Origin of the sequence: Maribacter arcticus, from assembly GCF_900167935.1 — a bacterium.
Classification (GTDB): Bacteria; Bacteroidota; Bacteroidia; order Flavobacteriales; family Flavobacteriaceae; genus Maribacter; species Maribacter arcticus.
On the sequence record NZ_FUYL01000006.1, the window covers coordinates 1 to 115,343 of the forward strand.

A 115,343-nucleotide genomic window follows, 5' to 3' on the forward strand; every position below is an offset into this window, starting at 1 on the left:
GTTGATACAAACAACACGGTGACCACTTTGGTGGACAACCTGGACGGCAGCTTTACCTATACATCAGAGAATGGTACGCCGGTACAGTTCCAAGCATCTACCATTACAGATAATGGCGATGGAACATCTACGATTGGTTTAGCTGATGGCGGAACTATTACAGTAGACAACGATGGAGTGGATAATGTAGACGATGCGGATAATAATCCAAATAATGAGATACAGATAATTGAATCAACAGATGGTTCAGTTACTGTTAATCAAAGTGGTATCAACTATAATCTATCGGTACCAACAGCAAACGGTTCAGAAACAATTGTAGAAGCTGCACCAGATACTGACATTAGTGTTACGGGCACGGGTACTTCTGCAAATCCATATTTAATTGCCAATACCAGGCCAGATATTTTCTATCCACCTTCAATTGCTGTAGATGTGGCAACAACGGGTACAGGTAGAACAATAGATTTACATTCAGAGTACATGATACAATACGGTACACCAGTTGTAATAAGTTCAGGGGCACCAGCAGCAATACCAACGTATGCAAATAACGAGTTATATTATTATGTGACGTATTTTGATCCTACCGTTTTTGCTAATGTAAGTGTAGATAACGTTGGTGTAATGACATATGATGTTATAGCAAGCCCAACAGACTATAACACATTAATTAATGTTGTGTTTGTAGCTCAATAAATAGCTAATTAAAAAATAGATCCCAAATCGATTTGAAAAAAACGCATATATATAAAACCATATTTCTCAGTATTGTTACTACAGTACTAGGAGTTTTGGTATCCAATGCCCAGTTTTTACTTCAGGCACCAACAGATAGCGATCAAAATAATTTTCGTTGGTATGAAGCTTCAGATACAACAACTGTGCTTGGTACAGATTCCTATTATGAGGTAACTCAGCCAGGTATTTATTTTGCTACCTACGATGGTACTTTATGTGGGTCTAATGCAACGGGCTATTTTATAGTAACTGATTGTAATAATCCAAATAATGAAGTGACTATGGATGTTACTTCTAATGTGCCCAGTAGCGCCACGATTAGATGGAATCCTCCAGTAAGTGGAGATCAATTAAGGCCTATGGTTATTGCAACTGACGCCGTTGTGAAATATACTGCACTAGTTACAAAAGCAGTTAATACGTTTAGTCTACCAAATTTTACAGTGGTGTGTTTACCTGAAGCGGCTGATTTAGTAGATGATGTAGTAACTACCGATGAAGAAGTTCCTGTTATTATTGATATTTATGCTAATGATGCAGATTTACCAAATATAGGAGCATTAACAACTACAGATCCTTTAAACGGAACGGTGACCATAGATGATGGTGGTACGCCAAATAATCCATTAGATGATATAGTTACCTATACGCCAGATGTAGATTTTAACGGTACAGATAGTTTTGACTATACAGTTTGTAATAGTTATGGAGATTGTAGCACGGCAACGGTTACTATTTCGGTTTTACCGATAGTTGATACTAATGATGACTCTGTAGCAATAAATAGTAATGAGATTAGAGCTATTGATACTTGGCAAATTAATGATAATGATTTGCCAGCTACAGGAACGTTTAGTGTAACCCAACCTAACAATGGTTCGGTAACAGTTGATGATAATGGTACGCCGAATAATCCAACTGATGATATACCAACATATTTTCCAAATAATAATTATATAGGAATAGATGCTTTTGATTATACAGTTTGTGATGCATTAGGTAATTGTAGCACATCGACCATTACTATTTTAATTAATCCGTTAGGTGTCGATATAGATAGCGATGATGATGGTATTGTTGACAGTTTTGAAGATTTAAATTTAGATGGCGATAATGATCCGTCAACGGATCCAACAGATTCTGATGGTGACGGTTTCCCAGACTACTTAGATATTGATAGTGATGGTGACGGTATACCAGACAATGTTGAAGCTCAAGCTACAGCAGAATATATAGCTCCTTCAGGCATTGATTCAAATAACAATGGTTTGGATGATGCTTATGAAACAAACGGTTTAATGGGAATATTCCCTGTAGATACCGATGGCGACAATCTTCCTGATTATTTAGATGAAGACAGTGATAATGATAATATTCTTGACGAAATAGAAGGCCATGATTTTAACCAAGATGGTATTGCAGATGTTGTAAGAATAGGATCTGATAAAGATAATGATGGTCTAGATGACGGATTTGAAGGTTCTATTTCTGTAGACATAGATGTGAACGACGAAATTGATAATCCCTATGCACAACTTCCAAATACTGATAACGATGAAGAATCTGATTATAGAGATACTGACGATGATGACGATGGCATAGAAACTGTTGATGAAGATGTGAATCTTAATAGTAATTATATTGATGATGACTCAGATGATGATGGTATTCCAAACTACTTAGATTCAGATTTAGGTCAGTTAGAAGAAGAAATTGAAGTTTTCAACGTTATTACACCTAACGGTGATGGTATTCATGATGAATTAAGAATATCAGGCTTAGAAAACTATCCTAACAATACATTAAAAATCTATAACAGATGGGGTGTATCAGTTTATAATACAAGAGCATATAATACAGAAGGGAATGTTTTTAATGGCACATCTGAAGGTAGGGTAACAATTGATGTTGACAGTAAATTGCCAGTAGGTACATATTTCTATATTCTAGATTATGAATTACCTAACGGGGAAACAAAATCACTTTCTGGTTACATATATATTAATAGATAAGAAGAATGTTGAAATCATATATAACCATAAATAAAATAAGCATTTTAAAACAGGTTTTCACTATCGTGACATTCTGTTATGGTGTATTTTCTTATGGCCAACAAGATGCACAATATACCCAGTATATGTATAATACGGTAAGTGTAAATCCTGGTTATGCCGGTTCAAGAGGGCATATAAGTATTGCTGCACTGCATCGGTCACAATGGGTAGGTTTAGATGGTGCGCCAAAAACACAAACTTTTAATGTTCATTCACCTATAGGATATAGAGGGCTAGGTTTAGGTTTGTCAATTGTAAATGATGAAATAGGACCGACCTCAGAAACTAATATTGACATAGATTTTTCATATACAATTTGGACATCGACAGAAGGTAGGTTAAGTTTTGGTCTTAAGACCAGTGCTAATTTGCTAGACATAAAATTTTCAGAATTAAATCAATATTCAACAGACCCAACTTTACAACAAGATATTGATAATAGGCTTTCGCCTAATATTGGTGCTGGAGTCTATTATCATACTAATAAATTTTATTTAGGATTATCAGTGCCGCGTTTCTTGGAGACATCACATTTTCAAGAGACTAATTTATCAACTGCAAAAGAGCAAATGAATTTATATCTAATAACTGGGTACGTTTGGGATTTGAATGAATTTGTAAAATTTAAACCAACAATACTTACTAAGGTGGTATTAGGAGCACCTGTGCAATTAGATTTATCAGCAAATTTTATGTTAAATGATAAATTTATTATTGGAGCAGGCTACAGATGGGATGCTGCAATTAGTGGTATGGCCGGGTTTAATGTTTCAAATAAATTTTTAATCGGTATTGCCTATGATAAAGAAACGACAGAGCTGGGTAATGCAGCCTTTAATGACGGTTCTTTTGAAGTGATTTTCAGATATGACTTTATATCTACTAAAAATAATTTGAAATCTCCACGATTCTTCTAGATTGGTCTATTAACGTATTATTATATGTTCTACTTTTCGTAGAATAAGTTAAACGCCTTATTTTTACCTAATGAAGGAAGAAGAGGTAATTCTTGTAAATCAAGAAAACGAACAGATAGGTACCATGCCTAAAATGGAAGCTCATGAAAAAGCTTTGCTTCACAGGGCATTTTCAGTTTTTATTGTAAATGACGAGGGTGAAATAATGTTGCAGCAACGTGCGGCATCAAAATATCATTCACCTTTATTATGGACTAACACATGTTGTAGTCACCAAAGGGTAGGGGAATCGAATTTAGATGCTGGTAAGCGAAGACTTCAAGAAGAAATGGGCTTTGAGGCAGAATTAAAAGAACTTTTCTCCTTTATATATAAAGCTCCGTTCGATAATGGTTTAACCGAACATGAATATGATCATGTGATGATAGGGAATTTTAATACGAAGCCTAAAATTAACCCCGAAGAGGTTGAGGCTTGGAAATGGATGTCACCAGAATTGGTTAAGAAAGACATTGCCGATAACCCAAAGGAATATACGGTTTGGTTCAAAATTATTTTTGAAAAATTCTACCAACATTTATTTAATACAGCAGAGAACAATGAAGGTTAAGGTTAGTAGAAAAGCACATTTTAATGCGGCTCATCGGTTGTATAAAAAAGAATGGGATGACGCAAAAAACACCGATATTTTTGGTAAATGCAACAATCCAAATTTTCATGGGCACAACTATGAATTAATAGTAAGTGTTACAGGTGAGATTGATTCAGAAACAGGTTTTGTTATGGATATGAAGGAGTTAAAGGATTTAATCAAGCAAGAGATTGAAGATTACCTCGACCATAAAAATCTTAATATAGAAGTAGAGGAGTTTAATAATTTAAATCCAACGGCCGAAAATATTGCTGTGATTATTTGGAAAAGGTTGAGACCCCATATTTCTTCTTCAAATGAATTAGAAATAGTTCTTTTTGAAACACCTAGAAATTTTGTAACATTTTCGGGATAATCTTTTTGTCATATAATGTAAGAAAATTCTTTATTTAACGTTATTGTTTTAAGATTTTTAAAATTTAAATTATGACCCTATATCCGCTTAAATTCAGACCGATTCTTAAAGAAAGACTCTGGGGTGGCACAAAACTTAAAGAAGTATTAGGTAAACCAATTGAGAGCGATATTACTGGCGAGAGTTGGGAGTTATCTACTGTTAAAGGAGATATTTCTGTAATTGTAAATGGCAGCTTAGAAGGTAAATCACTACAAGAATTAATTGAATCTAATGGTGAAGAGCTATTAGGTAAAAGTGTCGTAGAAAGGTTTGGGAAAGAATTTCCGATATTAATTAAGTTTATTGATGCCAAGCAAGATTTGTCGATACAATTACATCCTAATGATGAATTGGCAAAAGAACGTCATGATTCTTTTGGTAAAACAGAAATGTGGTATATAATGGATGCTGACCCAAAAGCAGAATTGATTGTAGGGTTCAACAAAGATGTCACTAAAGAAGAATATGCTGAAAGTATTGATAATGATACACTATTGGATCTTCTTAATTATGAACAAGTTAAAGAAGGAGATACGTTTTTTATAAATACTGGAAAAATTCACGCAATTGGAGCAGGAGTGATGTTGGCAGAGATTCAACAGACTTCAGATGTAACTTACCGCGTATTTGATTTTAATCGTAAAGACAAAGAAGGTAATCTTCGAGAATTGCATACAGAGCTTGCGCTTGATGCGGTAGATTATAAAAAGAAAGATGATTTTAAGGTTTCTTATAGCCAAGACTTAAATAAAGTCAGTGAAATGGTTGACTGTCCTTATTTTAAAACAAATTTCATTCAATTAACAGAAAACCTTGAGTTGGATATTACTAAACGTGATTCTTTTACCATATTTATGTGTGTTGGTGGCGAAGTGGTAATAAAAACATCGGAGGGTGAAGTATTGATTAAAAATGGTGAAACAGCACTATTACCAGCTATTACCAAAAAGATTTCATTGCAATCTAAGGGAGCTAAACTTCTAGAAGTGACTATTTAGAGCATAATTTACTCTTCAGCAACTCAAATATTGTATTTTTGCAAAAAAATAATTAGTAATGGCAAGTATAAAAAATTTAAAGAAAGATATTAATAATGTTCTTGGTGACATTATAGAAGGTGTTTATATAGTAGATGCTGCAAACGGAAAGAACAATTCTAAAGAAGGTTCAGCTATTATTGATGAGGCTATTTCGAATTTTGATGAACTTATCGTTAAGGTTAACGAAAGTAAAGTTGAAAATAAGAAGGCTCATTTCAATGAAGTAAGAAATGATTTGGAAACTAAAGCTAATAAATTAGTAGAAAAACTAAACAAGTTAGCTTAATTTAAAGTTTCGATTTTAGATTAATAAAAAAAGCATCCTAATTATAGGATGCTTTTTTATTTTCTAACTGTTTTGTTAATAATATTATTTCTTTTTCAACAGTAAAGCCAACTCCTCACCATATTTTGAGTTCGCTACTTCTGGTGAAAGAACACTATATATAGAATCTAAATATTTGACATTGGCATCTGGTATTTCTTTTAAAGCAATATAAGGTGCTACGAATGAATTTTTATTGTTGAGTGCAAAGTTGATAGCAAATGCATAACCTCTTTGTAAATTTCTATTACTGATATTTTCTAAAGAATCGATACTTACTTGAGATAGTTGATTTTCAGGTTGTGAAGCCTTCATCATGATTTCAATATTTTTCTTATTGATGCCAGACATAGTCATTCTATACTCCTCTAATTTTTCATGGCTTTTAGACCCAGAAATTTTTGCGGTAGTATCAAAAGTATTCCAATCTGTATTGATAGTAATTGTACCAGGTTCGGCAAAAAAAGTGATTCGGTCATTTATGTCATTGTTATCTTTCTTTTTCAAGTATAGATAATAAATTTCGGGACTTTCTAATTTACTCTTAAAAGTAAAATTACCATCACCATTTATTGCTAAGGAGTCAACAGTAACTAAAACAGAATCAGGCACATGTTGTAAATAAAGCATACCTTTTTTTAGGCCTTTAACTTTACCAGTTACAATTAATGTTTCTTCTGCGTTATCGCCACAAGAACTTAATACTAGCATAGAAACTAAAACAACTATTAATCTTTTCATTCGTATAATTTAGGCCGCAAATATCTATAAATTTTAATAGAAATGATTGGCTACTTTTAATTTGTTATTAAAAAAGTGGTTATTATAATTTTGAGGCAACCTCCATTAAATAAGCACAAAGTAATGCCCCACCAGTACCGACAACATAACCTAAAACGGCTAATAGCACACCAACAGAAGTTAATGAAGGATGAAATTCAGCAGCCACTACTGGAGCGGAAGCGGCCCCACCAACATTAGCTTGGCTACCTACTGCTAAAAAGAAATAAGGTGCTTTAATCAATTTCGCTACTAAAATCATGAGTGCGGCATGTATGGTTATCCAAATAAAACCTACTGCAATTAAGCCAGGATTTTCAAGAACCTTTCCTAAATCCATTTTCATGCCTATGGTAGCAACCAAAATATAAATGAACATTCCGCCAATTTTACTAGCACCTGCACCTTCATAATTTTTGGCTTTGGTAAAAGAGAGCGCAATACCCAAACCAGTTGCAATAACTACCATCCAAAAGAAGCTAGAGCCTAAGAAAGATAGAAAACTTTTTTGGTTGCTAACAGCGTCAAAATTACGAGTTAAAAACGTACTTATTTCATCTCCAAAGAAATGGGAAATACCAACGGCGGTAAATGCTAAAGAAAGCATAATCATATAATCGCTTAAGGTTGGTACACGTGTGATTTTTTCAGTAAACTCGGTTACTTTTATTCTTAAGGTTTCAATAGCTGAAGTATCGGCTTTTAACCATTTGTCAATTTGTTTTGTTTTACCTACTCCTAATAAAACTATTGCCATCCAAACATTGGCCACAACGATATCTATCAATACCATACCACCATACTTTTCAGGATTGTATTGAAAAATTTCGAGCATTGCGGCTTGGTTAGCTCCGCCACCAATCCAACTACCGGCAATGGTAGAAAGACCTCTCCAAATTGCGTCAAAATCATTTCCACCTACGGTATCAGGGGAAAATATGGAAACTATAAGGATAGCAATAGGACCGCCAATAATAATACCGGCACTGCCTGTTAAGAACATTATGATGGCTTTAGAGCCTAAATTGGATATCGCTTTTATATCTATGCTCAATGTCATTAAAACCAAAGCAGCTGGCAGTAAATATCTACTTGCCATAAAATATAAGTTTGAAATTTCATCTGAAATTATACCGGTACTGGTAAGAATAGCAGGTAATAAATAGCACATAAGCACTGCAGGTACTATAGAATAGAACTTGCTCCAAAAACCGGTTTTTAAGTTAGAGGTATAAAAAATAAAACCTAAACAAAGTGTTAGCAATCCAAAGACTACAGTATCATTACTAATTAACGGTTGAGCGAGTAGGTTGTGCATAACTGTTTTGGTGGTTGCTATTTTCAAATATACTTAATTAACCAAGTGTTCTTCAATAAAATGAGCAACGCCGTCATCAGTGTTTTTTAAAGTAACGTAATTAGAAATAGCTTTAACTTCTTCTCGAGCATTTTCTACAGCAACACTACAGCCAACATTTTCAAGCATTTCAATATCATTATAGTTGTCACCAAAAGCAATAATATCCTCTAATGAATCATTACTGTCCATTAATAATTTTATGGCTGAGAGTTTTGAAACAGATATTGGAGCAATCTCGATTAATGTGTCGTTAGAACGATAAAGATTTAGCTGAACGCTAAATTTTTCTTTAAGCAGTGGCATTAATATATCTGCACTCTCTTTAGTACACATTAACATGATTTTATGCGCACCAATGTTTCTTTGTTCCCAATTCGATAAAGTAGTGGAAGTTGATTCAAATGTGGGTGTTGATTTTGTGTATTTAGTTTCTTTTTCAACCCTAATAGAAGGTTGAGGAACATACCATTCATTATAGTAATAAAGTCCTAAATCAGCTTCTAAATCACTACAGAGATTATAGATTTTTTTTAATATATTAACAGGAATAATTACGGATGCTAATTCTTGTTGACCCGATAGAACAAGTGCGCCATTATAGCATATGATAGTTTCATTCGTGATGCCTAAACTTTCTTGAATATATCTCATTCCACTTGGCATTCTTGCCGATACCAAAATAATACGTGTGTCATTCTTAATCTTGCTAATCTGTTCGATGGCGTATTTTGAAACATTGCTTTTAGTTGAAAGTAATGTTCCATCTAAATCAGAACATAATATTTTATATTTCATTTTAGATATTTAACCAATAAGTAAACTTGAGATTTATCGACCTATATTTTGGTTCAAATGAATTCACGAAATAATTATCATTATACACTATGAACAAATCTGACAAAGGTGCAAAACGCCATTGTAATCTAGAATTGAAACCAAGGTTATCACGTTGGTTGCTATATTGAATTAAGGTGGACCAAAATATAGATTTGCTAAAAGTAAGGTCTATTTTAGGACTTATAAGCCATATATCTGCGCTAGGGTATGGGTCTGGTAAAGTTATTTGGTCATAATTCAACAATATGGATACAAAAGCCTTGGGTTGAATTCGTAAGGTCATTTTAGTTTCTAATGAAACTCTATCTCCATTAAAAAAACGACCTAAGGTTGTTTCTGCACTGTAGGAGAAAATTTTACGCATATCAGATTGATAATTTGCTCTAACATTATTGTAATGGTAACCTTTATCTCCCGGTATGGGAGTGGCTTCTTCAGTATTCGTTGGATCAAAGGAATCAAATAAGTAGGTGTAGTTATTAGACATTCCTATTTCAGCCTGAGATTGGTTATTAAAATTAAAGGACCAGGCACTTCTAAATTCATAATCTGTATTCTGGAAATTATTTTTTGGGCTCCAAATAAATATGGGGAATATTTCAAATCCATGATTTTGAATAGGACCATTTTTAGGCCAAAAGACACGTTGTGCACTAAATATCCCCTTAAATATATCGGTTCTACGCACAAATCCTAAATCCGATGAAAAATCTTCATTCACATAGACCGCCTTACTATAAAAGTTATAGTTTCTGGCATTATAACGCATATTCATTCCGCTTGCCATATTACCCTCACTATCATCTGGGCTAAATGATTTGTGGGCAAAGAACTTACCGTTCCATCGGTTTTGTTTTGAGGCTAAATTATAGTCAAGACCTAAAACTCTATTATATTCATCTTCTCGATTAACAAAGTCATATTCCTTAAAAGATTGTTTGTTTATGAAAAACATACCAACATTGGATCTAGAAAAGACCCTCTGCTGTAATGCAATCATAGTATTATTGTTAGATGCAATTTCATTTATGCGGTCTTCAGCAGTTTGAATATTGAGTAGGCCTACACGTAAATCTTTTGTGATTTTACCACTCAGCCTTATACCGCCAATAATTTTATTTTCAATGGTGTTGCCTGCGGTGTCTTCGGCGATTCCAATACGCCTAGAGAAAAAGGGGTTAGCATCTCGTTGATCACCAAAGCCTGCAAAAAGGTCATTATTATCAATAAAAAATTGCCTTTTTTCGGGTAAAGAGACTTCAAATCGGGTTAGGTTCGTTACTTGATCGTCTGCCTCTACTTGTGAAAAATCGGGATTTACCGTAATGTCTAGGTTAAGGCTGTTGCCTACTGATACCTTTACATCTCCTCCAAAATTAAAATCGTTTAAACTTTCATTATTGGTAAAATCTTTTTGTGAAAGTGTATTGATATAGGGTATAATGGCTAGCGGAGTCCTTGATTTACCCAAAGGCTTTTCAAAAATCATATCTCCCATAAAAGCCAGATTATAAATCAATTGGTTTTGTGGAATTCTTGTCCAAGTACTGCGTTCATTAGATTGGGTATCTACCCTGTAACTATTAAATCGCCATTTTGTGGAGCCTTCCTCAAATTTCAATGAAGTAAAAGGGATAATCATTTCTGCAGTAAAATAACCATCATACATCTTGGCATCACCTTTCCATTTTACATCCCAAGAAAGATTAAAATCACGCCGATCTCCCCCTCCGTTTGAAATTAGGGCTTCTCTACGAACTCCATAAGGATTAATGCCAAATAAAAATGCATTTGTGCCATCATTGAAAGTGTCAAATACCAATGAAAAACTGTCGCTTCCGCTTCCTCTGAAATCTCGTTTTAAAGATTGTAGTGAATAGTTCTTGCCTACAGAACTTGCCTTAATAGCGATATAAAGGTTTTTGTCGTCATAAAGCATCTTAATTTCTGATTGCTCTCTTGCCTGTATAGAATCTAAAGGGAAATATTCCCAAAATTCATTTGCACTTTCTGCAAATTTCCAAATAGGTTCGTCTAACGCACCATCAGCAATAATACTCTCCTCAATGTATTTTACGGTAAAGGATTTAACCTCCTCTTGACAAAAAATAATTAATGAGAAAAATGAGAATATAAAACTAAGGGACACTTTTTTCATAATGTAGTTCTCTTTAAAATTATCATAATCTCTTGGGTAGTTTTATAATTATATATTCAACCAATACGTGAATTTTAGATTTAAAGATCGATACTTTGGTTCAAATGAATTCACAAAATAGTTGTCATTATACACAATGAACAAATCAGATAAAGGAGCAAAACGCCATTGTAGTCTAGAATTGACACCAAGATTATCGCGTTGGTTGCTGTATTGAACCAATGTTGACCAAAACACCGATTTACTGAATGTAACATCTATTTTAGGGCTAATCAGCCAAATGTCTGCGCTAGAGTATGGTGCAGGTAAGGTGATTTTATCGTAGTTCATAGCCAAAGATAAAAACACCTTGGGTTGGAACCTTAGAAACATTTGTCCTTCTATAGAAAAGCGGTCACCATTAAAGAAACTCCCCATTTCTGGTTGAATAGCATATGCAAACCTTTTTCTACTATCAGATTTATATTCTAAGGAAATGCTATTGTAATAATATCCTAATTCACCTGGTAAGGGTATTGCTCCATCAATATTGGTCGGGTCAAACTTATCAAAAAGATAGGTGTAAGAATTATTATATTTCACATTAATTTCTGATAGATCTGTGAATTTAGATTCCCAAGAACTCATTAATTCACGGTCAGTGTTTTGGAACTCATTATCAGGACTCCAGGTAATGATTGGGAAAAATTTAAAACTATGGGTTTGCAAGGCACTATCCTCTGGCCAAAAAATACGCTCGAACATTGTAGCCGTTTTAATAATATCAGTTCTACGAATAAAGCCAAGATCAGATCTAAAATCGTCCCCTACGTAAGCTATGTCTTCAAAAAAGTTCCAATTTCTAGAATTATATTGAAGAAAGGCACCAGATGAATAGTCTTTGTTACCTGAATTGTGAGCAAAAGATTTATGAAGATAGAATTTACCGTTCCAGACATTATTGTCTGAAATAAGGTTGTAGTCTATACCTGCAACCCTATTATAACGGTCTTCAGGGTCTTGAAATTCATAATCCTTAAAAGTTTCTCTATTGATAAGGAACATGCCAATATTAGAACGGCCAAATACAGTTTGCTGTAAAGCAAGCATAGTATTGTTATTTGAAGCAATGTTTAAGTCAAGATCTTCAGCCGTTTGTAGGTTCAAGAATCCTAATCTAAGTGATTTGTTCACCTTTCCACTTAAACGAACACCTCCAATAATTTTGTTTTCTATTGAATTATCGGCAGTATCCTTGGCAATACCAATTCTTCGAGAAAAGAAAGGATTTGCATCTCTCCCCCCTCCAAAACTTCCGAACAGGTCACTGTTATCGACAAAAAATTGCCTTTTTTCGGGTAGTGATACTTCAAAACGAGTTAGGTTGGTTACTTGGTCATCTACTTCTACTTGAGAAAAATCTGGATTTACAGTTATATCTAAATTCATACTATTACCAATAGGAATTTTGACATCTCCACCAACCTTAATATTGGTAGTAGGTTCGTTCAATTCAAAGTCCTTCTGAGTAATCACGTTAACATAAGGAATGAAGGCTAGGGGAGTTCTGTATTTACCTAAAGGTTTTTTAAAAACCATATCACCCATAAAGGTTAAACCATAAATATTTTGATTTTGTGGAATATTCATCCAAGTACTATTCTCATTAGATTGGGTGTCAAATCGATAGCTGTTGAATCTCCATTTGGTTTCACCTTCCTTAAATTTGAAGGCGGTTAATGGGATTACCATTTCAGAGGTATAATAATCGTCATAAATCTTAGAATCACCTCTCCATTTAACATCCCATGAAATGGTAAAGCCATTTAAATTTAATCCACCACCAGAAACTAAACCTTCACGTCTTACGCCATAAGGATTAATTCCAAATAGAAAAGCATTATTACCATCATTGAAGGTGTCGAAGAGTAAAGTTATATTATCGCTATTACCTGCTCTAAAATCTCTTTTTAAGGACTGTATTGAGTAATCTTTACCGGCAGTGTAAACAGTTATACCGATGTAAAGGTTATCATCATCATATAACATTTTTATTTCGGTCTGCTTTTTGGCTTGTATCGAATCTAATGGAAAATATTCCCAGAATTCATTGGCTGAATCAGCAGTTTCCCAATAGGGTTCATCAAGAATGCCATCTGGAACTATTGTTGCGTTAATCTGCTTTACAATAAAAGATTTATTGGTTGTTTGCGCGCTGCTAAAAAAGCAAAAAAGAAAAAGCACGAATGTGCTAACGTACTTGGCCATTATTGGTGGTAATTTGTTGGTTGACCAAATTTAAGTTTTTGTTTAGTTAAATAAATGCTAAACTTATTCTGCTTTGTTTTTTTTAGGCTCTCTTTTAGATTCTTTTAAGGTCTTCATTAGCATCCATTCAATTTGACCATTGGTACTACGAAACTCATCTGCAGCCCATTTTTCAATAGCCTGCAGCATCTCTTCATTTACCCGTAATGCAAAAGGTTTTTTCTTACTCATTTAGAAATTAAGTATTTAGGTTACCAAACTTAATAACAGTAATCATCTCTTAGTGATTCAAAGTACCTGTATTTACAATTGGTGTTACATCTTTATCTGAACAAAGCACAACCATAAGATTACTTACCATGGCAGATTTTCGTTCATCGTCTAAAGCTACCAAACCTTTTTTACTTAATTCTTCTAAAGCCATTTCTACCATGCTAACAGCCCCTTCAACTATTTTATGTCTTGCGGCTACAATGGCAGTAGCTTGTTGTCTTTTCAACATTGCGTTTGCTATTTCTTGAGCATATGCTAAATAGCCAATACGAGCTTCTAATACTTCTATGCCAGCCATTGATAGGCGTTCTTGAACTTCTTTCTCTAGTGCTTCACTTACTTCATTAACACTAGACCTAAGAGTGATGTCTTCCACTAGACCCTCATCGGCAAAATTGTCATAGGGGTACATACTTGCTAGTTTACGGACGGCAGCATCAGTTTGCACTCTAACAAAATTTTGATAATCATCAACATCAAAAGCAGCTTTATAGGTATCAGTCACTCGCCAGACTAAAATGGTGCTGATCATAATAGGGTTGCCTAATTTGTCATTAACCTTTAATCGTTCACTGTCGAAATTACTTGCCCTTAAAGAAATTCTCTTTTTAGTGTATAAGGGATTTACCCAGAACAGGCCATTTTCTTTAATTGTGCCTACGTATTTTCCAAATAAAAGTAAAACTCGTGAGCTATTTGGGTTAACTAGAACAAAGCCTGCGCACATAATTAATGCTGCAATTATCATAAAGGCACCAACATAAATTCTTAGAAGTGCAATTCCTCCAATTAATAAAACTAAAGCAACAAAAAGCATTACGTAGCCATTCTGTGCACTGTGGGTTTTTTCTACTTTCATAATTTATGATATTAAAATGATATCATAAATATATTAAAATAATTTTAAAAAAGGTGTATTTATTTTCTATTTTGAAATTTTAATATTATCCATTAAACTTTTTAGTCTTCTTTTTATTCGGATTCTTAAACAATCGCTTAAAGAATCCATCGCGCTTTATTGGGTCGCAATTCAAGGCATCTATAACGGAAGCTGAAGGTTTTGGAAAACTCCTTTTCGTGTACCTGTCAAAGTCTTTATTCTGATTTAGTTGTTTCATCCAAAGTCCGAACATAGGCAAAGCTGCATTTGCCCCTTGACCAATACTAGTGTTGCTAAAGCCGATTTCGTGTTGGTCAAGTCCAACCCAAGTTAAATGCACAAGGCTAGGGGTGAGTGCAACAAACCAAGCATCTTTGTTATTTTGGGTAGTTCCAGTTTTACCTGCCATGTCATTTTTGAGCCCGTACGTACTTCGTAATCTAGATGCTGTACCCGAATTAACAGTTGACTTCATCATTTCTATCATAATTTGTCCCGTCTCTTTTGAAAATGCAGCTTCAGAACTTAAATTTGATTTAAATTCCACCAAAACTGAATCTTTATTATCCGTAATACGCTTAATTAAAATTGGTTTTATGTGTTTACCTTTATTAGCATAACTAGTATATGCCTGTGCTAAGTCTAGAATTTTTATTTCTCCTGTTCCTAAAGCAATAGACGCTTCATTGGGTAGTTTTTCATCAATACCCATTTCTTTAGCCATCTTTAATACATTGTTAATGCCAGCTTTCTCCAAAACTTTCACGGCAATAGTATTAACTGAATTGCTCAAGCCTTCTTCCATTGAATAATTTAGGTACGCTTCATCTTTATCTCCAGAATTACCGGGCGACCATCCCTTTAAATTATCATATTCAACCTCTTCTGCAGAGAAATATGTACATGGGGCTACACCCTGTTCTAAAGCCGCAGTATATACGATAGGTTTAAAAGTAGAGCCTACTTGACGTTTACTTTGCGAGATATGGTCGTATTTGTACTGTTTAAAATTAATACCGCCAATCCAAACCAAGATATCTCCATTATTAGGGTCAATGGTCAAAGAGCCTGTATTTAAAAATTTAGTATAATGTTGAATACTGTCCATGGTACTTGCCGTTACCTCTTTATCACCTTGCCAATCTATAAAGTTTCTTTTTCTTTTGTCCTTCGTTAGACTATCTATAATTTGTTCATGTGATAAGTTGGCTTTTTGTAATTTTTTATAGGAAGATGTTCTCTTTGCTATTTTTTGCATCAATTTTTTATCCTTTATCCATGGAGCATTTTTACCATAACTCTTTTCGAAATCGTTTTGCAATTTAGTCATGTGCTCAATCATAACCTCTTCGGCTAATTTTTGCATTTTAAAGTTTAGGGAAGTATATATTTTGAGGCCAGAAGTATAAAGATTGTAATCGGAACTATTATTATTTTGGTCGGCAATCCATCGTAACATTTCTTTACGTACCTCTTCTCTGAAATAGGGAGCAATACCTGCATTATAATCAAATTCTCGATAGTCAAGGTTAAGTTCTTCTTGGGTAAACCGATATACTTGTTCCTCTGTAATATAGTTGTTGCCATACATAGCACGTAAAACTAAATTACGTCTACTAAGGCTTCTTTCAGGAAACAATCTAGGGTTATAACCATAGGTAGCCTTTAACATACCCACAAGTGTAGAAGCTTGTGCTGTTGAAATATCTTTAGTACGTGTGTTATAGAATTTTAATGCGGCACTTTCAATACCGAAAGTATTATCCCCAAAAGATACCGTGTTGAGGTAATTGGTTAATATTTCGTCTTTACTGAAAATTTTCTCTAGTCTTTTAGCGATAATCATTTCTTTAACCTTATCGACTACTATATTGGTTTTGTTCCTTTCTTTTCTAGGATAAAGATTTTTAGCGAGCTGCTGAGTCAATGTGCTGCCTCCACCAGCGGAATCATCACTCATGAGAATGGTTTTGAACCCCACCCGAATCAAACTTTTAAAATCTATGCCTGAGTGGTCATAAAAACGTTCATCTTCAATTGATATCAAAGCCTGTTTCAAATGATCAGGAAATTCTTCGAAAGCAACAGGTTGTCGGTCATACAGGTAATATTTGCCAATAAGAACACTATCAGCAGTAAATACTTCTGATGCCATTTGATATTGAAAATTGGAAAGTTCCTTTTTAGATGGAATTTTTCCCCAAAGTCCCAAATTGATACTTAGTATGAAAAGTAAAAAAAAAGCACATAGCCCAAGAATTCCTAAGCCAATAACTTTTAGAATAGAAAGTTTTCGTTTTGATGTTTTGGTTCTCTTTATCTTCATGCTTGCAAGTTCTAATATAAATTTAACCTTACCGAAGTTTTAACAATACCTTAAAGTATGAAATCCTATTTTTGGGCAAAATTTTAAGCATGAAGAATATTTTAGTCTTGTTAGTACTTGTAACTAACCTAACTTTTGCAAATGATCTAGTTTGGTCTAAAACAGGCCATAGGGTTGTTGGTGAAGTTGCGGAGCAACATCTAAGTAAAAAAGCAAAGCGTGCAATTGCAGATTTGTTAGATGGTAAAAGTTTGGCAGCTGTGGCCAATTTTGGTGATGAAATAAAGGCAGATCGTGCGTATAGTAAATTCAGTGCTTGGCATTATGTGAATATTCCTTTCGATAAAACCTATGCTGAAATAGAGCCAAACGAATATGGAGATTTAGTGCAAGGTATAAATACCTGTATTGAAATTATTAAAGATGTAAACAGTACAAAAGAGGATAAAGCTTTCTACTTGAAATTTTTAGTTCATCTTATCGGTGATCTACACCAACCAATGCATGTTGGTAGGGCAGAGGACAAGGGTGGTAATGATATTCAATTACAATGGTTCGGCGACGGCACTAACTTGCATAGAGTATGGGATTCAAATATGATTACTGATAATAGTATGAGTTTTACAGAACTTGCATTCGAATATCCAGAAATGAGCAAGCAACAAATTAATTATTTACAAGATGGCACTTTATTAGATTGGGTAGAAGAGTCGCACCAATTGGCTGAAAAGGTTTATGGGTCTGTAGAACCTGGTGAAAAATTAGGATATAGATATAGTTATGACTGGTGGAATACAGTAGCCGACCAATTACAAAAAGGAGGTATACGACTTGCAGCGGTTTTGAATGAAACGTTTAAATAGGTTGTACATACAGCCTATCTTTTTGAGACTTTATTTCCACTAATACTCCGTTGTCTTGAACATCTAAAACGGTCAATTTCATTGGTTCTTAATTTGGCGTGTTTGGTAGCACGGCCTTGAACTCGTTTGCGCCACATTCGAAAACTACTAGGTTTCATTTCACGGCGCATCACCTCAATAGTTTCTTGTTCAGTAATACCGAATTGAAAAGTAATTGCTTCAAAAGGTGTACGATCCTCCCAAGCCATTTCAATAATACGGTCTAATTCTCTTTCTGTAAATTCTTTTATCATAGTCTTGTAAAGGTACTAAGTAGCTGTTATTTGACAGAATTGAGCGTTTAACTTTAAGTAATATTTAATAATTCTATTAGGTAGATGGATATGTTCATTAATAGAGTGTATAGTTTATAGATACGATATAATAATTAAATTTAGGTTAGCGAATTATAGTTCTATCCGGTAATTCTAAATGGGCTGTATCGATAAAAAAGAATTGAAATTACATTAAAACCGTTTTTAATTCATTTCTGTATTCTGACGGATTTTGCCCTGTAAATGCTTTAAACGATTTGTTGAAGTGCGAAAAGTTGTTAAATCCGCATTCGAAACAAACCTCAGTAATACTCATTGGTTTTTCTGCTAATAATTTAGAAGCGTGAACCAATCGATATTCATTAACAAATTGTATAAATGTCTTATTCGTTATTTTTTTGAAGTACCTACAGAACGATGGTATGGTCATACTTACCATAGAAGATATTTCTTCGAGAGTTAGTTCTTCTTTAAAATTATTCTTAACATGATTGAATACGATATTAATACGGTCATTATCCTTAACATCGGTAGTAAATGAAAACCCTTCTGCGTTTAACAAACGCATGTCTTCAGAATTACCTAGTTCGTTTAATATATTAAGTATAGATAGTAGTCTTTGAAAATCAGTCTGATATTCTAACACCTCTATTTTGTCTCCTATTTTTCGTTTTGTCTTACCAGAAAAGGCTATTCCACCGCTAGCACTATTAAATAAGCTTTCAATTTTCTTCATTTCTGGAAGTTTAAAGAAATCTGGTCCTAAGAAATCTAATTTCAACTGCACAACTGTTTCACTTGTATTGCCGGTAAGGGCATCGGTAAAACCGCAATGAGGAAGATTACTACCTATAAGTATAAGATCTCCATTAGTATAATAGGATACATGACTACCAATTTGCCGTTTACCAGAGCCACCATTAACGTAAACCAATTCTAATTCAGGGTGGTAGTGCCATAAATTGTTTTTGTTCAATTTATGCTCATCAAATTTTTGATATGTAAATGAATGACCAAAATCTGGCTCAATGGCTTCAAAAGTAGGTTTCTGTTTTACCATGCTATTTTATGTTTACTAGTATAAAATTAAATGATCCTTTATAGGATGGTCTCTGTAAAATTAACTAAAATGTGTGTAATCTTATCTTATGTGCTATTAAACTTGCATAAAGAGGTTAAAATAGCATATAAATAAGAAAAATTTGATGTAGTGAGGGCTAGATATCGACTGTATGTTTGCAGTATAAATTATCATTAACCCTTAAAATAATTTATTATGAAAAACCTAGTAAAATTCACAACAGTAGTAGCCTTTATGTTCGCTACAGTAGCAGGCATGGCAAGAGAGCCTAAATTGAATTTATTATCTGTGGGAAAAGCCAAAAGTGTGGTTTTAACTATGGATGCTTCTTCTAAAGGTGTACAGGTAATTTTAAAAGATGCAGACTTGAATGTTATATATTCTGAGAAAATGTCTGAAGGTCAATTTAGCAAAAAATTAAATCTTAAAGATTTGAATGATGGTGTCTATTACCTTTCAGCTGACGATAACTTCAAAAGCTATTCATATACTATTGTCTTAAGTAACAATACTATGAATGTTGTAGAAACTGCTGAAGACATTAAGCCTTTCTTTAGAAAGACTAGCAATATGATTTATTTGAACTACTTAAACTTGGATAAAGCAAAGTTGTCTATTAAAATATTTGATGCTGAAAGTAGAACAGTATTTACACAAGAAGTGACTGACGAAATGATTGTTGAAAAAGCATTCAATTTCGCAGATGCTTTCCCTGGTACATATACAGTAACGGTTAAGTCTGAAGGCAAAACGTATACTGAAGATTTTGTTGTTAATTAAGTTGATTTAAGTTGATTTCATTAAAAGGGGACGGGAGCGTCCCCTTTTTATTTGTTTAAATATTTAGGTAATAAAAAGCCCAGTACATAAGAACAAACTGCAAGGGTAGCCTTAATAAAAGTATCCATCTAGGAAAACCTGCACCAGCCTTTTTGCTTGACAACATATAAAAATGAACTAATAAGAAAACGGAAAGCATAGTTATGATTCCGTAAAGAGACATATCTTTTGTGAACCTAAAAAATAGCCCAACACCAAGTATTATTTCTACCAAACCACTTAAAAGTACTAATGGTTTGTGAAAAGGTAGGTACCGTGGCATAATTCTTAAATATACCTTTGGTTTTATAAAATGCATGATGCCTGCAATGATATACATTGCTCCCATCAAATATAAATGCCAAGGATAAGTCATATGTAGAAGTCGATAAATTATTTATTTAAGACTTTGTATTTGCATTAATCCAATTCATCATTTTATCTTCTAAAATAGCTAAGGGAACACAACCAGCTTCAAGAATTTTCTCATGAAATAGTTTTATGTCGAATTCCTTACCAAAATTAGCTTCTGCTTTAGCACGAAGCTCCAAAATTTTAAGTTGTCCTATTTTATATGATAATGCCTGACCTGGGTTTGCCATGTAGCGTTCAATTTCTGCGGTAATAGCAGCTTCTGATTCCGCCTCATTATCTAAAGAATATTGAATAGCTTTTTCCCTAGACCATCCTTTAGAATGTATTCCGGTATCTACAACCAAACGAACTGCTCTATGCATTTCTGCGCCTAGCATACCAAAGTTTTGATATGGGTCTTGGTATAGACCTAATTCTTTTCCCAAAGACTCGGTGTATAAAGCCCAACCTTCACCATAAGCACTATACCATAACGTTTTTCTGAATTGAGGTAAATCTTCGTTCTCTTGGGTCAATGAAATTTGAAAATGATGACCTGGAATAGCTTCATGCAAAAATAAATCTTCATCAGAATAGATGTTATATAACGATACATCTGGGATAGGAACATAAAAAATACCAGGTCGAGTACCATCTAAAGAACCAGGATTATATTCCGCACTTGCTGACGCTTCTCTAAAAGCTTCTGTACGTCTTACTTCAAATGGAGTTTTAGGCTGCTTACTGAATAAAGCATTTATTTTGGGTGTCATTTTTTTATAAATGTCATTGAAGTTGTCGATGACTTGTTGAGGGTCGGTAAAAGGCATCAATTCTTTTTTAGTACGAACCTCTTTAAAAAATTCTTTCAGATTGCCGGTGAAACCGACTTCCTTCTTGACTTTTTCCATTTCAGAACTGAGTCTGGCAACTTCATTTAATCCTATTTCATGAATCTCTGATGCGGTTAATGCCGTAGTGGTGTATAATTTTATTTGATGGGCATAATAGGCATCACCATTTGGTATGTCTTGTATTCCACTAGATTCACGACCAGCATTCATATATTCATTAGCCATGAAATCATGAAGCTCTTTATAAGTTGGTACAATTTTATTGGTAATAAGAGTGGTATAATTAGAAGTTAACCTTGCTTGATCGCTCTCAGTAAATTCACTTGGAAAATTATAAATGGGCGAGTAAAATAAATTCGATTGCAATTCTGCATCGACAACACTAGCCAGCTGAGGTAATACCTTTTTAATCAAAGATTTTGGCAACACATTTTTTGCCATAATGCCAGCTTCCATTTTTGACTTAGCAGACTTTAGCCATACCACGTAATCATCTAAACGTTCTAGCCAATTATCGTAATCCTCTACAGTTTTAAAAGGTTGTGCGCTACTTCCGCCAGCTAATTGGCCAATCATTAAATTCATAGACCACATTTGGTCAATGGGCGTATAGTTTTCAAATGCTAAACCTTCTAAGTTTATTTCACATTCCCATTTTAAAATGGCAAATGACATTTGCTCACTTTCTGAAAGTTTAGCTTTTTCAAATTTCTTCGATTTCGCTAAGTAAGTGATGTAGTAGTTTTTTAATTCTTTCTTATAGTCTGCAGAAAGAAAATTGGGTAAGGTGTCATTGTATCTATAATCGCCTTGAGAAGTAGCGTTTAAAGGGTTTAGTCTTAATCCGTCTTCGTGATAGTGTGCTAGTAATGTAATGAAACCAACATTATGCATAGTCGGGTTCGTAGTTATTTCTTTACTAATGTTTATTTGTGCTTCAGTATTTAGCCCAAAAATTAGAGTGCATACAATTAGTACTTTTTTCATTAAAATGTATTGTTATAAATTTAAGATAGGTATTTCTTGAATCTGTCTTTTTTATATTGCGGTACAGATTCATTGGTCATAAATAGGGTTAGAAGTTCTCGTGGTTTCTCTTTTAAAAACATCAATTCATAAAACTGTTGAACCGTAAGAGAATTTGAAGACCTCTCAGTTAAAACTAATGTGTCTCCTTTATTTACAGTGCCTTCTTCAAGTATTTTAACATACGTGCCTGGGTGATTATGATCGATAAATTCTTTGAGGATATTTTGAGTTCCGAAGCGTATTCCCAGCTTATAACATGGTTCTCGTGGTTGAGAAACTTGAACTAGGGCGCCTCCGATTTTGTAAATATCACCTACACGAATTTCAAATTCATCAAGGCCTTCAATGGTCAAGTTTTCTCCGAACATACCCCAATCCCATTTCAAGTCGGGGTATATACCTTTCCAATAGCTATAATAATCAGCAGAAAAAAGATAGCAAGCTTTGTTTGTTCCACCATGGTGAACACGGTCTATAATAGTATCATCTTTAACATCATTACGTCCTAAAAATAAGCCTTTAGGTGTTGGGTATTTGAAGATGCCAGTTTGCTCTGTTGTGCCGTTCCATTCAAAAGTTACGGGGTCTCCTATGTTAGTTGAAATTACCTTCATATGGTGAAGATAAAAAAAGCACAAATATTTATGGTAATATGATTAACCAATCTTTTAGCTCTAAAAAGGAATGGGTTGAATTTTTCCAAATCAATGGAATATTGTTTTAGTATTATGATTTAGTAATCTGTGTTTATCATTTTTCTATATTTACGTAGATGGCATTTTTAACATTTATACTTTTTACAGGTTTTGTTGCCTTTTATGCAACTTGGAAATTACGTAAAGATAAACTTAACACTCAAGATGGTTATTTTTTAGGAGGTAGGTCATTAACAGGTATCGTTATTGCAGGATCTCTATTGTTAACCAATATATCGACAGAGCATTTAGTGGGTATGAATGGTTCTGCTTATAAAAACGGTGCTATAATTATAGCTTGGGAAGTGACCTCTGCTTTAGCTTTAGTAATAGGCGCTTTATATTTTGCGCCTAAGTACTTGAAAATGGGATTGACTACAATACCTGAGTATTTAGAAAAACGTTTCGATGGATTAACCCGAACACTTGTAGCGTTATTATTAATTATATCTTTTGTTGCTACACTATTGCCAATAGTTCTTTATACAGGGGCCTTAAATATTGAGGCGATTTTTGAAATTTCCAGTTTATTAGAAGTTAGCCAAGAACAGGGCATATTTATTACCATTTTAATTGTGGGTATTTTAGGCGCGATATATGCCATATTTGGAGGGCTAAAAATGGTTGCTTATACTGATACAATAAATGGATTCGGACTTTTGGTAGCAGGTTTGTTAGTGCCGATTTTGGCATTGTTAAGTATAGGTGATGGTAATGTTTTTAGTGGATTTGAATTGGTATTTAATAATAGTCCAGAAAAGTTTAATGTCATTAGTAATGAAACGAGTGTTGGTGAAGGAGCCCGAACGGCAATTTTACCATTCGAGGTACTTTTTACAGGTTTAATGGTCAACCAAATTTATTTTTGGACCATGCATCAGTCAATTATACAACGAGTTTTGGGTGCGGTGAATTTAAAAGAAGCACAAAAGGGATTACTGTTTACAGGACTTTTAAAGATTTTAGTGCCGCTTATTATTGTTTTACCAGGGCTAATTGCATTTTATTATTTTGGAGAAACCCACTACGATAATCAAGATAGTATTTACCCATTATTGGTGAAGAAAGTTATGCCACTTTGGTTAACAGGTTTCTTTGTTGCAGTAATGATGGGTGCTATTTTAAGTACATTTAATAGTGCTCTAAATAGCGCAGCAACTGTTTTTAGTCTGGGCATATTCAAACGATATATAAATAAAAATATTAGCGAATTTAAATTGGTGAGAATAGGGAAACTGACATCAGCTATTCTTGCTGTTTTTGCGATTTCAATTGCACCATTTGTTGCCAATGCCCCAGCAGGGTTATATCAACTTTTGCAAGAATTGAATGGAATATTCTTTATTCCTATTGCGAGCGTAATTATAGCAGGGTTCTTATTTCCTAAGGTTACCGCAACCGGAGCTAAAATCGGGTTATTATTTGGATTGCTTTTTTACGTTATAGTGAATTTCGGATTTAAAGTAAATCTTCATTTTGTTCATATTTGGGGATTAGAATTTATTCTGAATATTATAGTCATGCATTTGGCTTCGTACTTTTTCTCAATAGAAGAGAAGTTTGAGATGAAGGATTCCGGAATATTAGATTTGAAACCTTGGAAATATGCTAAACCATTTAGCTTGTTCTTAGTTTTGTTTACAGTGGTTTTATATATTATTCTAGGGAATGTGTAAATTTATCTAACAATTAAATTCTACCTCATGGAAGAAAAAGTTTTCAGGAACTATAATGCACCAGATATATCTGTTGCGGTAAAGGAACACTATCGTAAGATGAGAAAAAATCAAACTTTAGATTATGTACACCATATGCATAATAAATATTTAAAGTTTGATAAGCCTATGGGGCTTTGGGAGGCCATGCGACATTTAAACAGTCTTATTGATGTTAGTGATCCAGATATTAATTTACCTAACATTCAGCATTTAATACAAAGTGCTGAAGCTATACGCGCAGATGGCAGACCCGATTGGATGCAATTGACAGGTTTGATTCATGATTTGGGAAAAGTAATGTTTTTAAAAGGTAGTGATGAAGATGGTACGAGCCAGGCTGAACAATGGGGTATGGTTGGCGATGTATTTATAGTAGGTTGTGCATTGCCAGACACATGTGTATTTCCTGAATTCAATAGTCTTAATAAAGACATGCAGAATGACCAGTATAATACACCAACAGGCATATATGAAAAGGGCTGTGGTATAGATAATGTAGATTTAGCTTGGGGCCATGATGAATATTTGTATCAGGTGTTAAACAATCATAAAACAAATACATTACCAGAAGAGGCTATGGTGATGATTAGATATCACTCTTTTTATCCATGGCATTCTGGTGGCAGTTATAAAGAACTTTTAAATGATAAAGATGCTGGATATTTAAAATTGATTAAAGATTTTAATAAATACGATTTATACACGAAAAGTCAAAAAGTGTATGATTTAGATGAGGTACTGGATTACTATCAGCCAATTGCTGAAAAGTATTTGGGTACTGAACCTATTTTTTGGTAATTGTACGAGCTTTTAGAAAACAAAAAAGCCACTACAAAATATGTAGTGGCTTTTTTAATAGTCAAGGAGATGATTATTTTACCATCTCGTAGCTCCGTTTTATAAACTCGGTCAAATCTTTACCTTTAAGTAAGCCTTTTGATAGTTTGGCTAAGTCAAGTGATTGATTGATTAATCGCTCTTTTTTCTTAGCTGTTTTTGTATTCAATATTTCACTGACCAACTCATTGTTAGTATTAACAATCAGGTTGTACATTTCTGGCATAGCACCCATGCCAAACATACCGCCACCGCCACCAGTCTGTTGCATCTCTTTCATACGACGCATAAATTCTGGTTCTGTAATGGTAAATGGTGATGCATCACTATCCATAGCTTCTAATTGTACTGTATAGCTGCTTTTTTCACCGATTACTTTTTCCAATTCAGTTTTTAAAGTTTCCTTTTCCTCATCAGACAATTTAGAAATTTGAGTCTCCTCTTTCTGAATCAGTTTATCGATATGATCAGCATCAACACGAGCAAAAGAAATATTTTCTTTAGAACTTTCTAATTTTTGTATCAAGTGACCAATAATAGGAGAGTCTAATAACAATACTTCGTATCCTTTAGCCTTAGCAGTTTCTATATAACTATGTTGAGCTTCTTTATCAGAAGCATAAAGAATAACTGTTTTACCGTCTTTATCAGTTTGTGTTGCTTTAATTTTTTCTTGTAATTCTTCAAAAGTGAAATAAGAATCATCTACCGTTGGGTAAAGAGCAAACTTATCTGCTTTTTCAAAGAACTTGTCTTCAGAAAGCATTCCGTACTCAATAACGATTTTAATATCGTTCCATTTTGCTTCAAATTCTTCTCTATTGTTTTTAAATAAAGAGTTTAATTTATCGGCTACTTTTCTAGTGATATAAGAAGATATTTTCTTTACGGCTCCATCGGCCTGTAAGTACGAACGAGAAACATTCAATGGAATATCTGGAGAATCGATAACACCACGTAACATGGTCAAAAATTCAGGTACAATTCCTTCAACATTATCCGTTACAAAAACCTGATTCTGATAAAGCTGAATTCTATCTTTTTGTTGATTTAAATCATTAGAAAGTTTTGGAAAGTAAAGTATACCTGTAAGATTAAAAGGGTAGTCTACATTCAAGTGAATATGGAACAAAGGCTCCTCGAACTGCATCGGGTAAAGCTCTCTGTAAAAACTTTTATAATCCTCTGATTTTAAATCTGCGGGTTGTTTTGTCCACGCCGGGTTAGGGTTGTTAATAATGTTATCAACCTCTACTGTTGGTGCAGGATCTTCTTTTTTGGCACCTTCTGGTTTCGGTAAGGTTTCCGTTTTCATTCCGAATTTAATAGGAATAGGCATAAACTTGTTATACTTACTTAACAAGCTTTTAATCTTTCCATCTTCTAAAAACTCGGTAGAATCATCTGCTATATGGAGTATAATCTCTGTACCGCGAGTATCTTTTTGAGCCTCTTCCATTACAAATTCAGGAGAACCATCGCAAGACCAATGTACCGCGGGCTCATCTTTATAACTTTTAGTTATAATTTCTACTTTATTAGCAACCATGAAAGCAGAATAGAAACCTAAACCGAAATGGCCAATAATACCTGAATCTTTGGCAGAATCCTCATATTTGTTCAAGAACTCTTCTGCTCCTGAAAAAGCAACTTCATTAATATACTTCTTAACCTCTTCTTCGGTCATACCTAAACCTTGGTCAATAATATGAAGCTTTTTTCCTTCTTTATCTATCTTAACCTCAATTAAAGGATTACCATAATCAACTTTAGCTTCGCCGATAGTGGTTAAATGTTTCATTTTTAAAGTTGCATCGGTAGCATTTGAAATTAATTCTCGAAGAAAAATTTCATGATCGCTGTATAAGAACTTTTTAATAAGTGGAAAAATGTTGTCTACCGACACATTAATTTTACCTGTTGCCATATGTTATATTTTTTTTGTCACTATCGTAGTGACTATTGTTGTGTATTATATTTTGGTTATGTGAAGTCAAAAAAAATACCACAATAGAAGATTATGACAAACTGACAGATATAAGAGCATATAAAGTTTAACAAATATTTTTGTTTATGAATAATATAAAAAAGTTAAACATAATGTATATTTGTAATGTGATTATGAAAAAGTGCTATGAAAAAGAATTTTACACATAATCACATGTTGATTATTTATTGGTTAGGTTGTTTAAAACGTGCTATTTTTTAATAGCACGTTTTTGCTAAACAAAAGCTAATGTTTCATAAAAACTTCTAACTATGAAATCCGCATCGTACCTTTTATAAAAACTATTAAATATGTCTGCAAAAGCAAAAAAAGTATCGAGAGAATCTATCGTGACAATGTTTATGGACTATGTTTTAGAGCATGAAGAAGTGCCAAAAACAGTTTATAAGTTTTGTAAGATAAACAGTATACAAGAATCTGATTTTTATTTATATTTTGGCTCAATAAGCACTTTGCAAAAAGGTATATGGACTACCTTTTTTGATAATGCTTCTAGTGTTATGATGAAGAATAAAGAGTATCAAGATTTTTCTAATCGCGATAAAATGTTGACGTTCTTCTATACCTTTTTTGAAGTACTTACTTTAAATAGAAGTTATGTTTTATTTTCAATGGAACAGTCTGGTAGCACTCTTAAGAATATGGAGCAACTTAAAGGTTTGAGGAAGGGTATAAAAGAGTTTTCAAAAGGTCTAATAGTAGCTGGTAATGAGAATAAAAATATAAAAATCACCAAGCATAATCCTCAGTTATTCTCAGAGGGAGCTTGGCTGCAATTTATGTTTTTATTGAATTTTTGGAAGTCAGATGATTCCGCAGGTTTTGAAAAGACAGATGTCGCTATAGAAAAATCTGTCAATACTATATTCGATGTGTTCGATAATACTCCCTTAGAAAACATTCTCGATTTCGGTAAATTTCTTTATAAGGAAACTTTTGCCTAATCTAACGAACCTACAATTTGAAAACACTTGATAGAATACCCACCGGAAAGATTGAACGAGCTAGTAAGCTTGTAAAAACAGGAGCTAAGATTGGGGGTAATTATGCTAAATATTTAGGCAAGAAAATTATTAATCCTGATACAACGAAAGACGAACTGAACGAGGATAATGCCACAGACATTTATGACGGATTAAAATCTCTCAAGGGTAGTGCTTTAAAAGTAGCGCAGATGTTGAGTATGGAAAAGAATCTGTTGCCAAATGCATATGTAGAAAAATTTTCTTTATCTCAGTTTTCTGTTCCTCCATTGTCAGCTCCTTTGGTTCGCAAAACTTTCAAAAAATACTTAGATAAATATCCAGAAGAAGTTTTTGATACATTCGAAAAAGATTCTATAAATGCAGCAAGTATAGGGCAGGTACATAAGGCAACTAAAGATGGAAAAACATTGGCGGTTAAAATTCAATACCCTGGTGTAGCACAAAGTATTAGTAGTGATTTGGCCATAGTAAAACCTATAGCGACTCGTATGTTCAACTTACGAGGTAAAGACTCTGAAAAGTATTTTAAAGAGGTAGAGAATAAACTTATAGAGGAAACTGATTATCTATTAGAAGTTGCTCAGAGTATAGAAATAACAAAGGCTTGTATTGGTATACCGAATATAAAATTTCCTCAGTACTACACAGATTTATCCAGTGAACGAATTATTACAATGGACTGGATGACAGGCAAGCATCTAAGTGAATTCACTAAAACAAATTTTTCACAGGAAACAGGTGATAAGTTAGGCCAGGCCTTATGGGATTTTTATATGTTTCAAATTCATGGTTTACGAAAAGTACATGCAGATCCTCATCCAGGTAATTTTTTAGTGAATGATGAGAATGAATTGATAGCCATCGATTTTGGTTGCATAAAAGAGGTTCCTGATTCATTTTATGTGCCATATTTTGAACTGGCAAAGACTGAGAGTATTTCCGATGATAAGATTTTTACCAATAAATTATATGAACTAGAAATTCTGATGGCTTCCGATTCGCCAGAGGAAGTTCTTTTTTTTAAATCACTTTTTTATCAGTTACTGAGTTTGTTCACTTCTCCGTTTCATAATGAGGGATTTGATTTTGGTGATGAGGTTTTTTGGAGTAAAATAGCAGATTTAGGAGAGCATTTTGTATCAGATAAGCAGATAAGAAAGATGAATGGTAACAGGGGTTCAAAGCATTTTCTTTATATGAATCGCACTTTTTTCGGCTTGTATAATTTACTTCATGATTTAAAGGCGAATATTAAAGTTAACAATTATAAGAAATACCTAGATTAATTGTTTTTGCCATTTTTCGAATTACTAGTGTTTGTTATATTTTTAAGGTTGATTATTAATTGTTGTTTATATTGCAACACTAATTCTACCTGAATTCCTTCAGGATAAAAATATTACTATGTATAACTCAAAAATAATTGGCTTAGGTCATTATGTTCCTGATAACGTAGTGACAAATGATGATTTGTCAAAAGTGATGGATACCAATGATGCCTGGATTCAAGAACGAACCGGTATTAAAGAAAGAAGGCATGTTGTAAGTGGTGATGGTGATACTACAACTACCATGGGTGTAAAGGCTGCAAAAATCGCCATTGAAAGAGCTGGTATAGATAAAGATGACATTGATTTTATCGTTTTTGCGACACTAAGTCCCGATTATTATTTTCCTGGGCCGGGTGTTTTGGTACAGCGAGATTTAGGTATAAAAACTGTTGGAGCTTTAGATGTTCGAAATCAATGTTCTGGTTTTGTGTATGCTATCTCTGTTGCGGATCAATATATTAAAACTGGTATGTATAAAAATATACTGGTAATTGGTTCTGAACTCCATTCTCATGGATTGGACATGACTACTAGAGGTAGAGGTGTATCTGTTATTTTTGGAGACGGTGCTGGTGCTGCAATTTTAAGCAGGGAGGAAGATAACTCTAAAGGAATTCTTTCTACCCATTTACATTCTGAAGGACAACATGCCGAAGAACTTTCATTGATTGCCCCAGGTATGGGTAAAAGATGGGTTAATGATATTATAGCAGATAATGACCCTAATGACGAATCTTACTATCCTTATATGAACGGTCAGTTTGTGTTTAAAAATGCAGTTGTGCGTTTTAGCGAGGTTATTATAGAAGGTTTAGAAAAGAACAAATTAAAATCTACAGATATAGATTTATTGGTGCCACATCAAGCAAATCTTAGAATTTCACAGTTTATTCAAAAGAAATTTCAACTTACCGATGATCAAGTATTCAACAATATCATGAAATATGGTAATACCACCGCTGCATCTATTCCTATTGCACTTACAGAAGCTTGGGAAGAAGGAAAAGTTAAAGATGGTGACCTTGTAGTTTTAGCTGCATTTGGTAGTGGTTTTACATGGGGTAGTGTAATTATACGATGGTAAATAAAGAACCCATGGCAAAACCATGGGTTCTATATAGTTTTACCTAACAAGAAAAAACCAACCATTCTTCTTTATTAAATATACCTATACAATATAATAGACGATTTTTTTTATCTATTGTTACTACTAGGGTGTAACTTATTTTAGTTAGTGTAGAAATTTGCTTTTACAAAAGTCATTAAAAATAGAAACCCGAACATTCCAAAATGAATTGGAAGCCGGGCTTCATAATGCTGATAGGCTATACTAAACACTAACCATTAACTATAAACATATAGCGTTACCAACAAAAAAAATTAATACTCAGAGAATATCTAACTTTACTAATAGACGAAATATTGCGCAATTAGTTACATATATGTAAGATTTTAACATTTTAATATGATGAAAAAGACCCTTGTTTTTGGAGCTTCCTTGAATCCAACTCGTTATAGCAATTTAGCAATAAGAAGACTGGTAGATTCTGGCATAGAAACCCAAGCCTACGGATTGGGGGAAGGTGAGGTTTCTGGAGTCAACATCAGTAATAATTTCAACGAAATTAATCATATTCATACAATTACGCTATATCTAAATCCAAAAAGGCAAAAAGAATATTTTAATGAGCTAATTTCTTTAGCCCCAAGTAGGGTAATATTTAACCCGGGTACTGAAAATCCCACATTTTATAGATTGTTAGAAAAGAACGGAATAGAAGTCAATGTGGCTTGTACCTTAGTGCTATTATCGACCGGTCAATATTGATTAAAATTCTAAGCAATATCGTTAATACTAGGTTCGGCAGGTTGTTTACGAATAAGCCAAAGCCCTATAAATGTAAGTAGTCCATTTAGGGGTAGTAGCTCATAACCAAATATATAACCTCCCAAATATTCAGTGGGTAGTTTAGCTAGAACAAGAATTATTGAAACACATATTAAGGCAACTATCCAAACATATTTATCTTTTACCTGGTGCTTTGTGAAAATACCAAAAGAGAATAAACCTAGTAACGGACCATAAGTGTAAGAAGCTACGGTAAGTAAACCATCAATTACATTTCTATCTAAAATATATTTGAAGGAGATAACTACCATAATCAGTAATACACTCATGCCAATATGTGTAATTCTCCTTATTTTCTTAGCTTCTTTTTGTGGTTTTTTCTCAGTATTGAGAAAATCTACACAAAATGATGTGGTTAGTGATGTTAGCGCACTATCAGCACTGCTGTAAGCTGCTGCTATTAAACCTAGCATGAAAGTTACAGCAACGGTAATACCCAAACCACTATTCAAGGCAATTTCAGGAAAAAGTAAATCAGATTTTGGCGAGCCATCCATGAGTGGTATTGCTATATTGTGTGTGTCCGCATAAATGAACAAAAGTGCACCTAGCAACATAAAAATAAAAGTGACTACGACGAGCACAATACTAAAGCTGACCATGTTCTTTTGAGCTTCCCCTAAATTTTTACATGTCAGATTTTTTTGCATCATATCTTGGTCTAGGCCAGTCATACAAATAGTAATAAACATTCCGCCTAAAAATGATTTTACCAAATGGTTTTTTGATGAAAAATCATCTGTAAAAATGGTTTTACTGTATTGTCCCAATTCTGGTGAATTTAAAAATTCAATGAAGGTCCAATCCATTTTATCTAATATGAAATAAATGGAAAGTCCTACAGATACTAGCATGAATAATGTTTGTAGCGTATCTGTCCAAACAATAGTTTTTATTCCACCTCTAAAGGTGTACACCCAAATAAGTAATATGGAAAGAATAACGGTTATTTCAAAAGGAACATTCCATGCATCAAAAACAAATTGTTGCAGTACAATAGCAACTAAAAATAAACGAAAGGCAGCACCTAAAACTCTTGATATAAAAAAGGATATGGCACCAACCTTATAGCTTACAAAGCCAAACCTATCATCTAAATATTCGTAAATAGAAGTAACGTTTTGTTTGTAGTAAATAGGAAGGAGAACAAATGCGGTAACCATATAGCCAAGAAAGTAACCAAACACCACTTGCATATAGCTAAATTGAGAAGCATCGACCCAGCCAGGTACTGAAATAAATGTTACACCAGAAAGTGATGCGCCTACCATGCCAAATGCAACTAAATACCAAGGAGATTGTTTTCCGGCCTTAAAAAAATCTTCATTAGAATCGTTTTTGCCAGTGAAATATGAAATAATCAAAAGCAAAACGAAATAGCCGGAAATCAAAAGTAGTATGTGTGAGGCGTTCATTGGTTATAATTTTGAGGGCAAATTACAAAAAGTTAAAGGAGGTATTGTGATAAGATGAAAAGGTTAGACTTAATTTGATAAATCTTTAATTTATAGCTAATAATGTATTCGAATTTTTCTAGTAGAATTATTTTTTGATACCTTTTCATGGTACAAATTCTAAAAGCCTAAATAATGAGTCGATTGAATAATTTTTCTGATAAAGTGATTGTGATGGTGTTGGTTTTTATTTTTAGCACGACCAATAATTTGTCTGGTCAAGATGCTTTGAAAACAGATAAGAAAATTGACAAGGAACTGACGAAACTATTGAAAGATAAAAGTATAAAGAGTGCTTTTGAGTATATAGACTCCATTGAGGAAGAAACGAATAAAAATTTAATAAAATTAACTGAGATTGCGGCTCCTCCTTTTTTAGAAGAGGAAAGAGCTAAGGCATTAGAGAAAATGTTTGTTGATGCAGGTATTGACAATGTTTCAATAGACGAAGTTGGTAATGTAGTTGCGTTAAAAAAAGGAACACAGGGCGGAAAAATAATAGCAATAGATGCTCATTTAGACACTGTTTTTCCAGAGGGCACAAATGTTAGTGTGCAGCAAAAAGGAGATACGTTATTCGCACCGGGAATAGGAGATGATACTAGAGGTTTAGCGATGCTACTAACTATTTTCAAAGCAATGAAAAATTCTAATATTGAGACCAAAGCAGATATTTGGTTCGTTGCAACAGTAGGTGAGGAAGGATTAGGAGATTTAAGAGGTGTTAAGCATCTTTTCAGAGATGGTGCGCCTAAAATAGATTCATGGATATCCATTGACGGTGGTGCTATAGGTAGGGTGAATAACGCTGGTTTGGGGTCTGTTAGGTATAAGGCTTTATTTACTGGTAAAGGCGGCCATTCTTGGGGTGCATTTGGTTTAGCCAATCCGCATCATGCTTTGGGTTATGCTATAAAGGAGTTTTCTGTCATTGCTAAAAAATATACGGACGAAGGACCTAAAACAAGTTTTAATATTGGAAGAATGGGCGGCGGAACTTCTGTAAACTCTATTCCTTTCGAATCTTGGATGGAAGTAGATATGAGGTCGGTCGATAAAGATAGGTTGATTGAAATTGATGGTATATTCAAAGCATCAATGCAAACTGCTTTAGAAGAGTACAATAGTTCTGGTATAGATGATAAGATTTTTCTAGAACTAATTAAAATTGGAGATAGGCCTTCAGGCGAATTATCGATTGACACACCTTTAGTACAAAGAGCTATTAGTGCTACAACGTTATTTGGTTCTACTCCAAGTCTTACTAGAGGTTCTACCAATAGTAATATTCCTATTTCATTAGGCATACCGGCAATAACTATCGGTAGAGGTGGTGTTGGTGGTGGTGCACATTCGTTAAATGAATGGTGGTTAAACGAGAATGGTGCAGAGGCCATTAAACTAGCCTTGCTTTTAACGGTGTCTGAAGCCGGTTATTAGATTAATAAAATACTAAATGAAGTAAAATAGGAATTACAAGCTATTTTAATGCGTTATCGGTATAGGATATCTGCCTAAATATAATAAAATACTTCTATATCTTAATAAGAATTTTGTGCAAGCGGTGCGGTATATTTTTCAACTTTAATCGTAAATTTATACCCAATAAAGCCTATGGATTTTTCATCGAAATTATTAGAGAATGCAGTGTATGAAGTGTCGCAATTACCAGGTATTGGTAAGCGAACGGCATTACGCTTAGTGTTACACTTACTTAAGCAGCCAGAACAGCGCACAGAAAATCTTTCGTCATCATTGGTTAGTTTGAGAAGTAAAATTCAGTTCTGTCAGAATTGTCATAATATTTCAGATACCAATATGTGTGAGATTTGCGCAAATCCTAAAAGAGATGATGCTTTGGTCTGTGTTGTTGAAGATATTAGAGATGTGATGGCAATTGAAAATACAGGCCAATTTAGAGGAAAATATCATGTGCTTGGGGGTAAAATTTCTCCTATGGAAGGCATTGGTCCACAAAATTTAAAAATTGGATCTCTCGTTGAGAAGGTAAAAAAAGGCGTAATAAAAGAATTAATTTTTGCGTTGAGTTCTACTATGGAAGGGGATACCACCAACTTCTATATTTTCAGACAAATTGAAGGTTTAGAGGTGAAGACGTCTACTATTGCGCGGGGTATTGCGGTAGGTGATGAATTGGAATATGCAGATGAGGTTACCTTAGGTAGAAGTATAGTGAATAGAGTGCCGTTTGAAGGTTCGCTAAGGCAAGATTAGTTTATGTAATTTCATTATAATATCAGCTAAAAGGTATTAATTTTATTATTTTTGCAAAAAATATATACAAAACAAGCTATAAATTATCGATATGTCAAAATTTGAATTGAAACTACCGCGTATGGGTGAGAGTGTTGCAGAAGCAACATTGACATCTTGGTTGAAAGAGGTAGGGGATACTATTGAGATGGATGAAGCCATTTTTGAAATTGCTACAGATAAAGTTGATAGTGAGGTGCCAAGTGAGGTAGATGGTGTTTTGATAGAGAAATGCTTTAATGTTGATGATGTTATAAAAGTTGGTCAAACTGTAGCGATTATTGAAATTGATGGCGATGTGAGTGTAGTCGCGAATACAACGGATGAAAAAGAAGTAGAGGAACCTGTACAAGAAGAAATGGTTTCTGCAGCTGAAGAGGCTGTTATAAAAGCAAAGTCAGATACTTCTTCCGCAGATTTGGTTATAGGAGATTCAGACCGATTCTATTCACCTTTAGTTAAGAATATTGCTAAGCAAGAAGGTATTTCCTTTGAAGCGCTAGAGACTATATCAGGTACTGGTAAAGACGGTAGGGTTACAAAAGATGATATTTTGAACTATGTAAAAAATGGCGCAAGTTCTAATCATGTAAAAGCAGCATCTGCTGAGCAGGTGAAACCAGCTGCAATTGCAGCTGATAGAACTTCTGAGCCTGCGCCTGTTAAAAGTAATGAGCCAGTGGTCGATAAGCCAAGAGTTCCGGTCTCTGGAGGCGATGAGGTGATTTCCATGACCAGAATGGGTAAGTTGATTGCCAAGCACATGACAGATAGTGTGTCGACATCTGCCCATGTTCAAAGTTTTATTGAGGTTGATGTAACTAATATTGTAAATTGGCGCAATAAGATGAAAGATGCTTTCTTTAAAAGAGAAGGTGAAAAACTAACTTTTACACCGATATTCATGGAGGCTGTTGCCAAGGCTCTAAAGAAATATCCAATGATGAATATCTCTGTTGATGGAGATACCGTTATTAAAAAGAAAAATATTAACATAGGCATGGCGGCCGCATTACCAGACGGTAATCTTATTGTTCCGGTTATTAAGAATGCAGACCAGTTAAATTTGGTAGGCATGGCGAAGGTTATAAATGACTTGGCTAACCGTTCTAGGAATAATGCTTTAAAGCCAGATGAAGTACAAGGTGGTACCTATACGGTTACCAACGTAGGTACTTTTGGTAGTGTATTCGGTACTCCAATTATTAATCAGCCACAGGTAGGTATATTAGCACTAGGTGCTATCAGAAAAATGCCTTCTGTGATTGAAACACCTGAAGGAGATTTTATTGGTATCCGTAGTAAAATGTACCTTTCTCATAGTTATGACCATAGAGTTGTAAATGGTGCATTGGGTAGTATGTTTGCTAAGACAATTGCAGATTACTTGGAAGCTTGGAATCCAAACCGTGAAATTTAATTAAAGTCGATATTTTAATAAGGTAGTAGTATTTGCTGCAGTTTAGAATACTGTTAACTTAATGATTTTTTTAATTAAATATTTCCTATGCTTCTTTGCTCTTATAATAAAATCATCTTTTTATTACTTTGTTTAATATCCATTATTTCAGTTCGTTCACAAGAATTGGGAAAAGAACCTGTGCGTCTTTTTACTGATTGTGATTGCGAAAAAAATTATATCCGTCAAGAAATTGGCTATGTAAATCACGTACGCGATCAATCTCAAGCAAATGTTCAATTATTTATTTACGATATAGCTAACGGTAGTGGTGGTAGAACCTATTCGTTAGACTTTAAAGGAATAGGTGTTTTTGAAAGCATTTTCGTGAAACTGGCTTACGAAACAACGGCAACCATGACTAGCGATGAAGTGAGGAAGGGTTTGGTGGAGAAAATTAAGTCAGGGTTGTTGAAATATATTCTAGAATCAAATATGGCTGAAAAAATCACCTATTCTATTAATACAGATGGCACGGGTGAAATCATGAATATTGAAATTGAAGATCCTTGGAACAACTGGCTCTTTGAAATATATGGTGAAGCGGAGTTAGACAAGGAAACAAGTAGAAAAGCTTTTGAATATGAACTTGGTTTTGAAAGTGATCGAGTAACTGAAAAATGGCGGATAAGGGTAGATTTGGAAATGAACGAGGCGAAAAGCGAGTTCAAACAAGATGGTGAAACTTTCACCAGCGAGCGTTTAAGGTATTCTGGAGATGCTAGTGTTGTGCGAAGTTTAACGGATCATTGGTCGGTTGGTGTCTTTGGTGGTGCAACGCATAATACATTTACTAATTTAAATTTTCGTGGCTACCTAAATCCGGCTTTAGAGTATAATATTTTTCCTTATCGAGAGGTACTGCGCCGTGAGCTTGTATTTGCCTATCGCATCGGGTATTTCTATAATGATTATATTGATACCACCGTATTTGGATTACAGGAAGAAGGGGTATTCAATCACTCGTTAGATGTGCAACTTCGATATAGGCAACCATGGGGAAATGTGTATAGTAGATTGCGAGGTTCTACGTTTTTGGAGGATTTCAATAAAAACAGGATAGAGTTGTTCAGTAGATTATCTGTTAGGGTCTTTAAGGGCTTGGCAGTTACTTTTTCCGGTAATTTTGAGGTAATACGTGATCAAATTAACCTGCCTGCAGGTGACGCATCTATTGAAGATGTGTTATTGCAGCAAAAGCAAATTGCTACAGATTATGAACTTGGTTTTCGGGTAGGTATAAGTTATACTTTTGGGTCTGCCTTTAATAATATAATTAATACCCGCTTATAAATCATCAAGTATACTTATCATCATAAGTGTACTTTTTAGAATAAATTTAAACAGAGGTGCACTATAGCGTTCATAGAACGAAAAGATATCTTTGTCAAAAGTTAGACTCGTATGGAATTAAAGCTTATCAGGCCTATTTGTTTTTTCGATTTAGAAACAACTGGTGTCAATGTCGCAAAGGATCGAATTGTTGAAATTGCAATACTAAAAATATTTCCAAATGGAAATAAGGAAAGTAAAACGTGGCTTGTAAATCCAGAAATGGTCATACCAGATGAGGTTATTGCAGTGCATGGTATAACGAATGAAAAGGTGGCAAATGAACCAACGTTCAAGCAACTTTCCAAAGAAATTTATCAGATAATTAAGGATGCTGATTTAGGCGGATTTAATTCTGACCGGTTTGATATTCCATTACTTGCAGAAGAATTATTACGTGCAGACATCGATTTTGATATGAAAAATACGGTATCGGTAGATGTGCAGACCATTTTTCATAAAATGGAAAAACGCACGTTAGGTGCAGCGTATAAATTCTATTGTGATAAAGAGTTGACCGATGCACATAGTGCTGCTGCGGATGCCAATGCAACCTATGAAGTGTTGCTTTCTCAATTGGATAGATATCCTGATTTGGAAAATAATATTAAAAAACTTTCTGAATTTTCAAGAAGAAAACAGTCGGTAGATTTTGCAGGATTTATCGCAATGGACGAAGATGGTGTAGAAGTGTTTTCTTTTGGCAAACATAAAGGGAGAAAAGTACATGATGTGCTTGAAAAAGAGCCTGGTTATTTTGGTTGGATGTTAAATGCAGATTTTCCATTGTATACCAAAAAAATCCTTACTCAAATTAAGTTGAGCAAACTCAACAATAAATTAAGTTGAATTTTATAATAGTGCGTAATGAAAATAATATGTATCGGCAGAAACTACACTGCCCATATTGCAGAGCTGAAAAATGAAAGACCAGAGGAACCTATCATTTTTATAAAACCCGATTCTGCAGTTTTACCAAAACAACAAGATTTTTATATCCCCGAGTTTTCTAATGATATTCATTATGAAGTTGAGGTTTTGGTGAAAATTAAAAAAGTTGGTAAGCATATTAGCGAGGAATTTGCATCTTCCTATTATGATGAAATCGGATTAGGAATCGATTTTACAGCTCGAGATTTACAATCGAAATTAAAAGAAAAAGGCTTGCCGTGGGAAAAGGCAAAGGGTTTTGATGGTGCGGCTGTAATAGGAGAGTGGCTGTCAAAAACACAATTTAAAAACCTTAATGACTTAAATTTCAAGTTAGTAAAGAATGATGAAGTTGTACAAAATGGTAATACAAGTTTAATGCTTTGGAAGATTGATGAGATTATAGCTTATGTTTCAACATTCTTTATGCTTAAAAAAGGAGATGTGATTTTTACGGGCACTCCTGCTGGTGTTGGGAAAATAAGTCCAAATGACTATCTTTCGGGTAGCTTGGAAAATATAGAGCTTTTTACCTTAAAAATTAGATAATGATTTATAACCTAGATAAGATTAATGAGATGGCAGAGGGAGATCAGGATTTTATAAATTCTGTAATATCTGTTTTTTTGGAAGAAGTTCCTGAAGATTTAGATTTATTAGAAAAGGCCCTAACTGCAAAAGACTATGGTCAAGTATATCAGTTGGCTCATAAAATAAAACCTAATGTTGATTTATTAGGTATGGAGCAAACACGTGCAATTGCCTTAGAATTGGAAACCTTAGGAAAAGAAGAAGGCAATATGGATGAAATGAAAAGAAGATTTCCATTGCTTAAAACCGATATTAATCAGGTTGTTGCAGAATTAAAAAAAGACTTTCATTTATAATGCTTGCAGAAATTATAACTATAGGTGATGAAATTCTCATCGGCCAAATAGTGGACACCAACTCCGTGTTTATAGCTAAAGAGCTTAATAAAATTGGAATTTCAGTTTATCAAATCACCTCTATTCAAGACGATAAGGCGCATATTTTAAATGCATTTAGCGATGCTGCAAAACGTGTTGATGTAGTTATTGTAACCGGCGGACTGGGTCCAACGAAAGACGATATTACTAAGCATACTTTTTGCGAGTTCTTTAATGATGAACTTGTGGAGAATGCTGCTGTTCTAGCACATGTAGAAGAGTTGTTTGCAAAATATATTTCTAGCACGTCAATATCTGATATCAATCGAAAGCAAGCTTTGGTGCCAAGTAGGGCAGAAGTGCTTCATAATGCCAATGGTACAGCTCCAGGCATGTGGATGCATCAAGATGGAGTGACATTTATTTCGTTGCCAGGTGTGCCTTTTGAAATGAAGCATTTAATGGTCAAATCTGTTATTCCTAAACTTGCTTCTTTTTATAAAAGACCACATATCATTCATAGAACTATTGTGACTTATGGTTTAGGCGAAAGTTCAATTGCAAACCGAATTGAATCATGGGAAAATAACCTTCCGCTTTCTATAAGATTGGCATATTTGCCTAATTTAGGGAAAGTTAGATTGCGTTTGTCAGGAAAAGGGCCTGACTACAGTGAGCTATTTGATTCGATTGAGGCTGAATGTGAAAAGCTTTATCCGTTAATAAGTGATATCATGTTTGGTTTAGAAGATGAGGAAACTATTGAAGAAGTTATTGCAAAATTACTTACAAAAAGAAATTTGACAGTAGCTACGGCCGAAAGCTTCACAGGCGGTAAGATTGCCGAAAGCATGACTTCGATACCAGGTGCTTCAAACTACTTTAAAGGTAGTGTAGTGAGCTATGCTACCGAAACTAAGGTGAATGTACTTAAGGTGCCTCAAGAAATTGTCGATAAGTATTCTGTAGTGAGTGCAGAAGTTGCAAGCGCAATGGCAAAAGGAGTGCGAAAACTGATGAAAACAGATTTTGCAATTGCGACAACGGGTAACGCTGGCCCAACAAAAGGAGATTCAAATGCGGACGTTGGAACTATATTTATTGCAATTGAAGGTCCTGAGATACATTTTGTGCAAGAATTTCAAATGGGAAGCACTCGAGAGCGCATTGTAGAAAAGGCTGTAAATAAGGTATTTGAGCTTCTTCAAAAAGAAATTTTAAAAATGTAAGGTTTATTGTTGTCTGAACGATAAAAATGATATAAATTTGCACCCTGTTTAAAAGAAAAAGTCAGCACGATGTCAAAAGTATGTGAAATTACGGGTAAGAAGGCGATGTTTGGAAACAACGTATCGTTTTCAATCAATAAGACGAGAAGAAGATTTGATGTTAATTTATCAAAGAAACGTTTTTACATTCCAGAAGAAGACCGTTGGATAACTCTTAAAGTATCTACAAGAGCTTTAAAAAGTATCAATAAAAAAGGTATATCTGCTGTTTTGAAAGAAGCAAAAGCAAAAGGATTAGTTATTAAGTAATCTGGAAAATAGAGCGTAAGATGGCAAAGAAAGGTAATAGAATACAAGTTATATTAGAATGCACAGAGCATAAAGAATCTGGTCAACCAGGTACTTCAAGATATATCACTACGAAGAATAAGAAGAACACTCCTGAGAGATTGGAAATTAAAAAATTCAATCCTATTCTTAAGAGAATGACCGTTCATAAAGAAATTAAATAGATTTTCGATTTAAGAAAATCACAAAAAAATATAAGTCATGGCTAAGAAGACCGTAGCAAGTTTACAGACAAGTTCTAAAAGATTGACAAAGGCTATAAAAATGGTTAAGTCACCAAAATCAGGTGCTTACGTTTTTGTTGAGCAAGTTATGCCACCAGAATTGGTTGATGCTTGGATTGCCAAGAAATAAGAAAACTAACTTTTAGTAGTTATTGAGCCCCTTTCCTACGAAAGGGGCTTTTTAATTTTTATATTTGAATAACCATAGTTTAAACAATGAGCTTATTTAAAAAAATATTTTCTCCACAGAAAAAAGAAACCTTAGATAAAGGTTTGGAAAAGACTAAAAACAACTTTTTTTCGAAGTTGGGAAAGGCAGTTGCCGGTAAGTCTAAAGTAGATGACGATGTACTTGATGATTTAGAAGAAGTTTTAGTTTCTTCTGATGTTGGCGTCGATACTACTTTGAAAATAATTACTAGAATTGAAGCTAGGGTTGCGCGAGATAAGTATGTAGGTACAGATGAACTCAATGGTATTTTACGGGAAGAGATTGCGGGTTTATTATCTGAAACTAACCAAAGTGAAAATTCAGGTTTAAATATACCAAGTGGCAAGAAACCATATGTAATTATGGTAGTTGGTGTAAATGGTGTGGGTAAGACAACAACGATAGGTAAGCTTGCTTATCAATATAAAAAACAAGGCTTAAAAGTTGTATTAGGTGCTGCCGATACTTTTCGGGCTGCAGCGATAGACCAATTACAGGTTTGGGCAAATCGGGTAGGTGTCCCAATTGTTAAACAACAAATGGGGAGTGACCCTGCTTCTGTGGCTTTTGATACACTAAGTTCTGCCATAACCCAAGATGCTGATGTTGTTATTATTGATACGGCTGGGCGGTTACATAATAAGGTTAATTTAATGAATGAGTTGACCAAGGTAAAGCGTGTAATGCAAAAAGTGATAGAAAATACACCTCACGAGGTATTATTGGTTCTTGATGGTTCTACAGGTCAGAATGCTTTTGAACAGGCAAAACAATTTACAAAGGCTACTGAGGTAACGGCTTTGGCGATTACCAAATTAGACGGCACTGCAAAAGGTGGTGTTGTTATCGGTATTTCGGACCAATTTAAAATACCGGTTAAGTACATTGGTGTGGGTGAGGGTATTGAAGATTTGCAAGTGTTTAATAAACATGAGTTTGTAGATTCTTTCTTTAAAATTTAAAATTGAGGCAGGTAGGTTTCATAATTTATTTTTTCGCATCTAGCTTTTGCTGGGCACAAATAAATCATCCGAAGGCAAGCCCATTTACTACATTAAAACAAGAATTCGGACTTTCAAAAATCACTGTAGAATATTCTAGGCCATCTGCGAAGGGCCGCGTATTATTTGGTGAGCAAGTAAATGGAAAGTCTGCACTAGTGCCCTACGGCCGTATATGGCGGGTAGGTGCCAATGAATCTACCAAAATAACATTCCTTTCTGATGTTGTAATTGATGGGCAAGACCTTCAAAAAGGTTGCTATGCTTTATATGCTTTTCCTGAAGAAGAGGAATGGCAAGTTATATTTCACAAAAACACGACACATTGGGGTGATGGTCGATTAGATTATAATTCTCAAGACGATGCTTTGAGGATAAAGATCATACCATTAAAAACGTTAGACTTTCAAGAGAATTTTTTGATTTCGTTTGATGAAATAACTCATAATGAAATTACCATGATTTTGAAGTGGGGTAATACGAAAGTGTCTATTCCTATTCAGATTGACACGGAGTCAATTATGCAGGCTCAGATTGAGAAAAAACTATTAAACTCACCTACTGCTCAAACGTACTACGAAATTGCAAGGTATTATCAAGAGTAGGGAATTCTGCAGGTTGAATCAATTGGTTATATTGATCTGGCTTTAAATTTGGGAGGTGATACCTATTATTTTCATCGAGTTAGGTCTTTGCTTTTAGCTGATTTAGAGAAGTACTCTGAGGCTATTAAAGCGGCAGAAATATCATCGAAATTAGCAAGTAAAGAAAATAAAGATGAGTTTATTAGATTGAATGCTAACAATATTAAAGAGTGGAAAATGATAATTTTGAAAAATAAATGAGCATTATGAAAAAGTATTTGTTGTTAGTGGTAATCATTATGTTGAGTGCGTGTAAAAATGAGCAAGATTCAATGAAAGATGAACTTATTTTATGGACTCCATATAATGATTCAGCTGAAGTAGCAGCAAATGCAGACCATGAAAAAGGTCGAATGAAATATAAATTGATTCAGTCTAAGGTGCTTGATAAAAATGACGTATTCAAACCTTTGTATGATGAAGTTTCGAAATTAAGTAAGGCTGATTATGAGGCTTTAATTCCTATGATATTGGAACAGAATATTTTCACTATTCGTAATCACATTCAAGAGAATGAACTGACCTATGAAAATTTGGTGCTATTTTATTTGTATCGTATTTATAAATATGAATTGAATAATGCTACTACCCTAAATACAATTATAGCGCTCAATAAAGATGTTGTTAAGGAGGCTCGAAGGTTAGATGAAGAAAAGAAGTTGGGAACCGCTTCACAATTGCAACATCCTATTTATGGTATGCCAATTTTATTAAAAGATAATATCAATACCTCTGGCATGAAAACTACCGCTGGGTCTATTGCGTTAACTGATAATGAGGTTGAAGATTCTTTCATTGTAGAAGAATTAAAAAAGAATGGTGCGCTTATTTTAGGAAAGGTGAACTTAAGTGAATGGGCTTATTTTTTATGTTCTGGTTGCCCTGTTGGGTATAGCGCTTATGGAGGTCAAACTCTGAATCCTTATGGGCGTAGAGTTTTTGAAACAGGTGGGTCAAGTTCGGGTAGTGGTACTGCTGTTGCTGCCAATTATGCAGTCGCTGCAGTTGGTACGGAAACTTCGGGATCAATATTATCTCCAAGTAGTCAAAACTCGGTAGTAGGATTGAAACCTACAATTGGCTTGTTGAGTCGTTCTGGGATAGTTCCTATTTCTAGTACTTTAGATACACCTGGTCCAATGACGAAGAATATTGTTGACAACGCTATTTTATTATCTGCTATGCTGGGTTATGATGAAATGGATTCAAAATCAGTTGACGACAATTTTCCGGCGATATTATCCGCTGGTCTGCATCCTAAGCCATTCAAAGAAATGAGGTTGGGAGCTATTAATGAGTTGATGGAAACAGATAGTATTTACAGAAAAACAGTTGAGGGTATTGAAGATGCCGGCGCTACGATAATAAAGTTTACACCTCCAGAGGTTACGATGGATGGTTTTCTAAGCATTCTGAATATTGATATGCGTAATGATTTGCCAGCTTATTTAAAAGAATATACGAATACTAATTTGGTGAAAATTACATCTATTGCTGATGTGGTATCCTTTAATAAGGTGGATTCGTTAACTAGAATACCTTATGGGCAAGCACTTTTTGAGGGTGTAATTTCTGATTCTACATCAGTACAAGAATTAGAGGAAATAAAATCAAATCTCGAAAAAAGTGGACGTGCTTTTTTTGATTCAGTAATGGATCAACATAAATTAGATGCTGTATTATCTATCAATAATTATCATGCGGGTTATGCGGCAGTTGCTAAGTACCCAGCCCTCACAGTTCCTATGGGGTATAAGGCCTCGGGAGAACCTGTCAGTCTTACTTTCATTGGCAAGCAATTTTCAGAAGCTAATTTGCTGTGTATTGGTAGTGCTTTTGAAAAACATTCAAAAGTTCGAGTAATGCCTGTCGGATACGATAATTAAAAACTTTGGTTAATAATGAATAGGAGAAAGTTTATAAAGAAAACTTTTAAGTGGGGAGCTGGCTTAGGTATTTTAACCGGATTGTATAGTTGGCAGATTGAGCCTTTTTGGATGGAGTTTGTTTATGTGAAAATGCCATTAAAAAATTTACCAAAAGAACTTGTAGGTAAAACTTTAATGCAGATTAGCGATATACATATTGGTAATAGTTTTGATTACCAATACATCATAGATTCATTTAAGGAAGCTCAGCAACTAAAACCAGATTTTGTGGTGTATACGGGTGATTATGTGAGTTATGATGATAATGAGCAAATTTCACAATTGCAAGAAGTGTTAAAATATGTAGTCACAGGAAGTTTAGGAACTATTGGAATTCTCGGCAATCACGATTATGGTATCGATTATGCAGAAGAATCTGTAGCAAAGAGTATTACGCAAAGTCTTGAAACCGCTGGTATTACTATTTTAAGGAATAATGCCATTGAGTTAAATGGTATTAATTTCATAGGCATAGATGACCTTTGGGGAATTAATTTTCATCCTGAAGAAGCGACAAAGAAGTATGATGATTCAAAGGCAAATATTACCCTATGCCATAATCCAGATGTTTGCGACCTGCCTGTTTGGAATAATTTTAAAGGTTGGATTCTTTCTGGGCATACGCATGGTGGGCAAGTAAAACCACCTTTTTTACCTGCACCAATGCTTCCTGTCAAAAATAAAAAATATGATGCAGGAAAGATTGATTTGGAAGATGGTAGAACACTTTATATAAATAGTGCTTTAGGTTGTCTTCTTCAAGTCAGGTTTAATGTTAGACCTGAAATTACCTTGTTTGAATTAATGAGAGAAGAATAACTAACGCTTATACTATTCGATTGAAGTTATAACCTTATCAATTGCTAATCTAGATTTACCGTTTATACTGGGTTGATTACCATCTTCTGAATCACGATAACCTATGGCAACAGAAAATAGTACCTTGTGGTCTTTTATATTGAGAATCTTCTTATATTTTTCAGGCTCAATACCTTCCATTGGTGTAGAATCAATTTCCATAGCAGCACAGGCAGCTAAGAAAAAACCTAGAGATAAATAAACTTGCTGAGTTAACCAATTAATGGTTTTTTCAGCAGGTTGGTCCTTAAGAAATTGCTTATAGTAATTTACGGAACCCTCAGCTAAATTTTCTTCTACATGGCGTTCGAATTGCTCAAGATTGTCTTGAACGCTAAAAACTACTAGATGACTTGCGTTGGTTATTTTAGGGGCGTTAAAGAAAGATGCTTCAGCTAATGCATTTTTTGTTTCCTTATTAGAAACAAACGTGAATAACCATGGCTGGCTGTTAATAGAAGATGGACTAAGCTTTAGAATATGCTTCAAATCTTCGATATGTACTTCTGAAATTTTCTTAGAAGCATCGTATTTTTTTGTGGTATATCTTTTTTCAGCTATTTTTCTAAAATCCATCAATTTTTTTGACAAAAATAAGAATTGTTACTTATTTAAATTAAATAACGTTCTTAAGTTATTTGTAAAATGATATGAGATCTTCAATAATGAACTTATTGGATGATTTCATTAATCAATCCCCAAAGTTCATTATCAAAACCTGATGGGCCTAATTGAATTTCGCTGCTAGCGCTACCCATTCGAACAATCACCAAATCTAAACTTGGCACCATATATAATTTCTGGTCGTTTTTTCCTAAGCCAGCGTATAGGTCTGCAGGTGCATTTGGTATTAAGCTTCCGGTAAATTCAACCTCAGAACCTGGTACTCTATAACTGCTCTTTCCATTCAACCAATATAAATAACCGTAAGAAAGGTTTAAGTCTTGAGAAGAATTGGTCATCGAATTAAAATAAGCTGTGTCCAATAGAATCGGTGTATCATCCCAGGTACCTTGATTCAAATTTAATAATCCGAATCTAGCCATACTTCTAGCTGTACTAAAGAAAACATTATTATATCCAACTTTTATAAACAAACCTTGCATACCAATAGGTTCTTTTATTTTTTCGGAGAAATACGAATTAAAATCTGTGTTGGTAGCATTCGCAATTACGTCGTCAAGTAAAGTGTACGGCGCATTATGATAGTACCAAGTGGTGCCTATGTCATTTAAGTAAATTAAACATTCAGGGTCGGTACAAAAAGCATCTTCAACATTATAATCTAAACCGGTGGTCATAGTTAGTTGATTCTTTATTGTAATGCTTAATTCTTGGTCGATTGTCAAACTTGACCAACCTTCACCTAAATATTGAGAAGTAGCATCGGTAATGCTAAGAAATTCTTCTTGTTGGGCAATACCGGTCAGCATTGAAGTCAGGTTCTTCCCTGCAGAATTCCAAGCATGGTTATCATCTTTTGTGAAATCCCCAAAATATTTTTCAATGACAATTCTACCATCTTTCAAGATTATGAAAGCATCAGTATCGTTATCTTCTAAATAAGTATATAAATTATCTACTTGATTTTCATTCCATCCAAGAGTTTCAATTGAAACGGTTTCCCACTCGTCGGTTCTTGTTATTGGTGGAAAATAGGTGTCAAGAGGTACTGGCGTAATAACAGCTGGTATTCCACTTTTTTCAGTATCAGAATCAGATTCATTCGAACAGGCAAAAAGTAATGACGACACGATAAGTAAGCTGAAATATTGGGGAAATTTCATGGTCAAGTTTTAGTTTGGGACGTTATTTTGAATAATCGGTTAAAGATCACTAGTAATTTTGTCCATATCTAACGTTTTTAAAGACCCAAATCGTATTTTTGCACCCCAATTTAAATTATGAGGACAAAAACTCTTAAGAAGAACAAAATCAACGTAGTAACTCTAGGTTGTTCAAAGAATGTTTATGATTCTGAAGTACTCATGGGTCAATTAAAGGCCAACAACAAAGAAGTTGTACATGAGGAGGAAGGAAACATAGTAGTTATTAATACTTGTGGCTTCATTGCTAATGCTAAAGAAGAAAGTGTTAATACCATTTTGGAGTATGTTCAAAAGAAAGAAGATGGAGTAGTGGATAAGGTTTTTGTAACCGGATGTCTTAGCGAACGCTATAAGCCAGATTTGCAAAAAGAAATACCGAATGTTGACGAGTACTTCGGGACCAGTGAATTACCAGGTTTGCTAAAAGCTTTGGGTGCTGACTATAAGCATGAGTTGATAGGTGAGCGATTAACGACTACACCGAAGAACTATGCTTATCTTAAAATAGCTGAAGGTTGTGATAGACCTTGTTCATTCTGTGCAATCCCTATAATGCGTGGAAAGCACAAAAGTAAATCTATTGAAGATTTAGTGACTGAATCTGAAAAGCTGGCCGCTAAGGGGGTAAAAGAATTAATTCTTATAGCACAAGACCTTACTTATTACGGTTTGGATCTTTATAAGAAACGAAACCTTGCAGAACTTTTAGAAGCTTTAGTAAAGATAGAAGGTATTGAATGGATAAGATTGCATTATGCATTTCCCGCAGGTTTTCCGATGGATGTGTTAGATGTTATGAATAGAGAGCCAAAAGTTTGTAACTATTTGGATATACCTTTACAGCATATTTCTGACCGTATTCTAAAGAGTATGCGTCGTGGAACTACAGAAGCTAAGACTACGAAATTATTACAAGAGTTTAGAGCAGCGGTTCCAGAAATGACGATAAGAACCACTTTAATTGTTGGTTACCCAGGTGAGACCGAAGAAGACTTTGAGACTTTGAAGAATTGGGTTGTTGCCATGCGTTTTGAGCGATTGGGTTGTTTTACATATAGTCATGAAGAAAACACACATGCTTTTTCTTTAATAGACGATGTGCCAGAGGAAACAAAACAAGAGCGTGCTAATATTATCATGGAAATTCAATCTCAAATTTCATGGGAACTAAACCAGAAGAAAGTAGGAGAGACTTTTCGTTGTATTATAGATCGTAAAGAAGGAAACTATTTTATAGGTAGAACTGAATTTGATTCACCAGACGTTGATAACGAAGTTTTAATAGATGCCGCTAAGCACTATGTAAAACAAGGTGAGTTCGTGAATGTAAAAATTACCGAAGCAGCAGATTTTGACTTGTACGGAGAACCGGTTTAGGCCTATATTTCTAAAAAAAAGTTAATGAATAGTTCTTAACTATTCATTAACTTTTTTAAAACTAAATAATGTCTTGTTAGAAAGTGATATTTATAAAAGGAATTATTGGACTAGAATAAACGCTTTCATCACTATAGTAGAGTACATTGTATTTTACGCCAATTAACATTTTGTTGCTGAAATTGTAACACGCACCAACTAACAAGGCAGATTTCCAAAAATCATTTTCTACTTCACCTGTGGGAGTTTCCCTTTTGGTATTGACTTTTAATTCAGCAAATTCTAGAAGGGTCGTTATTTTTCTAGAAAGATTATACTCCCCAATAACGTTAACCACTAATGTGGTGGTTTTTTGAACATCTTTTATTGAGGTATAACTACCCTGAATTCCTGCGCCTAAACTAATTTTTTCACTTACCGAGTACAGCTAAAACAGTAAAAATTATAAATTAATTTTTAGATAGAAGTATGATGGAAAAGAAAAAGAAATGTTCTTTAACCAAATGTAAATAAATGCTATGTTAGATTTTTTAAATCTCTTTCTTCATCATTCCAATAGTGAAATAGCCCAATAAAAGTATTATGACACCAAGAATACACCAAAGCCACCATTGATTTTCGAAGAGCGGTGGTGTGGTTTCGATTATCGGTTTAGGAATGTTAGTTGCATCTCCGAATTGAAGACTTGAAATATTTTCTGGAAAAGAAATAGTAGTTTTCGCTATATCATAATTTGGTGCTTTATCATTTGTTTTACCATAAACAAGAAAATATGTTGCTGGTTCTGTAAAGCGGGTGGTCAGACTATGTATGTATCCTTTAAGGATAATATTAGAAAATTTTAAAGGCTGATTATCATTATTAGAAACAATAACGCGAAGCTTTTGCGCCATGGTGCCTGGTAACTGAAAACTATTTTCTTCGATAGAAGAAAGTGTTCTTGTTGCCATTGTTCTATAATTATAATAATATCCTTTATCAGTCTTAACACTGTCTACAAGGTATTGTATGGTAATGGGTCTGTAATAATCAATTTTATCATCTACAGAAAGTTCTAATAGATTTAGTGGAGTTCTACTTTTTAAATCGACATTAACTATAGTGTTTTTTCCTTCTTGAGAAACATGAAACGAGCTGACGGTGTAATCGTGGTATTGAGGGGCCTTTTTTGCTTTCTTTAAGATTTTTACAGATTCTAAATTTGGCTTTTCAGGACTTTTAATCAGTAATCTGTAAAATTTGAAATTAGCATCAGAAAATTTCAAAGTAGTAAATGAATAATCTGTTTGATCATTCATTATAGAAAGAATGCGGTAATTATCTAAAAGAGTAAACCATTCTTGTTGGTTCTGACTTCCTTGAAGGGTAACAAGCCAATTAAAGTTCGAGTCTTTAAAACTTAATTTTATCTCATTAATAGTTTCATTTTCTTGTACTTCATAGGTGTAGAAATATCCTTTGGCATTTTTGACAGTATTCAATAAATTAAAAGCAATAGATGAATTTGCATCTATTGCTTTTGAAACATTATGAATATAGGGAGCTTCAATGGTATCTGTGGCTGTAACCCCATAAACTCGAATATCGGTTAAATTCGAATTCATGTTTTGAAACACCTCATTAGGCAATTGAATAGTATGCCATTGGTTCTCTATTCCTTTCAGTTCTATTTTCTTTGAATAGGATTTCATTTGACCAAAACAAAATGATGTGGTTAGAATGATAAAAAATAAGAATAGATTATTATTTGGTTTCATCTGCTATGACGTGTTTGTATTTATTGTAAAGAAAAGAAATGATTAATAATAAAATTCCTAGGGATACAAATACAATAGTTTTAGAAATAGTATTCAATGATGAAATGTCATAGAAAAATAACTTTATCAAAGTGAATGAAAAAAGAATTATCGCACCAATACGAAGGTATTTTTTATTTTTCCAGATGCCTAAGGCAATTAGTAAAAGAGCATAAAGACCCCATAAGATACTCAAACCTAATTTATACGATTGCTCTGAACCAGATAAGTCCATCCAATTTAATAGTTCACTACTTGAGATCCAGATAATAGAAATGTGCATTAAAATTTCGAATGGTACTTTATAGTTGATTTTCATAAAGTCTTGTCGAACTAAAGTGCGAATTGCAAATAATAAGAATACAAAAAAAGCGAAACTAATATATCTTATATATATATTGTAATTGCCTATTTCAAAATAATTGGAAAGCTCTTGCGACAGAAAATTTTCTCTAAGTTCACTCAGGGTGTAAAGACCGATATTAAGAAATGCAAGTACAACTAATAAGCCAGAACAAGTGGCAACTATGCCTAAAGCTTTATTTTTAATTTTATAAGAATTGAGTAAGCTAAGCATGCTAACGAATAGCATGGTGTAGAAAAGTTTCCATAAAGTACCTAAATCTCTTAAGTTATAATTGAAATAAGGATAATAACCATCAGTTTCCGAAATCTGTACTTTAGATGCTTCTAAGGCATCGTTCCAATAGTAATCTACTTCTAAATAAAGTGATAAGTAAAGAGTTAGAATTAAAATCACAGGAAGGCCAAACTCCATTAGTTTATTGGCTACAGTCTTCTTTTTAAGAATGAATTTCGTTTGAATCCAAGTCATAAATCCAAAAGCAGAAACGCAAAGTAACGAAGTTAATAAGGTGATGTTGAAAAATGGTTTCGAAGTTGCTAAACTATCATATATACCAAATTGTTGATAGGTATATGTCCAGTCCATAATCAAACTTAAAATGGCAAGTAGCACCATTATGTATGATAAATGTTCGTAGAATGAAACCTTTTTAGTTCGCCCTATCCAAAAAAGAAGCGCAGCTTCAAATGCCCAAATGAGGGTTACCCAGTTGCCATCTAATTGAACTGGTATGGCAATGGTTATAAACGTTAGTACAAAGCCAGAGGTTAAAAAGAATAATTTTCGGTCTGCTAATTTTTTCTTGTAAATGAATAAGGTTACCGCAAAATGTATTAATGCATTTGCTAAGGTAAAGAGTCCTAAATATGACTCTCCATTTTCATAACCGTATATCCAAGCAATTCCAAAGCCATAAAAAATAAATGAATTCAATAATATTAAGATGATATCACCAACCTTAAATTGTTTAGATTTCAGCAATTTAAATGCTAAAAATGTAGCATAAAAAATGAAAAAGAAGACTGTTAGAAAAGTAAAGCCCATGTAAAAATCTGCATCTAGGCTATTAAATGCATACCAAGCTCCATATATCAACCAAGTAAAGGTAAAGGAGACATAATAAAGAGCTTTCCAATATTTTTTTAAAGAGATGACTAAAATCCCAATATTTATTAAGGCCATGTAGCTAAATAATACTGTGGTGTTTCCAGAATTATTACTCAGTAAAAATGGTACACCATATGCGCCAACTAAACCAATATGAGCTATAACTTGTTTATTGTAATTAAGTGCCGCTACAACTCCGAAAACAGTGCATAATAGCATAATACCGAATGCGAATAGTTGAGGGAATAGGTCATAAAAGTCATAAGCAGCAAATGTGATAAAATATAAGATGGCCAATGCGCCACTTACTAAAACGGCACTGTAGCTTTCATATTTTGCTTTTAATTTAAAAGCAAAACCTAATAAACCTAACCCCATTAAATAACCAAGAATTATTCGAGTAAGGGGGCTTATTAAATTATTTTCTATAGAATATTTTGCGCCAATGAAAACACCAATTATAGTAATTAAAATTCCGATTTTATTGATGAGGTTTTCACCTATGAATTTTTCAAGGTTTGATTTTCCTTTTGGAGTGGAAATTTTCTTAGCAGGAATATCAATTGGTTGTTCTTGGGCTGTAACTGGGAATTCAATGGCTTCCTTTTGTGTTTGTATTACAGGTTCATTGAATGCAATAGGCTCTTTAGCGTGTTCCTTTTCAGGTTCAATGGCTGGTTCTTCTTGTGCTTGTTTAAACTTAATTGCTTGAGTATTTCTTAGTATTTGAATATCTCTACGGATTTCATTAACCTCAATATTAAAATCTTGTTGCTTCTTAAGAAGAAGTTCAAGTTTTTGTAATAGCTCATTAATTTGGTCTTGGTCGTTAGCCATATGGGTTGATTTATTGCAACTTTCATAGAAAGTTGTCTCAAGGTAAACGTAAAACATTTAAATATGTTGGCTAATGTGTACACCTTATCAAAATTAAAATATCCCCAAAACAGGTTTAAGTGTTTCAGGGATATTTAGATAAAATTACTTTACAATCAAAATCGATGGTTGGGGCTATTTTTCAAAATATAAATAGATGTACATAGCTGCGCCAAAGTTTGAGGCATCAGTAGAAACCAAACGCCAGCCTTCTTTTGCATAACTATTCAATTTTTCTTGAATTTCCTTGTTCGACGAATTTACAATATGATATTTATCAAAAGTTAATTTAGAATAATAAATAAGGGTTTCAACTTTGTATTCTTTCATAGATATTTTTATTTAACCATAAAAAGTGCGTTGGCAAAAAATAGCTTTCCATTTTCCCAAAAACCTCTAAAAAGTGGATTGTCAACCATATATATTATTTGACCTCTACCCATTTCTTCAGTTCCGAAAATTAATGTTTCTGCAATTTTCTTTTTTGCTTCACTGCCAGCAAAACCAGATACAGGTTCGTTGGCACCTTCACTAAGATAAACAGCACTTCCATTTTCTAAATACTTGTATGCTCTATCTCCTAGTTTCAACGTGAAATAAGTATCGTCGTAACCGTAAGCTAAAGGATTCGTATTGTCTACAGTAGCTTTGAAAATAGCACCAGTAATCGCAGATTTAATCTGTTCGCGTTCAGAAACTTCAAAAGATGAAATGGTATTACTTGAATCTTTCTCGATTTCTTTTTCCTTAATGGTAAAATCTTTATCTGATGAAGTAAGGGCATCAATGGCACCTCCCATTACAATAAGTTTTCCTCCGCGTTTTACCCAATCCTTGATTTTTTCTTTGATATGAGTGGATAAAAAGCTTTTATAGCCCCAACCATCAGGTAAAATAAGAATATCATATGTAGTTAAATCAACTCTACTGAAATAATCCTCATCTAATACAGAAATAGGGTAATTCAATTGTTGCTCAAAAAAGTTCCATATTTCACCAAAACGTAAAGTTGATGTTGGTTCACCGGAAAGTACGGCAATATTCAGATCTTGTATAACATCTACGTATCCTGAACCAAAATCTTTTCCACTTTCAACAAAACCTGTGTTGGTTGGGGTTATGGTTTTATTATGATTTTTAGAGGCGTTTGTTAATATGGTATTGAAATTCTTTACTTGTTTGTTATCGCTTTTAGTGATAATAAGCGTTCCACGGTCATGCGAAATACCATCTAATGTAAAGGGTTTGTGAGCATAACGAATACGAATTTTATTTCGTAGTAGTTCAGCTAAAAACCTTGCATCCTTCATGCTGTTCCAATCGGCTAAATATGCATAACTATCAGCTTTTATAATTGCAGAGGTTATGTTTTGTGTGCTTGAAACAGTGCCTGAAACATTGCTTTCACTCGCAATTGCATCTAGACCATATGCGTAAGGTAATGACCATGCAGTTATATCATAGGTAACCGAATCACTAAGCTTTGCCGTAGGTTCAAACAAAACTTTAACCAAGGTACTCTTAGCTTGATCTGTAGAAACTATAATACTCTTATCACTGCTTTTTAAAGATCCAGATTTTCCGGTTGCATAATTGTAGCCTTTAACTGTGCTATTGTCACCAACTTTATACTTTATTTCGTGTTTACTCAATAAATCAGTTAGTGCTTCTAGTTTATCTGGGTTCCCATTCAATACATAGCTTTTGTATTTGTAATTCTTGTTTTTATAGAATTTCATGAATTCTTCATTCAGTTTAGTTACATTTTTTGAAGCCACTTCTATGGTAGATAAACCTGTGGTATGATGATGCGCAATTCTATCTTTCAGTGTAAGGGTGTCTCCAATACTAGTAATAATTCCTAACCCAGCGCGACCACTACCACCTTGTTCATAGGTCATGCCAATACCGCCGTTGTAGGTTGGGTAAGTGTCTCCGTAACTTGGATATAATAGGTCAAACACTTCTTTTGTGAAATAGAACCATCCATTTTCATCAAAATACTTTGCATGATTTTTACCAATTGTAACTTGAAATTCTCTTTGAAAATCAGTGATAACTTCATGAAATGGTTCGGCTGCAGGAGCGAAATAATATGGATTGTCGACACCTTGTTCATGAAAATCTACATGTACGTGGGGTAACCATTTGTTGAATTGTTTTAAGCGTTGCTGGCTTTCAACCTGTGTCAACCATGCCCAATCTCTATTTAAATCGAACATGTAATGATTGCTACGACCACTCCACCAACCCTCATGATGTTCCTTGCTATTTGGGTCTACTTGGTTCGGTGAGTTTTTGAATTGGTTGTACCAGTTAACATAACGATCTCTACCATCTGGGTTAATGCATGGGTCAATTAATACAACAACATCTTCGAGGTAGCTACTTTTGGTAGTAAATAAATCGTAAATGGTTTGCATGGAAGCTTCCGTACTTACACTTTCATTGCCATGTACATTATAACTAAGCCATACAATAGCCTTGTCTGGCGTACCTTCGCCATTCAATCCTTTCATATGCTCTTCTCGAATTTTTTCAAGATTTTGCATATTTTCTTTAGTGGAAATGGTAGCCAATAACAAAGGTCGTCGTTCATTGGTTTTACCATATTCAATTAGTTTCATGCGTTGTGGTTCAGCTTCTGCTAAATATTGATAATAATCAACAACCTCATGGTGACTGGTAAATTGTGTTCCTAGTTCATAGCCTAAAAACTCAGAAGGTGATTTTAATTGGGCTAAACTGAATAAAGGTATAAATAGAAGTGCGTAGCTTAAAATTTGTTTCATAAGGTGGTTTGTAATCTGTTCTAGCCAAATCTATTAAAATAAATGCAAAATGAAAGTGATTTATATTGTATTTCACCGAGTAATTGGGTAATTAATACTAGTGGTAATTAACTTATATTTAGGAAATGTAAAACGAAAGGGTTTTATATTTACAAAGTATTTAATTTTTATATGGATATTGACTGTTTGCCCATAGCAAAAACGGGCTATTTTTCGAAACTGATTTGTGATTACGTTGCCGCAGAAACTGAGCTTAAACCATTATATAATCGGTTTCCCGATGTTGAAGGTTTTAAAGGGCAACTAGAAGAAAAAGGAAAGCATTTTACTAATGCCCATAGAGATGTTCTGCATAATTCAATGCTTAAGCAGTATAAAAACACAGATGTTTCTAAAAAAACTTCGGCTAACATTGAGCTTTTAAAAGAAAAAAACACATTTACCATTGTTACCGGGCATCAGTTAAATCTATTTACTGGACCATTGTATTTTCTATACAAGATTATTTCTACCATAAATTTAACCAAGCAATTAAAAACAGCATATCCAGATAGTAATTTTGTGCCTATCTATTGGATGGCTACAGAAGATCACGATTTCGATGAAATCAATTATTTCAATTTCAAAGGATTAAAATTTCAGTGGAACAAAGATGCATCTGGTGCTGTAGGCCATCTGAAAACAAAGGGATTAGGGGAAGTTTTTGATTTATTTGCACAAACTATAGGTGATAGTAAAAACGCTAGTCATTTAAAGGGTCTGTTCGAAAATGCCTATTTAAAACATGATAACCTAACGGATGCAACTAGGTATTTAGCCAATGAAATTTTTAAGGACTACGGCTTGGTAATTGTTGATGGTGATGATGCCGACTTAAAAAAGTTGCTAGTGCCATATATGAAGAAAGATATTTTTGAGCAAATAGCCTTTAAAAAAGTAACGGAAACTATTGAAGAATTGGAGCAAATTTCATCTGATTACCCAGTACAGGTGAATCCGCGTGAAATCAATTATTTTTATTTGAAAGATGGTATTCGCGAACGTATAATACAAAGTAAAGAAAAGTATCTCGTAAACGATACCACCATTTCGTTCACTAAGGAAGAATTGATTGATGAGATGGATGCTCACCCAGAAAGATTCTCTCCTAATGTTATTGCTAGACCGTTGTACCAAGAAGTCATTTTGCCAAACCTTTGTTATATAGGTGGAGGCGGTGAAATAGCCTATTGGTTAGAATTGAAGGCAGCGTTTGAAGCTATGAATATTCCTTTTCCAATTTTATTGGTGAGAAATTCAGCTTTGATAATTACCGAAAAACAGGCTGATAAGCTAGAGCGAATGAATATATCTAAATCAGATATATTTTTAAAACAGAATAGCTTAATCAATAAAAAGATTAGGGAGATTTCAAATATAGACATTGATTTTTCTCCACAGAAAAAATTGCTAGAAGAGCAGTTTAAAGATCTATACGCCCTTACAGAAAAGACGGATAAGTCATTTTTAGGTGCGGTAAAAGCTCAAGAAGTAAAACAGAAAAAAGGATTGGATGCCTTGGAGAAACGCTTGCTACAGGCGCAAAAGAGAAAGCTAAGAGATCAAGTAGTTCGTATGACCGAACTGCAGAACGAAATTTTTCCCAACCAATCATTGCAAGAACGTCAACTTAATTTTTCTGAGTTTTATCTGGAATATGGTGAAGACCTAGTGCCGATGTTGTTCGAGGCATTGCAGCCATTAGATTTGACTTTTACTGTAATTACCCAAAAATAAATTTAGGCAGGCGAGCATCACTTAATAAGATATCTGTACTTGTCTTTGTATCGTTTCTTTCAAATCTAGTTACAGAAAATTAATTATAATTAGCATATATATTACATTCAACATACAAAACATCACGCCAGTTGATAGCCTTATAGGGTTTGAAAAAGAAAATCTTTATTTCTATTTAGACTTAAGGAACTAGAAATTCCCCTTTCCATTCTTTATTGACCTTTTCGAATAAAGCCCTAATATGTTTAGGTCGTTTTAATTTTAAGTATTCAATTTTGGTGGGAATAATATCGATCATGGTAAAGTAATTTTCATCTTCAACATATTCCACATGATCAGGATTTTTTAAAGAGCTCCCAGGGCTAATATTGGTAATGTAGTCTTTTCTACTGTTTGGCTGAATGTTTTTCCATGTCTCTATAAGCCTTTTTTTGTCCGTTACTATTTCAGCAGTGCCCTCGACTTTTAATTGTAACAATTTCTCAGGATGATACAGCAGAAAACTAACTTGATTGTTTACGGTAATATGCTTAATTTTTTGGGTACGACTATCGGTGTAGATTGTTAAAAGCAAGCCTTCAGAAACCTCCCGTAGCACTACGGTACGTAGACGAGCTATAGTTTCATTGCCTACTGTTGCCATAGTAATGAACCTGAATGGATGTCCCCTTTCAGATACACCCTTTTTAATTTCACTGTTTAATTCTTCAAAAAAGGAATCAATCATGCCTATAATTTATATAAAGGTAAAATAATAGGATTTATAAGTAGGGTAAAAGACAAGCCGGTTGTTATATAATAAAGAGCTATGAAAAAGAAATTGAATTAGTTCAATTTTGACTTTTGGTTTAAAGTTGGTTTTTGATTTAGTTGAAAGCTCAGGGTGGTTCCTGAGCTTTCCTTTTTTTTAATTGTAAGGTTGTAGATAGTTTATCGAACTAAGTGTTGAATACAGATTGTTATGAGAAAGATTTTTTTAATGTATTCAGTTTATTGGTTGGTTGTATAGAAAGCCCGGGTGATTCCCGGGCTTTTTTTGTTTTAAAACATAAATATTTAAAGGAGTAAGTAGCAATATAATTGATTCTTTTCCAGATTAGAAAAACCAATTGATCAAAGTAGTACTATCACTTCACCTTATATTCTAGTCGCATAGTAATAGATGCGGTTTTGTTTTTAGAAGAGGTATTGTAGGCGCCACCCCAACTATAGTCTTCTCCAGAGTTTTGGCCTGTAATTTGAAACACACCCATATTGGCAGAAACTAAATCACCTAAATCACTTCCTGCATTTTCAGCTATTTTCTCGGCACGTATTCGTGCATCTTCTGTAGCTTTAGATATCATTTCAATTTTTAAATCAGCGAGTTTAGTATAGTAGTACCTTGGAGGTGAAGAGTTAAATTGTACTCCTTTATTTAACAGCTCTGTTATTTCGCGAGAAACGCTTTCAATTAAAGCAACGTTTTCAGATTCAATATTCAGTGTCTGCATTAATTGATACCCACGAAAAATGCTTCCTACATAATTTCCATTTTCATATTGGTTATCACGCATTTCAGTGGTTTGAACGCTATTAAAGATAATACTGGCCGATTCAATTCCTTTTGAAACTAAATATTGGCGTACGATCTCTTTATCATTATTCAATTGGTCGAAAGCTATTTTCAAAACCGTACTGTTGGCAGAAAATTGACCCTCCCAAACGATGAGGTCAGAAGTAAAATTTTCATTGCCTAAACCAGTTACCGATATAATTTGTGGCGGGTTAGCTCTTTGTACATAAGCATTTCCTAAAAAATAAGCAGCAATGATAATAGCTGCTCCAAAAATAATTGCACTTACATGTTTCATAAAAAATATTAATATCTAGTTTAAATATAACTAAAAGATACTTTTCAAGAACGGTCAATTTGCTATTTTTGCTCATGCAAAATAAAGTCCTAATATTAGATTTTGGTTCACAATACACTCAATTGATTGGTAGACGTGTACGTGAGCTGAATATTTTCTCTGAAATTAAACCATATAATAAATTACCAAAAGACCTTTCTGAGTATAAAGCAGTGATTCTTTCAGGATCACCTTTGTCTGTTAGGGGAGACGATGCAGTCCATCCTGATTTATCTGAAATTCGTGGTAAAAAACCTTTATTGGGTGTTTGTTATGGAGCGCAATACCTAGCACACTTTAACGGTGGTAGTGTAGAAAAATCTAACACCAGGGAATATGGTAGAGCTAATCTAAGTTTTGTTGTAGAGAATGACCCGTTTTTAGATAAAATAAGTACTGGCAGTCAAGTTTGGATGAGCCATGCAGATACAATTAAGCACCTGCCAGAGAACACTACATTATTGGCAAGTACCCATGATGTTGAGAATGCTGCTTTTAAATTTGATGGAGAGGAAACTTATGCTATTCAATTTCACCCAGAGGTATATCATTCAACAGATGGAAAACAAATCTTAGAAAATTTTTTGGTTAAGATAGCCAAGATGGAACAGTCATGGACTCCTGATGCTTTTGTTGATAAAACAGTAGCAGAATTGAAAGAGAAAATTGGCAATGAAAAAGTAATATTAGGACTGTCTGGTGGTGTTGATTCTTCAGTGGCAGCGGTATTATTACATAAAGCTATAGGTAAGAACCTTCATTGTATTTTCGTCAATAATGGTCTTTTAAGAAAGAACGAATATACTGAGGTATTGAAGCAATACGAAGGCATGGGGCTTAATGTGAAAGGAGTCGATGCTTCGGCACGTTTTTTGAATGATTTGGCAGGAGAGAGTGACCCAGAAACAAAGAGAAAAATAATAGGTCGTGTATTTATAGAAGTTTTTGATGATGAATCTCATTTAGTAGAAGGCGCAAAATGGCTGGCACAGGGTACTATTTATCCTGATGTAATTGAATCAGTATCAGCTACAGGAGGTCCATCGCAAACAATAAAGAGTCATCACAATGTTGGTGGTTTGCCTGACTTTATGAAATTAAAAGTTGTGGAGCCTTTAAAAATGTTATTCAAAGATGAAGTTAGAAGAGTAGGGGCAAGTTTAGGAATTGATAAGGCATTATTAGGTAGGCACCCTTTTCCAGGTCCAGGTTTGGCAATAAGAATTCTTGGTGATATCACCCCAGAAAAAGTAGCCATTTTACAAGAAGTGGATGCAATTTTTATAGACGGATTAAAAAAGTGGAATTTATACGATAAAGTATGGCAAGCAGGCGCAATACTATTACCTGTAAATAGTGTAGGGGTAATGGGCGACGAGCGTACTTATGAAAAATGTGTAGCTTTAAGGGCTGTCGAAAGTACTGATGGTATGACTGCTGATTGGGTGAATTTACCATATGAATTTTTACAAAAAACGTCAAATGATATCATTAATAAAGTCCCTGGAGTAAATCGTGTCGTATATGATATAAGTTCAAAACCTCCAGCAACAATAGAATGGGAATAATATGAGATATATATTTAATCAAGTTTACATAATTGGGGCATTTTGCTTATTGGTCTCGTGCACGGCCATGGGTCAAAAGTTCAATACTCATGAAGTAAAATCTGGCGAAACTTTGGAAAGCATTTCTAAGTTGTACGGAGTTACACCTGCTAATATACTTCAGTATAATAAAGAGATAAAACAAGGTCAGCAATTAAGACCTAATACTATTTTGGTGGTGCCAGGAGCTAAAATTGCTGCTAAGCCTGCTACTTCAGTTTCTGGTATTGCTAACAATAATATACAAGATTCTATTATTACAAGAGAACCAATTGGTTATACGACCCATAGAGTTAGGAAAAAGGAAACTATTTTCGGTATAACGCAACAATATAAAATTACTGAAGAAGAGCTTAAAAAATATAATACCCAATTATATGCGTCTCCATTACAGAAAAAGATGGAGTTGCGTATACCTAAGTATAGGGCTCCAAACAAAGAAGAGATTGGGTTGAATGAAAATGATTTTGAAAAATATATTGTAGCACAAAAGGAAACGCGATGGAGTATTGCTCATAAATATGGAATTACTATTGATAGTATGTTGGTGCTAAACCCGGGTTTATCTAAAACCAATAATTATCTTTCTGAAGGATATGAGCTTTTGATGCCTAAAATTGCAGGTAGTAGTGTTCAAAATCAGGTAACCCAAATATATACTTCATATACGGTACCAGCTAAGATGAATTTTTATCGATTAGAGCAAGAATTCGGTGTAAAGTCAGATGAAATAGTTCGTTTAAATCCTGAAATTACAGAACGTGGCGGATTAAAAGAAGGCATGGTAATTCGTATTCCTGAGCAGAAAGTAGAGACAGGGGTTATAAATACTGATAATTATATTTTCTATGAGGTTAAGCCAAAGCAAAATGAGTTTAGGTTAACTAGAAAATTTGGAATGACCTGGGCAGAATTGGTACAATTGAATCCCGATTTAAAAGGCGGTCTAAAAGCAGGTATGGTTCTAAAATTACCAAAAGATAAAGTAGGTGATTTTGAAGTGAAGAATTCTTTGGTATTAGATAAGGTAAACTTAATTGATAGTATTAATGTTGCCATGGTGCCTAAAATATTATTCTTGTTGCCTTTTCGATTAGATAAGTTGAATTTGAGTGATAAGGAAGCAGTTGAGAAGGCTATTGATTCTAGAAAAGATATAAAATATAGTTTAGGTCTTTATTCAGGCGCATTAGTGGCAATTGACTCATTGAAATCTTTAGGGGTTTCAGTCGATATAAAAACGTTTGATAATCAATTAGATTTGGTTAAAACGAAGCAGATATTGCAAGGCGAGCAGTTAGGTGGGTATAGTGCCGTTTTTGGTCCTTTAGATATACCATCGTTAAAGGAAACTGCCGTACAAGCGGCTAAATTTAATATACCTGTGGTAGCGCCTATACCTGCAAAAAGTGACATAAGTTTAAATAATGTTTTCTTCTCTTATACCGATGAAGAGGTGTTGTTAAAGCATTTGTTAGATTATGTTGAAACCAAGCATGAGGAAGAAACAATATTGATTATTGCAGATGAAAACAGTAAAGTAGAACAAACTGCTATTCTAAAACGTTTTCCGAATGCTAAAGTGGTTGTTGTAAAGGAAGAAGAAAAGAATATAGGTATTAATAGAGATAAGCTACAAACACTACTTTCAGATAAAGTTCCTAACTGGGTATTTGTTGAATCTGATAATTATAAGTTGATAGCAAGTGTAGTGTCAATTTTAAATTCTTTCAACAATACTGCTTTTGATGCTGTGTTAGGCAAAGATAAAGTCAGCGTTCGAATGTTTACAACAGATATGAACTCTGCTTTTGAGAATGATGTTATATCAAATACCCATTTATCAAATTTAAATTTTACGTATCCTTCGGTAAATCGTCAAGTAGCGAATAATTCATTTGTTGAGCGTTACAGAAAACGTTTTGGGGATGATCCAGACAGATATGCAATTAGAGGATTTGACCTAACGTTTGATTTATTATTGAAGTTGGCTTATAAAAACGATTTAATTGATGTTTCTAGATTTATTGGTGAAACAGAATATAATGGTAATAAGTTCAATTACGAGAGAAAAGGGATTGCTGGTTACTATAATCAATCATCTTATATAATGATGATTGATGATTTAAGAATTAAAGAGCTTGAATAAAATGACATCAAAAGTCACCTATAACGGAGAATTAAGAACAGAATGTATTCATCTTAAATCGAATGATTCATTTGTAACTGATGCCCCTGTAGATAATAATGGCTTAGGTCAGGCATTTTCGCCGACCGATACGGTTGCTACTGGTTTAGCAAGTTGTATGCTTACCATGATGGGAATAAAAGCAAACGGTTTAGAGGTGAATTTAAAAGGTTCAACAGCGTCTGTTACCAAACACATGGCGACGACACCAAGAAGAATCTCGAAAATTGAGGTGGAAGTTCATTTACCTGAGAAGGTATCTGAAAAAAATAGAAAAATTTTAAAGCACACTGCAGATACCTGTCCCGTACTATATAGTTTGCATCCAGATATAGAGAAAGTAATAACCTTCCATTGGGATTTATAGTTAAAACATATCTCGTATTTTCTTTAATGACATTGTTCAACGTTTTACATGTTCAAAGTCAAGAAGAGGTGATTTGGGAGCCCGGTTTTCGATTTACTTGGAATGATTTTAAAGGGCCTGTGCAAATTGGTTCGAGTGCTGCTGCAACAACCGCCAGTGGTATCAGTTATAACTTTTCAACATCCTATGAAAATAATGAGCTGAAAGTAGAGTATACGGTTGGTGCTTATTTTTATCCTACACGTTCTTGGTATAAGCCAGAGGTTTGTAATGATGTAACCTTATCGCACGAACAACTACATTTTGATATTACTGAGCTATATGCTCGTAAAATGCGTAAACAATTAGCCATTACAAAGTTTACTGAAAATGTAAAAGAAGAAGTACGTAAAATTTATAAGACTACGCTTCGTCAACTAAACGATTTTCAAAACAAATACGATTCGGAGACCAACTATTCTAGAAATTTAATTGTACAGGAGAGATGGGTGAATGAAATTGAGACTGTACTTAAAGACTAATGAACTTTCGGGTATGACAAATGAAAAAAAGCACTTCAGTTAGAAGTGCTTTTTTTTGATTTAAATTTTTATGGTAACCCTACACATCACAAATAGTAACGCCTTGTTTTAAAGCTGCTAATTTATCATCCCAACTTGGCACGAATTCTTGAGCAACATGACCTGTGTAACCTGTCTTTAAAATAGCCTTCATTACCGCTGGATAAAAAATCTCTTGTGTTTCATCAATTTCATGTCTACCTGGGTTTCCACCGGTGTGGTAGTGGCCGTAATACTGGTGATAATCTTCTATATTTCTAATGATGTCTCCTTCCATAATTTGCATATGGTAGATGTCATATAGAAGTTTAAAATTTTCTGAACCGATAGTTTCACAAAGCGATACGCCCCATTCAGATGTGTCGCACATGTAATCTTTATGGTTCACCTTACTATTTAAAAGCTCCATTTGTATCACAACACCATGCTTTTCAGCTAGTGGCATAAGTTTTTTTAGTCCCTTTGCGCAATTGCGCAATCCGACTAAATCATCCATTCCATTTCTATTGCCACTAAAACAGATAAGGTTGGTATAGCCAGCTTCCGCTACTAAAGGAATAACTCTTTCATAATCAGCAATTAATTCTTCATGTAAAGAAAGGTCGTTCCAGCCTTTTTCTATGCCTAAACCAGCACCCCAACACATAGAGGCGTGAATATTGTATTTTTTTAGTAATGGAAATTCCTCTGGGCCAACCAAATCAATAGATCTAATGTCTAGTTCTACTAAATTTTTAAGAAAATCCTCAAATGGTATCGTTCCATAACACCAATAACAAACACTATGGTTTATATTGTACTTTAATTTATCGGGTTGAGCATCCTTTTTATTGTTGGCGTTTGCCACTGAGGTAGTTAGGAATCCCACAGATGCAGCCGCTGAGGTTCCTATAAAATTTCTTCTTTTCATGTTGATTAAATTGTTGATTCCTTAAAGATAAATTTTTTAGATTTAAAAATGGAAATAAATCCTGATAAGCAAAAGTTAATAGAATTGGCCCATTACCGAATGCCTTTTGGTAAACACAAGGGTAGGTATTTGGTGGATCTACCTGAGCCATATTTGGTGTGGTTTCAGCAAAAAGGATTTCCTAATGGTAAATTGGGAGATTTATTGCGTTCTATGCTAGAAATCAAAACAAATGGGCTAGAATCCATAATTCGAAAAATACAAAAACATTTTCCGAAGTAAACTCGTAAAGTTCTAACCTCAATTTGTAACTTTGTGTCCCGTAACATAGAAATCTATAAATGGCACAAACCAAATACATCTTCGTTACGGGAGGCGTTACTTCATCTTTAGGAAAGGGCATTATTGCTGCATCCTTGGCGAAATTACTGCAATCTCGCGGCTACAAAACTACCATTCAAAAATTGGACCCTTATATTAATGTGGATCCAGGAACCTTAAATCCTTATGAACATGGCGAATGCTATGTAACCGATGATGGTGCAGAAACGGATTTAGATTTGGGTCATTACGAACGTTTTTTGAATGTTCGTACCTCTCAGGCGAATAATGTTACTACCGGAAGAATCTACCAAAGCGTAATTGAAAAAGAGCGTAGAGGGGAGTTTTTAGGTAAAACGGTACAAGTAGTTCCACATATCACCAATGAAATTAAAGAACGTGTTCAGCTGCTAGGAAATAGTGGTGAGTATGACATTATAATTACTGAAATCGGTGGTACAGTGGGTGATATTGAGTCACTACCTTACATTGAAGCAGTACGTCAATTGCTTTGGGATCTGGGGGATAATAATGCCATAGTTATTCACTTAACCTTGGTGCCTTACCTTTCTGCAGCTGGTGAATTAAAGACCAAGCCTACACAGCATTCTGTAAAAAAATTGATGGAGAGTGGAATAAAAGCTGATATCCTAGTGTGTAGAACAGAACACGAGATTTCTGACGAAATCAAAGATAAATTAGCGCTGTTCTGTAATGTGAAGCGTGAGGCAGTTATACAAAGCATAGATGCTTCTACTATTTATGATGTTCCATTATTAATGCAAGAAGAAGGTCTTGATACGGTAACTCTGCAAAAATTAGCCCTACCAAATACGGTAGAACCTGATTTAGACCGTTGGAACGAATTTCTTGTTCGTCATAAAAACCCTAAGAATGAAGTTACTATTGGTTTAATCGGCAAGTATGTTGAATTACAAGATTCTTATAAGTCTATTTTAGAGTCGTTTATACATGCAGGAGCATCAAACGAAGTTAAGGTAAATGTGAAATCTGTACATTCAGAATACATTACTTCTTCAAATTATGAAAGCAAGCTTAAGGGCTTAGATGCTATTTTGGTTGCACCTGGTTTTGGCGAGCGTGGTATTGAGGGTAAGGTAAAAGCTGTAGAATATGCACGCGTTAATAACATACCTTTCTTAGGTATTTGTTTGGGAATGCAAATGGCTGTTATAGAATATGCTCGAAATGTATTAGGACTTAAAGAAGCAAATTCAACAGAGATGGATGAGAAAACACCGGATCCTGTAATCAGTATCATGGAAGAGCAAAAAAATGTTACCGATAAAGGTGGTACGATGCGTTTAGGAGCTTGGGATTGTGATTTGAAAGAAGGTAGTTTAGTTCAGAAAATGTATAATGGGGCTAAGCAAATATCTGAACGTCATCGTCATAGATATGAATTTAATAACGCCTATTTAGAGCAATTAGAAAAAGCTGGTTTACTTTCTACTGGTTTTAATAAAGAAACTAATTTGGTTGAAATAATAGAGCTAAAAGACCATCCATGGTTTATTGGTGTGCAATATCATCCAGAATATAAAAGTACGGTAGCCAACCCACATCCATTATTTGTAGGTTTCGTTAAAGCGGCTTTAGAGCATAAAAAATCACAAACTAATGCCACATTGGCATAAACTTCATATTTGGGCATATATTTGCTTTCTTTAAAATCAAATATTCCCAATTAATTTAGAAATACCACATGGAAGAAAAGAAATTTGATGTACAATCCATCATAGGCTTCGTTCTTATTTTTGGAATACTGATCTTCATGTTTTACCAAAATCAACCGACTCCAGAAGAGGTAGAGGCAGAAAAGGCAAAACAAGAGCAAGTTGAGGCTGTAAAGACATCTGAGAATTTAGAAACAGAAACTGTAATTGATGAAGTTCCTCAGTTAGATTTGCAAGATTCAACAGCTGTAGCCAATTATCAAGGTAAATTGGGTGCATTTGGCTTTACTAAACCATCTAATTCTACAACGATATTAGAGAATGATGTACTTCTTTTAAAGATTAGTAATAAAGGAGGGCAGATAATAGAAGCGAAAATGAAAAAATTCGTAACCTATGATTCTGTGCCGGTTTACTTGATAAAGGATGGAAATGCTTCTTTTGGTTTAGATTTTTCTACTGCTGATAATCGCGTTTTAAACACACAAGATTTATATTTCGAACCGGCCATTACGAATAATAACGGTAATCAAGTTCTTTCTTTAAAAGCTAAAACATCTAACAATCAATATTTAGAATATAGATATGAGATGAAACCTAATGAATATCTGGTCGATTTTACGATTAAGTCAAAAGGTTTAGATAACGTAATAAGTTCTAGCAAGCCAGTTCAATTAGATTGGAAGTTAAAAGGTATACGTCATTCAAAAAGTATTCAATACGAAAATCGGTATACACGTTTAACGTATAATCATGAAGATGATAAAATAAGTAAGCTTTCGGAAGGTAGTGATGATGAAGAAACAGAAGAGGATGTAAAATGGATATCGTATAGACAGCATTTCTTTAGCAGTATTCTTGCTGCTGACCAACCTTTTAAAAGTGGTGATTTAACCTCTGTAAATTTAGTTGAGGAAGAGAGTAGAACTTTCGGATTTACGAAAAAATATGAGTCTGTTTTACCTTTGGAATTAGAAGGAGGAGAGATATCAAAGGATTTACATTGGTATTTTGGACCAACAGATGTTGATACGCTGTCTCAATATGAAGACTTAGGTTTGGTTGATTCCATTCCGTTTGGTTGGGGAATTTTCGGTTGGATCAATCGATATGTATTTACACCGTTCTATTCTTTAATTAGTACATATTTTCCTTATGGTATTGCGATAGTTATTATGACTATTTTGGTTCGTTTGGCGATGTCACCTGTAACGTATAAGTCTTACCTATCTCAAGCAAAAATGAAGGTGTTGAAACCTGAAATTACCGAGCTAGGTGAAAAGTTTAAGGACAACGCTATGAAAAAGCAGCAAGAGACCATGAAATTATATGGTAAGGCTGGTGTTAGCCCCATGAGTGGTTGTATACCTGCGGTAATACAGATGCCTATATTTTATGCGCTTTTCATGTTTTTTCCGACATCATTTGCGTTACGACAGAAATCGTTTTTATGGGCAGATGACCTTTCATCTTTCGATACTATTTATCAATTTCCTGAAGGTTTTTCAATACCGTTTTACGGGGATCACGTTAGTTTATTCCCAATCTTGGCATCTATAGCTATCTTTTTCTATATGATGATGACTACTGGTCAGAATATGCCAACTCAGCCAGGTATGCCGAACATGAAATTTATCATGTACTTAATGCCGTTTATGATGTTGTTTTTCTTTAACAACTATGCGAGTGGATTGTCATTGTACTATTTTGTATCTAACATGATTACAATTGGTATAATGCTAGTTATCAAGAATTTCATTCTTGATAATGATAAAATTCATGCCCAGATACAGGAAAATAAAAAGAAACCTAAGAAAGAGAACAAGTTTCAGAAGAAAATGCGTGAAATGATGGAGCAGGCAGAATCTAATAAGAAGAAATAGTAATATCTCATTTTAGTTTAAACTAATAAAAAGAAAAGCCCTTTCAAATTTGAAAGGGCTTTTGCCATTGATTAAGGATTGGTTTGGTAAGATTTGGGATGGTAAATATGTAATTAATTTCAAGTTCTTAAAAAAGTTAGTTGTCAAGGGGAGTTTATTGTATGCTAAAGGAGTGTATACTGATGTTTGGAAAATAATTTTTACTTATTTGTTGAGAATAAAATAGTGTTGTTTGAAACTAGCTCAATTTGTATCTTCATTTCAGACGATATATGTACAATAGATAATTATTCTAAGAAATAAAAAGGCCACAATTTTATACTGTGGCCTTTTTGTTTATAAAGTGAATGAAGTTAATTGTTTGTATTTGGAATCATAACTGCATTGATAGCATGTATAACTCCATTATTTGCTTGAACGTCAACGGCAATAATACCAATTTCAGTATTACCCGAACCATCTGTAATAGTAACATTGCTGTCGCTATCTATAGCAAAAGTTAGAGTGTCACCTTCTAAGGTAGCAGGCGAGGTTAAACCATTGCTTAAATCTCCTGAAACAATATTAGCACCGGCAATAACATGATGATTCAATACTGCTGTTAAAACATCTCCACTAGGTATTTCTGCTAAGGCTGCAAATGCATCGTTAGTAGGTGCAAATACAGTAAAAGGTGCAGGACCCGTTCCGTTAGGCGTACTTAAAACACTTACGAAATCTGGTTGACCTTCTGCAGTTAAAGCTCCAACAAGTGAGCTGAAGTTAGGGTCTGCTGTAGCGAAAGTAACTACACTTGGTAAGTCGATTACAGTATCCACAGCATGAATAATTCCGTTAGTGGCAACTATGTCAGCAGCTGCTACCGAGCTCACTCCATTTAATTTCACTCCGTCATCAACATTCACATAAATACTCAAATTGTCACCATCTGCATTAGTAGCTGCAGTATTAAAATATGTATTTGAAAGACTGGCTGCATTAGCGGCAGCGCCAGAAATCACATGATTGGCCAAAATGCTATTTAACTCGTTATCTGAAGGATTTGTAAAATTGTTAAATGCAGAATTTAGAGGAGCAAATACTGTAAAGTCAGTTTCTAAATCGGATAATAATGTAGTAAATGTTGTGTTGTTGTTAGCAGTAAGAGCACCTACTAAAGATGTTAAATTAGGGTTTGCAACCGCATGATCTACAATATTTGGAAGTCCAATTACAGCATCAACAATATGCACTACACCATTAATTGCTTTATTATCTGCTGCAGTTACTGTAGAAGTTCCATTAAGAACTACACCATCTTCTATATTGATAAACATGCTAAGATTGGCATCGTTAGGACCGGCAGTTGATAACGAGGAAACATATCCTGTAGACAAATCGGTTGATAGATTTGTACCAGCTACAACATGGTTAAGTAAAACCTGAGTTAGTATTTCAGTAGGAATTTCATCAAGGCTATTAAAATTGTTGGCAACTAAAAAGGCTTCGAAAGCATCATTGGTTGGAGCGAAAACAGTAAAAGGTCCACCGCTTGCCAATACTGTTGGTAAGTCACCATCAGCCGCAACCAGCGCATCTACTAAAATACTTAAACTTGGTACAGAAATCGCTAAATCTGTAATTGACGTTAATAGGACATCACTTAAGGCATCTAGAGCCTCTTGAGGAATTAATACTTTATTAATGATATGTACAATACCGTTTTCTGTTTCTACATCAGCTGTAGTTACTGTAGCAATTTCACCAGCAGCATCTGTAAATGTAACGCCGTTAGTTATGCTTACGGTAAGGTTTTCACCTTGTAATGTAGTGATAGATTGACCTTCTGTTAGTGCGCTTGAACTTACCGCTGCACCAGAAACAACATGATATTTTAGAATGGTGGCTAATAAATCTTGTAACTGTTCACTATTGAAATCATCTAGAGAATCAAATCCGTCTAATCGAGCTAACAATTCGGTAAATGCCTCGTTTGTAGGGGCTAAAACAGTAAATGGACCTTCACTACTTAAAGCAGAAATTAAGTCATTGTTCGCACTCTCATCAGCTTTCGCCAAAGCGGAAACTAAAGCGCTTAAAGCACTTGTTTTCTGCGCTGCTTCAACAATATTATCGTTATCTATTATAATAATGGGTTTTTCATTGTCATCATCGCTACAAGATGCCGAGAAGATTAGCAGCATTACCATTGCTGTAGATTTTAGAATTTTACCGAAATTTTTCATGTTTTCAAATTTATTGTTTAACAATTTTTAAACTAAACTAAACAAAATATTAGATGTAAAAATTAACGATATGTTAAAATAAATGTAGTTTTAAACTGATTGTAGTAAAAAAAATCGTCTGTAGATATTGATTTTATAAGCTTTGTGGAAAATATTGACGTATTTATTGTTTAACTATAATTTATAAAAGTTTAACATTTTTAATAGTGTAGTTGGGTATGAATTATAATTTTATTTTAGTTTCTATGCGAATAAGGTTATATCAAATAGTGAAAATCTTGTCAATTATAAAAAAGTAATCCTGAAATGAAATTTTGTAATTTTGTTACGACAAAATGCATAGATGAAAAAAGTAGTTATAGGACTTTCGGGAGGAGTAGATTCAAGCGTTGCGGCATACTTGCTGAAAGAACAGGGCTATGATGTAATTGGCTTGTTTATGAAAAATTGGCACGATGATTCGGTAACGATATCAGAAGAATGTCCGTGGTTAGAGGATAGCAACGATGCATTAATTGTAGCGGAAAAGTTGGGTATTCCATTTCAAACAGTTGATTTGAGCGTTGAGTATAAAGAGCGTATTGTTGATTATATGTTCAGGGAATATGAAATGGGACGTACGCCAAACCCTGATGTTCTTTGTAATAGAGAGATAAAGTTCGATGTGTTTTTAAAAATAGCAATGCAGTTAGGTGCTGATTATGTAGCAACAGGTCATTATTGTAGAAAAGGGACGTTGCATAATGTAGATGGAACAGAAACCTATCAATTATTAGCTGGAAAGGATGGAAATAAAGACCAATCTTATTTTTTGTGCCAGTTATCGCAAGAACAATTATCAAAAACCTTATTCCCGATAGGGGAGTTGACCAAACCAGAGGTTAGAAGTATTGCGGCGAAAATGAATTTGATTACTGCGGATAAAAAAGATTCTCAGGGTTTATGCTTTATAGGTAAAGTTCGTCTGCCAGAATTTTTACAACAGCAGCTTAAGCCTAAAACAGGAAAAATTGTTGAGGTACCTGCTGAATTTGATATATACAATAGGGCGGTTCCTTCATTTTCAAATAAAGAAATGGAGCTCGAATTTTTTGCAGAGAAACCGGCTTATACTTTAAATGATGGAAAGGTTGTTGGTGAGCACCAAGGTGCACATTATTTCACCAAAGGACAACGGAAAGGATTGCATGTAGGTGGCACTAAAGAGCCTTTGTTTGTTATTGATACCGATGTAAAGGAAAACGTTATTTATACAGGTCAGGGTAAATCTCACCCAGGTTTGTATAGAAGAACATTGTTCGTAAATGAAAAAGAGATACATTGGGTACGTCAAGATTTAGCTTTAAAAATTGATGAAAAATTAGAAATTAAATCGCGTATTAGATATCGACAAGAATTACAAGAGGCTACTTTATACAAGGTAAATGGCGGTATGTATGTTGATTTTAAAGAAATGCAATCTGCAATTACAGAAGGGCAATTCGTGGCTTGGTATTTAGAAGATGAACTAATTGGTTCTGGCGTAATTTCTTAATTTAGAGTATACGTTTCACGCTTTGTTTTTAATGGAGCACTTAATATTTTTTCATGCGAAATAGAATAGCAGACCTTTTTAATATTGATTTTCCAATAATTCAGGGAGGAATGGTCTGGACGAGTGGTTGGCGTTTAGCCAGTGCTGTTTCTAATAATGGAGGATTAGGAGTAATTGGTGCTGGTAGTATGTATCCTGATGTTTTGCGTGAGCATATTCAGAAATGTAAAAAGGCTACGTCTAAGTCTTTTGCGGTCAATGTACCAATGCTATATCCTGATATCGAAAAACTGATGGATATTATTATTGAAGAGAATGTAAAGATTGTAATTACTTCAGCAGGAAACCCGAAAACATGGACATCAATTCTCAAGGATAACGGAATAACCGTTGTCCATGTAGTTAGTAGTTTAAAATTTGCCTTAAAGGCACAAGAAGCTGGTGTAGATGCTATAGTTGCTGAAGGTTTTGAAGCAGGCGGTCATAATGGTCGAGACGAAACTACAACATTGGTTTTAATTCCGGCAGTACGAGAAAAAATCACTATTCCGTTGATTGCAGCAGGTGGTATAGCTACTGGTAAAGCAATGTTAGCGGCAATGGTACTTGGTGCTGATGGAGTGCAGGTTGGTAGTCGATTTGTTGCAAGTGAAGAGGCGTCGAATCACATTGATTTTAAGAAAATGGTAGTGAATTCTCAAGAAGGAGATACTCAATTAACCTTAAAAGAACTTGCCCCAGTACGATTGATAAAAAACAAGTTCTATCGTGAGGTTCAAAGTGCATACCAAAAAGGAGCAACTACTGAAGAACTAAAGTCACTTTTAGGACGAGGGCGAGCTAAAAAAGGTATGTTTTTAGGCGATTTAGAAGATGGTGAGCTGGAAATAGGTCAAGTATCTGCATTGATACATGACATAAAACCAGCTAGCCAAATTATTGAAGAAATGATAAGTGAATTTAATCAGAGGAAACAGGAGCTTTCTAAATGGTAGATTAAAATACTTATACCTTTGGAGCTACATTTTTATTTTTTCAAACTTCCCAAATATTCCATTAAATCACGTAGTTCTCTTCTAGATATCATACGACCCATTGCAGGCATAGCGGACATAGAATTTTCTTGTTTAGCAATTCTTCCTAGAGGAATTTCTAATGGTTCTGCTTCAGAAGTTCTTAATAGTATATCGTTCGCACGTTGTTCAATCAACACTCCCTGTACTTTTTGACCGTCTTTCAGTGTCAATGTTACTGTGCCATAACCTGGAGCAAGTCGTTTGCTTGGCTCAATTAAAGCTTCAAGTATTTGTTTTCTATTTAATACATTGGCAATATTATCTAACGCCGGACCAACTTCGCCACCCGACCCGTCGACTGCATGGCATCTAACACATTGCGCTGTAGGGTTGTTGTTAAACACATTTCTACCAGCCCACCAGCTACCCCCGTGAAGGGTTTCTTCAAAAGAATCTGCAGAATACCCAGCTTTTTTAAGTTTATCTAATTGAGCGATAAGTTTAGGGTTGTCGGTAGCATTTACCGATTCCATAAGATCTAAAAGTATACCTTGGTCTAATTGATTTTTACTTGCCTTGTCAATAAGGCTCGCTAAAATGGTATTACTGTTTTCTACGGGTAAATCGCCCAAAACATTCAACATTTGTTGTTGTTCGGAAACAGAACCCTTTTTAAATATAGGTCCAACGATAGCAGGCAATTTTTCCTTTGGAAGATTTAATTGACCTAATAACCCCACTGCAGACGTCCTCACTTGTTCATTTGAATCTTGCATTCCTATAATCATAGCAGCTTCCATCTTATCAAAGTTAAGTTGACCTAGCGTATTTAAGACGGATGCTCTTACCTCTGGTGATTTGTTTGTTTTAAATATGTAATACAATTCATCATTATATGTACTAATACCAATGGCGCTTAGAGTTTTTGAAATACCGATGAGAATTTCAGGTTGGCGGTCTTTAAGTAACGTTGGAATATCTTTTCCAATTTTATCTTGCAGTAAATTACCTTCTCTAATAATTTCACCTCTATATCTACCATCTACTCGGTCTAAGAGAGAAGGGTTGTTCCAAGTACCTAATGCGGCTAAAGCTTCACCTCTTAAGCTACTGGTTACACTTGTTCTTTTTGCAAAATTAATCAGCATATCTAATTCTTGTTCTCCACCTACTCGTAATGCTGCATTTATGGCTCTTCTTAAAAGAGGTTCTGAGGTATACTTTTCATTATTCAATAGTGTAGCTAATGCAGGTAAGGCGCCTTCAATTGAAAGGTCATCATTAATTGCTCTGGCAGTTTCAGTTACGATATATTCATCTTTATCTGACAAAAAGATGGAGATTTTCGGCTCTTGTAATTTTCGTAATACCAGAACGGCCGCAAGTCTTAGAGCTCTATTTTCACTATTCGCTAGAGCTAAAAGTGGTTCTGCGTTACCGATTCTAGAAAGCGCTAAAACAGCGGCATGTCTTAAATAAAGATCTTTGTCATCATTGGCAACAATCATTTCCAATAAAGGTTCAACAGCTTTTTCATATTTTAGTCTACCTAATGCTTGAGCTGCAAAGAATTTAACTCTATCATTTTCATGAGTAGTTAAGGAAATTAAAGTATCGGCTGCTGGCTCATATCTCAAATCGCCTAAAACCTTTGCACTTTGAGCTATAATTTCAGAATCGCTATCATGTAATAAGTCAAGTAATGGTTTTGCATCATCTTTATCATTTGCGGCAATTTGCCCAATACCCCAAATAGCATGAATACGTGCAAACTGATTTTCGTCGTTCTTAAGAACATCTTTTAATGCACGGTAGCCCCAAAAGGTTCTCTTGGCTAATTCGAACTGTGCTTTTTGGCGAATTCTCATATCACCATAACTTAAAAGTTTTACTAAATTTTCTGAGTTATCATCCTTATAGTTGTGAGTCATTAATCTTTGGGTTTCTAAGCGTTCTTGCGCTAGGTCATTAGTTTCTTCTGTTACATCTAACTTCCAGACCCTACCATAATCTTTACTTCCCCAACCATTTACCCAATCAGCCAAGTATAAAGCCCCATCTGGGCCAAAATCAATTCCTGTTGGTAATACCCCAGATAAAATAGATTCATCGGTATTCAATTCAAAAGAAGCTCCTTTAGGTTTCAAATCAAAAGACCAAATATGTGAACGACTAGGATCACCAACGAATTCAACCAAAAAGAATTTATCCATCCATTTTTTGCCTAAAGCAGTTCCTGGGTTATACCTCATCCCTGTAGGACCATTATGAAAATTTTGAATTGGAGGCATGATGTAAGCAGCTTGTCCTTCCCAACGTGGAATGAACAGTTTTTCATCCATCCAAACATTATAACCATTATTCTTTGGGTCTGTATATTTTCCATATTGCCAATTGGCACGCCACCCTGCATCAGACCCTTCTACGATATGAACCAGTCTTTCACTTTCTCCTTTATGATCACCATCATTATCTGATGAAATAATATTACCGTACGCATCAAAAACAAATTCATGAGTATTTCTCAATCCGTGTGCAAATACTTCAAAATTAGAACCATCAGGATTGCTTCTTACGATAACCCCTTCATTTGGGTATTTATGATTTTCACCATCAACCGTAGTAATGTTTGCGCCAATATCGCCGATGCCCCAATAAATTTTTCCGTCTGGTCCTTCAATTGCCCCAGACATACCGTGGCCACTAAAGCCAATATGCACTGCAAAACCAGTTGCAATGCTCGTTTTTGTATCTAAAATTTTATCACCGTTAGTATCTGTAAGGCGATACATACCTGGACCAATACCTACAAAAATATCTTCATCTCTAACCAAAAGTGCTCCTGCTTGATCATTGATTTCATCGTTAAAATCATTCATTATTTGAGTAGAGATATCGGCTATACCATCTTTGTCGGTATCTTCTAACATCCAAACTTCATCTTGTTCAACTGCAAGGTCATGCCAATCATGAATGCTATCATTATTTAAATCTGGCAACCATTCATTTTCATTACTAAGTTCAGGTGCGAAGGTCTTATGCAGAAAGGCTCTTCTGTCCTCAACAGACTCTAATGCGATAGATTCGGTCATCCAGTCTCTATGGCCACGTATATCAAATTCAGAATTTTTATTTCTATTCGAACGGGTTATATAAATATTACCATCATTATCAATATCCAAAGCAATTGGATCTGGGGCTAAAGAGTCTGAGGCCCAAAGACTCAATTTTAAACCATCAGCTACTTTTGCTGAAATACTTTCCCTTGCAAGTTTCGCCATTTCAAGTAGCGCAGTGCTATCTTGTTGAATGGTTAAAGGAATTTCAATTGGTTTTTTTTCTTCACAGGAAATAGTTAAAAGGCATATGGTAAAAATGCCTAGCAAAAACTTTTGAAATGATGTCATTTTAATTTTTAGTTGAATTGAAGTTTAAAAGTAACGATTATTGTAATTAATCAATAATGAAAATCTACAGTAGTTTAATTATTAACATCATATATTAATTATGACATTTTTTTGATTTTGATAGTATTTAATTCTTTAAGTGGAAATACTATTTTAAAACTTCCATTATATTTGAAAGCATATCAAACATCTAAATACTATGAATACAATAAAAAAAGCGTTTACTCTTCTTTGTTTTGCTACTCTTAGCATAAATTTTATGGTAGGGCAAGAAGGTCATCCATTAGAAGGAAAATGGAATTTAACTATTGATCAAGAAGGAGAAGAATTACCAGCTTGGTTAGAAATTAGACACTCAGGTAACAACACGTTAATTGGTAGGTTTACTTATGCATTCGGTAGCGCACGACCTGTTGCAGAAATAGAAAAACATGGGGATTTGTTTTCATTTGAAATTCCGCCGCAGTGGGAGCCAGGAGCTTCTAATATGGAGTTTGAAGGAAAAATGGTCGGTGACGGACTTGAAGGCACTATGATTTATGTTGATGGTAAAACGTATACTTGGACGGCTACAAAATCTCCGCTTCTACCTTTTTATGACGATGCAAAAGAGGGAAAGATCATAAAGCTTTTTAATGGCAAAAATTTAAATGGATGGACCATCAAGCCAGGTAACCAATGGGCTGTAATTGATGGTGTATTAACGAGTTCTAAATCTGGCGTAAACCTTATTTCGGAAGAGAAGTTCAAGGATTTTAAATTGCATGCAGAATTTCGATATCCTGAAGGTAGTAATAGTGGTTTGTATTTAAGAGGTCGCTATGAAGTGCAAATAGCAGATAATATGGGATTGGAAGCTTCATCTATTTATTTTGGAGGAATTTATGGACTACTTACTCCTAATGAAAATGCTGCAATGAAGGCAGGAGAGTGGCAAACCTTTGATATTACCTTAATTGGTAGACGAGTAACTATTATCGCCAATGGTAAAACTGTTATATCGAACCAGAATATAGATTCGATGACAGGTGGCGCTTTAGATAATAACGAAGCGGAAGCTGGCCCAATTATGATTCAAGGTGACCATGGCACTGTAGAATTCAGAAAATTAGAAATAACGCCTTTATCTAAAGGATAAGGTACTTTTAAGTAAAAAAAGCCTCCATAATTGGAGGCTTTTTTTATTATTATACATCCCAATTTAATTGGGTGATTAGTGCCAAGGCTTTTACTTCTTCATCTTCATGAACGAAAATCTGAATGAGATCAGATAAAGGTGCTCCAAAACCAGCCAAACGTGCAGATTCACTTTCATCTTTTAGAATAGGTTCAATATTGTTATCCTTTAAGGTGACTTCTACTCTATGGGCATTAATACTATTGCCACTAAATACCTTTTTATACTTTGAATCCATATCGTTTATTTTATACTTACATTCATTTCTTTAATATATGTATTGAAACTCTTGAAAGTAGACGTTAATATTTCAATTTGTTCTTGAGCCTCTTTCCAATCTTTTTGTTCAATAGCTTCCCTAACTCCAGGTAGTGTTTTAACACCATAACCCGTATAAAAACCAGGAGCATAAATTTGATGCTTAAACCAAGGTCTTCTAGGCAGCCCCTTTTCAGAAGTTAACATATGTTCAGCTTTCATGAGTTGCTTATTGAGTTCATTTCTAATCTTGCTAGAAAGCGCAGTTGAATTTGTTTTCTCGAATTCGGTTATAGATTCATTTAGTAAAACCAATTCATTTTGTAAAGGAGAAAAGTCGATATAAGGCACCCTATCTTTTTTAGTAGGGCTCTTAATGTGTTTTGTAGGATCAGCTGCTAATTGATATGTGTTTTTCTCTACCATTGTGTTATGCTTCAGAACATCTTTACGCATACTCTCTGTTTCATTGATTATTTCTGTAAGGTATCCTGAAACGGTCGAATGCCACTGTGAGAAATTTAGGGGTAATACATCTGCATTTGCCAAACGTAAAGTAATTAGACCTGCTGTGTTCGCCAACGCAACACCATATGCAAATTCAGGGTCTTTGAATCTTTTGTAATGGGGATATGTATCATAAATGGTATGGTATTCTCCACCACCATTTTCACCACCAAATCCTAAATTTAAGGCTGCGATACCTGCATGTTGTATAAAAGGAGTGTAATCTGACCCCGAGCCTAGAGCATATAATTCAAAAGAATCATCTCCACCATTAACCATATTCGCAGCAATTCGTCGCTCTTTAACCGATACTTTGGTTTGTGGGTCGATTACTGAGCCGGCAACCTCACTTACCATTGCTTGTAATGAATGTGAACCACCAGCACCTAAAAACCCACGTCCATTACCATCAGTATTGATATAGGCAACCACTTTTTCTTGCAATTCTTTTTTATGATCTTCTACCCATTCAGTAGATCCAATAAGACCCGGTTCTTCAGCATCCCAAGCACAAAACACTAAAGTTCGTTTTGGTTTCTGCCCTTTTTTTGCAAGTTCGCCGATTGCTCTGGCTTCTTCCATAAGGGCTACCATACCACTAATAGGATCGTTTGCACCATGAACCCAAGCATCATGATGATTACCACGCATTACCCATTGGTCTGGAAATTCAGAACCTTTTAATGTGGCAATTACATTATGTGCAGGCACCAGTTTCCAATCGAAAGCAAGTTTCAGGTGTACTTTTGCTGGTCCAGGACCTATATGATACGTTATCGGTAAACCACCTCGCCATGATTCAGGTGCTACCGTACCATCTAATGCGGATAAAAGAGGTAGTGCATCTTCATATGAAATTGGTAAAACAGGAATTTTTGTAATGGTCGGTGCATCTTTTCGATCCAATCTTTTAGCATCTTTAGTAGCTGCATAACCGGGAGTCAAAACATCACCTGGGTAAGTAGGCATATCCATAACAGAACCTCTCTGCACTCCTGTTTTGTTTTTATAAGCACCTTTAGGGTACACATCACCTTGGCCATAACCATCATCTTCGGGATCTGAGTAAATAATACAGCCGATAGCTCCTTTTTCAGCAGCTAACTTTGGCTTAATACCTCTCCATGAACCTTGATATTTAGCGATAACTATTTTCCCTTTTACGCTTATACCGAGTTTTTCTAATTCTTCATAATCTTTAGGGATACCATAGTTGACAAAAACCAATTCGGCCTCTACGTCACCATCGGTAGAAAATGCATTATAGCTAGGCAAAAGGGCATCACCTTGTGCAGTAAATGGGTCACCTTCTACAGGGACCGCAGTTAGTTTTGCAGTGTATTTGTTAGGTCCAGTTAGTTCTAATACCCTTTCCGTAGGATAAGGAAAAAGAATTTGATAGGTTTCAATTTGGGCATCGTAGCCCCAAGATTCAAACTGATTTTTAATCCATTTAGCATTTTTCTCGCCAAATTCTGTACCGACCCAATGAGGCTCAGCAGCCATTTTCTGCATCCACTGGTCTAGGTTAGTGGCATTTAATTTTTCTTCAAAACTTTTTTCTAATTGAAGTTGTTTGTTCGTGTTCTCAACGGAAAACCCTATAATTGATTTTTGAGAAAAACCGGTGAGAAATGTAATTAAGAATAGGGTAGTTAGAATTTGTTTCATAGTGTTAGAATATCGATGTTGAAATTTAATTCGATTTAAGGTTAATGGTTGTGCCTGTTTTAGAACTTGTTATGGCTGCTTGTAGAATCTCCATAGTAATCATGTTATTTTCTAATGCATATACATTGTAAGGTTCTAAAATTAATTGGTTATTGATAACAGCTGCAAAAACAGAAAAAGGATCATCAAATGGTTTTTGTCGTTCCCCTAAAAGAAATGTCTCTTCGGTATAATCGCTGTATCCTTTAGAAAGTCTTAATCGTAATTGAGTAGGGTTATCAGAATAAATAGCACCCTTTGTACCATAGAGTTCCATATCTTTTCTGCCTATGGGCCAATTCCATGAAGGTTCTAGTATGGCCATTTCATTATCGTAGGTCAAAATAATGGTAGCATCGTCATCTACATTAGGATTGTTTTCAGGTTGTAACTGTTGTGTAACAGCAGTAATACTATTTGGTCGTTTGCCCTTCATTAGCCAAGTCATCAGATTAGCTCCGTAACAACCAAAATCTGTAATGGCGCCACCGCCATTTAATATAGGATCCGATAACCATTCTAAAAACTCATCAGAAACACCAATTTTCTTTGGGCCTTTGTGACCGTCTCTAATGATAACTTTTCTTAAATCGCCTATAGTTCCCTTTTCTAATAAATCGTTTGCCTTTACATTGGTCTCATACCATGAAGTTTCATAATTTGTTAAAACATGGATTTTATATTTTTTAGCCAATGCTTCAATTTTTTTAGCGTCCTCAAGATTGGTGGCTAAAGGTTTTTCTACCATCACATGTATGCCCTTTGGGGCGCATGACTCCACTACGTTCAAATGTTCCTTTATATTGCCAAAAGCAGCTACAGCATCTGGTTTTACTTTTTTTATCATTTCATCCATAGTATCAAAAACCATATCCATGGAAAAGCCAAATTCATTAGAAAGTCTTTGCGCTAATTGCTTGTTGGGTTCAACAATACCCACCATTTTAATATCAGTTTGAGAATCCCTACTAAGAATCCACCCAACATGACCATGTGTAAGACCGGAAACGCCCAATTTCACTGCACTATCTTGCGCGATACTACTATTTATGGACAGTATCAATATTAGGGTTGCGAAAAATTGTTTCATAAGAAGGTTTTTAAAAATTTAAATAGGCACTTCAATTGTTTTGTGCTCTATTAGATTAGTACTTATGGTAAATACAATCAACTCTCATAAGTTTACCAATGAAAATAATTTAAGTGGACATTCACTTGATTTCTATTATAAAAAACACGGATAAGGGGCTATTTAAAAGAGCCATATTTCAGCTAAATATAAGAAAGTAGCAGCTTAAAAAACCAAAAAGGCGCCTTTATTTGGCGCCTTTTTTTCAAAATAGTTAACTCTTATTTTATAAAATCCACTAAATTTTCAGCTATTCATTGGTACTTCCATAACTAATACTTTGGCAGTACTATTACTATGTAGTGTAAAGGAGTCGGTTTCCCAAATTCCATAACCATCTCGTTTATTTAAATTTTGGTCATTCACAACAATATCACCTTCTAAAACAAAAATATACACTCCATTTCCTTCTTTTTTTATAGAATAGGAATCTGTTTTGTCAGATTCATAATCACCTAAATGAAACCATGCATCTTGGTGAATCCAAACTCCATTATCATCTTCATTTGGAGAGAGTATTTGATAAAAACTGTTTTTGGTTTCAATATTTTTTATAGAAATTTGATCGTATCGCGGAACTACATCTTTTTTATTCGGAATTACCCAAATTTGTAGAAATTTAACCAGTTCATTTTTGTTCTTGTTATGCTCACTGTGTGAAACTCCTGTACCAGCACTCATTACCTGTACATCACCTGATTTAATAACAGTAGAATTCCCCATATCGTCCATATGTTGAAGATCACCTTCTAGTGGTATAGAAATTATTTCCATATTACTGTGAGGATGTGTTCCAAATCCACGACCTGCAGCAACCATATCATCGTTTAATACCCTCAGTACCCCAAAATTCATACGGTCGGGGTTATGATAGTTCGCAAAACTAAAGCTATGATATGAGTTTAACCATCCATGATCAGCATGTCCTCTGGTGTCTGATTTATGTAAAATTGTTTTCATTTTTATTCTATTTGAGATATAAAGTTAGTCGTTTTTTCTTTCCTAAGTTTACAGTTAAAGTGTTGATTATAATGAGTTACAATATCTTTTTTAAGTAAGGTAAATTGCTTTTGAATTGTTTCTTGCTAAAAGAAGTGGCTGACATAATATAAAAATAAGAAAAACGTTATACACAAAAATTCTCTTTTAAATGAAATCTATTTCTTTTCTATGCTTATTATTTTCAATTTCAACAATATATGCTCAAAGTAGTGCTGATGCTGTTAAACATTTAGGCGCAGGTATTGTTATTGGAGGAGTTGGAGGATATGCTGCAAATAAGATATCGAAAGGTCAGCGAGGCTGGACTTGGGCTGGTGCTGTAGGAAGTAGCTTAGTTGCAGGATTAGCAAAAGAGGCTTTTTATGATAAACCAAAAGGCGCTACTTGGGAAACAAGAGATGTTGTTTTTACTACGTTAGGTGGTGTGGTTTCTGCATTAGCATTAGAAGTATTTACAGGTAATGATAGTGGTAGAAGAGGAAGAAGTGGCAATGGCAGAAAATGCGGTTGTTTGGTCGCTGAATTAGATTTTAATCAAGAATTAGATTTGCCAATATTTGTAGAAAATGGAACGGGAGATATTACCTCAGAATTACAGGCTGCCTATATTTTAAGATAAGCTCATAAAAGTCCCTTTGCCTTTATTTCTAAATATTTATTTAAAGTGTTGATAGTTAAATCTTCTGGTTTGGTGAGTATGGTTTGTATACCGTATTTACGTAATTCATTTACTACCAATTGCTTTTCGTAAATAAATTTCTCTGCTATGGTTTGCTCAAAAATTTCTAATGTATTATTTGGTTTTTTCTGGGTGTAAGAAATGAGCTCAGTATTCTCGAAAAATATAACAACAAGTAAATGTTGTTTTGCGATTGCTTGTAAGTAAGGAAGTTGACGATGCAGTGCATCTAAAGTTTCAAAATTGGTATAAAGTAAGAGAAGACTTCTTTGGGGCAGATATCTCTTTGTGTCGATATACAATCTACTAAAATCACTTTCTACAAAATTTGTTTTGAGATTGAATAATGTTTCAAGAATAAGATTCATTTGTGAACTTCTACGTTCAGCAACTACTCTATTTTCTATTTTATTACTAAAAGCGAACATACCCGCTTTATCATTTTTCTTCAAAGCGATGTTGCTGATTACAAGTGTAGCATTTATGGCATAATCTAATAAGCTAAGTTCGTTAAAGGGCATTTTCATTACACGCCCTTTATCAATAATTGAATATATAGGTTGAGATTTTTCATCTTGAAACTGGTTAACCATCAATTGACCTTTTTTCGCAGTAGCTTTCCAATTTATGTTTCTTATATCATCACCTTGAATATAATCTTTGATTTGTTCAAACTCCATCGTATTACCGATACGGCGTATTTTCTTTATTCCATGCTCAAAAAGTCTATTGCTAAATGCCAAGAGATCATACTTTCGAAGTTGTAGAAAAGAAGGGTATACCGGTACTTCTTTGTCTTGGTCAAAGGTGAACCTACGGGCAATAAAGCCAATAGGCGAACAAGCGAAAATATTTAAATTGCCAAAACTATAAATACCTCTTTCTACGGGTCTAACGGAGTAGGAATATAATTTTTGTTTACCGGTTTTTATACGACTTTTAAAGCTAAGGTCTCTCTTTTGAAATTGAAAAGGGAGTTCATCTATGATATTCAAATGACTTGAAAACAGGTATTGATTGGTGACCTTAATTTCAATTGTATTTTCATCTCCATTTGAAAGTTTGTCAGAAACAATTCTATCTGCAATTACACCATCTTTCGAAAGAAATAAGAGAAGTATATCAATAAGGCATAATGTTAAGAAAAGATAGAAAAAGGACTTGGCAAGAAATGTAATGTTTTCAAAGATATAGGATACCAGAAAACAGAGAATTACCCCTGTTAATGCAAAGAAAAACCTCTTTTGTAGAAATATGTTTTTGAACGCCTTTTTCACAATTACTTATCTAGGAATTTCTATGGTTTGAATTAAATCTTGCACCATTTTTTCGGCGGTTAACCCTTCCATTTCACGCTCTGGAGTAAGTATAATACGGTGACATAATATTGGTCCTACAACTTTTTTAATATCATCTGGGGTAATGAAGTCTCTACCATTAATTGCCGCTACTGCTTTTGAGGCCTCTAATATGGCAATTGAAGCTCTTGGAGATGCACCTAAATAAAGGTTTGCGTTGGTTCGGGTATTATTGACTATTGCAGCAATATATTTCAGTAAATTATCTTCTACGATAATATCCTTTATTACATTTTGGTATGCAGCTATCTGTTCTGCCGATAATACAGAATCAATAAGGGCTTCAATATTAGTAGTTTTCTGTTGGTGTTTATTTTCTAGAATTTGAATTTCTTCTTCAAGAGTAGGGTAGTGAACATTAATCTTGAATAAAAAACGATCTAGTTGAGCTTCAGGTAATCTGTAGGTGCCTTCTTGTTCTATAGGATTTTGAGTTGCAAAGACCAAAAATGGAGGTTGCATTTCAAATTCATTACCATCGATAGTAATTTGTCGCTCTGCCATAGCTTCAAAAAGAGCAGCTTGTGTTTTTGCAGGAGCTCTGTTAATCTCATCAATTAGGATAATGTTCGAAAAGATAGGGCCTTTTTTAAACTCGAATTCAGATGTTTTTACATTAAAAATAGAAGTACCTAAAATATCACTCGGCATTAAATCTGGCGTAAATTGAATTCTACTAAAATCGACATTCATGGTCTTTGCCAATAATTTTGCAGTAACTGTTTTGGCGACTCCGGGTACACCTTCAATTAATGAATGCCCATTTGCCAAGATAGAAACAATTAGTAATTCTATCATGTCTTGTTGGCCAATGATTACTTTGCCCAATTCAGCTTTAACTCTAACTACCGATTCTTGTAGCTTAGAAAGGTCTATTCTAGAGTTAAATTCTAAGTTGTTTTCATCTTGTGTATTATCTTCCATAAGATTGTTTAAATGTGTTTATTTTCTGCGCTAGGTTTAAAGTATCTTGTTCTGTATGTATAGGTTTGTTTTTCAGACTCAACATGAAGTCTATTAAAGATTTTGTTTCTTCAATGTTTTTGCCTGCTTTCGCTGCTAATTGAGTTACTAACCTTTCATTTAAAACTGTTGTATTTATATAATATCTATTTCTTATATAGGTTAAAAAGTAGTTTATCTTTTTACTGTTTAGGTTTGTGTAGTCTTTACTTTGATGATAAAGAGATCCTACGGTTCTTGCGAACTCGACCGATGAATTTTCTAAAGGTTTAATAACTGGTATAATTCGTTGTTCTCGCTTCGCTTTAAAAATCACAAAAAGCAGAAGTCCGCATAATACTAGATAATAACTCCATTTTAAAGCAGGTTGATTTAAAACAAATCGCATTGGGGAGGATATTACCTTTCTTCCCGATTTTTTATAATCATCCCAATACAACAAATTATTATGTAAGTAAGAAAAACTATTGGCGCTATAGCTACTTTTATCGCTTAATAAATAATAATTTGTGAACGCAATGGGTAGGGTGTTGATGATGAAACTTCCTTTGCCGAACGATGTTTTAATGAAGTTTGGTTTAACTTGTTTTACGTTCTTTTCATTATTTAAAAATGTGTTGTCTTTAAAATGTATATGACCTAAAATCTCAGTGTTTAATGTATCTAAACTTGTGAAGAAGGCAGTATTGACCCCTCTTTCAAATTCATAAATATTTTTATTTAAGTCAGTGTGAGTAAAGTCAACATTTACGGTGTCTTCTTTAATGGTATACTCCTGTAAAATTTCAATATTAAGAGTGTCGGCTAATTTACCTCTAAGCTCTGTTGTCGCTATAAATACTTGATTACCCTTTGCAACGTATTCTAAAATTTGATTCGTTTCCTGTTCATCCAAATATATATTATCATTAATCAGTATATAATTAGAAGTTATCGAAGAGTCATTTTTTATAAGCACATCATAAATACTTTCTTCGACCGATTGTATTTCGCTATTCGGAAAAAGTGAAGGCAGTTCATTAAAAAGTACAAAGCACCCAAAAGGTATCTTTGAAATTGAAGTATATGAAGGTCTCCAATTAATAGGTCTAGGGCGAACTATTTCGGTTACGATAATACCAACGAGTACCGCAATTAAAAAGCCTAGAATTATTTTTGAACGCCTCTCCAATTTATTGTTTAATTAGTTTGTTAATAGATTTAAAGTCTAAAACTGATTTTTCATATTTATTTAAGTCGATAGTCTGTTCACCATACCATATGTGGTCGTATAAGTAGGTTACCTTTTTAAAACCTTGTTGTATAGTCGGCTGTGCTATTTCGTTTAAGTAGTCAGAATTCGTTTTATCAAAATGCCATTGAATAACATCGTTTTTTGAAAGTTTTTGTAAAGTGAGAAGAAACTGATATCGAATAGCAAGTCGGTAATCAGAGTTTTCTAATGCTGTACGTAAAAGGTTATTTACATCAATAGTTTCTATGTGCTCTTCAGTAAGATTTATATCGTGAAATGATTTAGCCTTTTTATTGAAAATAGAATTAAAATTTTCATTGATTAATACTTTCACAATTAAATAAATGGCCAATATGACCAACAGAAAGTAGATAAGGTATTCTAAAGCTTGAAGCAGTTGAGGTGATAACTCTATACCAAAAATGCGATATAAACCTTTACCTACCCAATTTATAAATCGTGCTAAAAGGTTTTGTGATTCTCCAGTTTTTGTGGCGTAATTAAATTCTTCTCCTACATACTTTTTAGAATGATTAACATCTAATTGGCGCATAGTCAAAACAGATGATGTATCAATTCTAACAATACTGTCTTGTTCCCCTTGTGCAAAGCTGCAAAGGGTCACAAATTGAAATACTAAAAGAAGAAAGATGTTTTTCAAATTAGTAGTTTTGGCCTATTTGCGCTATGGAAGCCCTTGTGTTTTCGTTATATGTTTTTTCATGTAAAGCATAATACAATATGCCATTCACAAATTGAGACAGGCATTGGCCGTAAACTGCTATAATTAATATGAAACAAGTACCTAACGTGTAAATTATAGTTGTTACTATAGAATGCGAATAATCTACATTGTTTTCAACCACATGAAATGTGTACACTCCAATTATTATTGCTGGTACTATTAGTGTTATCATTAGTAAAATTCCCAGAAGTAACCCTAATATGAAGTTTACTCCTACAGATTTCCAAAAATTAGCGGTTACTAATCTCCAGCCTTCACCCAAGGCATCTGTAATTCCCTTTTTCTTTTCTAACATATCGAAAAAAGATACTCCGATCCATGCTGAAATAAAGAATTGAAAAATGTATTGAGCAAAAATCCCTAAAATTGGAATTATGACTAGAATGAATGAAGCCATTAAAATTACTAGGTATATAGGAATAAGTAGTAAAACAAAAAGGATAATATTGCCAAACTGACTTTTGGCATATTCCCACACTTCTTTTTTGTCAATATCTGAACTTTTCTTTTCTACATATTTGATCATATAGCTACTCGATAACGAATAGTTTAAAACGGCGACACATATAAAAATGACAAAGAAAAGAAAACCGCCAAAACCTAAATAAAGGTAATAATTTTGTTCTAACCCAATCTCTCCAGAAACATTCTCATAATTATATTCATGAGCAATCATCCCAATAAAACCTGAGACCAATAGATAACTTGCAATTAATAATCCTACTAAGAATATACCATTATAGCTAATGAAAACATTGGTGAAGTTTTTAATATTCTGTTTAAAAAAGTCAAAGTATGTGGAGATTATTTCTCCGAATTCACGGTTTACCCGTAATGGTATGTAATTGTCTTTCATGTCTGTTATTAAGTATTATGGGGTAAGCTATATAATAGAATACAATTAAAAATAAAGAGGCGGCAATAATTAAAAATGCCAACCAATTGGGCATATCGGTATAGCGAGTTATAAAACCTTCGATAAAACCTGCAATAATAAAAAAGGGTATAGTACTTACAACTACTTTTAATCCGTCTTTGGCTCCTTTCATAAAAGAGATGCGTCTAGAATAGGTTTTAGGAAATAAAATGCTATTTCCCATTATTAAGCCAGCACAACCTGCAATTATAATTACCGAGATTTCAATAGTACCATGTAACCATATTTGTTTGTTAGCTTCAAAGAAAACGCCTTTGGTATAGAAAAATGTTATGAATGCACCGAGCATTATTCCGTTACTAAAAAGAATGTAGGCGGTTCCTATGCTCGTAATAACGCCAAAGGCAAAGGCTAAAAAAGCTACTCTAATATTATTAATGGTAATCCCTAAAAAGCTGCCTATTTCACTACCACCTTTATAAATTGCCGCGGGATCTCCGTTTGCAATATTATTTAAGGTTTCGTTGACATAAGCGTCCCCTAGAATTAATCTAACGAAAGTAGCATCGTTTAATGCAGATAGCGAACCAATTGCAGATGCGATAATAAAAATCAAGAAGGCAATGCCTAAGGTTTTGTGATATTGTTTGAAAAATAGTGGGAATTCGGTAAGCCAGAAGTCAATAACACGATTACGGCTTTCCTTTTTATTTTTATAAATTTTTTGGTGAGCTTGTGAAGCCAAACCATTTAAATACAATAAAGTCTTACTTTCTGCGTAATAAGTTTGCGCATAAGCTAAATCATTGGTCAGTTGAATATAACCATTGGCAAGATCATCTGGATTTGTGTTGGCCCCAAGGTTAATGGCCTTTTCAAATACTATCCATTTTTCCTTATTTTGCCTTACAAAAGCAGCTTCGCGCATAAACAGTATTTACCTTGTTAATTTAAGACTTAATGAATAACCTTCAAATCAATACAACGCAAAATGTTAATCTTAATTATATCATTGTTAGTATTGGTGAGCGAATTGCAGCATTTTTTATTGATGCTTTTATTTTATATCTCTATTCCCTTTTAGTGAATATACTAGGCGATGCTATCGGTTATATTTATGATGACGTTTGGACACAACGAGGATTAATGGCTTTAATTTTCTTACCGGCAATGTTCTATAGCTTATTAATGCATATTATTTTTAATGGCAGAACGGTTGGTAAAATGTTGCTTAAAATGAGAGTGGTAAAGGTAGATGGATCACCAGTACATTGGAGTAATTATTTGGTTCGTTGGATGCTGCGCTTGGTTGATATTTGGCTTTTTGTGGGCTCAATTGGTATTTTAACCATTCTATTTTCAGAAAAGAGACAGCGTTTAGGTGATGCCGCTGCAGGTACTGTGGTCATTAGCACAAAGAACAAAACAACCGTGTCGCACACTATATTAGAAGAAGTGGAAGACACGTATGTACCACAATTTACCAATGTTACGATATTGACCGATAAGGATATTCGATTAATTAAAGAAACTTTTAGTGCAGCTAAAAAAAGCAACGATTTTAAGACATTAAAGGCGTTAAGAGAAAAGGTTGATAGTATCTTGCAAACAAATTCTGAATTATACGATATGAAGTATTTAGAAACTGTTCTTAAAGACTATAATTACTTTACCCAAAAGTTATAAGTGATGTTTTATTTTATCATTGATATATTAGGAACCATTGCATTTGCTATATCTGGTGTTTTGGTAGCTATGGATAAAAAGTTAGACGTCTTCGGCGTACTGATAATAGCTTTTGTTACTGCTGTTGGTGGCGGTACTTTGCGTGATTTATTAATAGGTATTAGACCCGTAGGATGGTTAAATACACCAATGCACCTACTTATAATAGTCATTACCGTTTTACTGGCAATATTATTTGTAAAACAATTAAAATACGTTAGAAAATCGCTATTTCTATTCGATACCATTGGTATTGGTCTTTATACCATGGTGGGTATTGAAAAAGGTTTGGCAGCAGACTTATCACCAGTCATGTGCATAGCCTTAGGTACTATAACAGCGTGTTTTGGTGGAGTAATACGAGATATATTATGCAATGAAATACCAGTAATTTTTAGAAAGGAAATTTATGCTACAGTATGTATTTTAGGTGGACTAGTTTATTTTCTTCTTATTCAATTTCCTATTGATAATACTATACCTTATTCCTTGGCAATCCTAACTATAATTATTATGAGGGTCTTGGCTGTTCGGTTTAAGATCTCATTACCAAATATATATCGCGATAACAATTAATGAGAAAACGGCTAATCTTATAAAAGACCATTTTACCAACATCTACTACTCAACAACTTCTGCCTTTTCAATATAAATATTCTGCATGGGCCAATCACCTTCACCAACAGGCTGATTGTTAATTTTGTCAACTACGTCCATTCCTTCAATGACCCTACCAAAAGGTGTATATTCATCGTCTAGGTGATAGGAACCTGGATTTGTAACAACTATAAAAAACTCAAAGGGTGATGCTAACATATGCGGGTTGTCCATTTCACTACTCGGCATTGAAATTGTTCCTCGATCGTGTTTATGCCCTTTTCTGGTATCAGGGGGTAATAGATATCTGCCAATGTTGGTTCTTTTCTTTCCGGTTTTGCGATCATCCGAATTTCCTCCCTGAATAATAAAATTCTTCACAACCCTATGAAATTGTGTGAAATCAAAATATCCTTTTCGGGTTAGATAAATGAAATTTGCCCGGTGATATGGTACATTGTCATATAATTCTACAGTAAAGCTTCCTAAATTTGTAGTGATTTTTACTTTATTAGATTTTAAGGTTTTTTCATAGTTAAAAAAGAAGTCAATGGCATTGTCCTCAGTAAGTTGAAATTTTTCTTCATCTTCTTGTTGCGATGTGCTATTTGCTTCATTTTTAGTCGAATCGATAGTTACCGCTGGTACAGAAGTTGTACTTTCAGCTTTCTTAGAAGTATCTTTGCACCCTACAGTAAGTATAACTGTGATAATAAAATACAAATAGAATTTAAGTGAATTCATGGATTTCAATTTTTTTGAACAACGGATATCAAAAATAAAAGATCTACCGCTTCCGGGGGAGGCTTCTCAATATAAAATGGCTCCACAGGGTCGTTTCGAAGAATTTAAAGAAATAAATCTAGAACGTCGCAATCCGAGAAAGGCAGCTGTAATGGCTTTGTTTTACCCTACAATTAGTCAAAACACCAATTTATTGCTGATTCTTCGTAAAACTTATAATGGGGTTCACTCTAATCAAGTAGGCTTTCCTGGTGGTAAGGCTGAAAAATATGATGACGGACTTTTATCTACCGCATTGCGAGAAACCCACGAAGAAGTAGGGGTGAAGCCAACAGATGTGACGGTGATTAAAGAGATTTCAGAAATTTTTATACCACCTAGTAATTTTATAGTGCAGCCTTTCATCGGGCTGTATAAAAATCCTAAACCATTTGTGAAGCAAGATTATGAGGTCGAATTGATTTTAGAAATACCCTTGTTAGACTTTTTGGATGAAAACAGAATCGTAACTAAAAAATTAACAACATCTTATGCAGTTGATATTGAAGTACCAGCCTTTAAATTAAACGGTTATATTGTTTGGGGAGCCACCGCAATGATGTTAAACGAGATTAAAGAGTTATTAAAGCAGGTGTTGTAAGGCATATTTATTTATTTTAGCATTCTATGGGATTATTTAAGACAAACCCTTTTGGGCATAATTTATTTTTAAAAAAATGGCTGATTCGTATTCTAGCGTTGCTTTCGCATCAACGCTATAAGCGTTTTAATACATTAGAGATAGAAGGATCTGATGTTATAAGAAATTTGCCTGATAGAAATGTACTATTTGTTAGTAACCATCAAACATATTTTGCTGATGTGGTGGCAATGTTTCATGTATTCAATGCAAGTTTGAGTGGTCGTGAAGATTCAATAAAAAACTTAGGGTATATATGGCAGCCCAAACTAAACATGTACTATGTGGCTGCCGCTGAGACGATGAAGAAAAGTCTTTTGACTAAGATTATGGCCTATGCAGGTTCAGTAAGTGTCGAGAGAACTTGGCGTGCAGAAGGGCAAGATGTGAAGCGGCAGGTGAAGATGAGCGATATTTCTAGCATCGGTAAAGCTTTGAATGACGGTTGGGTAATTACTTTTCCTCAAGGTACAACTACACCTTGGAAGCCATTACGTAAAGGAACCGCCCATATTATTAAAAAATATAAACCTGTTGTTGTGCCGGTAGTAATAGACGGATTTAGACGTTCCTTTGATAAAAAAGGCCTTCGCATTAAGAAAAAGGGAATTTTACAATCCATGGTTATTAAAGAACCCTTGGAAATTGATTATGAGAACGAATCTTTTGAGGCTATCATAGAAAAACTAGAGTACGCTATTGAACAGCACCCTTCTTTTCTAAAGGTGATTTCTAAACAAGACTTATTAGCATACGAAGAGGAGAATAAGAAACGTAAATGGAAAAAATCTTAAAATTCCAATTGTCTCAACTCACTATAATTCTTCTTTAGTTTTCTTAGTAATAGACCGTATAATAGGAAATAAATACCTCCCATAAACAAGGTTAGTATTATTCCAAAAATACCCATTGAGAGCATTACGGTTATCTTTAATTTTTCTGGGGATATGTTTTTGAGCCCTTCTTTTAATTCAGGAAAAGCTAGGGTAATATTATCACTTAAATAAACACCTATGATCATTATGATTATAGTAACCATAATCATCGATAATGAGAAAATAACATAGTGTTTAACTGTTCTTCGTGTTTTAATAATTTTACGCATTAAATTTTTAGAATTATCGAGTACTGAAATTTCTTTAAATCTTTGATAAAACTGAAAAATAAAGTAAAATGCAACTGCATACGTTAATATAGAAAGAATAAAGAGATATTTGGAAACCCCAATCTTTTTGTAAACCTCCATACCCTCTTGCATTGAAGGTAAAAGGTATAATAAATGTGGTAGTGTAAATTCTAATATACTAATGATAAGTATCCATTTCACTATAGAAGAAGATTTCTTCCATATCATTTTATGAATATCCTCATAGCTCAATTTAGGAATATTAAATTCCTTTTTTTGCCAGTCTTTCTTTAATAATTCCAGTTCATCCGTCATACGCTTATGGATTCAAAATGGTTCTTAATTTTGTTTTGATACGGTTCATCTTCACGCGTGCATTTACTTCTGTTATACCCAATGTTTCTGAAATCTCGGTATAGTTTTTATCCTCTAGATATAAAAAGACCAAGGCTTTATCAATATCACCTAGTTGTTTAACTGCCTTATACATCAATTTTAATTGTACTTCTTCTGTTTCATCATACTCATCCGCTTTTATCTTAAAAATTATAGATTCATAATCTGCGGTATCAATCCTTCTTTTGTGCTTTCGATACAAGGTGATTGCTGTATTTAAAGCTACACGATACATCCATGTACTAAATTTTGCATCACCTCTAAATTTGGGGTATGCTTTCCATAGTTGTATGGTAATTTCTTGAAACAAATCGTTGTGAGAGTCGCGGTCGTTTGTATACAGCGTACACACTTTATGAACAATGTTTTGATTGTCCTGTAGCTCGGTCACAAATTTGTGTTCAAGTTCTTTGTTCACTGTTGGTTGGTTGTTCTTATATAGTTAGTCATGTAAAAGTTTCGTTTGTTACAATGAATCTTAAAATAAATAAAAAAAGTGCTCAAGGAAACCTCGGCACTTTTTCTCAACTATAATATTGGAAATCTAATTTCTATAATCTAATGCAGGTGCTCTATCACCTAAAAGAGGAATATATTTAAAATCAGCACCTCTTTGCTCCAAAAATTCAATTTTAGCAGATTCTACCAATTTTTTGTCCTTGAACAAATCAATTGCAGTCTTTGTTAAAGTTTTTGCTGCTACCATCATACCTTTTCTACCAATCGATGTTCCACCAGCAGCAACGGCTTGCCAGCTATGAGCCGATGTTCCCGGCACCCAGGTAGCGGTGCTAAAACCTACGGTTGGTACAGTGAAGCTTACATCACCAACATCAGTTGATCCACCTGCTTTTCCTTCTGTTTTGTATGGTTGTACATTTTTTGCAGTGGCTAGATCTGCTTTTTCTTGACCTAAAGATTTTGCGATTTTATCAGCAAACACCATTTCTTGAGGAGTATAATCCATTCCACCAACTTCAGTTAAATTGTCGTACACTACTTTTTGTAGGGTAAGGTTAGGGAGCAACTCATGCGTACCGCCTATCATTTCATAATCCATAGTTGTACCTGTACCTAAAGCAGCACCTTCTGCAGCTTTTACCATTCGATCAAAAATATCGATAACTACATCACGTCTATTGTGGCGGGCATAGTAATAAACTTCTGCAAAATCTGGCACCACGTTAGGTGCTTTTCCTCCATCTGTAATTACATAGTGAATTCTAGCCTCTTGTGGTATATGCTCACGCATCATATTTATCATCATGTTCATTGCCTCTACACCATCCAATGCAGAACGCCCTTTATCAGGTGATGCAGCAGCATGTGCAGAAACACCATGAAATCTAAATTTAGCAGATTTATTCGCCAATGCTGCACCAGCATTTGCTTCGTTTTCGTCTCCAGGATGCCAGTGAAGGGCAATATCTACATCGTTAAAAAGACCTTCGCGAACCATATATACTTTACCTGAGCCACCTTCCTCGGCAGGCGTTCCGTAAAAACGAATGGTTCCTTGCATTTTGTTTGCAGCTAACCATTCTTTAGTTGAAATAGCTGCAGCAGTTGAAGCTGTGCCGAATAGGTGATGCCCGCAAGCATGACCTGCAGCTTTACCTGCCGATTCTTTATCAGCAATAGCTTTTTGAGACAGGCCAGGTAGTGCATCAAATTCACCCATAATAGCAATAACAGGACTTCCACTACCATATTCTGCGATGAAAGCAGTTGGTATACCTGCAACTCCTTTTTTAAGGGCAAAACCAGCATCTTGTAATGTCTTTTGTAATAGGCCAGAACTTTGCTCTTCTTGGTAGCCCATTTCTGCGAATTCCCAAATGTTCTGGGCTATATTTCCATAATCTTCGCTTTTTTGCTCTAGATTTTTAAGAATTTCTTTTTCACTCTTTTGAGCTTGAATTGAAAAAAAGGAAGTACTTAATACTGCCAATAATAATAAGGTTTTTTGCATTTTACGAGTTGTTTGTAGTTAGACCTTAAATATACTAAAAACAGAATATTATTTTAAAGTAGAAGGGCATTTGTTTAGTTTTGCAATTAAGTAATACATTATGAACATACCACTTTCAAGCTATCCTAGAATTGTAATTATAGGTGGTGGGTTTGGCGGAGTTTCTTTAGCCAAAAGACTAAGTAAAAAAGAAGTACAAGTCGTTCTCATAGACAAGAATAATTACCATACTTTTCAACCCTTATTATACCAAGTTTCTACAGGTGGTCTTGAACCAGATTCTATTGCATACCCCTTACGAAAGGTTTTAATCGGATATGATAATTTTTATTTTCGTTTAGCAGAGGTCGATAATGTTGATCCACAAAAAAAGAAAATCAATACCAATATAGGTGATCTTTCATACGATTACTTGGTTGTAGCTACTGGCTCTGAAACCAATTTCTTTGGAAATGAAGAGATTGAAAAGAATGCCATGGCGATGAAATCCATACCGCAATCGCTTAATCTTAGAAGTTTAATTCTTGAAAATTTTGAGCAAGCACTTTTAACCGATGACTATCATGAGCGAGATGCGTTAATGAATTTTGTTATTGTTGGTGGTGGCCCTACAGGGGTAGAGCTATCTGGTGCTTTGGCTGAGATAAAAAAGGGTATTCTGCCTAAAGATTATCCAGATTTAGATACCAGAAGAGCACAAATTAATATCGTACAAGGAGGTGATTGTCTTTTACCTGGTTTTAGTGCTCAGGCTTCAAAAAAGGCGGAAGATTTTTTAGAGGAATTAGGAGTTCAAGTTTGGAAAGGAGTTAGGGTAACTGGTTACAATGGTAAAACAGTTACCACAAAAACCGATTTGGTTTTCGAAACTGCTACTGTAGTTTGGGCTGCAGGGGTAAAAGGTGCAGGTATTAAAGGTTTAGATGCAGCAGACGTATTAGCAGGCGGTAATAGAATTAATGTTAACGAGTTTAATCAAGTTAAAGGCCACCCTGATATTTTTGCCATAGGTGATATTGCTTGTATGGTAACGGAAGATAATCCTCGTGGGCATCCAATGGTAGCGCAGCCTGCAATACAGCAAGGTAAACTATTAGGGGAGAACTTAGAGCGGTTACTGGCACATAAATCGATGAAACCATTTGAATACAAAGACAAAGGAAGTATGGCGACAATTGGTCGAAATAAAGCCGTTTGTGATATAAAAGGATATCGTTTTCAAGGCGTCTTTGCCTGGTTTGTTTGGATGTTCGTTCACTTGTTTTTTATAATCGGATTTAGAAATAGAACCGTCGTATTCATTAATTGGGTATATAACTACATAAAATTTGACCGAGAGGCCCGTCTAATAATAAGACCATTTAAAAGAGATTACAGTCAGTTTAAGGATTAGAGCGAATTGTTTGTATATAAATATCTGGCAGTTAGAGTCTTGCTAAGTATTTTTTGATTCATGATTTTTAAAATATATTTTGTAGGAATTATTTTCTAGAATAAGTTTCCGTCCTGTTAAAATATTGGTTGTTAACTTTGTATTCTTATGTACTTTCTCTATCAAAGGGCAAACAGTTGAAGAATTACCCACAGCATTACCATCATCATTAATCGGATTATCAATATTTGGGCATACATATCCTGTATTTTTAAAAAGATGAAAATCATAAGTCCTTTATAGTTGGATATGTAATGTCAAAAGCTACGCAGATAGAACTTTAGGGGGTTAATGATACTTATTTATTGACCGAAAGATTTAGAACGAATTTGGTGGGTAAAATTTACTTAAATGATAAATTGTATTTGTTCTCAGGAATGGAGGTGAAAGCTGAAACAGCAAATTATGATAATGTTTCAAGTACTTATCGACTTGGTTTTGTAGCCAGTGTAGGTTATCCTATTAGCGAAAATTTTATGATAGGGGTAAAAAGTAATGTTCAATTGAATAACTCTAGTATTGGTATTTTTGGCGAAATTTTAATTGAAATGCTAGTAGTTTATACTATATAGGAAGTAAGCTTAAATTTTAATTGCTTTTTCTTGGATGAAAATTATTCATCACCTCTGCTAAATGTGAACGGTCTACATGCATATAAATTTCTGTTGTAGTTATACTTTCGTGGCCTAGCATTTGCTGAATAGCACGTAAATCAGCTCCATTTTCTAATAAATGTGTTGCAAACGAATGCCTAAAAGTATGCGGACTAATATTTTTTTGTAGACCAATTGTAACAGCCAAATTCTTTACGATGGTGAAAATCATGGCCCTTGTTAATTGTTTTCCTCTTCTATTTAAAAATAGAATATCTTGAAATCCTTCTTGAATATTTAAGTGAACCCTAATCTCATTTCTATAGATATTAATATACTTTTTATTGACAGAGCTGATGGGTACAAATCGTTGTTTGTCTCCTTTACCAGTTACTTTTATAAAATCTTCTTCGAAAAAAAGGTCAGATATTTTCAAGTCAATAAGTTCAGAAACTCGTAAACCGCAACCGTACAAAGTTTCTAGCATAGCACGATTACGTTCCCCTTCATTCGAGCTTAAATCGATAGCTTGTATTAATTTATCTATTTCGTTTTCAGAAAGAGTGTCGGGTAATTTCCGTCCTATTTTGGGGGACTCGATTAAATCTAATGGGTTGTCTTTTCTATAATCCTCAAAAATTAAATAGTTAAAAAAACTCTTAAGTCCAGATATAATTCGTGCCTGCGATCTGGGGTTAATCACTTTGGCAATTTCATATATAAATTGCTGAACGGTATCTTTTTCTATTTGAATAGGGTTGACAGATATCGAATGTGAATTTAAGAAGTTCATAAGTTTCTCAATATCTCGAGTATAGCTTTGTATAGAATTTTTTGATAGTCCACGTTCTAGTTTTAAATAAACGGTATAATCTTTCAGTGCATGTTGCCAATTCATGGTTTAAAGATAGATATTACATTATTTAAAAGTAAAGTATAAATGGTATGAAATACTGGTTCTTTGGTGTATGAACATTTATCACTAATTTTTATATCTACTCAAATTAAATGTAACAATCAATTTTATTAATAGGTGATGGTTTTGGAGTAGAGGTAGCGCTTAGACCTATTGCTGGCCTTGATTAAAAAATAAATAATGTTCCATTAGCTTTTTATTTCGATTGGAGACCTTTTATCCGTCTAAGAGTATTTAGGGAATAAAGTTGGGGCTTTTGGTCTAGATATTTGATATGTAATTGAATAAGTATTAAAGTCTTTCAAATGTAAAAGGGGAACTATGCCCCCCCTTTTTATGCCCTTTTGTTGTATACTATTTGCTGTTTCAATACGTTCTATGTTAATGAAAATTATACAATTAAACATGAAAAAAATCTTGTTATTACTAGTTATGACCATTTTTACTAGCCAGATTTTCGCTCAAGAAGGTTTTAAGATGGGTATTCAAGCAGGTCTACCTTTTAATGATTTTAATGAAGCTCTTAGCGTTGTAGTTGGTGTTGATGTTTCATACATGTATCCTTTAGGTGAAGTAGTAGACATAGGACCCGCAGTAGGTTTTATCCATGGTTTCGCAGAAACATTTCAATCTAATATTGTACGCGCAGATTTAAAACCAGTTCAGTTTGCACCTTTATCAGCAGGCGTGCGTATTTGGACATCAAATGATTTCTCATTCGGTGGTAATGTAGGTTGGGCTTTAGGTGTTAGTGAGGGTAATGATGGTGGTTTGTATTACAGACCAACGATTGCTTATTTAATGAGTTCTAGTGTAGAGATCAATTTTTCTTATACAGGTATTGAATTAGACGAGGCTACTTGGTCTACTTTAACTCTTGGTATTGTGTATAATTTTGAGCCGAAGTATAGAACTCGCCGATAAGGCCAAATCGAAGGTAAAGTAAATGTACTTCTATAATTTCTTATCAATTTGTTAATCAACATTTGTTACTTTTGATACATGAAGATTATCATAATTAATGGCCCTAATTTAAATTTATTAGGGAAAAGGGAGCCAGATGTGTACGGAGCTGAAACATTTGAAGATTACTTTTCAAAACTTCAAATCAAATTTAAAGATGTTGATTTAGAGTACTTTCAATCTAATATCGAAGGAGAGCTAATTTCAAAAATTCAGGAAACAGGTTTTACCTATGACGGTATAGTATTAAATGCCGCGGCATACACGCACACCTCTGTTGGTATAGGCGATGCAGTAAAGGCTGTAAAGACTCCTGTAGTGGAGGTACATATTTCAAATACCCATAAGCGCGAAGAATTTAGGCATGTTTCTCACATTTCTGCTGCCGCAAGTGGTGTTATTCTTGGCTTCGGACTTAAAAGTTACGATTTAGCCATCGAAAGTTTTTTATTGTAAATACAAGAAACCTTTAACATCTGGTTGACTAGCTTAATTCGTAAATAGTTGTAAAATCTATAACTATGAAAGGAATTGGCCTAGTACTTTTGACCATATCTTCATTTATAATTACATCGTGCAGTGATAAAGAAGATTTAACACTCACTCCCATTATTGATGATTCAATTTCTCTTAGTAATGCTTTTTCTAGTTTAACTTTTTCAAAACCATTAGATCTACAGTTCCCTCAAGACGGAACTAACAGAATATTCGTTGCAGAAAAAGGAGGTGTTATAAAGTCTTTTGATAACATAGACGCTACAGAAGTAATCTCTACATTTTTGGATATTTCAAATAAAACAGCCACGGCAAGTGAATTGGGCCTATTAGGGTTTGCCTTTCATCCAGATTATAAAACCAATGGTTTTCTTTATGTTACCTATACACCGAGTGAGAGTTTAGCGGTGGTTTCTCGTTTTAAAGTATCCGAAACGGACGCTAATTTTGTAGAAGAGTCAAGCGAAACTATTTTATTGGAAATAGCCCAACCAGAAACTAATCATAATGGGGGTCAATTGGCTTTTGGTCCTGATGGATATTTATACATTGCTTCAGGTGATGGTGGCGGTACGGGTGACCCTGACGGGAATGCCCAAAACTTAGAAACACTGTTAGGGAAAATTTTAAGGATTGACGTCAACAATCAAGATTCTGGTTTAAATTATGCAATACCGACTGACAACCCATTTGTGGAGAATGAAAATGCTAGAGGTGAAATTTATGCATACGGACTAAGAAATCCATGGCGATTTAGTTTTGATAATCAAACTAATACAATTTGGACTGCCGATGTAGGTCAAGATGAGTTAGAAGAAATAGACCTTATAGTAAAAGGTGGAAATTATGGTTGGAATATTCTTGAAGGTACTTCTTGTTACCAAGAAACAGAATGTGATGCTACAGACTTAATTGCTCCACTTTATGAATATGGCCATAGCAATAATGATAAATCGGTTACCGGTGGATATGTTTACCGTGGAAATGAATTACCGAATTTAAAAGGGTATTACATTTATGGCGATTTTATTTCAGGTAGAATATGGGCGTTAGATCAAGCCGGAAATAATAAGTTATTTTTAGAAACTGGCTTAAATATTTCTTCTTTTGGGATAGATGAAAATAAGGAGTTATACCTGTGTAGTTTTGACGGTAAAATTTATAAGTTCAGTTCTGCAGAGTAAGATTAATCTACTTTTTCGGGTCTTAAATATTTTTCCTCAACATAGAAAGTGGCAAAGGGTAGAAGAGAGGCTGCTCCAAAAATGAGTAGCTTCTTTATGCCCCATTTTTTTTCATAGCCAACTAAAATTGTAAGTGTTATAAAAGCAATAAATAGTGCGCCATGAGCGTAGCCAACTAATTTATTCGGTCCGGGTATTTCTGCCCAGTATTTCAATGGCATGGTTATTCCGAACAACGCCAAATAGGAGATTCCTTCTAAAATTGCCGTTGCTCGAAATAATTTTAACATGCTATTTGTTTATTAAAAATGATTATAAATGAATTACTTCGTCGTATGCAGCTGCAACCGCTTCCATAACTGCCTCACTCATAGTTGGGTGCGGGTGAACTGCTTTTAATACCTCATGACCTGTAGTTTCAAGTTTACGTCCTAAAACTGCCTCAGCAATCATATCAGTTACACCAGCACCAATCATATGGCAACCTAACCATTCGCCATACTTGGCATCAAATATAACTTTAACGAATCCGTCAGAAGCACCAGATGCTTGTGCTTTACCACTTGCAGAGAATGGGAATTTACCAACCTTAATATCAATACCCTTATCTCTTGCTTGCTTTTCTGTCAAACCAACAGAAGCAATTTCAGGAGAGCAATAGGTACAACCAGGTATATTGCCATAATCTAATGGCTCAACATGCATATTTGCTAATTTCTCAACACAAAGAATACCCTCTGCTGAAGCTACGTGAGCAAGAGCTTGCCCCGGTGTTACATCACCTATGGCATAATAGCCAGGTATATTTGTTTGGTAATAATCATTTACCAAAATTTTATCACGATCTGTAGCAATACCAACCTCTTCTAAACCTATATTTTCAATATTGGTTTTGATACCAACTGCAGACAATACAATATCAGCTTCTAGAATTTGTTCGCCTTTAGCGGTTTTTACTGTCGCTTTTACTCCGTCTCCAGAAGTGTCAACAGAAATAACCTCTGCAGAGGTCATTATTTTAACTCCTGCTTTTTTAAAGCTTCTCTCTAATTGTTTAGAAACATCTTCATCTTCAACAGGTACAATATTTGGTAAATATTCTACTACTGTTACATCAGTACCCATAGAATTATAGAAGTAAGCGAATTCTATACCGATAGCTCCACTACCTACAACAATCATTTTCTTAGGTTGCTTGTCTAAGGTCATTGCTTCACGGTATCCTATAATTTTCTTACCATCTTGTGGTAAACTTGGTAATTCACGACTTCGAGCACCAGTTGCAATAATAATATTGTTAGCGCTATATTCTGTAACAGTACCATCTTCAGCTTTAACCGAAACTTTCTTGCCAGCTTTTAGTGTACCATAACCTTTTATAACTTCAATTTTGTTCTTCTTCATTAAGAACTGAACACCTTTGCTCATTCCGTCGGCAACGCCACGGCTTCTTTTTACAACAGCATTAAAATCCTTGTCAACACCTTCAACCTTTAATCCGTAATCATCTGCATGTTTCAGGTATTCAAATACTTGCGCAGATTTCAATAAAGCTTTAGTTGGGATACAGCCCCAATTTAAACAAACGCCTCCAAGACTTTCTTTTTCAATAATAGCGGTCTTAAAACCTAATTGTGAAGCCCTGATAGCGGTTACATATCCTCCTGGACCACTACCTAAAACAATAATGTCGAAACTGCTCATATTCTGTTTTTTTGATGTTTGAAATGAGGTGCAAAAGTACAAAACCAAATCGAAATTGAGAATAGGATTTTAAAATATGACCTTTAATTTCTTATTGTGATATTTTGAAAATTCAATTTTCTAAAAACGAGGTATCGTAATTACTTAATATACAATAAAGAGGCCCAAAAAGGCCTCTTTATTTAAGTTTAAAATAGAGTAGATTATTCAGCAGGCACAAATTTTAATGCAACCCCATTAATACAGTGACGTAAACCCGTAGGTTCTGGGCCATCTTCAAAAACGTGGCCTAAATGTCCGCCACAGGTGGCGCAGTGTTCCTCTGTTCTTACGCCGTAAGTGTTATCAATTTCGTAGCCTACATTACCTTCAATTTCTTGATAAAAACTTGGCCAACCCGTACCAGAATCAAATTTGGTTTGGCTTTTAAAAAGGGGAGTGGCGCAGGCAGCGCAAACATAAGTGCCCTTCTTTTTAATCTTCAATAATTCACTAGAAAATGGGTTTTCTGTTGCAGCTTCACGCAAAACATAATATTCAGCATCGGTCAATTCCTTTTTCCACTCAGCATTTGTTTTCTGAACTGAAAATTCTTTTGTGTTTTCCACCTTTGTATCAGTGGCCATTTCTTTTTCTTGCGATGTGCCTTTGCAACTAGCAAAAAGGACTAATAGCGCTATTCCAATTTTGATTTTCATTTTCAATTTTTTTAATCTGTCGTAAATCTTTTAAAGACCTTTCAAGTTATTGTATTTATGTAACTTTTAAAGTTAAGGTTTTAAAAAAAAAATATATAGAAATAAAAAAAGTCTTTAGGTTTAACCAAAGACTTTAGATGCTATAAGTAAAGTTTCTAAAAACTAATCTAATTTTATTTTTTGAATATTCTCTTCTTTCACTCCTAAATGCGCCATAACCGAATTAATATCAGAAGTGTCTAATTTGCCAGTTGTTGATTCTGCTGGTAAAACAGCAATTCTAAACACTTGATTGTCGGTGTCGCCTGCAGGTAAAGTACTTAAGTCAAAATCTGATTCTAAGAAAATATTTACATCAAAGAAAGTATAATCAAAATTATATTGTAATAAGCCTTGGTCTATAATTCTTGTTTGAGGCATTAATCTCCAAATATCAACTAAATCACCATTTCCATCTACGGTTTCATCCCACAACAAATACACTAAAACTACATCTGTTTCAAAGACTTCTACATTCTGAGGGAATTCATAAAAGATAGCGTAATCATTTTCAAGGGTAAAAGAACCTTCAATATCCATCACTTTTCCCAAGATGTTAATTCCATCCTGCCCATTGGCACCATCAATTCCGTCAAAACCATCATAACCATCATAACCTGCAGGTCCTTGTGGTCCTTCACATGAAATAAAAAATATAGCTACTAGTGCTCCTAAAAATAAGTTCAGTTTTTTCATATTAGTATTATTATTGAATTTTTGTATAAATATTTTATTCTTACATTCAAAAAGCGTTCCATTTTTGGTAATTCAATTTATAAATCGGATATTAACTGCTATAATTTTAACAAAAAACAATCATTGTCGACCGTCTTTCTAAGATGATTAGCTTTACCCAAATAATTAAAAGATAATATGTCTAACGTAATAGTTCACTCTTTATTTACTGAATTTGATATTAACCTTTTTAAAAGTGGCAAACATTATCGCCTTTATGAAAAGCTTGGTTCCCATATAATTGAAGTAGATGGTGTTAGAGGAACCTATTTTTCAGTTTGGGCACCTAGTGCTAAATCTGTATCTGTCATTGGAAATTTTAATGCTTGGAATGCAGATGAACACAAGTTAAATGTTCGTTGGGATGCAAGTGGTATATGGGAAGGATTTATTCCGAATGTAGGAAAAGGTGAAGTATACAAATATAAGATTCAGTCTAACAACAATGATATTTGGACAGAAAAGGCAGATCCTTTTGCGAGATTTTGCGAACACCCACCTAATACAGCGTCAATAATATGGACAGCTGACCACAAGTGGAAGGATAAGGATTGGATGAGCTATAGAAAAGAGAAAAATGGTTTAGATAAGCCGTACTCTGTTTATGAAGTTCATTTAGGCTCTTGGAAAAAGAACGCAGGTAATAAGTTTTTGACCTACACCGAGTTGGCAGAAGATCTTGTTGCTTATGTTAAGGATATGGGGTATACCCATATAGAGTTTATGCCTATTATGGAGTACCCTTATGATCCATCTTGGGGGTATCAATTAACAGGTTATTTTGCACCTACTTCAAGATTTGGCACACCAGAAGAATTTAAATTATTGGTAGATACATTTCATCAGAACGATATAGGAGTTATTTTAGATTGGGTTCCTTCACATTTTCCAGAAGATGCACATGGTCTTGGTTTCTTTGATGGCTCAAATTTATATGAACATCCAGATAGAAAAAAAGGGTACCATACAGATTGGAAAAGCTTAATTTTTAATTATGGAAGAAACGAAGTTCGAGCCTTCTTAATTAGTAATGCACTTTTTTGGTTGGATCAATATCATGTAGATGGGCTGCGTGTAGATGCAGTTGCTTCTATGTTATATCTCGATTATTCAAGAGAAGAAGGGGAATGGGATCCAAATATATATGGTAACAACGAAAATCTAGAAGCGATATCATTTATTCGTGAATTGAATGAAGCTGTATATTCAAATTTCGAAGGCGTACAGACAATTGCTGAAGAATCTACGGCATTTTCTGGTGTTTCAAAACCAGTGGAACACGGTGGTTTAGGATTTGGAATGAAATGGATGATGGGTTGGATGCACGATACACTACAGTTTTTTCAAAAAGAACCAATTTATAGAAGACACCATCAAAACGACCTTACCTTTAGTATGACCTATGCTTTTACAGAGCATTTTATGCTACCATTTTCACATGATGAAGTGGTATATGGTAAGCAATCTTTGGTATATAGAATGCCAGGCGATGAATGGCAGCGCTTTGCTAACTTAAGGCTTCTTTTTGGGTACATGTTTACTCACCCTGGTACAAAACTTATGTTTATGGGTGGTGAGTTTGGGCAAACCGCAGAATGGAATTTTGAACAAAGTTTAGATTGGCATTTGTTACAATATGAAGGTCATGCTGGAATTCAGGATTTTGTTAAAGATTTGAATCATCTGTACAAAAGTTCTCCTGCGATGTACGAAAAGCAATTTAGCTCAGAAGGTTTTCAATGGATAGATTACAGTGATCATGAAAATTCAGTTCTAGCCTATGTACGTAAAGGTCATGATGAAGAAAATGATTTAATAGTAGTTTGCAATTTCACACCAATTTTGCGAGAAAATTACCGAATAGGCATGCCTAAAAAAGGTAAAATCAAAGAGATTTTAAATAGTGATGATGTTAAATATGGTGGTGGCGGTAATTTGAATAAAGTTATCAAAGTTTCAACTAAGGCCTCTCATGGATACAAAAAATCAATTGAAATTACAATTCCACCATTAGGTATTGTAATTTTAGGGTAGTAATTTTAATATAAACGGTTCACCGTAAACATTTTATGATTATTTTTTTTGGTATTTAAAGACATCTCTTTAATTATATTTTAATGATAACAAACACAGAGCTTGAATATAAAGGTAATTTATACCCTAACCATATAGTCGAGTTTACACAAGATACAGATAAGTTGTATTTCACAACTGAGAACGGTGTCGTTCTACAGATTACAATTCTTCGGGGTAGTGTAATTCGTTTTAGATATGCTACAAACTACAATTTCGAACCAGATTTCTCTTACGCTATTGACCCCGATAGTACGATGGGTTATAGTAAGTTAGAAGTTGTTGAGAACCATTCAGAGTATATAATATCTACTGCGAGACTAAGTGTTTTGGTAGATAAGAAAACGCTTAGAACCCAAATTTCAGATTTAGCAGGTAATATTATAAATGAAGATGAGCTGGGTTTTCATTGGGAAGAGAACTATGAGTACGGTGGAAACACCGTTAAAATGAGTAAGATTTCTCAAATTGGTGAAAGCTTTTACGGCATGGGCGATAAAGCAATGCATAGTAACCTTAAAGGTAAAAAAGTTGAAAATTGGGTAACCGACCAATTTGCATTTGCAAAAGAGCAAGATCCATTATATAAGGCGATACCTTTTTATATTGGGTTAAGTAAGGGTAAGGCTTACGGAATCTTTTTTGATAATAGTTTTAAAACGAGTTTTGATTTTTCACAAGAACGTAGAAATATTACTAGTTTTTGGGCTGATGGGGGTGAATTAAATTACTATTTTATTTTTGGTCCAGATATGTCAAGGGTAGTTAGTTCTTATTCTAATCTGACTGGTACACCAGAACTACCACCAATGTGGGCACTAGGCTTTCATCAATCTAAATGGAGCTATTACCCAGAGAGTAATGTAAAAGAAGTTGCGAACGAATTTCGTAATCTAAAAATACCTTGCGATGCCATATATCTAGATATAGATTACATGGACGGTTTTAGATGTTTCACTTGGGACAAGAATCATTTCCCTGATCCTAAGAGAATGATACAGGAACTCGAGCAAGACGGGTTTAAAACCGTGATAATGATTGATCCAGGTATTAAGGTGGATCGTGATTATTGGGTATATAATGAAGCTTTAGAAAACGATTACTTCTGTAAAAGAGGAGATGGTCCTTTAATGCATGGTAAGGTTTGGCCAGGAGAATGTAATTTTCCTGATTTTACAAATCCTGCAGTACGAGAATGGTGGGCCGAGTTGTATAAAGAATTTATGTCTGAATTAGGTGTTCATGCTGTTTGGAATGATATGAACGAGCCCGCAGTAATGGAAGTGCCTACAAAAACGGCGCCATTAGATACAAGGCATAATTATGATGGTCACCCATGTACGCATAGAAAAGCCCATAATGTTTATGGTATGCAAATGGTTAGGGCAACTTATGAAGGTGTTAAAAAGTATGTGTATCCAAAAAGGCCTTTTGTGATAACAAGAGCGGCATTTGCCGGTACCCAAAGATATGCTTCTACTTGGACAGGAGATAATGTTGCCACATGGGAACATTTATGGATAGCAAACGTACAAATGCAGCGCATGTGTTTAAGTGGGTACTCCTTTGTGGGTTCTGATATTGGTGGATTTGCAGAACAACCAGATGGCGAGTTGTTTGCAAGGTGGATACAATTAGGGATTTTTCATCCATTCTGTAGAGTTCATTCAAGTGGGGATCACGGCGATCAAGAACCTTGGTCTTTTGGTATAGAAATTACAGATATTGTTCGAAAGTTTATAGAAATAAGGTATCAACTTTTACCTTATTTATATACCATGTTTTATAAATATACTAAAGAGAATAGGCCAATGATACAGTCATTGGTGTATTATGATCAAGAAGATACCCAAACCCATTTTAGAACAGATGAATTTATTTTTGGTGAAAAAATATTAGTTTGTCCTATACAAGAGCCAAATGCTCAAGGGCGTAGAATGTACATTCCTAAAGGAGAATGGTATGATTTTTGGACCCATGAGTCAGTAATAGGAGGCAAAGAAAAATGGGTTGCAGCCGGTTTAGATAAATTACCAATTTTTATAAAGGCAGGAGCTATAATTCCTAAATATCCAATTCAGCAATATGTTGGTGAAAAGAAAATTGAAGAATTGTTGTTAGAGGTTTATTATAAAGAAGGGGTAGAAGCTTCAGAAGTATATGAAGATGCAAACAATGGTTATGATTATAAGAAGGGAAGATATGCCTTAAGTAATTATAAATTGACAGGGAAAGAAAATTCGTTGACAATACAATTATTTAAAGATGGAAGTTTTGAAACGGAATATGAAACCATTAAACTTAATATTCATGGTTTGCCTTTCCAGATTGAAAGCGTAATGGTAGATAATGAAGAAATAGCATTAGAGAGTTTAAGTCTGGGTGGGGATAATATTTTACGCATTGACAAAAACTTTACATCATTACATCTGTCAGGAAAAGAATAACTTTGTATTTAATTACCATTAACTTAAAAACTGAATATGAAAAAAATAGTATTAATAACACTTGTGTTTATAGGGGTATCTGCTTGTAAGGTGAATCCTTTTACAGGACAGAAAACTTTAAATTTTTATCCAAATAGTCAAGTATTTCCTTCTGCTTTTGCACAGTATGACCAATTTTTAACAGAGAATAAGGTAGTCACCGGTACCGCCGAAGCTCAAATGATAACTAGAGTAGGGCAACGAATTTCCTCCGCGGCTGAACGATGGTTAACTGCTAATGGTCATCCGGGTTATTTGAAGGACTATAAGTGGGAGTATAATTTAGTGAATGATGAGACTGTAAATGCTTGGTGTATGCCAGGTGGTAAAATTGTATTTTATACAGGTATTTTGCCAATTACACAGTCAGAAACAGGTGTAGCAGTAGTAATGGGCCACGAAGTAGCTCATGCATTAGCGGATCATGGAGCGCAGAGAATGAGTGCAGGTACTCTACAGCAAATAGGAGCAGTTGCAGGTAATATCGCAATTCAAGATGAGCAGAAACGCAATTTATTTAATCAGGCATACGGTATTGGGTCTCAAGTTGGGGTAATGTTACCATTTAGTAGAGGTCATGAAACAGAAGCGGATCTTATTGGTTTGCAGATTATGGCGATAGCGGGCTATGATCCCTATGAAGCTGCAGAGCTTTGGAAGCGTATGAAAGCGAATAGTGGAGGAGAATCACCACCAGAATTTATGAGTACACACCCATCTAACGATACAAGAATAAATAATCTTACTGCATGGGCACCAGATGCCGCTGCTGAGGCTGCAAAATTTGGGGTGACTAAATTTAAATAAAACTTAAAGCATTATTGTATATTGAAGCCGTTCAGAAATGAGCGGCTTTTATTTTTATATATGGGGAAAACACTAGTTGAAAAAGGAAGTAAAAAATTATTGAATGCTTGGGCCTTTTATGATTGGGCAAATTCGGTATATAGCTTAGTAATTTCATCTGCGGTATTTCCTATTTTTTATGGTGCTCTATTTAGGGTTGAAGGTATTGAGAAGGTTACAGTTTTTGGAGGTGAGATTGCAAGAGCTCCGTTAATAAGTTACACCACTTCTTTGGCTTTCGTTTTCATTGCAATCATAACTCCGTTAATTTCTGGGATAGCAGATTATTTAGGAAACAAAAAAGTGTTTATGAAGTTCTTCTGCTATTTAGGTGGTCTTTCATGTATAGGGCTTTATTGGTTTTCCTTGGAAAATATTTATGTAGGATTAGCATGTTACTTCTTTGGATTGGTAGGCTTTTGGGTGAGTTTTGCCATCAATAATTCTTATTTGCCAGATGTAGCTTTTCCAAAACAACAAGACGCGATAAGTGCAAAAGGCTTTTCTTTGGGATATGTCGGTAGTGTAATTCTTTTGATATTTAATTTAGCAATGGTCATGAAACCAGACCTCTTTGGTATAACTACTGATGAAGCCGGTGCAGCGGAAATAAAAGCAATGAAATATTCATTCATGACTGTAGGTATTTGGTGGATACTTTTTGCGCAATATAGTTTTTACTACTTGCCACAAGGCTACAAGAAGGAAGGGGGAAGAACCAATATAGTTTTAAACGGATTTAAGGAGCTTAAATTAGTATGGCATCAACTTGGGGGGCAAGTAAAGCTCAAAAGGTATCTAGGAGCATTTTTCGTTTATAGCATGGCGGTACAAACCGTAATGTTGATAGCGACATATTTTGGGGAAGAAGAAATAGCATGGGGTACTGACTCGGAACGTACAACTGGGCTTATCATTAGCATTTTAGTTATACAGTTAGTAGCAATTTTAGGTGCTACCGTTACTGCTAAAGCTTCTGAAAAATATGGTAATATAAAAACACTTATTGTGGTTAATGCGCTTTGGGTTTGTATATGTATTTATGCATATTTCGTAATAACACCAACAGATTTTTACATTGCCGCAGGTTGTGTTGGTTTAGTAATGGGTGGTATTCAAGCATTGTCCAGATCAACCTATTCCAAATTTCTACCACAGACTAAGGATACAACCTCCTTTTTTAGTTTTTATGATGTTGCTGAAAAAATTGGAATCATTATTGGCACTTTACTTTATGGTATTGTGGCTCAGTTAACAGGTAGTATGAGAAGTTCTATTATATTCTTAGGGCTTTTCTTTTTAATTGGGATGTTCTTGTTGTTGAGAGTAAAAGAATCAAAAAAGCCCCTTTAAAAGAGGCTTTTTTTAATTGATTGTTCGCTATTTTGATTTTATCCTTTAGAAATATCGCCAGAACCAGATGTTTTAGTATCCACTTTCTCAGGATTACCTCTATATGAAATATCACCTGAGCCAGAAACTCGTGCCTTAATTGATTTTTTAGCAGTTACTTGAATATCTGCAGATCCCGATACAGTGGCACTTACATTGTCCGCTTCAAGGTTATATGCTTCAATATCACCACTACCAGAAATTGTGGCATCAAAATCTTTAGTAGTACCACTCAAGGTTATATCACCAGACCCAGACATGCTAGCGGATAACGAATTTGATTCAATATCTAAAGTAATATCTCCTGAGCCGGACATTGCCGTGCTAAATTTATCAGATTTAATTTTTGTTTTGCCAACGATGTCTCCTGAGCCCGACATAGAGACTGAACTTATTGATTCAACCGGAACGGTAATTCGAATTTCAGATTTCCAAGAACTGCTTTTGAGGTTTACACCTTTTTCAGTTTTAATGACCAGTTTGCCATCTTTAACCTCTGTGATAATATACTCCAAAAGGTTTTCGTCGCCCTGTAGTGTAATGTCACCTTCGTTTCCTGAAACTAAATCTACATCGAACCAACCAGAAACTGCAATTCCTTCATAATCTCCAGTGCTTCTTTCTATGGTAACATTGTTTCCATTTCCTTTAATAGTTTTTCCCCATTGAGCAGAACAGGACAGGGTGATTAAACCTGTAAATAGTAGTACACTTAATTTTTTCATGTTTTTCGTTTTAATTTTATTGATTATTTTTTAGTAAAACTTATTCCGCCGTAATCACTTGATAGTATTACTTTGTTACCACTTCCTTTAGTACCGTAAAAACCTTCATAATGTTTGTCTGAAGATTTTTCGGTACTGATGTTTATGGTGAAATCATCTTTCCCACTTACACCAGCATAACTTGTAGTTATATCAAAATCGAAGTGATATTGGCTATTATAACCTATTTTCATACCGGTATAATCTGTTCTAATATTTACATTGCCTGCATCTGCAGCTAGTTCCTCTATTCTTATTGAACCATAATCAGCAACAATAGAAACATCACCGTGAACGACACCTAATTTGACAGTTATATAATCGCCATTGCCGTTAATGCTGTTTAATTCTTCTATATCCATGTTACCGTAGTCACTGGTATATTCCAAATCTTCCATTTTACCAATACTAGCATTTGTATAGTCTGCATTAATGCTAAGGTTACCTGCTTTTTCTATAGTAAAGCCTGAATAGTCTGCTCTAATTTCTCCACTATTTATATATTCAATAGTAGATTTAGAAGTATAGTCAAAATTTAAACGATTATTTCGACCTCTTAGTTCTCCTATTTCTAGTCGCCCATAATCACAATTAATTTTGGCATGACCATCGATTCTATCTAAGATTATATTTCCGTAATCATTATTTAAATCTACATTATTTTTAATAGGAACCTTGATAGTGTAATTGATTTGCATGTTAACATTATTGTTGTTGCCCCAATTCCATCCCCATCCATTACTATTTTTGTTAAAGATGGTTTCTGCGGAAACCATGTCGCTACTAGCATTAAAATCAATCCGAATCTCATCTAATTTCTTTTGAACTTTTTCTTCATTATTGCCATTGGTTTTAATATGTACCTCTATAATTACGCGATTTTCATTCCAAGAAGTAATGTTCAAATTACCATAAGAATTGCTGATTTTTAAAAGTGCGTTCGAATTTACATTGAATTCCTTTTTTATGGTTTTTTCTTTGGTATGTTTACCATCAAAGCTCTTATCGTGTGCGGTTACTGCGGTTGAAAAAGCTATGATTAATAGCCAAGTATATTTAAATTGTATAGTTCGCATCATTTGTGTTTTTTATAGTTTTAATATTCTCTATTTGTATCATTACTTCATTTAGAAGTTCTATTCTAGTTTGAAAATTTGTAATCATGGCACTTAATATTAATTTACTGTTGCCGCCATTTAAAAGATCTTGTTCCATTTCGGTATAATTAAATTCAAGTTTTTTTAATTGAACCATGGTGTCATTTATTATTCTTTCTGTCTCTGGTGATTTTTCATAATTTAAATCTTTGACTTGCTCCTCAATTAAATTTGCAAAGTAAAATTGTGTTTTAGAAGCTTCAGGCGAAATTTTGGCAACTTTTTCGTCAATACTCCTTGCTTTATTAAATTGAAATATTCCTACGGATAATAGGATAGCAATTGTAGCGGCAACAGATAATATACGCAACCAAGATTTTTTTTTCTTAGGAGCAAGTGTTGCCACGCCTTTAGATTCATTTAGTTTTTTTAAAAACCGTTGTTGGTGCCCGTTTGTGGGTTCCGCGAAATCCAAATCGTTCTGTAGCTTATCAAAAAGCACATGTAAATTATCTTTCTTCATTAGACTGCGAGTATTAATTTTTTTCTAAGACTTTCCTTTGCTCGTGAAACTGTAGTTCTACAATTTGCGTAGCTTATATTCATTATTTCACTTATTTCTTCATAATCAAACCCTTCTATTAAATGTAAGGTCAAAGAAATTCTGTAATTGTCTTTCAAATCTTTCATGGTTTCCATCACTTTTTGAGCCTTTAGTTCTGTAAACACATGGTCAGATGCAATTCCGTCATTATCTTCGACCTTGTACATTACCTCATCTAAAGCAACTTCATTCTTTTTTTGTTGCTTTCTATATTGATGAATGCTGTTATTGATTACAATGCGTTTCAGCCAAGACCCAAAAGTTACTTCCCCTTTAAACGTATGCAGTTTTGTGAAAGCGCTTAAAAACGATTCTTGCATAATGTCTTCTGC

The 115,343-nt window shown here is 34.3% G+C and carries 106 protein-coding genes (1 of these 106 running past the window's edge); 56 read left to right on the top strand and 50 right to left on the bottom strand.

The window, feature by feature from the left end; all coding sequences use genetic code 11:
- From B5X55_RS18780 to B5X55_RS10210, 7 genes are all read left to right on the top strand, one after another.
- Positions 1-699 (top strand): hypothetical protein (locus B5X55_RS18780; protein WP_079512527.1); only part of this gene is annotated, 699 nt, incomplete at its 5' end.
- Between the two features lie 32 nt (positions 700-731).
- Positions 732-2,753, top strand: coding sequence for a T9SS type B sorting domain-containing protein (locus tag B5X55_RS10185; protein ID WP_079512528.1), 2,022 nt, complete (start codon positions 732-734; stop codon positions 2,751-2,753).
- A 5-nt stretch (positions 2,754-2,758) separates the two neighbouring features.
- Entirely contained in the window at positions 2,759-3,712 is a 954-nt protein-coding gene (locus tag B5X55_RS10190) for a PorP/SprF family type IX secretion system membrane protein (protein ID WP_079512529.1), read from the top strand.
- A 70-nt stretch (positions 3,713-3,782) separates the two neighbouring features.
- Positions 3,783-4,322, top strand: coding sequence for an isopentenyl-diphosphate Delta-isomerase (gene idi, locus B5X55_RS10195; protein WP_079512530.1), 540 nt, complete (start codon positions 3,783-3,785; stop codon positions 4,320-4,322).
- Positions 4,312-4,719: a 6-pyruvoyl trahydropterin synthase family protein gene (locus tag B5X55_RS10200; RefSeq protein WP_079512531.1), complete on the top strand. Its 408-nt coding sequence runs from the start codon at positions 4,312-4,314 to the stop codon at positions 4,717-4,719. Before idi ends, B5X55_RS10200 begins: the two co-directional genes overlap by 11 nt.
- A 71-nt stretch (positions 4,720-4,790) precedes the next feature.
- A complete protein-coding gene (locus B5X55_RS10205; protein WP_079512532.1) occupies positions 4,791-5,759 on the top strand; it encodes a type I phosphomannose isomerase catalytic subunit in 969 nt (322 codons plus the stop codon).
- 58 nt (positions 5,760-5,817) lie between these two features.
- Positions 5,818-6,087: a hypothetical protein gene (locus tag B5X55_RS10210; RefSeq protein ID WP_079512533.1), complete on the top strand. Its 270-nt coding sequence runs from the start codon at positions 5,818-5,820 to the stop codon at positions 6,085-6,087.
- An 84-nt stretch (positions 6,088-6,171) separates the two neighbouring features.
- On the opposite strand, the gene B5X55_RS10215 is transcribed toward B5X55_RS10210, so the two are convergent.
- From B5X55_RS10215 to B5X55_RS10250, 8 genes are all read right to left on the bottom strand, one after another.
- Entirely contained in the window at positions 6,172-6,867 is a 696-nt protein-coding gene (locus B5X55_RS10215) for a DUF4369 domain-containing protein (protein WP_079512534.1), read from the bottom strand.
- A gap of 82 nt (positions 6,868-6,949) precedes the next feature.
- Entirely contained in the window at positions 6,950-8,224 is a 1,275-nt protein-coding gene (locus tag B5X55_RS10220; RefSeq protein WP_079512535.1) for a DUF819 family protein, read from the bottom strand.
- Between the two features lie 33 nt (positions 8,225-8,257).
- Complete coding sequence (locus B5X55_RS10225) at positions 8,258-9,061, bottom strand: Cof-type HAD-IIB family hydrolase (protein ID WP_079512536.1); 804 nt, start codon at positions 9,059-9,061, stop codon at positions 8,258-8,260.
- Between the two features lies 1 nt (position 9,062).
- Positions 9,063-11,261 (bottom strand): DUF5916 domain-containing protein, encoded by a 2,199-nt coding sequence (locus B5X55_RS10230; protein WP_079512537.1) that lies wholly within the window; start codon positions 11,259-11,261, stop codon positions 9,063-9,065.
- A 48-nt stretch (positions 11,262-11,309) separates the two neighbouring features.
- A complete protein-coding gene (locus B5X55_RS10235; RefSeq protein ID WP_079512538.1) occupies positions 11,310-13,508 on the bottom strand; it encodes a DUF5916 domain-containing protein in 2,199 nt (732 codons plus the stop codon).
- A gap of 63 nt (positions 13,509-13,571) precedes the next feature.
- Positions 13,572-13,739 (bottom strand): type II toxin-antitoxin system antitoxin, encoded by a 168-nt coding sequence (locus tag B5X55_RS10240; protein WP_079512539.1) that lies wholly within the window; start codon positions 13,737-13,739, stop codon positions 13,572-13,574.
- 49 nt (positions 13,740-13,788) lie between these two features.
- Complete coding sequence (locus tag B5X55_RS10245) at positions 13,789-14,640, bottom strand: SPFH domain-containing protein (RefSeq protein WP_079512540.1); 852 nt, start codon at positions 14,638-14,640, stop codon at positions 13,789-13,791.
- Positions 14,641-14,725: 85 nt separating this feature from the next.
- Entirely contained in the window at positions 14,726-16,987 is a 2,262-nt protein-coding gene (locus tag B5X55_RS10250) for a transglycosylase domain-containing protein (RefSeq protein WP_079512541.1), read from the bottom strand.
- An 89-nt stretch (positions 16,988-17,076) separates the two neighbouring features.
- On the opposite strand from B5X55_RS10250, the gene B5X55_RS10255 reads away from it, so the two are divergent.
- A complete protein-coding gene (locus tag B5X55_RS10255; protein WP_079512542.1) occupies positions 17,077-17,850 on the top strand; it encodes a S1/P1 nuclease in 774 nt (257 codons plus the stop codon).
- 14 nt (positions 17,851-17,864) lie between these two features.
- Here the strand turns inward: B5X55_RS10255 and B5X55_RS10260 are convergent, their stop codons facing one another.
- Both B5X55_RS10260 and B5X55_RS10265 read right to left on the bottom strand, forming a co-directional pair.
- A complete protein-coding gene (locus tag B5X55_RS10260) occupies positions 17,865-18,143 on the bottom strand; it encodes a TIGR03643 family protein (protein ID WP_079512543.1) in 279 nt (92 codons plus the stop codon).
- 208 nt (positions 18,144-18,351) lie between these two features.
- The gene (locus tag B5X55_RS10265) at positions 18,352-19,224 is read right to left on the bottom strand and encodes an AraC family transcriptional regulator (RefSeq protein ID WP_079512544.1); all 873 of its coding nucleotides are present in this window, start codon (positions 19,222-19,224) and stop codon (positions 18,352-18,354) included.
- Between the two features lie 216 nt (positions 19,225-19,440).
- On the opposite strand from B5X55_RS10265, the gene B5X55_RS10270 reads away from it, so the two are divergent.
- The gene (locus B5X55_RS10270; RefSeq protein WP_079512545.1) at positions 19,441-20,025 is read left to right on the top strand and encodes a T9SS type A sorting domain-containing protein; all 585 of its coding nucleotides are present in this window, start codon (positions 19,441-19,443) and stop codon (positions 20,023-20,025) included.
- A gap of 55 nt (positions 20,026-20,080) precedes the next feature.
- Here the strand turns inward: B5X55_RS10270 and B5X55_RS10275 are convergent, their stop codons facing one another.
- Genes B5X55_RS10275 through B5X55_RS10285 form a run of 3 tightly spaced genes read right to left on the bottom strand, consistent with a single transcriptional unit; the run spans position 20,081 to position 22,915 of the window.
- Positions 20,081-20,440, bottom strand: a complete 360-nt coding sequence (locus B5X55_RS10275) for a DoxX family protein (RefSeq protein WP_079512546.1) — start codon at positions 20,438-20,440, stop codon at positions 20,081-20,083.
- A 25-nt stretch (positions 20,441-20,465) separates the two neighbouring features.
- A complete protein-coding gene (locus B5X55_RS10280; protein ID WP_079512547.1) occupies positions 20,466-22,259 on the bottom strand; it encodes a DUF885 domain-containing protein in 1,794 nt (597 codons plus the stop codon).
- Positions 22,260-22,279: 20 nt separating this feature from the next.
- Complete coding sequence (locus B5X55_RS10285) at positions 22,280-22,915, bottom strand: MOSC domain-containing protein (RefSeq protein ID WP_079512548.1); 636 nt, start codon at positions 22,913-22,915, stop codon at positions 22,280-22,282.
- Positions 22,916-23,073: 158 nt separating this feature from the next.
- On the opposite strand from B5X55_RS10285, the gene B5X55_RS10290 reads away from it, so the two are divergent.
- Both B5X55_RS10290 and B5X55_RS10295 read left to right on the top strand, forming a co-directional pair.
- Positions 23,074-24,672 (top strand): solute:sodium symporter family transporter, encoded by a 1,599-nt coding sequence (locus B5X55_RS10290; protein WP_079512549.1) that lies wholly within the window; start codon positions 23,074-23,076, stop codon positions 24,670-24,672.
- Between the two features lie 27 nt (positions 24,673-24,699).
- A complete protein-coding gene (locus tag B5X55_RS10295) occupies positions 24,700-25,512 on the top strand; it encodes an inositol oxygenase family protein (protein ID WP_079512550.1) in 813 nt (270 codons plus the stop codon).
- 73 nt (positions 25,513-25,585) lie between these two features.
- On the opposite strand, the gene htpG is transcribed toward B5X55_RS10295, so the two are convergent.
- A complete protein-coding gene (gene htpG, locus B5X55_RS10300; protein ID WP_079512551.1) occupies positions 25,586-27,478 on the bottom strand; it encodes a molecular chaperone HtpG in 1,893 nt (630 codons plus the stop codon).
- Positions 27,479-27,849: 371 nt separating this feature from the next.
- Between htpG and B5X55_RS10305 the strand changes: the two genes are divergently transcribed.
- The 4 genes from B5X55_RS10305 to B5X55_RS10320 all read left to right on the top strand — a co-directional run bounded on the left by B5X55_RS10305 (position 27,850) and on the right by B5X55_RS10320 (position 31,704).
- Positions 27,850-28,503, top strand: a complete 654-nt coding sequence (locus B5X55_RS10305) for a TetR family transcriptional regulator C-terminal domain-containing protein (protein WP_079512552.1) — start codon at positions 27,850-27,852, stop codon at positions 28,501-28,503.
- A 17-nt stretch (positions 28,504-28,520) separates the two neighbouring features.
- Positions 28,521-29,831 carry an ABC1 kinase family protein gene (locus tag B5X55_RS10310; protein ID WP_079512553.1) on the top strand — a complete coding sequence of 437 codons (1,311 nt, stop codon included), beginning with the start codon at positions 28,521-28,523 and terminating at the stop codon, positions 29,829-29,831.
- Between the two features lie 118 nt (positions 29,832-29,949).
- Positions 29,950-30,960, top strand: coding sequence for a 3-oxoacyl-ACP synthase III family protein (locus B5X55_RS10315; protein WP_079512554.1), 1,011 nt, complete (start codon positions 29,950-29,952; stop codon positions 30,958-30,960).
- A gap of 384 nt (positions 30,961-31,344) precedes the next feature.
- Positions 31,345-31,704: a CoA-binding protein gene (locus B5X55_RS10320; RefSeq protein ID WP_079512555.1), complete on the top strand. Its 360-nt coding sequence runs from the start codon at positions 31,345-31,347 to the stop codon at positions 31,702-31,704.
- A gap of 8 nt (positions 31,705-31,712) precedes the next feature.
- Here B5X55_RS10320 and B5X55_RS10325 read toward each other — a convergent pair whose 3' ends face one another.
- The gene (locus tag B5X55_RS10325; protein ID WP_079512556.1) at positions 31,713-33,200 is read right to left on the bottom strand and encodes a sodium:solute symporter; all 1,488 of its coding nucleotides are present in this window, start codon (positions 33,198-33,200) and stop codon (positions 31,713-31,715) included.
- Between the two features lie 174 nt (positions 33,201-33,374).
- On the opposite strand from B5X55_RS10325, the gene B5X55_RS10330 reads away from it, so the two are divergent.
- From B5X55_RS10330 to B5X55_RS10400, 15 genes are all read left to right on the top strand, one after another.
- Entirely contained in the window at positions 33,375-34,679 is a 1,305-nt protein-coding gene (locus tag B5X55_RS10330) for a M20/M25/M40 family metallo-hydrolase (protein ID WP_079512557.1), read from the top strand.
- A gap of 174 nt (positions 34,680-34,853) precedes the next feature.
- Positions 34,854-35,474: a recombination mediator RecR gene (gene recR, locus B5X55_RS10335; RefSeq protein WP_079512558.1), complete on the top strand. Its 621-nt coding sequence runs from the start codon at positions 34,854-34,856 to the stop codon at positions 35,472-35,474.
- Between the two features lie 91 nt (positions 35,475-35,565).
- Positions 35,566-36,933, top strand: coding sequence for a dihydrolipoamide acetyltransferase family protein (locus B5X55_RS10340; protein ID WP_079512559.1), 1,368 nt, complete (start codon positions 35,566-35,568; stop codon positions 36,931-36,933).
- Positions 36,934-37,020: 87 nt separating this feature from the next.
- Positions 37,021-38,265, top strand: coding sequence for a DUF481 domain-containing protein (locus B5X55_RS10345; protein ID WP_079512560.1), 1,245 nt, complete (start codon positions 37,021-37,023; stop codon positions 38,263-38,265).
- 111 nt (positions 38,266-38,376) lie between these two features.
- Positions 38,377-39,153, top strand: a complete 777-nt coding sequence (locus B5X55_RS10350; RefSeq protein ID WP_079512561.1) for a 3'-5' exonuclease — start codon at positions 38,377-38,379, stop codon at positions 39,151-39,153.
- A gap of 18 nt (positions 39,154-39,171) precedes the next feature.
- A complete protein-coding gene (locus tag B5X55_RS10355) occupies positions 39,172-39,783 on the top strand; it encodes a fumarylacetoacetate hydrolase family protein (RefSeq protein ID WP_079512562.1) in 612 nt (203 codons plus the stop codon).
- Entirely contained in the window at positions 39,783-40,121 is a 339-nt protein-coding gene (locus B5X55_RS10360; protein ID WP_079512563.1) for an Hpt domain-containing protein, read from the top strand. Before B5X55_RS10355 ends, B5X55_RS10360 begins: the two co-directional genes overlap by 1 nt.
- Positions 40,121-41,371 carry a competence/damage-inducible protein A gene (locus B5X55_RS10365; RefSeq protein WP_079512564.1) on the top strand — a complete coding sequence of 417 codons (1,251 nt, stop codon included), beginning with the start codon at positions 40,121-40,123 and terminating at the stop codon, positions 41,369-41,371. The genes B5X55_RS10360 and B5X55_RS10365 overlap by 1 nt, the downstream gene beginning before the upstream one ends.
- Positions 41,372-41,440: 69 nt before the next feature.
- Complete coding sequence (gene rpmB / locus B5X55_RS10370; RefSeq protein WP_079512565.1) at positions 41,441-41,680, top strand: 50S ribosomal protein L28; 240 nt, start codon at positions 41,441-41,443, stop codon at positions 41,678-41,680.
- Between the two features lie 20 nt (positions 41,681-41,700).
- Positions 41,701-41,883, top strand: a complete 183-nt coding sequence (rpmG, locus tag B5X55_RS10375) for a 50S ribosomal protein L33 (RefSeq protein ID WP_058105695.1) — start codon at positions 41,701-41,703, stop codon at positions 41,881-41,883.
- A gap of 37 nt (positions 41,884-41,920) precedes the next feature.
- Positions 41,921-42,073: a DUF4295 domain-containing protein gene (locus B5X55_RS10380; RefSeq protein WP_071340023.1), complete on the top strand. Its 153-nt coding sequence runs from the start codon at positions 41,921-41,923 to the stop codon at positions 42,071-42,073.
- An 86-nt stretch (positions 42,074-42,159) separates the two neighbouring features.
- Positions 42,160-43,116, top strand: coding sequence for a signal recognition particle-docking protein FtsY (gene ftsY, locus B5X55_RS10385; protein ID WP_079512566.1), 957 nt, complete (start codon positions 42,160-42,162; stop codon positions 43,114-43,116).
- A gap of 2 nt (positions 43,117-43,118) precedes the next feature.
- Positions 43,119-43,760, top strand: a complete 642-nt coding sequence (locus B5X55_RS10390) for a DUF2911 domain-containing protein (RefSeq protein WP_234999713.1) — start codon at positions 43,119-43,121, stop codon at positions 43,758-43,760.
- 245 nt (positions 43,761-44,005) lie between these two features.
- Positions 44,006-45,685, top strand: coding sequence for an amidase family protein (locus tag B5X55_RS10395; protein ID WP_079512774.1), 1,680 nt, complete (start codon positions 44,006-44,008; stop codon positions 45,683-45,685).
- A gap of 15 nt (positions 45,686-45,700) precedes the next feature.
- Complete coding sequence (locus B5X55_RS10400; protein WP_079512567.1) at positions 45,701-46,546, top strand: metallophosphoesterase; 846 nt, start codon at positions 45,701-45,703, stop codon at positions 46,544-46,546.
- 12 nt (positions 46,547-46,558) lie between these two features.
- Here the strand turns inward: B5X55_RS10400 and B5X55_RS10405 are convergent, their stop codons facing one another.
- Positions 46,559-47,161: a nitroreductase family protein gene (locus B5X55_RS10405; protein ID WP_079512568.1), complete on the bottom strand. Its 603-nt coding sequence runs from the start codon at positions 47,159-47,161 to the stop codon at positions 46,559-46,561.
- 95 nt (positions 47,162-47,256) lie between these two features.
- Positions 47,257-48,372: a serine hydrolase domain-containing protein gene (locus B5X55_RS10410; protein ID WP_079512775.1), complete on the bottom strand. Its 1,116-nt coding sequence runs from the start codon at positions 48,370-48,372 to the stop codon at positions 47,257-47,259.
- 117 nt (positions 48,373-48,489) lie between these two features.
- Between B5X55_RS10410 and rimO the strand changes: the two genes are divergently transcribed.
- Positions 48,490-49,791, top strand: coding sequence for a 30S ribosomal protein S12 methylthiotransferase RimO (gene rimO / locus B5X55_RS10415; RefSeq protein ID WP_079512569.1), 1,302 nt, complete (start codon positions 48,490-48,492; stop codon positions 49,789-49,791).
- 76 nt (positions 49,792-49,867) lie between these two features.
- On the opposite strand, the gene B5X55_RS10420 is transcribed toward rimO, so the two are convergent.
- The 5 genes from B5X55_RS10420 to B5X55_RS10440 all read right to left on the bottom strand — a co-directional run bounded on the left by B5X55_RS10420 (position 49,868) and on the right by B5X55_RS10440 (position 56,729).
- Positions 49,868-50,128 carry a hypothetical protein gene (locus tag B5X55_RS10420; RefSeq protein ID WP_079512570.1) on the bottom strand — a complete coding sequence of 87 codons (261 nt, stop codon included), beginning with the start codon at positions 50,126-50,128 and terminating at the stop codon, positions 49,868-49,870.
- Between the two features lie 193 nt (positions 50,129-50,321).
- Positions 50,322-51,482 (bottom strand): DUF3999 family protein, encoded by a 1,161-nt coding sequence (locus B5X55_RS10425; protein WP_234999714.1) that lies wholly within the window; start codon positions 51,480-51,482, stop codon positions 50,322-50,324.
- 52 nt (positions 51,483-51,534) lie between these two features.
- Entirely contained in the window at positions 51,535-53,898 is a 2,364-nt protein-coding gene (locus B5X55_RS10430) for a DUF2339 domain-containing protein (protein ID WP_079512776.1), read from the bottom strand.
- A 174-nt stretch (positions 53,899-54,072) separates the two neighbouring features.
- Positions 54,073-54,267, bottom strand: a complete 195-nt coding sequence (locus tag B5X55_RS10435) for a DUF4177 domain-containing protein (RefSeq protein WP_079512572.1) — start codon at positions 54,265-54,267, stop codon at positions 54,073-54,075.
- Between the two features lie 8 nt (positions 54,268-54,275).
- The gene (locus B5X55_RS10440; protein ID WP_079512573.1) at positions 54,276-56,729 is read right to left on the bottom strand and encodes a M14 family metallopeptidase; all 2,454 of its coding nucleotides are present in this window, start codon (positions 56,727-56,729) and stop codon (positions 54,276-54,278) included.
- A 171-nt stretch (positions 56,730-56,900) separates the two neighbouring features.
- Here B5X55_RS10440 and bshC point away from each other — a divergent pair, with 171 nt between their 5' ends.
- On the top strand, positions 56,901-58,505 hold the full coding sequence (gene bshC, locus B5X55_RS10445) for a bacillithiol biosynthesis cysteine-adding enzyme BshC (protein WP_079512574.1): 1,605 nt from the start codon (positions 56,901-56,903) through the stop codon (positions 58,503-58,505).
- A 181-nt stretch (positions 58,506-58,686) separates the two neighbouring features.
- Here the strand turns inward: bshC and B5X55_RS10450 are convergent, their stop codons facing one another.
- Both B5X55_RS10450 and B5X55_RS10455 read right to left on the bottom strand, forming a co-directional pair.
- Positions 58,687-59,232, bottom strand: coding sequence for a pyridoxamine 5'-phosphate oxidase family protein (locus B5X55_RS10450; protein WP_079512575.1), 546 nt, complete (start codon positions 59,230-59,232; stop codon positions 58,687-58,689).
- A gap of 400 nt (positions 59,233-59,632) precedes the next feature.
- A complete protein-coding gene (locus B5X55_RS10455; protein WP_079512576.1) occupies positions 59,633-60,358 on the bottom strand; it encodes an SIMPL domain-containing protein in 726 nt (241 codons plus the stop codon).
- A gap of 74 nt (positions 60,359-60,432) precedes the next feature.
- Here B5X55_RS10455 and guaA point away from each other — a divergent pair, with 74 nt between their 5' ends.
- Genes guaA through B5X55_RS10475 form a run of 4 tightly spaced genes read left to right on the top strand, consistent with a single transcriptional unit; the run spans position 60,433 to position 65,080 of the window.
- Positions 60,433-61,965 (top strand): glutamine-hydrolyzing GMP synthase, encoded by a 1,533-nt coding sequence (gene guaA, locus B5X55_RS10460; RefSeq protein WP_079512577.1) that lies wholly within the window; start codon positions 60,433-60,435, stop codon positions 61,963-61,965.
- A gap of 1 nt (position 61,966) precedes the next feature.
- Positions 61,967-64,153 carry a LysM peptidoglycan-binding domain-containing protein gene (locus B5X55_RS10465; RefSeq protein WP_079512578.1) on the top strand — a complete coding sequence of 729 codons (2,187 nt, stop codon included), beginning with the start codon at positions 61,967-61,969 and terminating at the stop codon, positions 64,151-64,153.
- Position 64,154: 1 nt separating this feature from the next.
- On the top strand, positions 64,155-64,559 hold the full coding sequence (locus tag B5X55_RS10470) for an OsmC family protein (protein WP_079512579.1): 405 nt from the start codon (positions 64,155-64,157) through the stop codon (positions 64,557-64,559).
- 26 nt (positions 64,560-64,585) lie between these two features.
- A complete protein-coding gene (locus B5X55_RS10475) occupies positions 64,586-65,080 on the top strand; it encodes a DUF922 domain-containing protein (protein ID WP_079512580.1) in 495 nt (164 codons plus the stop codon).
- Between the two features lie 79 nt (positions 65,081-65,159).
- Here the strand turns inward: B5X55_RS10475 and B5X55_RS10480 are convergent, their stop codons facing one another.
- Positions 65,160-66,029, bottom strand: coding sequence for a hydroxypyruvate isomerase family protein (locus B5X55_RS10480; protein WP_079512581.1), 870 nt, complete (start codon positions 66,027-66,029; stop codon positions 65,160-65,162).
- Positions 66,030-66,077: 48 nt separating this feature from the next.
- Between B5X55_RS10480 and B5X55_RS10485 the strand changes: the two genes are divergently transcribed.
- The 3 genes from B5X55_RS10485 to yidC all read left to right on the top strand — a co-directional run bounded on the left by B5X55_RS10485 (position 66,078) and on the right by yidC (position 69,930).
- Positions 66,078-66,311: a DUF3820 family protein gene (locus tag B5X55_RS10485; RefSeq protein WP_079512582.1), complete on the top strand. Its 234-nt coding sequence runs from the start codon at positions 66,078-66,080 to the stop codon at positions 66,309-66,311.
- Positions 66,312-66,370: 59 nt separating this feature from the next.
- The gene (locus B5X55_RS10490) at positions 66,371-68,008 is read left to right on the top strand and encodes a CTP synthase (protein ID WP_079512583.1); all 1,638 of its coding nucleotides are present in this window, start codon (positions 66,371-66,373) and stop codon (positions 68,006-68,008) included.
- Between the two features lie 68 nt (positions 68,009-68,076).
- Positions 68,077-69,930 (top strand): membrane protein insertase YidC, encoded by a 1,854-nt coding sequence (gene yidC / locus B5X55_RS10495; protein ID WP_079512584.1) that lies wholly within the window; start codon positions 68,077-68,079, stop codon positions 69,928-69,930.
- Positions 69,931-70,283: 353 nt separating this feature from the next.
- On the opposite strand, the gene B5X55_RS10500 is transcribed toward yidC, so the two are convergent.
- Entirely contained in the window at positions 70,284-72,155 is a 1,872-nt protein-coding gene (locus B5X55_RS10500; RefSeq protein ID WP_200811607.1) for a fasciclin domain-containing protein, read from the bottom strand.
- A gap of 343 nt (positions 72,156-72,498) precedes the next feature.
- Here B5X55_RS10500 and mnmA point away from each other — a divergent pair, with 343 nt between their 5' ends.
- Positions 72,499-73,689, top strand: coding sequence for a tRNA 2-thiouridine(34) synthase MnmA (mnmA, locus tag B5X55_RS10505; RefSeq protein ID WP_079512585.1), 1,191 nt, complete (start codon positions 72,499-72,501; stop codon positions 73,687-73,689).
- A gap of 53 nt (positions 73,690-73,742) precedes the next feature.
- Positions 73,743-74,684, top strand: coding sequence for an NAD(P)H-dependent flavin oxidoreductase (locus B5X55_RS10510; protein ID WP_079512586.1), 942 nt, complete (start codon positions 73,743-73,745; stop codon positions 74,682-74,684).
- A 32-nt stretch (positions 74,685-74,716) separates the two neighbouring features.
- On the opposite strand, the gene B5X55_RS10515 is transcribed toward B5X55_RS10510, so the two are convergent.
- On the bottom strand, positions 74,717-78,112 hold the full coding sequence (locus B5X55_RS10515; protein WP_079512587.1) for a HEAT repeat domain-containing protein: 3,396 nt from the start codon (positions 78,110-78,112) through the stop codon (positions 74,717-74,719).
- A gap of 199 nt (positions 78,113-78,311) precedes the next feature.
- Between B5X55_RS10515 and B5X55_RS10520 the strand changes: the two genes are divergently transcribed.
- A complete protein-coding gene (locus tag B5X55_RS10520; protein WP_079512588.1) occupies positions 78,312-79,250 on the top strand; it encodes a 3-keto-disaccharide hydrolase in 939 nt (312 codons plus the stop codon).
- A gap of 49 nt (positions 79,251-79,299) precedes the next feature.
- Here the strand turns inward: B5X55_RS10520 and B5X55_RS10525 are convergent, their stop codons facing one another.
- The 4 genes from B5X55_RS10525 to B5X55_RS10540 form a co-directional block, all read right to left on the bottom strand.
- Positions 79,300-79,527, bottom strand: a complete 228-nt coding sequence (locus B5X55_RS10525; protein WP_079512589.1) for a putative signal transducing protein — start codon at positions 79,525-79,527, stop codon at positions 79,300-79,302.
- A gap of 5 nt (positions 79,528-79,532) precedes the next feature.
- Entirely contained in the window at positions 79,533-81,725 is a 2,193-nt protein-coding gene (locus B5X55_RS10530; protein WP_079512590.1) for a transferrin receptor-like dimerization domain-containing protein, read from the bottom strand.
- A 25-nt stretch (positions 81,726-81,750) separates the two neighbouring features.
- Complete coding sequence (locus tag B5X55_RS10535; RefSeq protein WP_079512591.1) at positions 81,751-82,854, bottom strand: Gfo/Idh/MocA family protein; 1,104 nt, start codon at positions 82,852-82,854, stop codon at positions 81,751-81,753.
- 285 nt (positions 82,855-83,139) lie between these two features.
- The gene (locus tag B5X55_RS10540; RefSeq protein ID WP_079512592.1) at positions 83,140-83,853 is read right to left on the bottom strand and encodes a pirin family protein; all 714 of its coding nucleotides are present in this window, start codon (positions 83,851-83,853) and stop codon (positions 83,140-83,142) included.
- 190 nt (positions 83,854-84,043) lie between these two features.
- On the opposite strand from B5X55_RS10540, the gene B5X55_RS10545 reads away from it, so the two are divergent.
- Positions 84,044-84,514 carry a hypothetical protein gene (locus B5X55_RS10545; RefSeq protein ID WP_079512593.1) on the top strand — a complete coding sequence of 157 codons (471 nt, stop codon included), beginning with the start codon at positions 84,044-84,046 and terminating at the stop codon, positions 84,512-84,514.
- A 2-nt stretch (positions 84,515-84,516) separates the two neighbouring features.
- Here the strand turns inward: B5X55_RS10545 and B5X55_RS10550 are convergent, their stop codons facing one another.
- Genes B5X55_RS10550 through B5X55_RS10575 form a run of 6 tightly spaced genes read right to left on the bottom strand, consistent with a single transcriptional unit; the run spans position 84,517 to position 90,679 of the window.
- Positions 84,517-85,851: a DUF58 domain-containing protein gene (locus B5X55_RS10550; RefSeq protein ID WP_079512594.1), complete on the bottom strand. Its 1,335-nt coding sequence runs from the start codon at positions 85,849-85,851 to the stop codon at positions 84,517-84,519.
- A gap of 6 nt (positions 85,852-85,857) precedes the next feature.
- Complete coding sequence (locus B5X55_RS10555) at positions 85,858-86,856, bottom strand: AAA family ATPase (RefSeq protein WP_079512595.1); 999 nt, start codon at positions 86,854-86,856, stop codon at positions 85,858-85,860.
- On the bottom strand, positions 86,846-88,066 hold the full coding sequence (locus B5X55_RS10560) for a DUF4350 domain-containing protein (protein ID WP_079512596.1): 1,221 nt from the start codon (positions 88,064-88,066) through the stop codon (positions 86,846-86,848). The genes B5X55_RS10555 and B5X55_RS10560 overlap by 11 nt, the downstream gene beginning before the upstream one ends.
- A gap of 1 nt (position 88,067) precedes the next feature.
- Positions 88,068-88,790 carry a hypothetical protein gene (locus tag B5X55_RS10565; protein WP_143814461.1) on the bottom strand — a complete coding sequence of 241 codons (723 nt, stop codon included), beginning with the start codon at positions 88,788-88,790 and terminating at the stop codon, positions 88,068-88,070.
- 1 nt (position 88,791) lies between these two features.
- Positions 88,792-89,730, bottom strand: coding sequence for a hypothetical protein (locus tag B5X55_RS10570; protein WP_079512598.1), 939 nt, complete (start codon positions 89,728-89,730; stop codon positions 88,792-88,794).
- The gene (locus tag B5X55_RS10575) at positions 89,693-90,679 is read right to left on the bottom strand and encodes a stage II sporulation protein M (RefSeq protein WP_079512599.1); all 987 of its coding nucleotides are present in this window, start codon (positions 90,677-90,679) and stop codon (positions 89,693-89,695) included. Before B5X55_RS10575 ends, B5X55_RS10570 begins: the two co-directional genes overlap by 38 nt.
- Before the next feature lie 32 nt (positions 90,680-90,711).
- On the opposite strand from B5X55_RS10575, the gene B5X55_RS10580 reads away from it, so the two are divergent.
- Both B5X55_RS10580 and B5X55_RS10585 read left to right on the top strand, forming a co-directional pair.
- On the top strand, positions 90,712-91,437 hold the full coding sequence (locus B5X55_RS10580) for an RDD family protein (protein ID WP_079512600.1): 726 nt from the start codon (positions 90,712-90,714) through the stop codon (positions 91,435-91,437).
- A 3-nt stretch (positions 91,438-91,440) separates the two neighbouring features.
- Complete coding sequence (locus tag B5X55_RS10585; protein WP_079512601.1) at positions 91,441-92,052, top strand: trimeric intracellular cation channel family protein; 612 nt, start codon at positions 91,441-91,443, stop codon at positions 92,050-92,052.
- A 45-nt stretch (positions 92,053-92,097) separates the two neighbouring features.
- On the opposite strand, the gene B5X55_RS10590 is transcribed toward B5X55_RS10585, so the two are convergent.
- Positions 92,098-92,817, bottom strand: a complete 720-nt coding sequence (locus B5X55_RS10590; protein WP_079512602.1) for a peptidylprolyl isomerase — start codon at positions 92,815-92,817, stop codon at positions 92,098-92,100.
- Here B5X55_RS10590 and B5X55_RS10595 point away from each other — a divergent pair.
- The gene (locus tag B5X55_RS10595) at positions 92,816-93,457 is read left to right on the top strand and encodes an NUDIX hydrolase (RefSeq protein WP_079512603.1); all 642 of its coding nucleotides are present in this window, start codon (positions 92,816-92,818) and stop codon (positions 93,455-93,457) included. The two genes, B5X55_RS10590 and B5X55_RS10595, sit on opposite strands and share 2 nt — an antisense overlap.
- Before the next feature lie 26 nt (positions 93,458-93,483).
- Complete coding sequence (locus tag B5X55_RS10600) at positions 93,484-94,290, top strand: lysophospholipid acyltransferase family protein (protein WP_079512604.1); 807 nt, start codon at positions 93,484-93,486, stop codon at positions 94,288-94,290.
- Here B5X55_RS10600 and B5X55_RS10605 read toward each other — a convergent pair.
- From B5X55_RS10605 to B5X55_RS10615, 3 genes are all read right to left on the bottom strand, one after another.
- Complete coding sequence (locus B5X55_RS10605; RefSeq protein WP_079512605.1) at positions 94,287-94,937, bottom strand: DUF8845 family protein; 651 nt, start codon at positions 94,935-94,937, stop codon at positions 94,287-94,289. The two genes, B5X55_RS10600 and B5X55_RS10605, sit on opposite strands and share 4 nt — an antisense overlap.
- A gap of 4 nt (positions 94,938-94,941) precedes the next feature.
- Complete coding sequence (locus B5X55_RS10610) at positions 94,942-95,436, bottom strand: RNA polymerase sigma factor (RefSeq protein WP_079512606.1); 495 nt, start codon at positions 95,434-95,436, stop codon at positions 94,942-94,944.
- A 126-nt stretch (positions 95,437-95,562) separates the two neighbouring features.
- Complete coding sequence (locus tag B5X55_RS10615) at positions 95,563-96,990, bottom strand: amidohydrolase (protein ID WP_079512607.1); 1,428 nt, start codon at positions 96,988-96,990, stop codon at positions 95,563-95,565.
- Positions 96,991-97,090: 100 nt separating this feature from the next.
- Here B5X55_RS10615 and B5X55_RS10620 point away from each other — a divergent pair, with 100 nt between their 5' ends.
- Both B5X55_RS10620 and B5X55_RS10625 read left to right on the top strand, forming a co-directional pair.
- Positions 97,091-98,383 (top strand): NAD(P)/FAD-dependent oxidoreductase, encoded by a 1,293-nt coding sequence (locus B5X55_RS10620; protein ID WP_079512608.1) that lies wholly within the window; start codon positions 97,091-97,093, stop codon positions 98,381-98,383.
- A 371-nt stretch (positions 98,384-98,754) separates the two neighbouring features.
- Positions 98,755-98,994, top strand: a complete 240-nt coding sequence (locus B5X55_RS10625) for a hypothetical protein (protein WP_143814462.1) — start codon at positions 98,755-98,757, stop codon at positions 98,992-98,994.
- Between the two features lie 16 nt (positions 98,995-99,010).
- Here the strand turns inward: B5X55_RS10625 and xerD are convergent, their stop codons facing one another.
- Positions 99,011-99,913, bottom strand: a complete 903-nt coding sequence (xerD, locus tag B5X55_RS10630; RefSeq protein ID WP_079512610.1) for a site-specific tyrosine recombinase XerD — start codon at positions 99,911-99,913, stop codon at positions 99,011-99,013.
- Positions 99,914-100,336: 423 nt separating this feature from the next.
- Between xerD and B5X55_RS10635 the strand changes: the two genes are divergently transcribed.
- From B5X55_RS10635 to B5X55_RS10645, 3 genes are all read left to right on the top strand, one after another.
- A complete protein-coding gene (locus B5X55_RS10635; RefSeq protein WP_079512778.1) occupies positions 100,337-100,855 on the top strand; it encodes an outer membrane beta-barrel protein in 519 nt (172 codons plus the stop codon).
- A 78-nt stretch (positions 100,856-100,933) separates the two neighbouring features.
- Positions 100,934-101,350, top strand: coding sequence for a type II 3-dehydroquinate dehydratase (gene aroQ / locus B5X55_RS10640; protein ID WP_079512611.1), 417 nt, complete (start codon positions 100,934-100,936; stop codon positions 101,348-101,350).
- Positions 101,351-101,415: 65 nt separating this feature from the next.
- Positions 101,416-102,573, top strand: coding sequence for a PQQ-dependent sugar dehydrogenase (locus tag B5X55_RS10645; protein WP_079512612.1), 1,158 nt, complete (start codon positions 101,416-101,418; stop codon positions 102,571-102,573).
- A gap of 2 nt (positions 102,574-102,575) precedes the next feature.
- Here the strand turns inward: B5X55_RS10645 and B5X55_RS10650 are convergent, their stop codons facing one another.
- The 4 genes from B5X55_RS10650 to B5X55_RS10665 form a co-directional block, all read right to left on the bottom strand.
- Entirely contained in the window at positions 102,576-102,863 is a 288-nt protein-coding gene (locus B5X55_RS10650) for a DUF3817 domain-containing protein (protein ID WP_079512613.1), read from the bottom strand.
- A 22-nt stretch (positions 102,864-102,885) separates the two neighbouring features.
- Positions 102,886-104,277, bottom strand: a complete 1,392-nt coding sequence (gene lpdA / locus B5X55_RS10655) for a dihydrolipoyl dehydrogenase (RefSeq protein WP_079512614.1) — start codon at positions 104,275-104,277, stop codon at positions 102,886-102,888.
- A gap of 203 nt (positions 104,278-104,480) precedes the next feature.
- Entirely contained in the window at positions 104,481-104,975 is a 495-nt protein-coding gene (msrB, locus tag B5X55_RS10660) for a peptide-methionine (R)-S-oxide reductase MsrB (RefSeq protein ID WP_079512615.1), read from the bottom strand.
- Between the two features lie 162 nt (positions 104,976-105,137).
- Positions 105,138-105,710, bottom strand: a complete 573-nt coding sequence (locus B5X55_RS10665; protein ID WP_079512616.1) for a hypothetical protein — start codon at positions 105,708-105,710, stop codon at positions 105,138-105,140.
- 177 nt (positions 105,711-105,887) lie between these two features.
- On the opposite strand from B5X55_RS10665, the gene glgB reads away from it, so the two are divergent.
- The 4 genes from glgB (at position 105,888) to B5X55_RS10685 (ending at position 112,507) form a co-directional block, all read left to right on the top strand.
- A complete protein-coding gene (glgB, locus tag B5X55_RS10670) occupies positions 105,888-107,783 on the top strand; it encodes a 1,4-alpha-glucan branching protein GlgB (protein WP_079512617.1) in 1,896 nt (631 codons plus the stop codon).
- A gap of 83 nt (positions 107,784-107,866) precedes the next feature.
- Entirely contained in the window at positions 107,867-110,269 is a 2,403-nt protein-coding gene (locus B5X55_RS10675; RefSeq protein WP_079512618.1) for a glycoside hydrolase family 31 protein, read from the top strand.
- A gap of 36 nt (positions 110,270-110,305) precedes the next feature.
- Complete coding sequence (locus tag B5X55_RS10680) at positions 110,306-111,115, top strand: M48 family metallopeptidase (protein WP_079512619.1); 810 nt, start codon at positions 110,306-110,308, stop codon at positions 111,113-111,115.
- 60 nt (positions 111,116-111,175) lie between these two features.
- Positions 111,176-112,507, top strand: a complete 1,332-nt coding sequence (locus tag B5X55_RS10685; protein WP_079512620.1) for an MFS transporter — start codon at positions 111,176-111,178, stop codon at positions 112,505-112,507.
- Positions 112,508-112,545: 38 nt separating this feature from the next.
- On the opposite strand, the gene B5X55_RS10690 is transcribed toward B5X55_RS10685, so the two are convergent.
- The 4 genes in view from B5X55_RS10690 to B5X55_RS10705 are tightly spaced (at most 23 nt apart) and all read right to left on the bottom strand, a layout consistent with a single transcriptional unit that may run on beyond the window.
- The gene (locus B5X55_RS10690; RefSeq protein WP_079512621.1) at positions 112,546-113,271 is read right to left on the bottom strand and encodes a head GIN domain-containing protein; all 726 of its coding nucleotides are present in this window, start codon (positions 113,269-113,271) and stop codon (positions 112,546-112,548) included.
- Between the two features lie 23 nt (positions 113,272-113,294).
- A complete protein-coding gene (locus tag B5X55_RS10695) occupies positions 113,295-114,386 on the bottom strand; it encodes a DUF4097 family beta strand repeat-containing protein (RefSeq protein WP_079512779.1) in 1,092 nt (363 codons plus the stop codon).
- Positions 114,367-114,930 carry a hypothetical protein gene (locus B5X55_RS10700; protein WP_079512622.1) on the bottom strand — a complete coding sequence of 188 codons (564 nt, stop codon included), beginning with the start codon at positions 114,928-114,930 and terminating at the stop codon, positions 114,367-114,369. Before B5X55_RS10700 ends, B5X55_RS10695 begins: the two co-directional genes overlap by 20 nt.
- Positions 114,930-115,343, bottom strand: the 3' portion of a protein-coding gene (locus B5X55_RS10705; RefSeq protein WP_079512623.1) for an RNA polymerase sigma factor. The gene runs 141 nt beyond the window's last position; the window shows 414 of its 555 coding nt (coding positions 142-555); the start codon falls outside the window, past its right edge; the stop codon is at positions 114,930-114,932. Before B5X55_RS10705 ends, B5X55_RS10700 begins: the two co-directional genes overlap by 1 nt.

What these genes read in the sequence shown, in the direction of transcription:
- B5X55_RS10190 (WP_079512529.1), top strand. Translation starts at nt 2,759, where the DNA reads ATGTTGAAATCATATATAACCATAAATAAAATAAGCATTTTAAAACAG.
- idi (WP_079512530.1), top strand. Translation starts at nt 3,783, where the DNA reads ATGAAGGAAGAAGAGGTAATTCTTGTAAATCAAGAAAACGAACAGATA.
- B5X55_RS10200 (WP_079512531.1), top strand. Translation starts at nt 4,312, where the DNA reads ATGAAGGTTAAGGTTAGTAGAAAAGCACATTTTAATGCGGCTCATCGG.
- B5X55_RS10205 (WP_079512532.1), top strand. Translation starts at nt 4,791, where the DNA reads ATGACCCTATATCCGCTTAAATTCAGACCGATTCTTAAAGAAAGACTC.
- B5X55_RS10210 (WP_079512533.1), top strand. Translation starts at nt 5,818, where the DNA reads ATGGCAAGTATAAAAAATTTAAAGAAAGATATTAATAATGTTCTTGGT.
- B5X55_RS10215 (WP_079512534.1), bottom strand. Translation starts at nt 6,867, where the DNA reads ATGAAAAGATTAATAGTTGTTTTAGTTTCTATGCTAGTATTAAGTTCT.
- B5X55_RS10220 (WP_079512535.1), bottom strand. Translation starts at nt 8,224, where the DNA reads ATGCACAACCTACTCGCTCAACCGTTAATTAGTAATGATACTGTAGTC.
- B5X55_RS10225 (WP_079512536.1), bottom strand. Translation starts at nt 9,061, where the DNA reads ATGAAATATAAAATATTATGTTCTGATTTAGATGGAACATTACTTTCA.
- B5X55_RS10230 (WP_079512537.1), bottom strand. Translation starts at nt 11,261, where the DNA reads ATGAAAAAAGTGTCCCTTAGTTTTATATTCTCATTTTTCTCATTAATT.
- B5X55_RS10235 (WP_079512538.1), bottom strand. Translation starts at nt 13,508, where the DNA reads ATGGCCAAGTACGTTAGCACATTCGTGCTTTTTCTTTTTTGCTTTTTT.
- B5X55_RS10240 (WP_079512539.1), bottom strand. Translation starts at nt 13,739, where the DNA reads ATGAGTAAGAAAAAACCTTTTGCATTACGGGTAAATGAAGAGATGCTG.
- B5X55_RS10245 (WP_079512540.1), bottom strand. Translation starts at nt 14,640, where the DNA reads ATGAAAGTAGAAAAAACCCACAGTGCACAGAATGGCTACGTAATGCTT.
- B5X55_RS10250 (WP_079512541.1), bottom strand. Translation starts at nt 16,987, where the DNA reads ATGAAGATAAAGAGAACCAAAACATCAAAACGAAAACTTTCTATTCTA.
- B5X55_RS10255 (WP_079512542.1), top strand. Translation starts at nt 17,077, where the DNA reads ATGAAGAATATTTTAGTCTTGTTAGTACTTGTAACTAACCTAACTTTT.
- B5X55_RS10260 (WP_079512543.1), bottom strand. Translation starts at nt 18,143, where the DNA reads ATGATAAAAGAATTTACAGAAAGAGAATTAGACCGTATTATTGAAATG.
- B5X55_RS10265 (WP_079512544.1), bottom strand. Translation starts at nt 19,224, where the DNA reads ATGGTAAAACAGAAACCTACTTTTGAAGCCATTGAGCCAGATTTTGGT.
- B5X55_RS10270 (WP_079512545.1), top strand. Translation starts at nt 19,441, where the DNA reads ATGAAAAACCTAGTAAAATTCACAACAGTAGTAGCCTTTATGTTCGCT.
- B5X55_RS10275 (WP_079512546.1), bottom strand. Translation starts at nt 20,440, where the DNA reads ATGACTTATCCTTGGCATTTATATTTGATGGGAGCAATGTATATCATT.
- B5X55_RS10280 (WP_079512547.1), bottom strand. Translation starts at nt 22,259, where the DNA reads ATGAAAAAAGTACTAATTGTATGCACTCTAATTTTTGGGCTAAATACT.
- B5X55_RS10285 (WP_079512548.1), bottom strand. Translation starts at nt 22,915, where the DNA reads ATGAAGGTAATTTCAACTAACATAGGAGACCCCGTAACTTTTGAATGG.
- B5X55_RS10290 (WP_079512549.1), top strand. Translation starts at nt 23,074, where the DNA reads ATGGCATTTTTAACATTTATACTTTTTACAGGTTTTGTTGCCTTTTAT.
- B5X55_RS10295 (WP_079512550.1), top strand. Translation starts at nt 24,700, where the DNA reads ATGGAAGAAAAAGTTTTCAGGAACTATAATGCACCAGATATATCTGTT.
- htpG (WP_079512551.1), bottom strand. Translation starts at nt 27,478, where the DNA reads ATGGCAACAGGTAAAATTAATGTGTCGGTAGACAACATTTTTCCACTT.
- B5X55_RS10305 (WP_079512552.1), top strand. Translation starts at nt 27,850, where the DNA reads ATGTCTGCAAAAGCAAAAAAAGTATCGAGAGAATCTATCGTGACAATG.
- B5X55_RS10315 (WP_079512554.1), top strand. Translation starts at nt 29,950, where the DNA reads ATGTATAACTCAAAAATAATTGGCTTAGGTCATTATGTTCCTGATAAC.
- B5X55_RS10320 (WP_079512555.1), top strand. Translation starts at nt 31,345, where the DNA reads ATGAAAAAGACCCTTGTTTTTGGAGCTTCCTTGAATCCAACTCGTTAT.
- B5X55_RS10325 (WP_079512556.1), bottom strand. Translation starts at nt 33,200, where the DNA reads ATGAACGCCTCACACATACTACTTTTGATTTCCGGCTATTTCGTTTTG.
- B5X55_RS10330 (WP_079512557.1), top strand. Translation starts at nt 33,375, where the DNA reads ATGAGTCGATTGAATAATTTTTCTGATAAAGTGATTGTGATGGTGTTG.
- recR (WP_079512558.1), top strand. Translation starts at nt 34,854, where the DNA reads ATGGATTTTTCATCGAAATTATTAGAGAATGCAGTGTATGAAGTGTCG.
- B5X55_RS10340 (WP_079512559.1), top strand. Translation starts at nt 35,566, where the DNA reads ATGTCAAAATTTGAATTGAAACTACCGCGTATGGGTGAGAGTGTTGCA.
- B5X55_RS10345 (WP_079512560.1), top strand. Translation starts at nt 37,021, where the DNA reads ATGCTTCTTTGCTCTTATAATAAAATCATCTTTTTATTACTTTGTTTA.
- B5X55_RS10350 (WP_079512561.1), top strand. Translation starts at nt 38,377, where the DNA reads ATGGAATTAAAGCTTATCAGGCCTATTTGTTTTTTCGATTTAGAAACA.
- B5X55_RS10355 (WP_079512562.1), top strand. Translation starts at nt 39,172, where the DNA reads ATGAAAATAATATGTATCGGCAGAAACTACACTGCCCATATTGCAGAG.
- B5X55_RS10360 (WP_079512563.1), top strand. Translation starts at nt 39,783, where the DNA reads ATGATTTATAACCTAGATAAGATTAATGAGATGGCAGAGGGAGATCAG.
- B5X55_RS10365 (WP_079512564.1), top strand. Translation starts at nt 40,121, where the DNA reads ATGCTTGCAGAAATTATAACTATAGGTGATGAAATTCTCATCGGCCAA.
- rpmB (WP_079512565.1), top strand. Translation starts at nt 41,441, where the DNA reads ATGTCAAAAGTATGTGAAATTACGGGTAAGAAGGCGATGTTTGGAAAC.
- rpmG (WP_058105695.1), top strand. Translation starts at nt 41,701, where the DNA reads ATGGCAAAGAAAGGTAATAGAATACAAGTTATATTAGAATGCACAGAG.
- B5X55_RS10380 (WP_071340023.1), top strand. Translation starts at nt 41,921, where the DNA reads ATGGCTAAGAAGACCGTAGCAAGTTTACAGACAAGTTCTAAAAGATTG.
- ftsY (WP_079512566.1), top strand. Translation starts at nt 42,160, where the DNA reads ATGAGCTTATTTAAAAAAATATTTTCTCCACAGAAAAAAGAAACCTTA.
- B5X55_RS10395 (WP_079512774.1), top strand. Translation starts at nt 44,006, where the DNA reads ATGAAAAAGTATTTGTTGTTAGTGGTAATCATTATGTTGAGTGCGTGT.
- B5X55_RS10400 (WP_079512567.1), top strand. Translation starts at nt 45,701, where the DNA reads ATGAATAGGAGAAAGTTTATAAAGAAAACTTTTAAGTGGGGAGCTGGC.
- B5X55_RS10405 (WP_079512568.1), bottom strand. Translation starts at nt 47,161, where the DNA reads ATGGATTTTAGAAAAATAGCTGAAAAAAGATATACCACAAAAAAATAC.
- B5X55_RS10410 (WP_079512775.1), bottom strand. Translation starts at nt 48,372, where the DNA reads ATGAAATTTCCCCAATATTTCAGCTTACTTATCGTGTCGTCATTACTT.
- rimO (WP_079512569.1), top strand. Translation starts at nt 48,490, where the DNA reads ATGAGGACAAAAACTCTTAAGAAGAACAAAATCAACGTAGTAACTCTA.
- B5X55_RS10425 (WP_234999714.1), bottom strand. Translation starts at nt 51,482, where the DNA reads ATGAAATCCTATTCAAAGAAAATAGAACTGAAAGGAATAGAGAACCAA.
- B5X55_RS10430 (WP_079512776.1), bottom strand. Translation starts at nt 53,898, where the DNA reads ATGGCTAACGACCAAGACCAAATTAATGAGCTATTACAAAAACTTGAA.
- B5X55_RS10435 (WP_079512572.1), bottom strand. Translation starts at nt 54,267, where the DNA reads ATGAAAGAATACAAAGTTGAAACCCTTATTTATTATTCTAAATTAACT.
- B5X55_RS10440 (WP_079512573.1), bottom strand. Translation starts at nt 56,729, where the DNA reads ATGAAACAAATTTTAAGCTACGCACTTCTATTTATACCTTTATTCAGT.
- bshC (WP_079512574.1), top strand. Translation starts at nt 56,901, where the DNA reads ATGGATATTGACTGTTTGCCCATAGCAAAAACGGGCTATTTTTCGAAA.
- B5X55_RS10450 (WP_079512575.1), bottom strand. Translation starts at nt 59,232, where the DNA reads ATGATTGATTCCTTTTTTGAAGAATTAAACAGTGAAATTAAAAAGGGT.
- B5X55_RS10455 (WP_079512576.1), bottom strand. Translation starts at nt 60,358, where the DNA reads ATGAAACATGTAAGTGCAATTATTTTTGGAGCAGCTATTATCATTGCT.
- guaA (WP_079512577.1), top strand. Translation starts at nt 60,433, where the DNA reads ATGCAAAATAAAGTCCTAATATTAGATTTTGGTTCACAATACACTCAA.
- B5X55_RS10465 (WP_079512578.1), top strand. Translation starts at nt 61,967, where the DNA reads ATGAGATATATATTTAATCAAGTTTACATAATTGGGGCATTTTGCTTA.
- B5X55_RS10470 (WP_079512579.1), top strand. Translation starts at nt 64,155, where the DNA reads ATGACATCAAAAGTCACCTATAACGGAGAATTAAGAACAGAATGTATT.
- B5X55_RS10475 (WP_079512580.1), top strand. Translation starts at nt 64,586, where the DNA reads ATGACATTGTTCAACGTTTTACATGTTCAAAGTCAAGAAGAGGTGATT.
- B5X55_RS10480 (WP_079512581.1), bottom strand. Translation starts at nt 66,029, where the DNA reads ATGAAAAGAAGAAATTTTATAGGAACCTCAGCGGCTGCATCTGTGGGA.
- B5X55_RS10485 (WP_079512582.1), top strand. Translation starts at nt 66,078, where the DNA reads ATGGAAATAAATCCTGATAAGCAAAAGTTAATAGAATTGGCCCATTAC.
- B5X55_RS10490 (WP_079512583.1), top strand. Translation starts at nt 66,371, where the DNA reads ATGGCACAAACCAAATACATCTTCGTTACGGGAGGCGTTACTTCATCT.
- yidC (WP_079512584.1), top strand. Translation starts at nt 68,077, where the DNA reads ATGGAAGAAAAGAAATTTGATGTACAATCCATCATAGGCTTCGTTCTT.
- B5X55_RS10500 (WP_200811607.1), bottom strand. Translation starts at nt 72,155, where the DNA reads ATGAAAAATTTCGGTAAAATTCTAAAATCTACAGCAATGGTAATGCTG.
- mnmA (WP_079512585.1), top strand. Translation starts at nt 72,499, where the DNA reads ATGAAAAAAGTAGTTATAGGACTTTCGGGAGGAGTAGATTCAAGCGTT.
- B5X55_RS10510 (WP_079512586.1), top strand. Translation starts at nt 73,743, where the DNA reads ATGCGAAATAGAATAGCAGACCTTTTTAATATTGATTTTCCAATAATT.
- B5X55_RS10515 (WP_079512587.1), bottom strand. Translation starts at nt 78,112, where the DNA reads ATGACATCATTTCAAAAGTTTTTGCTAGGCATTTTTACCATATGCCTT.
- B5X55_RS10520 (WP_079512588.1), top strand. Translation starts at nt 78,312, where the DNA reads ATGAATACAATAAAAAAAGCGTTTACTCTTCTTTGTTTTGCTACTCTT.
- B5X55_RS10525 (WP_079512589.1), bottom strand. Translation starts at nt 79,527, where the DNA reads ATGGATTCAAAGTATAAAAAGGTATTTAGTGGCAATAGTATTAATGCC.
- B5X55_RS10530 (WP_079512590.1), bottom strand. Translation starts at nt 81,725, where the DNA reads ATGAAACAAATTCTAACTACCCTATTCTTAATTACATTTCTCACCGGT.
- B5X55_RS10535 (WP_079512591.1), bottom strand. Translation starts at nt 82,854, where the DNA reads ATGAAACAATTTTTCGCAACCCTAATATTGATACTGTCCATAAATAGT.
- B5X55_RS10540 (WP_079512592.1), bottom strand. Translation starts at nt 83,853, where the DNA reads ATGAAAACAATTTTACATAAATCAGACACCAGAGGACATGCTGATCAT.
- B5X55_RS10545 (WP_079512593.1), top strand. Translation starts at nt 84,044, where the DNA reads ATGAAATCTATTTCTTTTCTATGCTTATTATTTTCAATTTCAACAATA.
- B5X55_RS10555 (WP_079512595.1), bottom strand. Translation starts at nt 86,856, where the DNA reads ATGGAAGATAATACACAAGATGAAAACAACTTAGAATTTAACTCTAGA.
- B5X55_RS10570 (WP_079512598.1), bottom strand. Translation starts at nt 89,730, where the DNA reads ATGAAAGACAATTACATACCATTACGGGTAAACCGTGAATTCGGAGAA.
- B5X55_RS10575 (WP_079512599.1), bottom strand. Translation starts at nt 90,679, where the DNA reads ATGCGCGAAGCTGCTTTTGTAAGGCAAAATAAGGAAAAATGGATAGTA.
- B5X55_RS10580 (WP_079512600.1), top strand. Translation starts at nt 90,712, where the DNA reads ATGAATAACCTTCAAATCAATACAACGCAAAATGTTAATCTTAATTAT.
- B5X55_RS10585 (WP_079512601.1), top strand. Translation starts at nt 91,441, where the DNA reads ATGTTTTATTTTATCATTGATATATTAGGAACCATTGCATTTGCTATA.
- B5X55_RS10595 (WP_079512603.1), top strand. Translation starts at nt 92,816, where the DNA reads ATGGATTTCAATTTTTTTGAACAACGGATATCAAAAATAAAAGATCTA.
- B5X55_RS10590 (WP_079512602.1), bottom strand. Translation starts at nt 92,817, where the DNA reads ATGAATTCACTTAAATTCTATTTGTATTTTATTATCACAGTTATACTT.
- B5X55_RS10600 (WP_079512604.1), top strand. Translation starts at nt 93,484, where the DNA reads ATGGGATTATTTAAGACAAACCCTTTTGGGCATAATTTATTTTTAAAA.
- B5X55_RS10605 (WP_079512605.1), bottom strand. Translation starts at nt 94,937, where the DNA reads ATGACGGATGAACTGGAATTATTAAAGAAAGACTGGCAAAAAAAGGAA.
- B5X55_RS10615 (WP_079512607.1), bottom strand. Translation starts at nt 96,990, where the DNA reads ATGCAAAAAACCTTATTATTATTGGCAGTATTAAGTACTTCCTTTTTT.
- B5X55_RS10620 (WP_079512608.1), top strand. Translation starts at nt 97,091, where the DNA reads ATGAACATACCACTTTCAAGCTATCCTAGAATTGTAATTATAGGTGGT.
- xerD (WP_079512610.1), bottom strand. Translation starts at nt 99,913, where the DNA reads ATGAATTGGCAACATGCACTGAAAGATTATACCGTTTATTTAAAACTA.
- B5X55_RS10635 (WP_079512778.1), top strand. Translation starts at nt 100,337, where the DNA reads ATGAAAAAAATCTTGTTATTACTAGTTATGACCATTTTTACTAGCCAG.
- aroQ (WP_079512611.1), top strand. Translation starts at nt 100,934, where the DNA reads ATGAAGATTATCATAATTAATGGCCCTAATTTAAATTTATTAGGGAAA.
- B5X55_RS10645 (WP_079512612.1), top strand. Translation starts at nt 101,416, where the DNA reads ATGAAAGGAATTGGCCTAGTACTTTTGACCATATCTTCATTTATAATT.
- B5X55_RS10650 (WP_079512613.1), bottom strand. Translation starts at nt 102,863, where the DNA reads ATGTTAAAATTATTTCGAGCAACGGCAATTTTAGAAGGAATCTCCTAT.
- lpdA (WP_079512614.1), bottom strand. Translation starts at nt 104,277, where the DNA reads ATGAGCAGTTTCGACATTATTGTTTTAGGTAGTGGTCCAGGAGGATAT.
- msrB (WP_079512615.1), bottom strand. Translation starts at nt 104,975, where the DNA reads ATGAAAATCAAAATTGGAATAGCGCTATTAGTCCTTTTTGCTAGTTGC.
- B5X55_RS10665 (WP_079512616.1), bottom strand. Translation starts at nt 105,710, where the DNA reads ATGAAAAAACTGAACTTATTTTTAGGAGCACTAGTAGCTATATTTTTT.
- glgB (WP_079512617.1), top strand. Translation starts at nt 105,888, where the DNA reads ATGTCTAACGTAATAGTTCACTCTTTATTTACTGAATTTGATATTAAC.
- B5X55_RS10675 (WP_079512618.1), top strand. Translation starts at nt 107,867, where the DNA reads ATGATAACAAACACAGAGCTTGAATATAAAGGTAATTTATACCCTAAC.
- B5X55_RS10680 (WP_079512619.1), top strand. Translation starts at nt 110,306, where the DNA reads ATGAAAAAAATAGTATTAATAACACTTGTGTTTATAGGGGTATCTGCT.
- B5X55_RS10685 (WP_079512620.1), top strand. Translation starts at nt 111,176, where the DNA reads ATGGGGAAAACACTAGTTGAAAAAGGAAGTAAAAAATTATTGAATGCT.
- B5X55_RS10690 (WP_079512621.1), bottom strand. Translation starts at nt 113,271, where the DNA reads ATGAAAAAATTAAGTGTACTACTATTTACAGGTTTAATCACCCTGTCC.
- B5X55_RS10695 (WP_079512779.1), bottom strand. Translation starts at nt 114,386, where the DNA reads ATGCGAACTATACAATTTAAATATACTTGGCTATTAATCATAGCTTTT.
- B5X55_RS10700 (WP_079512622.1), bottom strand. Translation starts at nt 114,930, where the DNA reads ATGAAGAAAGATAATTTACATGTGCTTTTTGATAAGCTACAGAACGAT.